Origin of the sequence: Streptomyces sp. NPDC093221, from assembly GCF_044753885.1 — a bacterium.
Lineage (GTDB): Bacteria > Actinomycetota > Actinomycetes > Streptomycetales > Streptomycetaceae > Actinacidiphila.
The window spans coordinates 115,070-227,169 of record NZ_JBIVOA010000001.1; the positions used below are offsets into that span (position 1 = coordinate 115,070).

The 112,100-nt window shown below is 70.4% G+C and carries 106 protein-coding genes, 2 tRNA genes, 2 pseudogenes, 1 CRISPR repeat array and 1 riboswitch (3 of these 112 only partly in view); of the genes and pseudogenes, 39 read left to right on the forward strand and 71 right to left on the reverse strand.

Translation table 11 applies throughout. The features are described from left to right. Nucleotides 1-44, forward strand: partial view of a serine hydrolase domain-containing protein gene (locus ACIQCJ_RS00490; protein ID WP_402710829.1) — the final stretch only. 1,363 nt of this gene lie to the left of the window's left edge; 44 of the gene's 1,407 nt are visible here — the last part of the coding sequence; its start codon lies beyond the left edge, outside the window; its stop codon occupies nt 42-44. Here ACIQCJ_RS00490 and ACIQCJ_RS00495 read toward each other — a convergent pair. The 3 genes from ACIQCJ_RS00495 to ACIQCJ_RS00505 form a co-directional block, all read right to left on the reverse strand. Then, nucleotides 1-1,650, reverse strand: the 5' portion of a protein-coding gene (locus ACIQCJ_RS00495; RefSeq protein ID WP_402710253.1) for an MFS transporter. Its footprint begins 72 nt before the window's first position; only the first 1,650 of its 1,722 coding nucleotides appear in the window; its start codon is at nt 1,648-1,650; its stop codon lies beyond the left edge, outside the window. The two genes, ACIQCJ_RS00490 and ACIQCJ_RS00495, sit on opposite strands and share 116 nt — an antisense overlap. Before the next feature lie 185 nt (nt 1,651-1,835). Beyond that, the gene (locus ACIQCJ_RS00500) at nt 1,836-2,297 is read right to left on the reverse strand and encodes a MarR family winged helix-turn-helix transcriptional regulator (protein WP_355336767.1); all 462 of its coding nucleotides are present in this window, start codon (nt 2,295-2,297) and stop codon (nt 1,836-1,838) included. A gap of 271 nt (nt 2,298-2,568) precedes the next feature. Then, on the reverse strand, nt 2,569-2,862 hold the full coding sequence (locus tag ACIQCJ_RS00505) for a hypothetical protein (protein ID WP_402710254.1): 294 nt from the start codon (nt 2,860-2,862) through the stop codon (nt 2,569-2,571). Between the two features lie 97 nt (nt 2,863-2,959). Here ACIQCJ_RS00505 and ACIQCJ_RS00510 point away from each other — a divergent pair, with 97 nt between their 5' ends. After that, nucleotides 2,960-4,138: a globin domain-containing protein gene (locus ACIQCJ_RS00510; RefSeq protein WP_402710255.1), complete on the forward strand. Its 1,179-nt coding sequence runs from the start codon at nt 2,960-2,962 to the stop codon at nt 4,136-4,138. 30 nt (nt 4,139-4,168) lie between these two features. Here ACIQCJ_RS00510 and ACIQCJ_RS00515 read toward each other — a convergent pair whose 3' ends face one another. The 3 genes from ACIQCJ_RS00515 to ACIQCJ_RS00525 all read right to left on the reverse strand — a co-directional run bounded on the left by ACIQCJ_RS00515 (nt 4,169) and on the right by ACIQCJ_RS00525 (nt 6,598). Continuing rightward, nucleotides 4,169-4,672: an NUDIX hydrolase gene (locus ACIQCJ_RS00515; protein ID WP_355336765.1), complete on the reverse strand. Its 504-nt coding sequence runs from the start codon at nt 4,670-4,672 to the stop codon at nt 4,169-4,171. A 250-nt stretch (nt 4,673-4,922) separates the two neighbouring features. Continuing rightward, nucleotides 4,923-6,029: a cystathionine gamma-lyase gene (locus ACIQCJ_RS00520; protein WP_401306006.1), complete on the reverse strand. Its 1,107-nt coding sequence runs from the start codon at nt 6,027-6,029 to the stop codon at nt 4,923-4,925. Nucleotides 6,030-6,220: 191 nt separating this feature from the next. Beyond that, entirely contained in the window at nt 6,221-6,598 is a 378-nt protein-coding gene (locus tag ACIQCJ_RS00525) for a phage holin family protein (RefSeq protein ID WP_402710256.1), read from the reverse strand. Nucleotides 6,599-6,678: 80 nt separating this feature from the next. On the opposite strand from ACIQCJ_RS00525, the gene ACIQCJ_RS00530 reads away from it, so the two are divergent. After that, nucleotides 6,679-6,996, forward strand: coding sequence for a cupin domain-containing protein (locus tag ACIQCJ_RS00530; RefSeq protein ID WP_355336635.1), 318 nt, complete (start codon nt 6,679-6,681; stop codon nt 6,994-6,996). A gap of 121 nt (nt 6,997-7,117) precedes the next feature. Then, nucleotides 7,118-7,339: a DUF5326 family protein gene (locus ACIQCJ_RS00535; RefSeq protein WP_355336634.1), complete on the forward strand. Its 222-nt coding sequence runs from the start codon at nt 7,118-7,120 to the stop codon at nt 7,337-7,339. Here ACIQCJ_RS00535 and ACIQCJ_RS00540 read toward each other — a convergent pair. Beyond that, nucleotides 7,296-8,693, reverse strand: coding sequence for a YibE/F family protein (locus ACIQCJ_RS00540; protein WP_402710257.1), 1,398 nt, complete (start codon nt 8,691-8,693; stop codon nt 7,296-7,298). The two genes, ACIQCJ_RS00535 and ACIQCJ_RS00540, sit on opposite strands and share 44 nt — an antisense overlap. Nucleotides 8,694-8,753: 60 nt before the next feature. Next, nucleotides 8,754-8,899, forward strand: a riboswitch (TPP riboswitch). Between ACIQCJ_RS00540 and thiC the strand changes: the two genes are divergently transcribed. Then, the gene (thiC, locus tag ACIQCJ_RS00545; RefSeq protein ID WP_402710258.1) at nt 8,892-10,775 is read left to right on the forward strand and encodes a phosphomethylpyrimidine synthase ThiC; all 1,884 of its coding nucleotides are present in this window, start codon (nt 8,892-8,894) and stop codon (nt 10,773-10,775) included. It overlaps the preceding riboswitch by 8 nt. Nucleotides 10,776-10,810: 35 nt before the next feature. Here the strand turns inward: thiC and ACIQCJ_RS00550 are convergent, their stop codons facing one another. Together ACIQCJ_RS00550 and ACIQCJ_RS00555 are read right to left on the reverse strand one after the other, a co-directional pair. After that, nucleotides 10,811-11,281, reverse strand: a complete 471-nt coding sequence (locus tag ACIQCJ_RS00550) for an NUDIX domain-containing protein (RefSeq protein ID WP_402710259.1) — start codon at nt 11,279-11,281, stop codon at nt 10,811-10,813. A 4-nt stretch (nt 11,282-11,285) separates the two neighbouring features. Beyond that, on the reverse strand, nt 11,286-12,032 hold the full coding sequence (locus tag ACIQCJ_RS00555; protein ID WP_402710260.1) for an XRE family transcriptional regulator: 747 nt from the start codon (nt 12,030-12,032) through the stop codon (nt 11,286-11,288). 229 nt (nt 12,033-12,261) lie between these two features. Here ACIQCJ_RS00555 and ACIQCJ_RS00560 point away from each other — a divergent pair, with 229 nt between their 5' ends. The 4 genes from ACIQCJ_RS00560 to ACIQCJ_RS00575 all read left to right on the forward strand — a co-directional run bounded on the left by ACIQCJ_RS00560 (nt 12,262) and on the right by ACIQCJ_RS00575 (nt 15,816). Beyond that, nucleotides 12,262-12,633: an ATP-binding protein gene (locus tag ACIQCJ_RS00560; RefSeq protein WP_402710261.1), complete on the forward strand. Its 372-nt coding sequence runs from the start codon at nt 12,262-12,264 to the stop codon at nt 12,631-12,633. Then, complete coding sequence (locus tag ACIQCJ_RS00565; protein WP_401717926.1) at nt 12,630-13,130, forward strand: hypothetical protein; 501 nt, start codon at nt 12,630-12,632, stop codon at nt 13,128-13,130. The genes ACIQCJ_RS00560 and ACIQCJ_RS00565 overlap by 4 nt, the downstream gene beginning before the upstream one ends. A gap of 298 nt (nt 13,131-13,428) precedes the next feature. Beyond that, nucleotides 13,429-14,466, forward strand: a complete 1,038-nt coding sequence (locus ACIQCJ_RS00570; RefSeq protein WP_402710262.1) for a LuxR C-terminal-related transcriptional regulator — start codon at nt 13,429-13,431, stop codon at nt 14,464-14,466. 357 nt (nt 14,467-14,823) lie between these two features. Continuing rightward, nucleotides 14,824-15,816 (forward strand): helix-turn-helix domain-containing protein, encoded by a 993-nt coding sequence (locus ACIQCJ_RS00575; RefSeq protein ID WP_391158881.1) that lies wholly within the window; start codon nt 14,824-14,826, stop codon nt 15,814-15,816. Here ACIQCJ_RS00575 and ACIQCJ_RS00580 read toward each other — a convergent pair. The 3 genes from ACIQCJ_RS00580 to ACIQCJ_RS00590 form a co-directional block, all read right to left on the reverse strand. Continuing rightward, complete coding sequence (locus ACIQCJ_RS00580) at nt 15,756-16,736, reverse strand: hypothetical protein (RefSeq protein ID WP_401717929.1); 981 nt, start codon at nt 16,734-16,736, stop codon at nt 15,756-15,758. The genes ACIQCJ_RS00575 and ACIQCJ_RS00580 overlap by 61 nt on opposite strands. Before the next feature lie 238 nt (nt 16,737-16,974). Beyond that, nucleotides 16,975-18,315, reverse strand: coding sequence for a metallophosphoesterase (locus ACIQCJ_RS00585; RefSeq protein WP_402710263.1), 1,341 nt, complete (start codon nt 18,313-18,315; stop codon nt 16,975-16,977). A 228-nt stretch (nt 18,316-18,543) separates the two neighbouring features. Further along, nucleotides 18,544-19,644, reverse strand: a complete 1,101-nt coding sequence (locus tag ACIQCJ_RS00590) for a LacI family DNA-binding transcriptional regulator (protein WP_355336624.1) — start codon at nt 19,642-19,644, stop codon at nt 18,544-18,546. A 351-nt stretch (nt 19,645-19,995) separates the two neighbouring features. Here ACIQCJ_RS00590 and hisC point away from each other — a divergent pair, with 351 nt between their 5' ends. The 5 genes from hisC (at nt 19,996) to ACIQCJ_RS00615 (ending at nt 29,446) form a co-directional block, all read left to right on the forward strand. After that, a complete protein-coding gene (gene hisC, locus ACIQCJ_RS00595; RefSeq protein WP_402710264.1) occupies nt 19,996-21,081 on the forward strand; it encodes a histidinol-phosphate transaminase in 1,086 nt (361 codons plus the stop codon). 180 nt (nt 21,082-21,261) lie between these two features. Further along, nucleotides 21,262-22,764: a cytochrome ubiquinol oxidase subunit I gene (locus tag ACIQCJ_RS00600; protein ID WP_402710830.1), complete on the forward strand. Its 1,503-nt coding sequence runs from the start codon at nt 21,262-21,264 to the stop codon at nt 22,762-22,764. Between the two features lie 71 nt (nt 22,765-22,835). Further along, a complete protein-coding gene (gene cydB, locus ACIQCJ_RS00605; protein ID WP_402710265.1) occupies nt 22,836-23,846 on the forward strand; it encodes a cytochrome d ubiquinol oxidase subunit II in 1,011 nt (336 codons plus the stop codon). Between the two features lie 77 nt (nt 23,847-23,923). Continuing rightward, nucleotides 23,924-27,550 carry a thiol reductant ABC exporter subunit CydD gene (cydD, locus tag ACIQCJ_RS00610; RefSeq protein WP_402710266.1) on the forward strand — a complete coding sequence of 1,209 codons (3,627 nt, stop codon included), beginning with the start codon at nt 23,924-23,926 and terminating at the stop codon, nt 27,548-27,550. A gap of 36 nt (nt 27,551-27,586) precedes the next feature. After that, nucleotides 27,587-29,446, forward strand: coding sequence for a GAF domain-containing protein (locus ACIQCJ_RS00615; protein ID WP_402710267.1), 1,860 nt, complete (start codon nt 27,587-27,589; stop codon nt 29,444-29,446). Between the two features lie 37 nt (nt 29,447-29,483). Here the strand turns inward: ACIQCJ_RS00615 and ACIQCJ_RS00620 are convergent, their stop codons facing one another. Together ACIQCJ_RS00620 and ACIQCJ_RS00625 are read right to left on the reverse strand one after the other, a co-directional pair. After that, nucleotides 29,484-30,395, reverse strand: a complete 912-nt coding sequence (locus ACIQCJ_RS00620; RefSeq protein WP_391042094.1) for a Cof-type HAD-IIB family hydrolase — start codon at nt 30,393-30,395, stop codon at nt 29,484-29,486. Nucleotides 30,396-30,795: 400 nt separating this feature from the next. Next, nucleotides 30,796-31,224: a DUF6344 domain-containing protein gene (locus ACIQCJ_RS00625; RefSeq protein ID WP_402710268.1), complete on the reverse strand. Its 429-nt coding sequence runs from the start codon at nt 31,222-31,224 to the stop codon at nt 30,796-30,798. A gap of 190 nt (nt 31,225-31,414) precedes the next feature. Here ACIQCJ_RS00625 and ACIQCJ_RS00630 point away from each other — a divergent pair, with 190 nt between their 5' ends. Beyond that, entirely contained in the window at nt 31,415-32,326 is a 912-nt protein-coding gene (locus tag ACIQCJ_RS00630; RefSeq protein WP_402710269.1) for an amidohydrolase family protein, read from the forward strand. Here ACIQCJ_RS00630 and ACIQCJ_RS00635 read toward each other — a convergent pair. The 6 genes from ACIQCJ_RS00635 to ACIQCJ_RS00660 form a co-directional block, all read right to left on the reverse strand. Beyond that, nucleotides 32,323-32,985, reverse strand: a complete 663-nt coding sequence (locus tag ACIQCJ_RS00635) for a TetR/AcrR family transcriptional regulator (protein WP_402710270.1) — start codon at nt 32,983-32,985, stop codon at nt 32,323-32,325. The two genes, ACIQCJ_RS00630 and ACIQCJ_RS00635, sit on opposite strands and share 4 nt — an antisense overlap. Then, nucleotides 32,982-34,478, reverse strand: a complete 1,497-nt coding sequence (locus ACIQCJ_RS00640; protein WP_402710271.1) for an MFS transporter — start codon at nt 34,476-34,478, stop codon at nt 32,982-32,984. Before ACIQCJ_RS00640 ends, ACIQCJ_RS00635 begins: the two co-directional genes overlap by 4 nt. A 225-nt stretch (nt 34,479-34,703) precedes the next feature. After that, nucleotides 34,704-35,588: a TauD/TfdA dioxygenase family protein gene (locus ACIQCJ_RS00645; RefSeq protein WP_402710831.1), complete on the reverse strand. Its 885-nt coding sequence runs from the start codon at nt 35,586-35,588 to the stop codon at nt 34,704-34,706. A gap of 257 nt (nt 35,589-35,845) precedes the next feature. Beyond that, the gene (locus tag ACIQCJ_RS00650) at nt 35,846-36,601 is read right to left on the reverse strand and encodes an ATP-binding cassette domain-containing protein (protein WP_391043497.1); all 756 of its coding nucleotides are present in this window, start codon (nt 36,599-36,601) and stop codon (nt 35,846-35,848) included. 181 nt (nt 36,602-36,782) lie between these two features. Continuing rightward, nucleotides 36,783-37,862, reverse strand: coding sequence for an ABC transporter substrate-binding protein (locus ACIQCJ_RS00655; RefSeq protein ID WP_402710272.1), 1,080 nt, complete (start codon nt 37,860-37,862; stop codon nt 36,783-36,785). 157 nt (nt 37,863-38,019) lie between these two features. Then, nucleotides 38,020-38,913 carry an ABC transporter permease gene (locus ACIQCJ_RS00660; RefSeq protein WP_402710273.1) on the reverse strand — a complete coding sequence of 298 codons (894 nt, stop codon included), beginning with the start codon at nt 38,911-38,913 and terminating at the stop codon, nt 38,020-38,022. A gap of 350 nt (nt 38,914-39,263) precedes the next feature. Here ACIQCJ_RS00660 and ACIQCJ_RS00665 point away from each other — a divergent pair. Then, nucleotides 39,264-39,437: pseudogene (locus tag ACIQCJ_RS00665) on the forward strand (LLM class flavin-dependent oxidoreductase); the annotation flags it as partial. 22 nt (nt 39,438-39,459) lie between these two features. Here ACIQCJ_RS00665 and ACIQCJ_RS00670 read toward each other — a convergent pair. The 3 genes from ACIQCJ_RS00670 to ACIQCJ_RS00680 form a co-directional block, all read right to left on the reverse strand. After that, nucleotides 39,460-39,861: a PIN domain-containing protein gene (locus ACIQCJ_RS00670; protein WP_355336611.1), complete on the reverse strand. Its 402-nt coding sequence runs from the start codon at nt 39,859-39,861 to the stop codon at nt 39,460-39,462. Beyond that, nucleotides 39,858-40,106, reverse strand: coding sequence for a hypothetical protein (locus ACIQCJ_RS00675; RefSeq protein ID WP_355336610.1), 249 nt, complete (start codon nt 40,104-40,106; stop codon nt 39,858-39,860). Before ACIQCJ_RS00675 ends, ACIQCJ_RS00670 begins: the two co-directional genes overlap by 4 nt. A gap of 64 nt (nt 40,107-40,170) precedes the next feature. Further along, nucleotides 40,171-41,235 (reverse strand): hypothetical protein, encoded by a 1,065-nt coding sequence (locus tag ACIQCJ_RS00680; protein ID WP_402710274.1) that lies wholly within the window; start codon nt 41,233-41,235, stop codon nt 40,171-40,173. A gap of 488 nt (nt 41,236-41,723) precedes the next feature. On the opposite strand from ACIQCJ_RS00680, the gene ACIQCJ_RS00685 reads away from it, so the two are divergent. Then, a complete protein-coding gene (locus ACIQCJ_RS00685) occupies nt 41,724-42,620 on the forward strand; it encodes an LLM class flavin-dependent oxidoreductase (protein ID WP_355336608.1) in 897 nt (298 codons plus the stop codon). A 32-nt stretch (nt 42,621-42,652) separates the two neighbouring features. Here the strand turns inward: ACIQCJ_RS00685 and ACIQCJ_RS00690 are convergent, their stop codons facing one another. The 4 genes from ACIQCJ_RS00690 to ACIQCJ_RS00705 form a co-directional block, all read right to left on the reverse strand. Further along, complete coding sequence (locus tag ACIQCJ_RS00690) at nt 42,653-43,603, reverse strand: MerR family transcriptional regulator (RefSeq protein WP_391158902.1); 951 nt, start codon at nt 43,601-43,603, stop codon at nt 42,653-42,655. Nucleotides 43,604-43,631: 28 nt separating this feature from the next. Beyond that, entirely contained in the window at nt 43,632-44,525 is an 894-nt protein-coding gene (locus tag ACIQCJ_RS00695) for a metal-dependent hydrolase (RefSeq protein ID WP_391042111.1), read from the reverse strand. 132 nt (nt 44,526-44,657) lie between these two features. Further along, nucleotides 44,658-46,577: an SDR family oxidoreductase gene (locus ACIQCJ_RS00700; RefSeq protein WP_402710275.1), complete on the reverse strand. Its 1,920-nt coding sequence runs from the start codon at nt 46,575-46,577 to the stop codon at nt 44,658-44,660. After that, on the reverse strand, nt 46,574-47,554 hold the full coding sequence (locus ACIQCJ_RS00705) for a M24 family metallopeptidase (protein WP_402710276.1): 981 nt from the start codon (nt 47,552-47,554) through the stop codon (nt 46,574-46,576). The genes ACIQCJ_RS00700 and ACIQCJ_RS00705 overlap by 4 nt, the downstream gene beginning before the upstream one ends. Before the next feature lie 226 nt (nt 47,555-47,780). On the opposite strand from ACIQCJ_RS00705, the gene ACIQCJ_RS00710 reads away from it, so the two are divergent. The 5 genes from ACIQCJ_RS00710 to ACIQCJ_RS00730 all read left to right on the forward strand — a co-directional run bounded on the left by ACIQCJ_RS00710 (nt 47,781) and on the right by ACIQCJ_RS00730 (nt 52,424). After that, complete coding sequence (locus tag ACIQCJ_RS00710; protein WP_402710832.1) at nt 47,781-48,872, forward strand: ABC transporter ATP-binding protein; 1,092 nt, start codon at nt 47,781-47,783, stop codon at nt 48,870-48,872. Between the two features lie 4 nt (nt 48,873-48,876). Beyond that, nucleotides 48,877-49,800, forward strand: a complete 924-nt coding sequence (locus tag ACIQCJ_RS00715; RefSeq protein WP_355336761.1) for an ABC-2 transporter permease — start codon at nt 48,877-48,879, stop codon at nt 49,798-49,800. Beyond that, nucleotides 49,797-50,714 (forward strand): ATP-binding cassette domain-containing protein, encoded by a 918-nt coding sequence (locus ACIQCJ_RS00720; protein WP_391042114.1) that lies wholly within the window; start codon nt 49,797-49,799, stop codon nt 50,712-50,714. Before ACIQCJ_RS00715 ends, ACIQCJ_RS00720 begins: the two co-directional genes overlap by 4 nt. Nucleotides 50,715-50,796: 82 nt before the next feature. Further along, nucleotides 50,797-51,516 carry an ABC transporter permease subunit gene (locus ACIQCJ_RS00725; RefSeq protein ID WP_355336760.1) on the forward strand — a complete coding sequence of 240 codons (720 nt, stop codon included), beginning with the start codon at nt 50,797-50,799 and terminating at the stop codon, nt 51,514-51,516. Between the two features lie 227 nt (nt 51,517-51,743). Then, entirely contained in the window at nt 51,744-52,424 is a 681-nt protein-coding gene (locus ACIQCJ_RS00730) for a rhomboid-like protein (RefSeq protein WP_355336601.1), read from the forward strand. Between the two features lie 71 nt (nt 52,425-52,495). Here the strand turns inward: ACIQCJ_RS00730 and ACIQCJ_RS00735 are convergent, their stop codons facing one another. The 9 genes from ACIQCJ_RS00735 to ACIQCJ_RS00775 all read right to left on the reverse strand — a co-directional run bounded on the left by ACIQCJ_RS00735 (nt 52,496) and on the right by ACIQCJ_RS00775 (nt 63,389). Beyond that, on the reverse strand, nt 52,496-53,347 hold the full coding sequence (locus ACIQCJ_RS00735) for an HAD family hydrolase (protein ID WP_401305382.1): 852 nt from the start codon (nt 53,345-53,347) through the stop codon (nt 52,496-52,498). Nucleotides 53,348-53,457: 110 nt separating this feature from the next. Further along, the gene (gene serS / locus ACIQCJ_RS00740; RefSeq protein WP_355336600.1) at nt 53,458-54,744 is read right to left on the reverse strand and encodes a serine--tRNA ligase; all 1,287 of its coding nucleotides are present in this window, start codon (nt 54,742-54,744) and stop codon (nt 53,458-53,460) included. A gap of 658 nt (nt 54,745-55,402) precedes the next feature. Then, nucleotides 55,403-56,332, reverse strand: a complete 930-nt coding sequence (gene pheA, locus ACIQCJ_RS00745) for a prephenate dehydratase (RefSeq protein WP_355336599.1) — start codon at nt 56,330-56,332, stop codon at nt 55,403-55,405. A 79-nt stretch (nt 56,333-56,411) separates the two neighbouring features. Then, nucleotides 56,412-57,758 (reverse strand): iron uptake transporter deferrochelatase/peroxidase subunit, encoded by a 1,347-nt coding sequence (efeB, locus tag ACIQCJ_RS00750; RefSeq protein WP_402710833.1) that lies wholly within the window; start codon nt 57,756-57,758, stop codon nt 56,412-56,414. A gap of 23 nt (nt 57,759-57,781) precedes the next feature. Next, nucleotides 57,782-59,848, reverse strand: a complete 2,067-nt coding sequence (locus tag ACIQCJ_RS00755) for a copper resistance CopC/CopD family protein (RefSeq protein WP_402710278.1) — start codon at nt 59,846-59,848, stop codon at nt 57,782-57,784. A 68-nt stretch (nt 59,849-59,916) separates the two neighbouring features. Continuing rightward, nucleotides 59,917-60,453, reverse strand: a complete 537-nt coding sequence (locus ACIQCJ_RS00760) for a copper chaperone PCu(A)C (protein WP_401305377.1) — start codon at nt 60,451-60,453, stop codon at nt 59,917-59,919. After that, the gene (locus tag ACIQCJ_RS00765; protein WP_402710279.1) at nt 60,450-61,196 is read right to left on the reverse strand and encodes an SCO family protein; all 747 of its coding nucleotides are present in this window, start codon (nt 61,194-61,196) and stop codon (nt 60,450-60,452) included. Before ACIQCJ_RS00765 ends, ACIQCJ_RS00760 begins: the two co-directional genes overlap by 4 nt. A 279-nt stretch (nt 61,197-61,475) precedes the next feature. Then, nucleotides 61,476-62,225, reverse strand: a complete 750-nt coding sequence (locus ACIQCJ_RS00770) for a DUF1775 domain-containing protein (protein ID WP_391042121.1) — start codon at nt 62,223-62,225, stop codon at nt 61,476-61,478. Nucleotides 62,226-62,522: 297 nt separating this feature from the next. Then, a complete protein-coding gene (locus tag ACIQCJ_RS00775; RefSeq protein ID WP_355336594.1) occupies nt 62,523-63,389 on the reverse strand; it encodes a hypothetical protein in 867 nt (288 codons plus the stop codon). Between the two features lie 205 nt (nt 63,390-63,594). Here ACIQCJ_RS00775 and ACIQCJ_RS00780 point away from each other — a divergent pair, with 205 nt between their 5' ends. Beyond that, the gene (locus ACIQCJ_RS00780) at nt 63,595-64,038 is read left to right on the forward strand and encodes an ATP-binding protein (protein WP_391042124.1); all 444 of its coding nucleotides are present in this window, start codon (nt 63,595-63,597) and stop codon (nt 64,036-64,038) included. 58 nt (nt 64,039-64,096) lie between these two features. On the opposite strand, the gene ACIQCJ_RS00785 is transcribed toward ACIQCJ_RS00780, so the two are convergent. Together ACIQCJ_RS00785 and ACIQCJ_RS00790 are read right to left on the reverse strand one after the other, a co-directional pair. Beyond that, nucleotides 64,097-65,509, reverse strand: coding sequence for an aminopeptidase P family protein (locus ACIQCJ_RS00785; RefSeq protein ID WP_402710834.1), 1,413 nt, complete (start codon nt 65,507-65,509; stop codon nt 64,097-64,099). 456 nt (nt 65,510-65,965) lie between these two features. Then, nucleotides 65,966-67,885, reverse strand: a complete 1,920-nt coding sequence (locus ACIQCJ_RS00790) for a PP2C family protein-serine/threonine phosphatase (protein ID WP_402710280.1) — start codon at nt 67,883-67,885, stop codon at nt 65,966-65,968. Between the two features lie 450 nt (nt 67,886-68,335). On the opposite strand from ACIQCJ_RS00790, the gene ACIQCJ_RS00795 reads away from it, so the two are divergent. Continuing rightward, the gene (locus ACIQCJ_RS00795) at nt 68,336-69,049 is read left to right on the forward strand and encodes a bifunctional DNA primase/polymerase (protein ID WP_401305366.1); all 714 of its coding nucleotides are present in this window, start codon (nt 68,336-68,338) and stop codon (nt 69,047-69,049) included. 209 nt (nt 69,050-69,258) lie between these two features. Further along, nucleotides 69,259-69,522, forward strand: a complete 264-nt coding sequence (locus ACIQCJ_RS00800; RefSeq protein WP_391158925.1) for a hypothetical protein — start codon at nt 69,259-69,261, stop codon at nt 69,520-69,522. A 749-nt stretch (nt 69,523-70,271) separates the two neighbouring features. Here the strand turns inward: ACIQCJ_RS00800 and ACIQCJ_RS00805 are convergent. The 3 genes from ACIQCJ_RS00805 to ACIQCJ_RS00815 form a co-directional block, all read right to left on the reverse strand. Continuing rightward, nucleotides 70,272-71,234, reverse strand: coding sequence for a DUF5926 family protein (locus ACIQCJ_RS00805; RefSeq protein WP_188281531.1), 963 nt, complete (start codon nt 71,232-71,234; stop codon nt 70,272-70,274). A gap of 180 nt (nt 71,235-71,414) precedes the next feature. Next, nucleotides 71,415-72,269: an ATP-binding protein gene (locus ACIQCJ_RS00810; RefSeq protein ID WP_402710281.1), complete on the reverse strand. Its 855-nt coding sequence runs from the start codon at nt 72,267-72,269 to the stop codon at nt 71,415-71,417. Nucleotides 72,270-72,497: 228 nt separating this feature from the next. Then, nucleotides 72,498-73,415 (reverse strand): glycerophosphodiester phosphodiesterase family protein, encoded by a 918-nt coding sequence (locus ACIQCJ_RS00815; RefSeq protein WP_391158927.1) that lies wholly within the window; start codon nt 73,413-73,415, stop codon nt 72,498-72,500. A 189-nt stretch (nt 73,416-73,604) separates the two neighbouring features. Between ACIQCJ_RS00815 and ACIQCJ_RS00820 the strand changes: the two genes are divergently transcribed. Together ACIQCJ_RS00820 and ACIQCJ_RS00825 are read left to right on the forward strand one after the other, a co-directional pair. After that, nucleotides 73,605-75,422: a S1C family serine protease gene (locus tag ACIQCJ_RS00820; RefSeq protein WP_402710282.1), complete on the forward strand. Its 1,818-nt coding sequence runs from the start codon at nt 73,605-73,607 to the stop codon at nt 75,420-75,422. 36 nt (nt 75,423-75,458) lie between these two features. Further along, a tRNA-Ser gene (locus ACIQCJ_RS00825) sits at nt 75,459-75,545 on the forward strand. Between the two features lie 141 nt (nt 75,546-75,686). On the opposite strand, the gene ACIQCJ_RS00830 is transcribed toward ACIQCJ_RS00825, so the two are convergent. The 13 genes from ACIQCJ_RS00830 to ACIQCJ_RS00890 form a co-directional block, all read right to left on the reverse strand. Beyond that, a complete protein-coding gene (locus ACIQCJ_RS00830; protein ID WP_402710283.1) occupies nt 75,687-77,066 on the reverse strand; it encodes a tyrosine-type recombinase/integrase in 1,380 nt (459 codons plus the stop codon). A 69-nt stretch (nt 77,067-77,135) separates the two neighbouring features. Next, a complete protein-coding gene (locus tag ACIQCJ_RS00835) occupies nt 77,136-77,318 on the reverse strand; it encodes a helix-turn-helix transcriptional regulator (protein WP_402710284.1) in 183 nt (60 codons plus the stop codon). A gap of 226 nt (nt 77,319-77,544) precedes the next feature. Next, the gene (locus ACIQCJ_RS00840) at nt 77,545-78,693 is read right to left on the reverse strand and encodes a DUF3631 domain-containing protein (protein ID WP_402710285.1); all 1,149 of its coding nucleotides are present in this window, start codon (nt 78,691-78,693) and stop codon (nt 77,545-77,547) included. Between the two features lie 340 nt (nt 78,694-79,033). Further along, nucleotides 79,034-79,939 carry a bifunctional DNA primase/polymerase gene (locus ACIQCJ_RS00845; RefSeq protein WP_402710286.1) on the reverse strand — a complete coding sequence of 302 codons (906 nt, stop codon included), beginning with the start codon at nt 79,937-79,939 and terminating at the stop codon, nt 79,034-79,036. After that, nucleotides 79,936-80,664 carry a DNA methylase gene (locus ACIQCJ_RS00850; RefSeq protein WP_402710287.1) on the reverse strand — a complete coding sequence of 243 codons (729 nt, stop codon included), beginning with the start codon at nt 80,662-80,664 and terminating at the stop codon, nt 79,936-79,938. The genes ACIQCJ_RS00845 and ACIQCJ_RS00850 overlap by 4 nt, the downstream gene beginning before the upstream one ends. Nucleotides 80,665-80,750: 86 nt before the next feature. Further along, nucleotides 80,751-81,068: an RRQRL motif-containing zinc-binding protein gene (locus tag ACIQCJ_RS00855; RefSeq protein WP_402710288.1), complete on the reverse strand. Its 318-nt coding sequence runs from the start codon at nt 81,066-81,068 to the stop codon at nt 80,751-80,753. A gap of 213 nt (nt 81,069-81,281) precedes the next feature. After that, nucleotides 81,282-83,507: an FtsK/SpoIIIE domain-containing protein gene (locus ACIQCJ_RS00860; RefSeq protein WP_402710289.1), complete on the reverse strand. Its 2,226-nt coding sequence runs from the start codon at nt 83,505-83,507 to the stop codon at nt 81,282-81,284. 88 nt (nt 83,508-83,595) lie between these two features. Next, on the reverse strand, nt 83,596-83,805 hold the full coding sequence (locus ACIQCJ_RS00865; RefSeq protein ID WP_402710290.1) for a DUF6257 family protein: 210 nt from the start codon (nt 83,803-83,805) through the stop codon (nt 83,596-83,598). Between the two features lie 354 nt (nt 83,806-84,159). Next, on the reverse strand, nt 84,160-84,471 hold the full coding sequence (locus ACIQCJ_RS00870) for a hypothetical protein (RefSeq protein WP_402710291.1): 312 nt from the start codon (nt 84,469-84,471) through the stop codon (nt 84,160-84,162). A 45-nt stretch (nt 84,472-84,516) separates the two neighbouring features. Then, entirely contained in the window at nt 84,517-85,419 is a 903-nt protein-coding gene (locus ACIQCJ_RS00875; protein ID WP_402710292.1) for a protein spdB, read from the reverse strand. Further along, a complete protein-coding gene (locus ACIQCJ_RS00880) occupies nt 85,416-85,703 on the reverse strand; it encodes a hypothetical protein (RefSeq protein ID WP_391042837.1) in 288 nt (95 codons plus the stop codon). Before ACIQCJ_RS00880 ends, ACIQCJ_RS00875 begins: the two co-directional genes overlap by 4 nt. Before the next feature lie 152 nt (nt 85,704-85,855). Further along, a complete protein-coding gene (locus ACIQCJ_RS00885) occupies nt 85,856-86,305 on the reverse strand; it encodes a protein kilB (RefSeq protein WP_401309170.1) in 450 nt (149 codons plus the stop codon). Nucleotides 86,306-86,340: 35 nt separating this feature from the next. Next, the gene (locus tag ACIQCJ_RS00890; protein ID WP_391042842.1) at nt 86,341-86,796 is read right to left on the reverse strand and encodes a transcriptional regulator; all 456 of its coding nucleotides are present in this window, start codon (nt 86,794-86,796) and stop codon (nt 86,341-86,343) included. 672 nt (nt 86,797-87,468) lie between these two features. Here ACIQCJ_RS00890 and ACIQCJ_RS00895 point away from each other — a divergent pair. Beyond that, nucleotides 87,469-88,221 (forward strand): GntR family transcriptional regulator, encoded by a 753-nt coding sequence (locus tag ACIQCJ_RS00895; RefSeq protein WP_401309175.1) that lies wholly within the window; start codon nt 87,469-87,471, stop codon nt 88,219-88,221. Continuing rightward, nucleotides 88,218-88,727 carry a GNAT family N-acetyltransferase gene (locus tag ACIQCJ_RS00900; RefSeq protein ID WP_401309178.1) on the forward strand — a complete coding sequence of 170 codons (510 nt, stop codon included), beginning with the start codon at nt 88,218-88,220 and terminating at the stop codon, nt 88,725-88,727. Before ACIQCJ_RS00895 ends, ACIQCJ_RS00900 begins: the two co-directional genes overlap by 4 nt. Here ACIQCJ_RS00900 and ACIQCJ_RS00905 read toward each other — a convergent pair. Continuing rightward, nucleotides 88,724-88,936: a hypothetical protein gene (locus ACIQCJ_RS00905; protein ID WP_402710293.1), complete on the reverse strand. Its 213-nt coding sequence runs from the start codon at nt 88,934-88,936 to the stop codon at nt 88,724-88,726. The genes ACIQCJ_RS00900 and ACIQCJ_RS00905 overlap by 4 nt on opposite strands. Before the next feature lie 151 nt (nt 88,937-89,087). Here ACIQCJ_RS00905 and ACIQCJ_RS00910 point away from each other — a divergent pair, with 151 nt between their 5' ends. Next, complete coding sequence (locus ACIQCJ_RS00910; protein WP_402710294.1) at nt 89,088-89,321, forward strand: GntR family transcriptional regulator; 234 nt, start codon at nt 89,088-89,090, stop codon at nt 89,319-89,321. Nucleotides 89,322-89,664: 343 nt separating this feature from the next. On the opposite strand, the gene ACIQCJ_RS00915 is transcribed toward ACIQCJ_RS00910, so the two are convergent. The 10 genes and pseudogenes from ACIQCJ_RS00915 to ACIQCJ_RS00960 form a co-directional block, all read right to left on the reverse strand. After that, entirely contained in the window at nt 89,665-91,116 is a 1,452-nt protein-coding gene (locus ACIQCJ_RS00915; protein WP_402710295.1) for a site-specific integrase, read from the reverse strand. A 60-nt stretch (nt 91,117-91,176) separates the two neighbouring features. Continuing rightward, nucleotides 91,177-91,347, reverse strand: a pseudogene (locus ACIQCJ_RS00920) (helix-turn-helix transcriptional regulator); the annotation flags it as partial. A gap of 165 nt (nt 91,348-91,512) precedes the next feature. Further along, complete coding sequence (locus tag ACIQCJ_RS00925) at nt 91,513-91,821, reverse strand: DUF6303 family protein (RefSeq protein ID WP_355336585.1); 309 nt, start codon at nt 91,819-91,821, stop codon at nt 91,513-91,515. Between the two features lie 2 nt (nt 91,822-91,823). After that, nucleotides 91,824-92,441, reverse strand: coding sequence for a hypothetical protein (locus tag ACIQCJ_RS00930; protein WP_402710296.1), 618 nt, complete (start codon nt 92,439-92,441; stop codon nt 91,824-91,826). A gap of 106 nt (nt 92,442-92,547) precedes the next feature. After that, nucleotides 92,548-92,790, reverse strand: a complete 243-nt coding sequence (locus ACIQCJ_RS00935; protein WP_391042138.1) for a hypothetical protein — start codon at nt 92,788-92,790, stop codon at nt 92,548-92,550. Between the two features lie 31 nt (nt 92,791-92,821). Then, nucleotides 92,822-93,016, reverse strand: coding sequence for a hypothetical protein (locus tag ACIQCJ_RS00940; protein ID WP_391158933.1), 195 nt, complete (start codon nt 93,014-93,016; stop codon nt 92,822-92,824). Next, on the reverse strand, nt 93,016-93,267 hold the full coding sequence (locus ACIQCJ_RS00945; RefSeq protein WP_402710297.1) for a hypothetical protein: 252 nt from the start codon (nt 93,265-93,267) through the stop codon (nt 93,016-93,018). The genes ACIQCJ_RS00940 and ACIQCJ_RS00945 overlap by 1 nt, the downstream gene beginning before the upstream one ends. 131 nt (nt 93,268-93,398) lie before the next feature. Next, nucleotides 93,399-95,471 (reverse strand): cell division protein FtsK, encoded by a 2,073-nt coding sequence (locus ACIQCJ_RS00950; RefSeq protein WP_402710298.1) that lies wholly within the window; start codon nt 95,469-95,471, stop codon nt 93,399-93,401. 96 nt (nt 95,472-95,567) lie between these two features. Next, entirely contained in the window at nt 95,568-96,725 is a 1,158-nt protein-coding gene (locus tag ACIQCJ_RS00955) for a hypothetical protein (protein ID WP_402710299.1), read from the reverse strand. After that, the gene (locus tag ACIQCJ_RS00960; RefSeq protein WP_402710300.1) at nt 96,722-97,009 is read right to left on the reverse strand and encodes a hypothetical protein; all 288 of its coding nucleotides are present in this window, start codon (nt 97,007-97,009) and stop codon (nt 96,722-96,724) included. Before ACIQCJ_RS00960 ends, ACIQCJ_RS00955 begins: the two co-directional genes overlap by 4 nt. Before the next feature lie 360 nt (nt 97,010-97,369). Here ACIQCJ_RS00960 and ACIQCJ_RS00965 point away from each other — a divergent pair, with 360 nt between their 5' ends. Both ACIQCJ_RS00965 and ACIQCJ_RS00970 read left to right on the forward strand, forming a co-directional pair. Further along, the gene (locus ACIQCJ_RS00965; RefSeq protein WP_402710835.1) at nt 97,370-98,158 is read left to right on the forward strand and encodes a GntR family transcriptional regulator; all 789 of its coding nucleotides are present in this window, start codon (nt 97,370-97,372) and stop codon (nt 98,156-98,158) included. Beyond that, a complete protein-coding gene (locus ACIQCJ_RS00970; protein ID WP_402710301.1) occupies nt 98,155-98,916 on the forward strand; it encodes a glycosyltransferase family 2 protein in 762 nt (253 codons plus the stop codon). The genes ACIQCJ_RS00965 and ACIQCJ_RS00970 overlap by 4 nt, the downstream gene beginning before the upstream one ends. 35 nt (nt 98,917-98,951) lie before the next feature. Here the strand turns inward: ACIQCJ_RS00970 and ACIQCJ_RS00975 are convergent, their stop codons facing one another. Next, nucleotides 98,952-100,712, reverse strand: a complete 1,761-nt coding sequence (locus tag ACIQCJ_RS00975) for an ATP-dependent nuclease (protein ID WP_402710302.1) — start codon at nt 100,710-100,712, stop codon at nt 98,952-98,954. A gap of 219 nt (nt 100,713-100,931) precedes the next feature. Then, nucleotides 100,932-101,687, reverse strand: coding sequence for a GntR family transcriptional regulator (locus ACIQCJ_RS00980; protein WP_402710303.1), 756 nt, complete (start codon nt 101,685-101,687; stop codon nt 100,932-100,934). A 78-nt stretch (nt 101,688-101,765) separates the two neighbouring features. On the opposite strand from ACIQCJ_RS00980, the gene ACIQCJ_RS00985 reads away from it, so the two are divergent. The 4 genes from ACIQCJ_RS00985 (at nt 101,766) to ACIQCJ_RS01000 (ending at nt 104,001) form a co-directional block, all read left to right on the forward strand. Beyond that, the gene (locus ACIQCJ_RS00985; protein ID WP_402710304.1) at nt 101,766-102,041 is read left to right on the forward strand and encodes a hypothetical protein; all 276 of its coding nucleotides are present in this window, start codon (nt 101,766-101,768) and stop codon (nt 102,039-102,041) included. Nucleotides 102,042-102,336: 295 nt separating this feature from the next. Then, nucleotides 102,337-103,056 carry a GntR family transcriptional regulator gene (locus ACIQCJ_RS00990; protein WP_402710305.1) on the forward strand — a complete coding sequence of 240 codons (720 nt, stop codon included), beginning with the start codon at nt 102,337-102,339 and terminating at the stop codon, nt 103,054-103,056. Then, entirely contained in the window at nt 103,053-103,502 is a 450-nt protein-coding gene (locus ACIQCJ_RS00995; protein WP_402710306.1) for an ATP-binding protein, read from the forward strand. The genes ACIQCJ_RS00990 and ACIQCJ_RS00995 overlap by 4 nt, the downstream gene beginning before the upstream one ends. A 13-nt stretch (nt 103,503-103,515) precedes the next feature. After that, nucleotides 103,516-104,001: a DUF6907 domain-containing protein gene (locus tag ACIQCJ_RS01000; protein WP_402710307.1), complete on the forward strand. Its 486-nt coding sequence runs from the start codon at nt 103,516-103,518 to the stop codon at nt 103,999-104,001. A gap of 59 nt (nt 104,002-104,060) precedes the next feature. Here the strand turns inward: ACIQCJ_RS01000 and ACIQCJ_RS01005 are convergent, their stop codons facing one another. After that, the gene (locus tag ACIQCJ_RS01005) at nt 104,061-104,984 is read right to left on the reverse strand and encodes an FkbM family methyltransferase (protein ID WP_402710309.1); all 924 of its coding nucleotides are present in this window, start codon (nt 104,982-104,984) and stop codon (nt 104,061-104,063) included. A gap of 153 nt (nt 104,985-105,137) precedes the next feature. Between ACIQCJ_RS01005 and ACIQCJ_RS01010 the strand changes: the two genes are divergently transcribed. Beyond that, nucleotides 105,138-105,704 (forward strand): hypothetical protein, encoded by a 567-nt coding sequence (locus ACIQCJ_RS01010; RefSeq protein WP_402710310.1) that lies wholly within the window; start codon nt 105,138-105,140, stop codon nt 105,702-105,704. Nucleotides 105,705-105,791: 87 nt separating this feature from the next. Here ACIQCJ_RS01010 and ACIQCJ_RS01015 read toward each other — a convergent pair whose 3' ends face one another. Together ACIQCJ_RS01015 and ACIQCJ_RS01020 are read right to left on the reverse strand one after the other, a co-directional pair. After that, nucleotides 105,792-108,257 (reverse strand): hypothetical protein, encoded by a 2,466-nt coding sequence (locus ACIQCJ_RS01015; protein WP_402710311.1) that lies wholly within the window; start codon nt 108,255-108,257, stop codon nt 105,792-105,794. Nucleotides 108,258-108,270: 13 nt separating this feature from the next. Next, nucleotides 108,271-109,494 (reverse strand): esterase/lipase family protein, encoded by a 1,224-nt coding sequence (locus ACIQCJ_RS01020; RefSeq protein ID WP_402710312.1) that lies wholly within the window; start codon nt 109,492-109,494, stop codon nt 108,271-108,273. A 236-nt stretch (nt 109,495-109,730) separates the two neighbouring features. On the opposite strand from ACIQCJ_RS01020, the gene ACIQCJ_RS01025 reads away from it, so the two are divergent. Further along, nucleotides 109,731-109,817 (forward strand) — tRNA-OTHER (locus ACIQCJ_RS01025). Nucleotides 109,818-109,980: 163 nt separating this feature from the next. On the opposite strand, the gene ACIQCJ_RS01030 is transcribed toward ACIQCJ_RS01025, so the two are convergent. Then, nucleotides 109,981-110,127 (reverse strand): hypothetical protein, encoded by a 147-nt coding sequence (locus tag ACIQCJ_RS01030; protein ID WP_402710313.1) that lies wholly within the window; start codon nt 110,125-110,127, stop codon nt 109,981-109,983. A 371-nt stretch (nt 110,128-110,498) separates the two neighbouring features. Between ACIQCJ_RS01030 and ACIQCJ_RS01035 the strand changes: the two genes are divergently transcribed. Next, nucleotides 110,499-110,822 (forward strand): hypothetical protein, encoded by a 324-nt coding sequence (locus tag ACIQCJ_RS01035; RefSeq protein WP_402710314.1) that lies wholly within the window; start codon nt 110,499-110,501, stop codon nt 110,820-110,822. A gap of 250 nt (nt 110,823-111,072) precedes the next feature. Beyond that, nucleotides 111,073-112,100: a CRISPR direct-repeat array (repeat unit 28 nt; unit sequence CTGCTCCCCGCCCGCGCGGGGCTGTTCC); it runs 710 nt beyond the window's last position.

A 112,100-nucleotide genomic window follows, 5' to 3' on the forward strand; every position in this document is an offset into this window, starting at 1 on the left:
GTTCCGGTTCCGGTTCCGGGCAGGGGAACTGGCCGGTGCGCTGAGGCCGTTGGCCTCGGGAGTGCGGTCGGCGCCGTCCTGAGCGCTGTCCTGAGCGCTGTCCTGCGTGCCGTTCCGCGTGCTGTCCTGCGTGCTGTCCTTCGAGCCGTGCGAGGACGGGGGCCTGAGCAGGACGGCGGCGACCGCGGCGCCGAGGGCCAGCAGTCCGGCGGCGACCACGAAGGCCAGGTGGTAGCCGCTGGTCAGGGCGGCCGGTACGGAGTGGCCCGCGGCGAGCTTCCGGTCGGTGCGGGCGGCGGCCAGGGCGGCGAGTACGGAGAGGCCGAGCGCGCCGCCGATCTGCTGGGCGGTGTTGAAGACGCCGGACAGCAGCCCGGAGTCTGCGGGGGTCGCCTCCGACATGCCCAGCGTCATCAGGGAGGGCATGGCCAGGCCGAAGCCGACGCCGAAGACCAGGATCGCCGGGAGGATGTCGGCGGGGTACGAGGCGTGCGCGGAGGGGGCCCTCGCCAGGATGAGGAAGCCGCCCGCGAAGAGCAGCAGGCTGGGCAGCAGGACGGCGCGCTGGCCGAAGCGGGCGCCGAGCCGGGCGGACAGCAGCAGGGACATCACGCCGATCATCGCGCCGGTCGGCGCCAGCGCGAGCCCGATCCGCACCGGGCCGTAGCCGAGCACCTGCTGGAGGTAGAGGCTGGTCATGAACTGGAAGCCGAAGCCGCCCGCGACCATCAGCGCCAGCACCACGTTCGCGCCCGAGACGATCCGGGAGCGGAAGATCCGCAACGGCATCAACGGCTCGGCCGCCTTGGTCTGACGGATCAGGAACCCGGCCAGCAACAGGGCGGACAGCGCCGCGAGTCCTGCGGTGGCGGGGGACGTCCAGCCCCGGCCGGTGGTCCCGACAATGGTGTAGACGCCCAGCATCAGCGCGGCGGTCACCAGGACGGCACCCGGCGCGTCGACCCCGGGACGCGTGCTCCCGGCGCGCGGCTCACGGGGCTCACCACGGGACTCGCGGGCCTCACCATTGGGCTCTCGGGACTCGCGGGGCTCGCGTACGGCGGCCGGGCGGTCGTCGGGCAGCAGGCGCAGGCTGAGCAGGGCGGCGGCCGAGCCGATGGGGAGGTTGACGAAGAAGATCCAGTGCCAGTTGATGGCCTGGGTGAGGATGCCGCCCACGAGCAGGCCGAGGACGCCGCCCGCGGACTGCACGAAGCTGTAGACGCCCATGGCGCGGGCCCGGCCGCGGGCGTCGGGGTAGAGCGCGATGACCATGCCGAGGCTGACGGCCGAGACCATCGCACCGGCCGCGCCCTGGACGAAGCGGGCCGCGATCAGCAGCCCCGCGGAGTCCGCGAACCCGCACAGCAGCGAGGCGACGGTGAACGCCGCCAGGCCGGTGACCAGGATTCTGCGGCGGCCGAACAGGTCGCCGAGGCGGCCGGCGAGCAGCAGCAGCCCGGCGAAGGCGATGAGGTAGGCGTTGACCACCCAGGCGAGGCTCGACTGCGAAAAGCCCAGGTCACGGCGGATGGACGGCAGCGCCACATTCACGATCGTGCCGTCGAGGATGATCATCAGGGTGCCCGCGCTGAGCACCGCGAGAGCCGCGCCGCGCGACGATCCGGCGGCATGGGGACGGAGTGGCATGAGGTCGCCTCCTGGCGAAAGGGATACCAGGAGTGACCGTAGCAGATAGTTTTGTTGAAGACTATCTCTTACGGGCTTACCTTGCGGGGTGCGTGCCCGGCGGTGGAGCGGTGCGGTGCGGCGCGCTGCGGTGCGCTGCGCTGCGGTGCGGGGTCGGGGTCGGGGGCGGACCGCTGCGGTGCGGGCTACTTGCGGGACTGGCGCGGGCGGCGCACTCCCTGGCCGCCGTCCGGTGCGCCCGCGGGGGTCGCGAGATGGCCGTTGACCAGCCGGTTCAGCGCGGAGACAAAGGCGGTGCGCTCGCTCTCCGGCAGCGCGCCGAGCACGTCCTCGTGCACGTGGTCGACGATCTCCTGGCCCTCGGCCACGACCTTCTCGCCCGCCGGGGTCACCTTGATGATCCGCGCGCGCCGGTCGGTCGCCGACGGCACTCGCTCGGCCAGCCCCGCCCGCTCCAACTGGTCGACGGTGACGACCATCGTGGTCTTGTCCAGGTCGGACAGCTCGGCGAGTTGCGCCTGGGTCCGCTCGGCCTCCAGCGCGTGCGCCAGCACGCAGTGGGCGCGCGGCGACATGCCGATCTCCGCGAGCGCCGCCGACATCTGGGTGGCCAGTACGTGGGCGGTGTGCTGGAGCAGGTACGACATGTCGGCGGTCCGCGCCGACAGGGGGACGTGTCCTGCGGTGGTCACGGCCTCTGCGGTCGCTGCTGTCTCTGCGGTCATGCGTCGAGACTAGCAAAATAGGTCCGCTACGGGACGATCTCTTAGCAGACCTATCGGGGACGGCGGGACGGGACCCCGTGGAGACCTGGAGACACGGACTCCGGGGACGGCGCGGCGGATAGTACGCGAAACCGTTTCTCCAGTGGTGACGCTTCGCGCTATTCGTCCGGTGCCCTCACTCAGCGTGGCACGCTCACACGGCACCGCAGGCGAGCTGGGCGAAGGATCGACCACCGGGAGTTCGGGGCCACGTGATCATGGATGCCAAGACCACCGACCCGGCCTCACCGGCGTCTCCGCAGCCCAGGGGGCGGCGCCGCAAGATCGCCCAGCCCCGGCAGGAGCCCGCCGCACCCATGACGCGGCCCGCCGCCGCGCAGCGGCAGGAGCCGGGACCAGCGCCGGAACCCGAGCCGGAGCCGCGCGCTTCGGCGCCGACCGAGCCGTCCGCGTACACACCGGCGTCGATACCGGCGTCGGCGTTCACGGCCGCACCCGCACCCGCACCCGCATCGGCACCAGCACCCGCACCGGTACCAACACCCGCACCGGCACCGGTGTTCGTACCGTCTCCCGTACCGCGGATGCCCGGACCCGAGACGCCCGCCTCCCCGGCGGCCTCCCCGGCCGGGTCCCCGTCGCCCGACGCGCTCCTCATCCGCCGCACCATGGAGGAGATCGGGCCGGTCGCGGACCGGACGGTCTCGTACTTCTACGCGCTGCTCTTCATCCACCACCCCGAGCTGCGCGACCTGTTCCCCGCCGCGATGGACGCGCAGCGCGACCGGCTGGTCAAGGCGCTGCTGACGGCGGCCGAGCACATCGACGACCCGGCGGCGCTCGGCGACTACCTGTCGCACCTGGGCCGTGGGCACCGCAAGTACGGCACCCGCGCCGAGCACTACCCGGCGGTCGGCGAGGCGCTGCTCGGCGCGCTCGCCCGGTACGCGTCGGCGGTGTGGGGCCCGGAGACCGAGGCGGCGTGGGTCCGCGCGTACGCCGCGATCTCGCAGACGATGATCGACGCGGCGGCCGAGGACGAACGGCACGCGCCGCCCTGGTGGCAGGCCGAGATCGTCAGCCACGAGCTGCGGACCCCCGACGTCGCGGTGGTCACCGTACGGCCCGACCAGCCGTACGCCTTCCTCGCCGGGCAGTACACGATGGTGGAGACCCCGTGGTGGCCGCGGATCTGGCGGAATTACTCCTTCGCCGCCGCGCCCCGCGACGACGGCCTGCTGACCTTCCACATCCGCGCGGTCCCGGCGGGCTGGGTCAGCAACGCGCTGGTCGGCAGGGCCCGCCCCGGTGACGTCGTACGGCTCGGGCCGCCCTCCGGTTCGATGGTGGCCGACCACGCCTCGGACGACGGCATGCTCTGCCTCGGCGGCGGCACCGGCATAGCGCCGATCAAGGCGCTGGTGGAGGACGTCGCCCGGCACGGGCGGCGGCGCCCGGTCGAGGTCTTCTACGGCGCCCGCCGCACCAGCGACCTCTACGACCTCGACACGATGCTGCGCATGCAGCGCGAGCACTCCTGGCTGTCGGTCCGCACCGTCGTCGCCGACACCCCCAGCGACGCGCTGTCCGGGCCGCTGCCGGACGCCGTACGCGCGCACGGGCCGTGGGAGGCGTACGACGCGTATCTGTCGGGGCCGCCCGGGATGATCCGCAGCAGTGTGGACACGCTGGTGCGGATCGGGATGCCGTCGCACCGGATACGGCACGACCTCGTGCAGGAACTGGTCGCGGCGGGGGACTGACGCGACCGGCCGCCGGTCCCCTCGCGGGTGTCAGCCGAGGTCGGGGCCGAGCAGGCCCAGCACCCCTTCGATGTTCGCGTCCAGGTAGTGCCGCAGGGTCAGCGGCACGATGTCGACCGAGGCCAGGCCCATGCGGCTGAAGGGCACGCGCACGATCTCGTACTCCCCGCAGGGCTCGTCGATCTCCGGGCCGTGCCGCTGGTCGAGGTCCATGGACTCCAGGCGGCAGGCGAAGAAGTACTGCACCTTCACGCCGTGCGAGCCGTCGTCCGCGATGTGCTCGACGGTGTCGACGAAGGCGGGCACCACATCGGTGACCTTGGCGCCCAGCTCCTCGTCGACCTCGCGGTGCATGGCCGCGACCACGCTCGCGTCGTCGTCCTCGACCCCGCCGCCCGGCGTGAGCCAGTACGGGGCGAGGCCGGGCTTGGTGCGCTTGATCAGTACGAGCCGGTCGCCGTCGAGAACGATGGCGCGGGCCGTACGCTTCACCACCGGCCGGGTGGTGGGGCCGTCATGCGTGTCCGGGGGCATGGTGGACATCTGCCGCAGTGCGCGCGGCGGCAAACTTGCCGCACCGCACAATTCCCGGCGCCGCCCCGGCGAATCGGAGCGCACCCCTCCGCCGCCGTGCCGCCGTGCGCCCGCGCGCCCTCACCCGTACGAAGACGCGCCTGAGCGCGCGGACGACCACGCGCTCACCCGTACGAAGACACGCTTCGGCCCCCGGCGCCCGCGCCTTCACCCGTACGAAGACGCGCCTCGCCCCCCGGCGCCCGCGCGCTCACCCTGACGAAGACGCCGCTTCGTCCAGCGCGCGCAGCACATCGGCCACGATGTCCTCGGGGTCCTCGACGCCCACCGAGAAGCGGACGAAGCCGGGCGGTACGGCGTCGCCGCCCCACCGTCCGCGGCGCTCCGCGGTGCTCTGGACGCTGCCGAAGCTGGTGGCCTCTGAGGTGAGGCGCAGCGCGGCCAGGAAGCGTTCGGCGTGGGCGCGGTCGGGGAGGGTGAAGGAGACGACGCCGCCGAAGCGCCGCATCTGGGTGGCGGCCACCGCGTGCGCGGGGTCGGACGGCAGGCCCGGGTGACGTACGTCCGTCACCTCGGCGCGGTTCAGCAGCTCACTCGCGAGGGTGAGCGCGTTCGCGGACTGCCGGTCCACGCGCAGGGCGAGCGTCGCCAGCGAACGGTGGGCGAGCCACGCCTCCATCGGCCCCGGAATGGCGCCGACCGTCTTGCGCCACTGCCTCACGCTCGCGTTCAGCCCGGCGTCGCGCGTGGTGACGTAGCCCATCAGCAGGTCACCGTGCCCGTTGAGCGCCTTCGTGCCGCTGGCCACGGAGAAGTCCGCGCCCAGGGCGAGCGGGCGCTGCCCGAGCGGCCCCGCGAGGGTGTTGTCGACGGCGACCAGCGCGCCCGCCGCGTGCGCGGCGTCCGACAGCCGGCGGATGTCGCACACGTCCAGGCCCGGATTCGACGGCGTCTCCAGCCACAGCAGCCGCGCGCCCTCCAGCGCCGCGAGCTGCCCGTCGCCGACGGTCGGCGCGAGCCGTACCGTCACGCCGTACGACTCCAGGCGCTCCCGCAGCGAGCGCGTCGCCTGGTAGCTGTCGGACGGCAGCACCACGGTGTCGCCCGCCCGCACCTGGGAGAACAGCACGGCGGCGACCGCGCCCATGCCGGAGGCGAAGGCGAGCGTCGCGGCGGCCGGGTCGCCGGGGCACTCCAGCTCCGAGACGGCCGCCTCCAGCCGCTCCCAGGTCGGATTCTCGTCCCGGCCGTACGTGTACGGGCCGCTGGCCTCGCCCGGCAGGTGGTAGTGCGAGACGAAGACCGGGCCGGGGAGCGAGGGTTCGTACGCGGTCGCCGGGGGCCGTCCCGCGTGCACGCTGCGGGTGCTGTCGCCAGCGGCCTCCGGCCGGGCGGCCTGATGCCGTTCGGCCGCCCGCTGTGCCGCTTCGTGTCCCGCGGCCCCCTGGTCGGTCCCCCGCCCGGTCTCCTGGTCGGTCCCCAGCTCGGTCTCCCGCCCGGCCCCTTGTGCCGCCCCCTGCTCGGTCCCCTTCTCAGGGTGGTGACTGGTCACTCGTCGTCCGGAAGGACGACGGCCAGCGCCCAGGAGACGATGCTGATGATCAGACCGCCGAGCACCGCGGTCCAGAAGCCGTGGACGTGGAAGTCGAGGCTGAGTTTGTCGGCCAGCCAGGAGGTCAGGAGCAGCATCAGGGCGTTCACCACCAGGGTGATCAGCCCGAGGGTGAGGATGAACAGCGGGAAGGACAGAACCTTCAGGACCGGCTTCACGAGCCAGTTGACGACGCCGAAGACCAGGGCGACGAGGATGAGGGTGAGGACCTTGTGCCAGGTGCTGTCCCCGGTGAGCGTGATGTCCTTGAGCAGCCAGACGGCGACCGCGAGGGCACCGGCGTTCGCCAAGGTCTTGACGATGAAATTCTTCATGGTGTGATCGTCGCAGACCTGATCACGCAAGCAAGAGACCGGACAAGTACCGGACGGAGTCCGGACAAGGGGAGTACGCGATGAAGGTGTTCCGGCTGGACGACCTGGACGCGGAGCGGGCCGCCAACGAGGGGGCGTATCTCCGTTTCCTGCGCGAACGCACCATGTCGGCCGGGCTCTACGCGCTCAAGGCCGGGGAGAACGACCCCCAGCAGCCGCACGCCCAGGACGAGATCTACCTGGTGGTCAGCGGCCGGGCGGCGATCACCGTGGGGGAGGAGACGACCACCGTCGGTCGCGGCAGCGTCGTCTACGTACCGGCCGGGACCCCGCACCGCTTCCACCACATCACCGAGGACCTCAGGGTCATGGTGGTCTTCTCACCCCCGGAGCCCTAAGGGTGCGTTCAGGGTCGTATCCGGCCTCCTGGCCCTCCGCCGCAGGCATCGGTGGCCCTACAGTCGAAGTATCGGCGGAACACCGCCAGGACCCGAGAAGGAGAAGGAGACCGAGGACATCATGGAGAAGCTGCTGAAGGGCCTGCCGTGGTGGGTGAAGTGGGTGGCCATCCCGGTCATCGCGCTGATCGTCTTCGGCTCGCTGATCGCCAGCCTGGTGAGCATCGTCTTCGGACTGCTCTTCAAGGTGATCGTGTTCGTGGTCCTGGTCGGGGCGCTGGTGCTGGTCGTCAAGCGGGTCACCGGCGGCGGTGGCTCCTCCGGGTCGGGGCGGGACTGGTAGGTCCGGCGGGGCCGGTCGCGCCCTTGCCGCCGTTGTTGTCACCGTTCTTGCCGCCGCTCCTCTCGTGCCGGTCGGCGCTGACCACCAGCGCCGCCAGGGCCGTGGTCAGCGGCACCGAGGCGACCAGGCCGATGCTGCCCACCAGGGTGCGGACGATCTCCTCCGCCACCAGTTCGCTGCTGGCCACCCGCAGGACGCCGCTGCGCGCGATCGAGAAGAGCAGCAGCAGCGGCAGCGCGGCGCCCGCGTACGCCATCACCAAGGTGTTGACCACCGAGGCGATGTGGTCGCGGCCGATCCGCATACCGGCGCCGTAGAGTTTGCGCCAATTCGCGCCGGGATCGGCGTCCTTCAGCTCCCACACCGCCGAGGTCTGGGTGACGGTGACGTCGTCGAGCACGCCGAGCGAGCCGATGATGACGCCCGCGAGCAGGACGCCCTTGATCTCGATGCCGGGATAGAGGCTGTGGATCACGCCCGTCTCGTCCGAGGTGTTGCCGGTCAGCCGCGCCCAGTCGATGAAGACCGAGCCCAGGACGCCGATCAGCAGCAGTGAGCAGAGCGTGCCGAGGACGGCCACCGAGGTGCGGGCGTTGACGCCGTGGCACATGTACAGCGCGATGAGCATGATGGCGCTGCCGCCGACCACCGCCACCAGCAGCGGATTGTCGCCGCGGAGGATGGCCGGAAGGATGAAGAGGGTCAAGATCCCGAACGAGACGATCAGTGCGATCAGGGCCATCAGACCGCGCAGCCGTCCGACGACGATCACCGCGACCGCGAAGATCCCGGCGAGCAGCGCGAGCGGGAAGCCGCGGTCCACGTCGGTGACCGAATAGCGCAGTCCGGCGGGGGCGTTGGGCGCGTACGCGAGGACCACGCCCTCGCCCTTGGTGTAGCGGCGGGACTGGTCGGGGTGCACGATCTCGGTGAAGGTCGTCCCCTTGTCGGGCCCCGACTCGACCTCGATGGTGGCCTTCTGGCAGGTGTCGCTCGCGGCCGAAGACGACTGGCCCGGGTTCTCCGCCTTGCAGGACACGTCGACCAGTTGCACCACCTTGCCCTGCCGGGTCTGCTGGTCGAAGCCGACGCCGCTGCGGGCGTGTTGGGGCGCGCCGCCGGGCCACAGCACGATCAGGCCGACGACGACGGCGGCGGCGAAGGGGACCAGGATCGCGGCGATGACCTTGCGCAGGTGCTGGGAGACCGGTGGCACGGGGCCGTGACCGTGGCCATGACTGTGGCTGTGTCCGTGACTGTGCCCGTGGCTCGCGCCGGGGCCGGGGCCAGGGCCGTGGCCGGGGCTGTGGCCGGGTCCGGGGCCGGGACTTGGGCTCTGCGGGGGCTCTTCCACGGGCTGATCATCGCAAGATCCCTGGTGCCTGTCCTCGCCGAACCGCTACCGTGGGGGCACCTTTGCAAACGCGGGAGCTCGGAGCACCGGGCTGAGAGGGCGCTGAACCTGTTGCCGGCACGGCATGACCGCCGGGACGAACGCTGCGCCGACCGCTGAACCTGTTACCGGGTAATGCCGGCGTAGGGAGTGGGTCTCATGACCATGCAGGACGCGCACACGCCTGGATCCGACGGGGACGAATCCGCCCGTACGGAGTCGGTCGGCTCGAACCGTACGGAGTCGGCCGCCTCGAACGGTACGGAAGCGGACGGCTCGAACCGTACCGAAGTGGACGGTCCCGTACGGGACATCGGCTGGCACAAGTCGTACGTCGTCGGATCGCGGCCGGACCTGCGGGTGCCGGTCCGGCAGGTGCACCTCACCAATGGGGACGCCGTGACGCTGTACGACACGTCGGGCCCGTACACCGATCCGTCCGTGGAGACGGACGTCCGGCGCGGGCTCGCCCCGCTCCGGGAGCACTGGATCATCGCGCGCGGCGACACCGAGGAGTACCCGGGACGGCCGGTCCGCCCCGAGGACGACGGCCTCAAGCACACCTCGCCGCGCGGCGGGCTCCGCAATCTCGACGCGGTCTTCCCCGGCCGCCCCCGGCTCCCCCGCCGGGGCCGTACCGGGACGCCGGTCACCCAACTCGCTTACGCCAGGCGGGGCGAGATCACGCCGGAGATGGAGTACGTCGCGCTGCGCGAGAACGTCCCGTCCGAGATCGTCCGGGACGAGATCGCCGCGGGGAGGGCCGTACTGCCCGCCAACATCAACCACCCGGAGATCGAGCCGATGATCATCGGCAAGCGGTTCCTGGTGAAGGTCAACGCCAACATCGGCAATTCTGCGGTCACTTCCTCCATCGAGGAGGAGGTCGACAAGATGACCTGGGCCACCCGCTGGGGCGCCGACACGGTCATGGACCTGTCCACCGGCCGCAACATCCACACCACCCGCGAGTGGGTGCTGCGCAACTCCCCCGTCCCCATCGGCACCGTCCCGCTCTACCAGGCGCTGGAGAAGGTCGACGGCCGCGCGGAGGAGCTGAGTTGGGACGTCTACCGCGACACCGTCATCGAACAGGCCGAGCAGGGCGTCGACTACATGACGGTGCACGCGGGCGTGCTGCTCCGCTACGTCCCGCTGACCGCCCGCCGCAAGACCGGCATCGTCTCGCGCGGCGGCTCGATCATGGCCGCGTGGTGCCTGGCGCACCACCAGGAGAGCTTCCTCTACACGCACTTCGAGGAGCTGTGCGAGATCCTGGCCGCGTACGACGTCACGTACTCGCTCGGCGACGGCCTGCGCCCCGGCTCCATCGCGGACGCCAACGACGAGGCGCAGTTCGCCGAACTGCGCACCCTCGGCGAGCTGAACACCATCGCCAAGCGGCACCAGGTGCAGACGATGATCGAGGGCCCCGGGCACGTGCCCATGCACAAGATCAAGGAGAACATCGACCTCCAGCAGGAGATCTGCGAAGAGGCCCCGTTCTACACGCTCGGCCCGCTCACCACCGACATCGCCCCCGCCTACGACCACATCACCTCCGGCATCGGCGCCGCGATGATCGCCTGGTGGGGCACCGCGATGCTCTGCTACGTCACCCCCAAGGAACACCTCGGGCTGCCCGACCGCGACGACGTCAAGACCGGTGTGATCACCTACAAGATCGCCGCCCACGCCGCCGACCTCGCCAAGGGGCACGAGGGCGCCCAGGCGTGGGACGACGCCCTCTCCGACGCGCGCTTCGAATTCCGCTGGGAAGACCAGTTCAACCTCGCCCTCGACCCCGCCACCGCCCGCGCCTTCCACGACGAGACGCTCCCCGCCGAGCCCGCCAAGACCGCCCACTTCTGCTCCATGTGCGGCCCGAAATTCTGCTCGATGAAGATCTCCCACGACATCCGCCGCGACCACGGCGGCCCCGTGGCCCCCGCCCTCGCCTCCGAGGCCGAGCTGGGCATGGCCCAGAAATCCCGCGAGTTCGCCGCCGCCGGCAACCGCGTGTACCTGCCGCTGGCGGACTGACACCCGAGGGCCCCGGCACCCCGGTGCCGGGGCCCTCACCCCAGATACGGCCGCTCCCGGCCCTCCAAGTAGTGGGCGATCCGGAGGCGTTGGGTGTGATGCATCGGCAGCTCGTCCACCTCCCGGGCCGCGACGAAGCGCACTTCCGTGGACTCGTCCGAGACGGCCAGCTCCCCGCCGATGGCCCGGGCGGTGAAGCAGACGTTGAACTGTCGGCGTACCTCCCCGTCCGTGTACGCGATCACGTGGCGCGGATCGGTGTACGTGCCGACGAGCCCGGTGATCTCCACGTCCAGGCCGGTCTCCTCCTTGACCTCGCGCACCGCCGTGCCGGGCAGGGAATCGGTCATCTCCATGCCGCCCCCGGGCAGCGCCCACAAGCCGTTGTCGCGGCGCCGCTGGAGCAGGATGCGACCCTGCTCGTCGGTGACGACGGCGGACGCGGCAACGACGAGACTGTTCGGTGCGGGGGCGTCCGGATCGTCGTAGAACTCGGTGCGTGCCATGGCGTCAGTGTTCCCGAGGCGCGGGCTGCGCCGTGGCCCATACGGCGTCGAAGCTGTCGGCGTAGGTGTCGAACAGGCTGCCGTCGGCGTGCTGCCGCAGGTGCCAGACGGGAGCGCTGTACGCGTTCACCCCGAAGACGTGGGCATTGACGACGACCTGGTCGTCCGCGCGGTAGAGGGAGTTGTAGAGCGTGGTCCCGTGGGTGCGGATGTCGATGCCCGGAGTCCCGATGAGGGGCCGGTAGTGCATGAGGGCGAGTCGGCAACGGGACTCGATGCCGTGGCCGAATCGCTCTTCCCGGCCGCGTTGTCGGACGTTGGGGCTGTCGGCGTCGCCGACCGCGATCCGGACGGTGCAGCCATCGGCGGCTCGCTCCCGCAGGAGGTCGTTGAGGCGCGGGTACGCCTCGTGGAGGAAGACGGCCGCGTAGACCAGTACGTCGATCTGCTCGCGTGCCTGCGACAGCACGTCCACGATCGTTGATACGGGGACGTCGGCGCGTTGATCGTAGAGCGCCACCAGTTCCGGGCTGACCGCCCGTGCGGCCCGTGGCTGGCGGAGCGTTGGCCATAGCGCGTGCACGTCTTCTCCTAGCGTCTCCGCCGCCAGCATGGCTGTCGCCCGGCGCGGGGTGCGGCCGAGGTTGACCCAGCGCTCAACGGATTTGGGGTCGACGTCGGTCTTCGCTGCCAGTGCGGCGTACGTCCAACCGCCGCTTGCCATGGTGGCGCGCAATCTCTCGTTCGGCATCGCAGTCTCTCCCTCTGACGTGGGACGGCGCTAGGGACGTTCTATCCGACATGGGACGTCCCAAAGTGGGGAATGGTGGAGGTTCCTCCGTCCTGATGAACTCGGCGACGCTCGCCGCATGGGTGACACGGAATTGACCGGTGGAGACGACGAATCGACGCCGGGTCGCGAGTGGGAGCGCGCCTCGGACTCGGTGTTCGTGAAGAGATGGGCACGTAGCCCTCGATGCGTGGGCCGGGCGCGTCACGAACTCCGGCTGGCGGTGAACGCGTGGGGCATGACCGGACTGGCGGACACCGCCGTACTTGTCCTGTCGGAGTTGTTCACCAATGCCGTGCGGCACGCGCGGGGGCCGCAGGACCGGCTGGTCGAGACCCGGTATGAGCGGCTGACGGACGGCGCGCTGCGGATCGAGGTGCACGACGCCAACAGCGTCCGGCCCGAAGCCCGGGAGCCGTCCGTGGACGCCGAATCCGGGCGCGGCCTGGCCCTGGTCGACGTACTGACCGCCGGACGCTGGGGAGTGAGTGAACGCTTAGGCGTCGGGAAACTCGTCTGGGCCGTGTGCGCCGACGACACCGCTGACGAGGTGCCCCGGTGAGCCTGCGGGAAGCACTGCGGCTACGGGCACGGGAACCGTCGTACGAGGCGGGCGACCCGTGCGAGGACTGCGGCAACGCCCTCGTGCTGTGCGTTCAGTGCGGTGAGGACGTGCGCTGTCCGAACTGCGTTCCGTACGAACGGCCCTCGGCACGGGACGAGGCCCTGCGCGCCACGGTTCGGCTGGTGCGGGACCGTCCCGAGGCGGGACTGCTGGCCGGGGCACTGGCCTGTTCGCCGCCCGCCATGCTCGGCTGGGTCGGTATGACGTTCGTCGCACCCGGCCTGCTGCGCACCGGGGGCGCTCTGGCAGGGGCCGTCGCGTGCGGTGCCTTTCTCGCCATGGGCGCGACGGCGGGCGGGTTGCCGCTTGCCGGGGAGGTTCCCACCTGCCGGATCAACCGCACGACAGCGCCGTACGACCGCTGGTCGTGGACCGGAGCCGGGGCGGTGGCGGTCCAGATCGTCCTGGTGTCCCTTGGCGTCGCGGCCGCCTGAGCCCGCCCCGATCCCTGACGGCCGCTTCGGGCACCGGCCACGCACTAGCCTGAAGCCGAAGGCCCCGGCGCGATATGTCGGGGCCCTCGGCTTGTGTACGGCCGCTTCCGCGTGCGTACGGGAGGCCGGCGGAGGCGGCTCCGGCCTTGCGGCGCAGCTTGCGGCGGGCTGGCTGGCGCTGCTCGGCGAACAGCACGAGGGGCACCTCGGTGAAGACCTGGTGGACGGGCTGTTGGGGGAAAAGGGGGGTGGGGGAGAATCGGGCGGGTCGGGTGGTGGGTGGGGAAGAGGGCAGGGGATGGGGCAGGCGAGGGGTGAGGGGCGGGATATCGAGTCCGCCGTCGTGATCTATACGGCGGTGGCGAACGGCGGTGGGGCTCCGTACGCGGGGCTGGCGGGGCTGGTGGGGCTGGACGAGGGGCGGCTGGAGTCGGGGCTGCGGACCTTGAAGGGCATGGGGCTGGTCCGGCTGGTGGAGGGGCGGGTCGAGACCGTCGACCCGGACGCCGCGCTGGCGGTGGCGATGGACACGTATCTGGGCACGGCCGCGGCGCAGTTGCGGAACGCGGCGGAGCTCAGCGAGACGACGCAGGCGCTGCTGACGGTGTTCCGGCCCGCGGCGGCGCGGCTCCAGGAGCAGGTGGTCGTCCAGAACTTCGAGGACCTGGAGACCCGGCTGAGCGCGCTGGCCGACATCGACGCCACCGCGCGGGAGTCCGTGGACTCGCTGCACCCGGGCCCGATGCCGCAGGACATGGCGGTGCTGGAGCACTCCCTGGCCGGGGACGCGGCGATGGTACGGCGCGGGGTGCGGGTCCGCGCCCTGTACCCGCGCTCGCTGCTCCAGATCCCGAAGTACAGCAAGTATCTGAACGACCTGACCGACGTGGGCGTCGGCGTCCGGCTGATCGACCACGGCCCGCACGACCTGCTGGTGGTGGACCGGCACACCGTCGTCCTGCCGGGCGTCCCGCACGTACGGTCGTCGATGACGCTGGTGCGCGGCGCGGTGCTGGCCCGCTCGTACGTCTCGGTCTACGAGGACTACTGGCTACGGGCGAAGCCGATGCCGCACATGGCGCGCGGCGGCCAAACCACCCCCGCCCCCGACAGCGACGACGACCCCGGCGCCGCCACGGACTTCACCGACCAGGAGCGGACCATCATCCGGCTGATGGCCAACGGCTACAGTGACGACCGCATCGCCAGGACGCTGGGCGTCGCCCGGCGCACCGTGCAGCGCGTGATGACCAAGCTGATGGAACGGCTCCAGGTCTCCAGCCGCTTCGAGGTCGGCCTGAAGCTGGCCCGGCTGCTCGACCCGGACGACCTCTGACCGGCCGCACCGTCCCCCCGCGGGCCGCAAAGTACGGCCGTGCGCCGCCACCGTCCATCCACCGCATCCGGGACGCCCACCGCACCCTCGACACCCACCGCACCCGCGTGACCACCGCATCCGCGCGACCACTCTGCGCGACCACCCCACCGTACTGGTGAACCAGCACACCACCCCACCACCCCACCACCGAAGTGTGTCGCACTTGCGACAGTGCCCGATGTGGACAAGGCGATTCCGGCGGCTCGCGAGCATCCCCGCTTAGCATGAGCGGGGGCGCGAAATCGCAGGCCGCGGACGCCGGGTGACCCCTCACCCCCAAGGACGCGGCAGCCGAGAAGATCCGGGGGACAAGCCATGGACCGTCGTTCCGACGAGGACCCACCGCTGATCCAGGAGTTCCTGCGTGAGGCCCGCAGAAATTTCGTGGGCGAACCCGAGCCCATCACGGGCCACAACGGTTACCGCCCGCCGGGCCTGAGCCAGCACGCGGTCGCCCAGCGCCTGGGCATATCACCGCGCCTCTACCAGGACTGGGAGGGCTGCGGACGCCCCATCCCCGCCCACCGCCTCGACAGCCTCGCCAACGCGCTGCGGCTGGACTCGCGCAAGCGCGACGAGCTGTGGTTCATCGTCACCGGCGGCTACCCGCCGCGCGGCCCGGCGGAACCCGACCCCGAGGCCGTCACCGGCTGGACGTCGTACCTCCACGCGCTCCAGGTCCCCGCCCTCACCGTGGACGGCGCCTGGCGGATTCTGGAGACCAACCAGGCGTGGCGCCAGCTCTTCGAGCCCGCGGGCCAGCCGCCGCCCGCGAATCTGCTGCGCTTCGTGCTCTTCGCGCCGTACGCGCGGCAGTTGTGCGCCGAGTGGCGGACCGGCTGGGCGACGGCGTTCCTGCGCCAGCTCCGGCTCCAAGCGCAGACCGCGCACCACCAGCCGCAGACCGGGCCCGACCAGGAACTGCTCCGCGTCATCGCCGAACTGCGCGAGGACCCCGAACTGGCCCGGCTGTGGCAGGCGGAGAGCGAGTCCACCCGGGTCGCGCTGCACCACGACGGCCAGGTACGGCTGCTGCGGCCACCGGCCGGCGGTTACGTCCAGCGGGTGCGCATGCTCGTGTCGTCCCCGGCGCACGATCCCCGGCGCCGAGTGCTGATGTTCATGCCCGCCGTGACGGCGCCCGGCCTGGCGGGGCCCGCCGGGACAGCACCCGGTACGACGGCGTCCGCGACGACGGCGCCCGGCACGGCGGGCCCCGCCGTCCCGACGCTGCGCAGGACCGGCCCCTACTCGGGCGTGTTGTCGGGACCGCCGAAGTCCGGGCTGGTGAAGTCGGGACTGCTGTAGCGCGGACCGGAGAAGCGCGGCGCGGCGGGCGGCAGCGGCGCGGCCGGGTCGGGCGCCGGACTGCTGAAGTCCGGGCGGGAGTAGCCCAGTCGCGGCATGCGGCTGAGGTCCTGCCCGGTGGCGGGGCCGGGCACCGGGCTCACCGCCGGGCCGTGCGGCGGCTCGTGGGCGCTGGTCGGGGCGAGCGCCGCGCCGGCCGCCGCGTCCTCCAGGAAGGGCAGCATCCCGCGCTCCAGCAGCGCCCGGTACCAGGCGTCGCGCGCGTCGGCGACCTCGGGCGGCAGCGCGTCGGGCGAGTCGTGTATGGCGGAGGAGCCGTCGCGCAGCGCCGTGAGCAGCAGTCCGACCGCGCCGAGCAGTATCGACGCGGCGGTGACGGCGGCGAACAGCCAGCCCGCGGTGCGCAGCGGCGACGCGATGGCGGGCTCGGGGGCCATCGCGCGCAGCGCGTAACCGATCAGCAGGAAGATCACGGCGGCGGCGCCCGCGAGCAGCGGCGTCAGGACGGCGAGGACGGCGATCAGGCCCGCGCCGGAGCCCGCGCCCTCCGCGACGCCCATCGCCGCGTAGCCGAAGGACCGGTTGTCGCGGGCGCGCGCCGACTCGCGGGCGGCCTCCCGCGACGCCTCCCGGACGCCGCGGTACGTCTCGTACTCGGCGGCCGCCGCGTCGGCGATGAGTTCGGCCGCGCCGAGCGCCAGGGTGCGCAACTGCTCGCTGTTCAGGGCGGAGTGACCGTTGGAGTGGTTCGTCCGCCGCGAGGCGGGGCGGCTCTCCTCCACGTCCCCGCCGTCCGGCCCGAGGGCCCGCTCACGGTCGGGTCCGTGATCCCGCAGGACCGTGCGCAGCGCCTCGTCCAGCGCGCGTTCAAAGTCCGGGCGGTCTTCGGTGAGCAGGTGTGGAGCGCTGGTCATGTGCATCCCCCGATGCTCCGACTCCCCGAGCGCGGCCGGTGTTCCCCGAGGGGAACCGGCCCGGTCGGCCGAGTACGCGGAGAGCGGCGTGCCTACGGATACAGCGATGGTAGAGCGGGGAGGCGAGACCGTGACAGGGTGCAACCAGGAAATCTGACGGCGCGAAATGTGCCGGACACCGACACGCCACCCCAAAGACGCCGCGCGAGACGCCCGGCCCGCCGCGCGGAGCGCGACGGACCCGCTAACCCACCAGCGGCAGTTGGGCGACCAGCAGCCGTCCGTCCATCGTGACGCCGCCGTCCATCGCCACCGCCAGATTCTCCGCGTAGACCATCGGTCCGTTGACGGTGTGCACCCGCTCCTCGCCGTCGGCCGGATATTCGCCGCCGACCTCGCCGAGCAGGTACGGGATCGGGCTGTGCCCGTGCACGACGCGGTTGCCCCCGTAGGTGCCGAGCAGTTCGCGGGCGGCCCGCGGCCCGCCGTCGCCGCGGAAGGCGAACCGCTTGGTGAGCTTGCGGAACAGGTCCCAGCACTCGTCGGCGTCGCCGCGCTGGAGCACGCCGGTGACCGTGTCGTTCATCTCCTCGACGCTGCTGCCGTAGTCCAGATACGCGGTGGTGTCGGAGTGCACCAGCAGGTGGCCGTCGGTGACGTGGGCCGCGTCCAGCCGGGACATCCAGGTCAGATGGCGGTCCTCGAGACGGTCCATGTCGGTCGGCTGGCCGCCGTTGAGCCGCCAGGCGGCGAGGAAGGAGGCGGTGCCGCCCGTGGAGTTGACGGGGGTGTCGCCGAACCGGTGCGCGCCGAGCAGCAGCAGTTCGTGATTGCCCATCAGGGCACGGCAGTAGCCGCCCGCCGCCGCGGCCTCCGCCGAGAGCTGCATGACCAGTTCGATGACGCCGATGCCGTCGGGGCCGCGGTCGGTGAAGTCGCCGAGGAACCACAGCCGGGCGCTGCCCGCCGCCCAGTGGCCCTCCTCGTCGACCAGGCCGCACTCGCCGAGCGCCGCCAGCAACTCGTCCAGATAGCCGTGCACATCGCCGACCACGTACAGCGGTCCCGGCCGGTCGCCCGCCGCGCCGTCCGCGGTGATCACCGGCAGGTCGTGGGCGGTCGGCGTGTACTCGGCGGGGACCAGGGGCGCGTCGGGTCGCGTCGGCTCGTACGCGGCGGGCCGCTGTGCGGGCGGCGCGCTGTCGTACGCGGGCGGCACCGGTGGTACGGCGGCGCGGGCCGGTTCGTACGCCGGTGCCACACCCGCCCCGCCGGTGGTCGCCGACGGCACGGGCGGTACGGGCGCGGCGGCCGGGACCGCCGGTGCCGTGCCGGCCGGCGCCGGAGCCGAATCGACCAGCATGGGAGCCGGTTCCGTCGGAGCCGGAGCCGGAGCCGCGGCCCCGCCGTACCCGCCGGACGTCTCCCCGTAGCCGCCGCGCGGCTCGAATCCGACCGTCGGCTCAAACGCCGGAGCCGTGCCGAAACCGGCCGTCGGCTCGTGCCCGGACACGTACGCGGACGCCTCGGGACGCCAGCCTTCCGAAGTCCCGGGCTCGGGTCCCTGACCTGCCCCCTGAGTCATCGACCCCTCCACGATCGCGCCGCCATCCGCCCATCATAGGAATGACGCTGTCGCGTTGTGACATACCCAGGCACCTGGTTTTCGCAGGGCGCAGACAAACCATCCCTTAGCTCCCTCGTACGCCCGCACGATTCGTCTTCCGGCCGTCGGCGGGGGCTCGGTCACCCGTTCGGCCGATCACTCGCGGGGGTGCCCGGCGGAGCCCTCCGGCCGGACGGCCGCTCTTCCTCAGCCGCCCGCGGGCCCCCGCGGATGACTGACCGTCGTGCGGTGCGCGCGCCGCTGCGAAGAGGTGCGGACGATCAACTCGGTCGGCATCACCTGCTGTACGGGATGCGCGCCGCCGACGCCCTCGATGGCGTCGATGAGCAACTGCACGACCGCCGTACCGATCCGCCGCGGCTTCAGCGACAGCGTGGTGATCGGCGGTTCGGTGCTGGCGTAGACGGTGCTCTCGCTACAGCAGACCAGCAGCAGGTCGTCGGGCACGCGCAGGCCGTAACGGCGGGCGGCGGCCAGCAGATCGGTGCCGTTGGGGTCGAAGAGCCCGTAGACGGCGTCGGGGCGGTCGGGCCGCGCCAGTAAGCGGTCGGCGGCGACCGCGCCCGCCCGCGGGTCGTGCGCGGGATACGACTCGTAGACCGGCTCCTGGCCGACCCGCTCGCACCACTCCAGATACGCGGTGGTGGACAGCCGGGTGTACGTGTCGGTGGTGGTGCCGGTGAGCAGGCCGATCCGGCGGGCGCCCGCGGCGGCGAGGTGGTCGAGGATGCCGAGGACGGCGGCCTCGTGGTCGTTGTCGACCCAGGCGTGCACGGGCACGCTGCCCGCCGGGCGGCCGTCGCTGACCACCGGGACGCCCTGCCGGACCAGTTCGGCGACCAGCGGGTCGTGGTCGGAGGGGTCGATGACGACGGTGCCGTCCAGCGCCACGTTCCCCCACACGTCGTGCCGGGAGGAGGCGGGCAGGATGACCAGGGCGTAGCCGCGGGCCAGGGCGGCGGAGGTGGCGGCCCTGGCCATCTCCGCGAAGTACGCGAATTCGGTGAAGGTGAACGGTTCTTCGCCGTAGGTCGTCACGGTCAGGCCGATCAGGCCCGATCTGCCGGTGCGCAGTGTGCGGGCGGCGGCGGACGGGCGGTAGCCCAGCCGGTCGGCGACCTCGCGCACATGGCGGCGGGTGGCGTCGGGCAGTCGGCCCTTGCCGTTGAGTGCGTCGGAGACAGTCGTGATCGAGACTCCGGCGGCGGCGGCGACGTCCCTGATGCCCGCCCGCTCAAGCCGGCGTCCGATGGGCCGGCTCGCCTGGTGGTTCCCTGCTGCTGTCATGGCCTGCCGATATTAGGACGGCGCTGGTCCGGTCGGCGCCTGCCGTTTCTACCCCCCAGAAGATAGGTTTCTGCAAGATCGAACCCCGTATGCAAGGTGGAATATGCAGGCGGCAGGGCGTGCCTTGTGGGTGATACCGGCGCGGGTGCGGCCGATGCCCGTCCATTGGTCCACCGACAGGAGTGACGTCAACTCACTCCTACGAGGGACGCGGGGTGCCTTTTTTTGGCCGCCTTCTCGCCTCCGGACTCCGTCCGGGGGTGCCCCCATGGGCGGCTCAGACCCGGTATCGACAGTCGATCGTGGCTACCGCACCTCCACAGGGGGCGCGGGCGCTCGTAGGGTGTGGCCATGACCCCCAAGCTGCGCGCGGAACTGGACGGCATCCCCACGTACAAGCCCGGGCGACCCCCGGCCGTGGACGAGAGCGGTGCCCAGGCCGGGCCCGCCTTCAAGCTGTCCTCCAACGAGAACCCGTACCCTCCGCTGCCCGGTGTGCTGGAGGCGGCCACCGCCGCCGCGGCCACGTTCAACCGCTATCCCGACCTGGCCTGCTCGGCGCTGACCGCCGAGCTGGCGGGACGTTTCGGCGTGCCCGAGGCACACGTGGCGACCGGCACCGGCTCGGTCGGCGTGGCCCAGCAGTTGCTCCAGTCGACCTCGGGCCCCGGCGACGAGGTGATCTACGCCTGGCGGTCCTTCGAGGCGTATCCGATCATCACCCGGATCAGCGGCGCGCTGCCGGTGCAGGTGCCGCTGGACGCGGACGAGGTGCACGACCTGGACGCGATGGCGGCGGCGGTCACCGACCGCACGCGGCTGATCTTCGTCTGCAATCCCAACAATCCGACCGGCACGGTGGTGCGCCGGGCCGAGCTGGAACGATTCCTCGACGCGGTGCCGTCCGACATCCTGGTGGTGCTGGACGAGGCGTACCGCGAATTCATCACCGACCCCGATGTTCCCGATGGAATCGATCTGTACCGGGACCGTCCGAATGTGGCGGTGCTGCGGACCTTCTCCAAGGCGTACGGCCTGGCGGGCCTGCGGATCGGCTTCGCGGTGGCGCACGAGCCGGTGGCGGCGGCGCTGCGCAAGACGGCGGTGCCCTTCGGCGTGAGCCAGCTCGCGCAGGACGCGGCGGTCGCCAGCCTGCGCGCGGAGCCGGCGCTGCTGGAGCGGGTCGCGGGCCTGGTCACCGAGCGGACCCGGGTGGTCGAGGCGCTGACCGCGCAGGGCTGGACGGTGCCCGAGACGCAGGCCAACTTCGTCTGGCTGCGGCTGGGGGAGCGCACCACGGACTTCGCGGCGGCGGCCGAGCGGGCCGGCACCACCGTCCGCCCCTTCGCCGGCGAGGGCGTACGGATCACCATCGGCGAGACCGAGGCCAACGATCTGCTGCTGGGGACCGCCGAAAGCTTCCGCAAGGAGCTGTGACGCGGCGGCGCGCCCGTCGGCACGATCCCCCGAAACCCACTCCCACCTGCGCTTTCGCCCCTTGCGACCCCCCGGTTGCAGGGGGCGAACTGCTGTGCGTAATACTGAGCTTGTGAATGTATTCACGTTCACAAGCTGATCGGGTTGTAGGAGAAAAGGAGACGGATCGTGCAACTCGCAATGGGTCCACTGGACGTCGCCCGATGGCAGTTCGGCATCACGACCGTCTACCACTTCCTCTTCGTGCCGCTGACGATCTCGCTGTCCGCGCTCACGGCCGGACTCCAGACCGCGTGGGTGCGCAGCGGCGACGAGAAGTACCTGAGGGCCACCAAGTTCTGGGGCAAGCTCTTCCTGATCAACATCGCCATGGGCGTGGTGACGGGCATCGTCCAGGAGTTCCAGTTCGGCATGAACTGGTCGGACTACTCGCGCTTCGTCGGCGACATCTTCGGCGCCCCGCTCGCCTTCGAGGCACTGATCGCCTTCTTCTTCGAGTCCACCTTCATCGGCCTGTGGATCTTCGGCTGGGACAAGCTGCCGAAGAAGATCCACCTCGCCTGCATCTGGATGGTCTCGATCGGGACGATCCTGTCCGCGTACTTCATCCTGGCCGCCAACTCCTGGATGCAGCACCCGGTCGGCTACCGCTACAACCCGACGACCAAGCGCGCGGAACTCACCGACTTCTGGGCGGTGCTCACCCAGGACACCGCGCTGGCGCAGTTCTTCCACACCATGTCCGCCGCCTTCCTCACCGGCGCCGCGTTCATGATCGGGATCGCCGCCTACCACCTGGCCCGTAAGCAGCACATCTCCGTGATGCGCTCCTCGCTGCGCCTCGCCCTGGTCGTCGCCGTCGTCGCGGGCGCGCTCACCGCGATCAGCGGCGACACCCTCGGCAAGGTCATGTTCAAGCAGCAGCCGATGAAGATGGCCGCCGCCGAGGCGCTGTGGGACGGCCAGAAGGGCGCGCCCTTCTCGATCTTCGCGGTCGGCGACGTCAACAAGGGCCACAACAAGGTGGCCATAGACATTCCGAACCTGCTGTCCTTCCTGGCCACCGACAACTTCAACGCCTACGTGGGCGGCATCAACGACGTCAACAAGGAAGAGCAGGCGAAGTACGGCCCCGGCGACTACCGGCCGAACATCCCCGTCGCCTACTGGGGCTTCCGCTGGATGATCGGCTTCGGCGTCGTCTCGATCGGCGTCGGCGCGACCGGCCTGTGGCTCACCCGCCGCAAGTTCTGGCTCGCGCCCGCGCACCGCACGGGCGACGACGAGGTCCCGCACCTGATGCTCACCAGGAACGGGCAGATCGGCCCCCGGCTCACGCGCTGGTACTGGTGGATCGCCCTGTGGACCATGGCCTTCCCGCTGATCGCCAACTCCTGGGGCTGGATCTTCACCGAGACCGGCCGCCAGCCCTGGGTGGTCTACGGCGTGCTGCGCACCCGCGACGCGGTCTCCCCCACGGTCTCCACCGGCGAGGTCTTCACCTCCCTGATCGTCTTCACCCTCCTCTACGCGGCTCTCGCCGTCGTCGAGGTGCGGCTGCTCCTGAAGTACGCCAAGGCGGGGCCGCCGGAGCTCACCGACGACGACCGCCGCTCCCCCACCCGGATCGGCGGCGACGACGACGGCGCGGACGCCGACCGCCCGATGGCCTTCTCGTACTGAGCGTCCGTACCGACTGTTCCGTACCGACTGATCCGTACCGACTGTTCCGTACTGACTGAGAGGAGTGCGACATGCATCTGCACGACGTCTGGTTCGTCCTCATCGCGGTCCTGTGGACCGGCTACTTCTTCCTTGAGGGCTTCGACTTCGGGATCGGCGTCCTGACCAAGCTGCTGGCCCGCGACCGTACCGAGAAGCGGGTCCTGATCAACACCATCGGCCCGGTCTGGGACGGCAACGAGGTGTGGCTGCTCACGGCGGGCGGCGCGACCTTCGCGGCCTTCCCCGACTGGTACGCCACCCTCTTCTCCGGCTTCTACCTGCCGCTGCTGATCATCCTGGTCTGCCTGATCGTGCGCGGCGTCGCCTTCGAGTACCGCGCCAAGCGCGACGACGAGCGCTGGCAGCGCAACTGGGAGAACGCGATCTTCTGGACCTCCCTGGTCCCGGCGCTGCTCTGGGGCGTCGCCTTCGCGAACATCGTGCGGGGCGTGAAGATCGACGCGAACAAGGAGTACGTCGGCAACTTCTGGGACCTGCTCAACGGGTACTCGATCCTCGGCGGACTCGTCACCCTGAGCCTCTTCACCTTCCACGGCGCCGTCTTCGCCTCGCTCAAGACCCTCGGCGACATCCGCGACCGGGCCCGCGCGCTGGCCACCCGCGTCGGCGTGCTCACCGCGCTCCTCGCGCTGGCCTTCCTGACCTGGACCCAGGCCGCGCACGGCGACGGCCGCAGCCTGCCCGCGCTGATCGTCGCCGTCGTCGCCCTGGCCGGGGCCCTCGGCGCCAATCTCGCGGGACGCGAGGGCTGGTCGTTCGCGCTGTCCGGCGTCACGGTCGCGGCGACCATCGCCATGTTCTTCCTGACGCTCTTCCCCGACGTCATGCCGTCCTCGCTGAACGACGCCTGGAGCCTGACCGTCACCAACGCCTCCTCCACGCCGTACACGCTGCGGATCATGACGTGGTGCGCGGGCATCGCCACGCCCCTCGTCCTGCTCTACCAGGGCTGGACGTACTGGGTCTTCCGCAAGCGCATCGGCACCCAGCACATCGCGGGCGCGGCGACCGGTCACTGACGCGACCGATCACTGAGGGCCGATCACTGAGGGCCGATCACTGACAGCCGGTCACTGACCGAAGGGAGATGTTCCACGTGAAACCTGTCGATCCGCGACTGCTGCGGTACGCGCGTACGACCCGGGTCTTCCTCGCCGGGGCGGTGCTGCTCGGGCTGGCCGGGGCGGGGCTGATCATCGCCCAGGCGGTGCTGATCGCCGATGTGGTGGTCGGCGGGTTCCGGGACGGGGAGGGTGTCGGGGAGCTGCGCGGGACGCTCGCGTGGCTGGTGGCGGTCGCCGTCGGGCGGGCGGTGGTCGGCTGGCTCACCGAGCTGTGCGCGCACCGGGCGGGGGCGGCGGTGAAGTCGCAGCTGCGCGGGCAGCTGCTGGAGCGGGCCACCGCGCTGGGCCCCGGCTGGCTGACCGGGCGGCGCAGCGGTGAGCTGACCACGCTCGCCACCCGCGGGATCGACGCGCTGGACGACTACTTCTCGCGGTATCTGCCGCAGCTCGGCCTCGCGGTGGTCGTGCCCGCGGTCGTACTGGCCCGGATCGTCACCGCCGACTGGATCTCGGCCGCCACCATCGCGGTGACGCTGCCGCTGATCCCGCTGTTCATGGTGCTGGTCGGCTGGGCGACCCGCGAGCGGATGGACCGGCAGTGGAAGCTGCTGGCCCGGCTGTCCGGGCACTTCCTCGACGTCGTCGCGGGGCTGCCCACGCTCAAGGTCTTCGGCCGGGCCAAGGCGCAGGCCGACAACATCCGCGCCATCACCGGCGAGTACCGGCGGGCCACGCTCAAGACGCTGCGGATCGCGTTCCTGTCCTCCTTCGTCCTCGAACTGCTCGCCACCATTTCCGTCGCGCTGGTCGCGGTCGGGATCGGCATGCGGCTCGTCCACGGCGAGCTGTCCCTGCGGACGGGCCTGCTGGTGCTGATCCTCGCGCCCGAGGCGTATCTGCCGCTGCGGCAGGTGGGCGCGCAGTACCACGCGGCGGCCGAGGGGCTGGCGGCGGCGGAGCAGGTCTTCGAGGTGCTGGAGACCTCGCCGCGGACCGGGGCGGGTGCGGTACGGGGGCGGGCCGCCGCGCCGGATCCGCGGGGTGCCGCGATCACGGTCGAGGGGCTGGTCGTACGGGAGGGCGGGTCGCTGGCCGCGACGACGTTCACCCTCGCGCCGGGTGAGACGGTGGCCGTCACCGGGCCCAGCGGGGCCGGGAAGACGACCCTGCTCAACGCGCTGCTCGGCTTCGTTCCCGCCGCCGAGGGGCGGATTCTGGTCGGCGACACCGACCTCGCCGCGATCGACCCGGCCGACTGGCACCGCTGGATCGCCTGGGTCCCCCAGCACCCGCACCTGTTCGCCGGGACCGTCGCCGACAACGTACGGCTCGCCCGGCCCGACGCCGACGACGCCGCCGTACGTACCGCGCTCGCCGACGCCGACGCGCTCTCCTTCGTCTCCCCCGCCACCGTCCTCACCGAGGACGGCGCGAACCTCTCCGCGGGTCAGCGCCAGCGCATCGCCCTGGCCCGCGCCTTCCTCGCCGACCGCCCCCTGCTTCTCCTCGACGAGCCCACCGCCAACCTCGACGGCGCCACCGAGGCCGAGATCGTCACGACCCTCCACCGCCTCACCGCCACCCGCACCGTCCTCCTCATCGCCCACCGCCCCGCCCTCCTCCCCCTCGCCACGAAAGTCCTCTCCCTCCGGCCGCCCCGCATCTCCGCCGTCGACGGCGATCCGACCGCGGCGGGGGACGGGGCGTCGGCGGTGACGGGCCGGGTGCCTGGGGGCACGGTGGTCTCCGCGGGGGACGTCACCCCCTCCGAGCCCACGCCGGTCGTGGCGTCGCCTCGTGCGGCCGCGACGGCGGATGGCGGCGTTCTCTGGCGGGTGGGGCTGCGGGTGCGGCGGGCGGCTGTGGGGGTGGTGGGGCGGTCCGGGCCGGAGGCGCTTCGCGTTCGTGGTGGCGGGGCGCGGGGGCGGTTCGTGGGGGCCGTCGGGCTGGGGGCGGCGGCGTTGCTGTCGGCTGTGGGGCTCATGGCGACGTCGGGGTGGCTGATCAGCCGGGCGTCGCAGCAGCCGCCGGTGCTGTATCTGATGGTGGCCGTGACGGCGACGCGGGCGTTCGGGATCGGGCGGGCCGTGTTCCGTTACGGCGAGCGCCTGGTGGCGCACGACGCGGTGTTCCGGGCGCTGGCCGGGGTGCGGGTGGCGGTGTTCCGGCGGCTGGAGCGGCTGGCGCCCGCGGGACTCGGCGGGACGCGCCGCGGTGACCTGCTCTCGCGCCTGGTCGCGGACGTGGACGCCGTCCAGGACCACTACCTGCGGTGGCTGCTGCCCGCGCTGACCGGCGGCCTCGTGTCCGTGGCGACCGCGGCCTTCACCGGCTGGCTGCTGCCCGCCGCCGGGCTGATCCTGGCCTGCGGGCTGCTCGCCGCGGGCGTGGCCGTCCCCGCGCTGTCGGCCGCCGTCGCCCGCCGCACCGAGGCGCGCCTCGCGCCCGCCAGGGGCGAACTGTCCGCCCGCGTCCTCGGCCTGTTCACCGGCACCGCCGAACTGACCGTGGCGGGCGCCCTCCCGCGCCGCCGCGCCGACGCCGCGCGCGCCGACCGTACGCTCACCCGGATCGCGGCCCGTTCGGCCGCCGCGACCGCGCTCGGCGCCGGACTGACCGCGCTGGTCAGCGGGGTGACGGTGACGGCGTGCGCGTACGTCGGCGTCCGGGCCGTCAGCGGCCACCACCTCCAGGGCGTCGCGCTGGCCGTGCTCGTGCTGACGCCGCTGGCCGCCTTCGAGGCCGTCGCCGGGATGCCGCTCGCGGCCCAGCAGCGGCAGCGGAGCCGGCGCTCGGCGGCGCGGGTGAGCGAGGTGCTGGACGCGCCGCTGCCCGTACGCGAGCCGGAGCGGCCCGCGACCCCGCCCGCGTCACCGTTCCCGCTGGTCGTACGGGAGGTGACGGCCCGCCACCCGGGCCAGGACGCACCGGCGCTGGACGGCGTCGGCCTCACCCTCACCGAGGGCCGCAGGATCGCGGTCGTCGGCGCCTCGGGCGCGGGCAAGACGACCCTCGCCCACGTACTGCTGCGGTTCCTGGACACCGAGTCGGGCACGTACACGCTGGCGGGGCAGGACGCGGCGGGCCTGGACGGCGACGACGTACGCCGCCTCGTCGGCCTGTGCGCCCAGGACGCGCACGTCTTCGACAGCACCGTCCGGGAGAATCTGCGGCTCGCCCGCCCCGGCGCGGACGACGGCGAACTCCGGGAGGCGCTGGCCGCCGCCCGGCTGGACATCGACCTGGACACCCTCGTCGGCGAACACGGCGCCCGGCTGTCCGGCGGCATGCGCCAGCGCCTGGCCCTGGCCCGCGCGCTGCTCGCCCGTTTCCCCGTCCTCGTCCTGGACGAGCCCGCGGAACACCTCGACCTGGCCACCGCCGACGCCCTGACCGCCGATCTGCTGGCTGCCACGCGCGGCCGTACGACGCTGCTGATCACCCACCGGCTGGCCGGTCTCGCGGGCGGCGCGGTCGACGAGATCGTGGTGCTGGAGCGGGGACGGGTCGTGCAGCGCGGCGGCTACGAGGAACTGGCGGCGGCCGAGGGGCCGTTCCGCCGCACCCTGGAGCGGGAACGGCTCGCGGACACGGCTCTGGCGGGGGCCACGGCCGCCGCCTCGGGACCGCGTTCGCTCGTGGGCACGGGCACCGCCTGACTTTCCCGGACATACGCCACCAAATAACCTCGGCTCATGGCCTCAGACAGCGAGACGCCCGGCGGGACGCCCGAGGAAGCGCGCCAGGAGACGGCCGGGGCGGCCCCGAACGACGAGGACGCCCCGGCATACGCCCCGGCCTACGACGCGGCACCCCCCGCGGGACCGACCTCCTCCGGAGACGCTCCGGGCGACGGGGAGACCCCCGAGCCGACCACCCTCAGCTTCCAGGGCATCGCCTCCCAGATCACCGTCCGGCTGCCGGAACTGCTGGAAGCGGTCGTCTCGGTCGGCACCGGCATCGAGCTGCACACCACGCTGCGCCGCATCGTGGAGACGGCGGCCGAGCTGGCCGGGGCGCGTTACGCCGCGCTCGGCGTCCTCGACGCGGACGGCTCGGGACTCGCGGACTTCATCACGTACGGGATCAATGAGGCCGACGCCGAGCGGATGGGCGCGCTGCCCGACGGCCACACCGGGCTGCTCGGCGAGCTGATCCGGCACCCGGTGCCGCTGCGGCTGGCCCACCTGTCGGACGACGCCCGCGCGGTGGGCCTGCCGCCGGGCCACCCGCCGATGAGCAGCTTCCTGGGCGTCCCGATCCGCGTCCACACCGAGATCTTCGGCAATCTCTACCTCACCGAGAAGCGCGGCGGTCGGCAGTTCACCGACGAGGACACCGCCATGCTGCGCATCCTCGCCATGGAGGCCGGGATCGCGATCGGCAACGCCCGGCAGTACGAGGCCACCCGGCAGCGCGAGCACTGGATCAGCGGCGCCGCCGCCGTCACCACGGCCCTGCTCACCGGGGACGGCACCAGCGACGCGCTCGACGTCGTCGCGGTGTGGGCCCGCAAGCTCGCCGAGTCCGCCGCCGCGCTGGTCATGCTGCCGAGCCTCGATGAGAACGGGGCCGGGGACGGCGGCCTCGAGGTCGTCGCGGCCTCCGCCGCCGAGCCGGCCGGCATGGTCGGCACCGTCATCCCGCCGCAGAATCCGATCGCGGCCCAACTCCTCAACGGCGAGGCCGTCTTCGTGGCGGACGCCGCCTCCGACCCGCGCACCACCACGCGGCTGGCGGAACGCTTCGGGCCGACCATGATGCTCCCGTTGCGGAGCAACGACCGTGTCATCGGCATCCTCGCGCTGCCGCGCGAGCCCGGCGGCCGTCCGTTCACCGAGGCCGAACGCGTACTGGCCACCCAGTTCGCCGCCCAGGCCGCGCTCGCCCTCGTCCTGGCCGACGTGCAGCGCGACCGCGAACGCCTCGCCGTCTACAAGGACCGCGACCGTATCGCCCGCGACCTGCACGACCTCGTCATCCAGCGGCTCTTCGCCACCGGCATGATGCTGGAGGGCGCGGGGCGCAGGGCCCGTACGCCCGAGGTGCGCGAGGGCATCGGCCACGCCGTCGACGAACTCGACGCCACCATCCAGGAGGTGCGCACCGCCGTCTACGCCCTCCAGCAGGCGCCCGACGACGCCCCCTCAGGACTGCGCGCCCGCGTCCTGCGCGAGGTCGGCACCGCCGCCGTCCCGCTCGGCTTCCAGCCGTCCGTACGTTTCATCGGACCGGTCGACGCGCTGGTGGGCGAGCCCACCGCCAAGAACCTCGTCGCGGCGCTGCGCGAAGTCCTCTCCAACGCCTTCCGGCACGCCCGTGCCTCGCGCATCGACATCACCCTCGACGCCACCGCCACCCTTCCCGGCGGCGGCGACGCGGTCCGCCTGACCGCCACCGACGACGGCGTCGGCATCCCCCCGGCCGGCCGCCGCAGCGGCCTGCGCAATCTCTCCCGCCGCGCCCAATCGCTGGGCGGATCGAGCCAGTTCGGGCCGGGCCCCGAGGGCGCGGGCACGACGGTGCGGTGGGAGGCGCCGCTGCGTACGGACTGACCGGGCGGTGCGGTGCGACTGGCCGTCCCCGTACGGGCTAGGGCCTGTCCGCGTGCCGGGCGGCGATGATCCGCTCGATGACGCGGGCGACCCCGTCGTCGTTGTTGGACTCGGTACGGTGCGTGGTCGTGGCCAGGACGCGGGGATGGGCGTTCGCGACGGCGTACGACGTACCGGCCCACCCGAGCATCGCGAGGTCGTTGGGCATGTCGCCGAAGGCGACGACCTCGGCGGCGGACACCCCGCGCTCGGCGCAACATCGCGCCAGCGTCGTGGCCTTGCTGACGCCCTCGCCGCTGATCTCCAGCAGCGCGCTGTCGCTGGACCGGGTGATCTCGCCGTGCTGTCCCGCCACGCTCAGCCCGATGGCGAGGAATTCGTCCGGGTCGATGGACGGGTGCTTGGCGAGCAGCTTCAGCAGCGGCTGGCGCGGGTCGCGCACGGCGAGCAGTTCCTCGATCGGGGCCGTGGGGCCGAAGTCCGGCTCGATGACGCGGGGGTAGTCCGGCTCGCGGTAGAAGGTGTCGGCGCGTTCGACAGCGAAGGTCGTGCCGGGCACGGCGGCGCGCAGCGCGTGCGCGACGGCGAGGGCGTCGTCCTCCGGCAGCGGGAACGCCTCGATCAACTCGCCTTTGTGCAGGTCCCAGACGGAGGCGCCGTTGGCCAGGATGGCCATGCCGTGCCCCGCGAGGTGGGCCGCGACGGTGTCCATCCAGCGTGCGGGGCGCCCGGTGACGAAGAAGACCTCGATGCCCGCGGCCTCGGCGTCGGCGAGCGCCGCGACCGTACGCGGGGACACCGTCTTGTCGTCGCGCAGCAGCGTGCCGTCCAGGTCGGTGGCGATCAGCCGCGGCGGAGGGGCGGTGTAGGAGGCGGCGGACGACACGTCCGCTGATCGATGCTGCCCGCTGGGCTCATTGGCTGAGGTCACGGGCCCATCCTTGCGCATCCTTGCCCCGCCCGCACAAAGGTGCGGATACCCGCTCAGCCGAGCCCGTTTCGGCCGCGATTCCGGCTTGATCCCATCGCTCCCGGGGGCGTCACAGGGGCGCGGGTCACGCGATCACGGCAGGGGTACGGGCTGACGGACTGGCAGCGGATACGGCTGACGGTACGACTGGCTGGTGCGGCCGCCGGTGCGGCTGCTGGTGCGGCTGCTGGTGCGACGAGGGTGAGCGCTGCGCTTGTGGGGCGCAGAAATCTGTGGGGTTGGTGCGGTGCTGGTCGTACAAGAAGCTTGTACGGAAGGGGAGTTCGTGCGGGGACTGCGTCCCGGGAAGTTCCTGCGGGATCTCCGTGCGGGATCTCCGTGCGGGGACCACGTACGGGATCGTCGTACGCGGTCCGGCTCAGCGGACGAGCACCGCTTCGTCCGCGGTGCTGGTCAGGGCGTGGTCCGCGAGGGCCGGACTGGCGGGGTACGGCAGGGCCTCGCCGGTGTCCGGGGCGATGCTGCGGGCGGAGGGGGAGGAGCCGTGCGCCTCGGCCCTGATGCGCTGCTTCATCGTGGGCGGCAGCGAGCGGCTGCTGGGGCGCGGGGCCGGCAGCAGTGCGGCGCAGGACGGTGTCCTGGTGGGGGTCGGCTTGGCGCGCGTACCGTTCGCCGCGGCGACGGCCGCGGCCGGGACGGTGGCGGCCGGGACGGCGGCGGCCTGGTCGGCGGCGGTGTGGACGCGGGCGGTGCGGGCCGGAGTAGCGAAGCCGAGCCCGGCGACGAGCTTGAGGAGCACGCCGACGAAGGCGCTCCAGAAGGCGGTGACGTTCTTGAAGACGTTCATGACCTCTCGATTCCTTGGTGCGGAAATCTGACTTCTCCGATCATGAGGAAGACGGCACGGAATCGTGGGAGCCGCACCCCGGATTCGCGGATATACACATAAACGCCACTCATTCGGACCAATGGGGTCCTGTGCCGCCCCGCACCGACGGGGCCCCGGCCGGTCCTGAGGCGCTGGATAAGGTGGCGGCGTGTCCCCTCCCGAGGAGCCGCCCCGGCGCGGCGAACAGGCCGAGGTCGCCGCGTTCCGCCAGGCCCTGGGCCTCGACGCCCTCATCGACGTGCACACCCACTTCATGCCCGAGCGCGTCATGGCCAAGGTGTGGGCGTACTTCGACGCGGCCGGTCCGCTCGTCGGCCGCGCCTGGCCGATCGCGTACCGCGAGGAGGAGCGGCGGCGTGTCGAGACCCTGCGCGGCTTCGGCGTACGGGCCTTCACCTCGATGCTCTATCCGCACAAGCCCGGCATGGCGCGCTGGCTGAACGACTGGGCCGCCGAATTCGCCGCCCGCACCCCGGACTGCCTGCACACCGCGACGTTCTTCGCCGAGCCCGGCGCCCCCGACGACGTACGCCGCGCCCTCGCCCAGGGCGCGCGCGTCTTCAAGTGCCACCTCCAGGTCGGCGGCTACGACCCCAACGACCCGCTGCTCGACGACGTCTGGGGCCTGCTCGCCGACACCGGCGTTCCCGTCGTCACCCACTGCGGCTCCGGCCCGGTCCCCGGCCCCTTCACCGGCCCCGCCCCCGTCGCCGCCCTGCTCGCCAGGCACCCGCGGCTGCGGCTCGTCGTCGCCCACCTGGGAATGCCGGAGTACGAGGACTTCCTCGGCCTCGCCGAGCGGCACGAGCGGGTCCTGCTCGACACCACCATGGCCTTCACCGACTTCAGCGAGTCCGCCGCCCCCTTCCCGCCCGCGGCCCTGCCCCGCCTGTCCGCCCTCGCCGACCGCGTCCTGCTCGGCACGGACTTCCCCAACATCCCCTATCCCTACGCCCACGCCCTCCACGCCCTGGAATCCACCGGCCTCGGCCCCGCCTGGCTCCGCGCCGTCTGCCACGACAACGCCGCCCGCCTCTTCGCCCTACCGGCCCTCCCCTAGCGGGCGGAGTCGGGGTCCGGGTCGGCGTTGGGGTCCGGGCCGGGTTCCGGGTCGGAGTCGGGGTCCGGGCTCGGGTCTTGGGGGGTCAGCATCTGGAGGAGGAGGGTGCGGAGCTCGGCGTCGGGGAGGGCGGGGAGGCGGGTGAAGGCGCCGGAGCCGCGGGCCAGGACGACGCCGATGAAGGCGGCGGCGATGAGTTCGGCGCGCAGGGCGGGGTCGGGGGTGCCCTCGGCGAGCAGGCGCCGGTGGAGGGGGTCCACGACACGGCGGTGCAGCTCCGCGCGGGTGGCCTGCTGACCGGCCGGGTCCTCGTGGGGGCGGACGGCGACCTGGTAGACGGGGTTGGGGCCGTGGCGCCGGGTGCGGTCGAGGATGGTCGCCAGACGGTCGGGGTCGAGGAGGTCGACGATGTCGTCCGGGCCGTCGTTGGTGCGCAGCGTGGCGATGTAGAGCTGGGCCTTGCCGCCGAAGTAGCGGGCGATCATCGCCGGATCGACCCCGGCGCGGCTGCCGATGGCCCGCGCGGTGGTGCGGTCGTACCCGTGCTCGGCGAACAGCTCGCCCGCGGCCTTCAGCAGACGTTCGCGGCTGCCCGCCGCGTCGCGCCGGTGCTGGGCCGCCCCGGCGGGCCGTTCGTCGGCCGGTGTCGTTCCACTCATTCCGCGGCCGTTCCGTCCAGTTCGTGGAGGTCGTCGTGTTCGCCGGGCCGCGCCCGCACCCGGGGGCGCGCCTGGGCCGCCGCCGCGGGCCGTGCCGACGCCGCAGGCCGTGCCGACGAACCGCGTCGGCGCCACGGCACGGCCACCGCCACCACGGCGGCGGCGAGCCAGACGCCGCAGCTCAGCAGCCCCACCGCACTGTACCCACCGGACGTGGGGAACGCCGCGCCTTCCGCGGTGTGCGCTTCGAGCACGGCCGCGCTCAGCGCGCTGCCGACCGCGTAACCGATGTAGCGCAGCACCTGGTTGAAGCTCATGGCGCTGCCCGTCTCGTGCGCGGGCACCGCGCGGACGAGGAAGCCCGGCACGACCGCGAAGATGACCCCGACGCCGAGGCCCGCGACGAACATGACCGCCATGATCTGCGCCATGTTCCCGCGCCATGCGGTGAACAGGGCCATCGCGGCGAGCAGCACCAGGCAGCTCATCGGCAGGACCCGCTGGGGCGAGATCCGGCGGACCAGCACCGGGGTGAGCCGGTTGGCCAGGAAGCTGCCCAGGGAGAACGGCGTCAGGGCGAGACCGGCCACGACCACCGTCCGGCCCAGCCCGTACCCCGTGGTGGCGGGCGTCTGCACCAGCCTGGTGACGGTGGACAGCAGCAGGTACATGCCGACGCCCGCGAGCACCGCCGCGACGCTCGCGGTCAGCACCGCCCGGTCACGTACCAGCCGCAGTGTGACCAGCGGATGATCCGTACGCAGCTCCCACCACACCCAGCCCGCGAAGAGCAGGACGGACGCGGCGATCATGCCGTCCACGCGCGCCGAGGCCCAGCCCCAGCTCTCGCCCTCGCTGATCGCGACCAGCAGCGACGCGGTGGCCACGGCCAGCAGCACCGCGCCGACCCCGTCCAGCCGGACACGGGCGCGATGCCGCGCGGCCGGGACGACCCACGCGGCGGCGGCCAGGCCGAGCACGCTGACGGCCACGCCGAACCAGTACGCCGCGCGGACGCCGCCGCCCTGCGCGATCAGACCGGTGAGCGGATAGCCCAGGCCCACCCCCGTCACGGCGGTGATCGACAGCAGGGCGATCACCGGAACGGCGCGGGCGGCGGGCAGTACGTCCCTGGCCACGGCGATGGTCAGCGGCGTGAGCCCGAGACCGATGCCCTGGAGGGCGCGGCCGACGAGCAGCGCGGCGAAGCCCAGGGGTAGCGCCGCCAGCACGCAGCCGACGACGACCAGCGCGAGGGTGCCGACGACGACGGTCCTGCGGTGCGGCCCGTCACCGAGCCGCCCCATCACGGGCGTGGCCACCGCCGCCACCAGTTGGGTGATCGTCAGCGACCACTGCGCGTCGGTCACGGACACGTGGTCCATCGAGGCGATGGACGGGATGAGCGGTGCCCCGAGGCTGCCGATCACGGCGGTGACCAGGCATATGAACGCCAGACAGGGCACCAGTGCCCGCGACCGTGCCGACTCCATCGTGCTCCTCGCGCCCGGGTCCTGAGGCACCGTGTGATGCGTGCGCCCGACAGGGGCGGACCGATGCCTACAGCCGATGTCTACATGTGATGTCTACACCTGATGATAAGCAAAGGTGATCGGCGCGATCAGCCCCGCCCCCGGGGTCCGAGGCCCGGGGGCGGGGGAGCGGGGCGGGTGAGGCGCGGGCGGCGCGGGCCGGAGCGGACTTCCCGGTGCCGCCCGTCAGCCCACGGCTCCTGCTCCGGTTCCTGCTCCGGCTCCGGTTCCTGCTCCTGCTACGGGGCCGACCGGCGTGTCCCCGCTCAACGTGATGCGGTGCATGACGCGGTGCTGGTCGCCGTAGTCGCGGTTGGCGTAGTGCGCGGTGCTGCGGTTGTCCCACAGGGCCACGTCACCGGCGCTCCACCGGTGGCGTACGAGGTGCTCGGGCTTGGTGAGGTGGGCGTAGAGGATGTCGAGCAGCCCCCGGCTCTCGTGGTCCGACACCCCGAGAACGTGCGAGGTGAAGCCCGGGTTGACGAAGAGCCCCTTGCGCCCGCTCTCGGGGTGCACCCGCACCACGGGGTGCTCCACCGGCTTCAGCTCGGTGTACTCCTCTCCCTCCCACACGTTCCCGCGGCCCTTCCTGCGCTGGGCCAGGTAGTACCCGAACTCGCGGGTGCCGTCGTGCACCGCCGTCAGCGAGTCGGCCCACGCCCGCAGCCCCGGCGACAGCGACTCGTAGGCGAGCTGGCTGTCGGCCCATGTCGTGTCGCCGCCGTTGGGCGGCAGCAGCACCGCGCGCAGCACGGAGATCGCCGGCGGGCGCCGTACGAACGTCACGTCCGTGTGCCAGACGTCCGCGAAGCCGTTGTCCTGGCTGTCGACGGCGTACACCTCGGGGGCCACGTCGCCGGAGTCGTGGATCGGGTGCCCGGTGGTGACCTCGCCCAGGCGGCGGCCGAACTCGATCTGCGCCGCGTCGTCGATGTCCTGGCCCCGGACGAAGAGCACCTTGTGCTCCACGAGGGCCGCCCTGATCGCGGTGACCTGGTCGTCGTCCAGCCGGCCGAGGTCGATGCCGTGGATCTCCGCGCCGAAGCGCGGGCCGAGCGGGGTGATCGGCAGACGGGACGCCGTTGAGGACGGGGTCGCCCTCGGCGACGGGGACGGCCTTGACGACGGGGACGGCCTTGACGACGTCGTCGGACGGTCGGCGTCGGTTACGGCGGGCTGCTCGCTGGTGATGCTCACCTGTGGTTCCTCCTCTGTCGCGGATGGTGTGGGTGTCGCGGGTGTCGCGGGTATCGCGGATGTCGCGGATGTCGTCGATACGGAGCGCGGGTGTCGTGGATGGAGAGGTCGTGAGGACCGGGGACCAGGGATCAGGCCGCCGCGGCCTTCACTGTGTGCGCGACCCGGGCGCGCAGCTCGGCGAATTCCTCGCTGTCGCGCAGCGCGTCGGCGTCGATGTCGCCGCGCGGCAGCGGGATCGGCAGGTCGAGGGCCACGGTGCCCGGCCCCTTGGTCAGCACCACGATGCGGGTGCCGAGGAAGACCGCCTCGTCCGCCGAGTGCGTGACGAAGACGGTGGTCCGCCCGGTCTGCGCGGTCACCAGGCGTACGTCCTCCTGGAGCCGTTCGCGGGTCAGCGCGTCGAGCGCCGCGAACGGCTCGTCCAGCAGGAACAGCGGGTGGTCGGCGGCCAGGGCGCGGGCGATGGCGACGCGCTGCTGCTGGCCGCCGGAGATCTCCCAGATCCGCCGCTTCTCGGTGCCCTCCAGGCCGACGCGCGCGAGCAGTTCCGCACGGCGCCGGGGCCACTGGTCCCGGTCGACCCCGGCGTAGCGCAGAGCCAGGTCGATGTTGCCCTTCACCGTGCGCCACGGGAAGAGCCGGGGCTGCTGGAACACCACGCCGGCCGCCTTGCCGGGCAGCGGCTCGACGCCCGACACCCGTACCGAGCCGTGGGCGGGCCGCTCGAATCCGGCGATCAGCCGCAGCAGCGTGCTCTTGCCGCAGCCGGACGCGCCGACGAGCACCAGGAACTCGCCCGCGGGCACGGTCAGATCGACCGGTCCCACGGCCGTCACCGCCTCCTCGCCCTTGCCGTACCGGTGGGTGACGCGGTCGAGCGCGATGACCCCGGCGGCGGGTGTGGCGTCGGCACGGTCGGTGTCGGAACGGGGGGCGTCGGAGCGGGTGGTGTCGGCACGGTTGGCGTCGGAGCGGGTGGTGTCGGCACGAGTGGCGTCGGCAGCCGCGGCAGCCTCGGGCCCGGTGGTCTTGTCGGCCGTCCGGCCAACGGTCCCGCTCGCGGTCTCACTTGAGGACATCGGGCAGCCCCTTCAGATACAGCGCCTTGCCGACGACGTCCTCGGACGGCGCGGCGTCGATCTGCTTCTGGCCGGCCAGGAACCGGGCGGTGCCGGTGAGATACGTCGCGAGCTTGCCCGGCTGCCCCTCCGTACCCAGCCACGCGGCGGAGGCGACCTCGTCGGGGGTGAGGAACACGCCCTGCGCGAGCTGCTTCCTGGCGTCGTCCGCGCTGATGTTCAGCTCGGCGGAGACGGCCTTGACCGTGCCCTCGGGGTCGGACTTGAGCAGCCCGAGCGCCTGCGCCTGCGCCTTGCGCCACACGTCGATCGCGTGCGGGTCCTTGGCGATCAGCGCGTCCGAGACCACGGCCAGGTCCAGCGTCGGCTTGCCGCCCGCGCTGATCTCCTTGCTGCTGATCAACTGCGTTCCGGTCTTGCGCAGTTCGTCCAGGGTCGGCAGCCACACATACGCGGCGTCGATGTCCCCCCGCTGCCACGCGGCGAGGATCGCCTGCGGCTGGAGGTCGACGAGCTTGACGTCCGACGCCTTGAGGCCCGCCGCGTCCAGCGCCGCCAGCAGGCTGTAGTGCGAGGTGGAGGCGAACGGCGTCGCGACCGTCTTCCCCTTGAGACCGGCCACATCGGATATGCCGGTGCTCTTGCGGGCCACCAACGCCTCGTTCTCGCCCGCGACATCGAGGATGAACGCGGCCTTGTACGGGATCGGCGAGGAGCCGGAGATCCCGCGCGCGAAGGGGCTGGAGCCGAGGGCGCCGATGTCGAGGGACTTGCCCAGGAACGCCTGGTTGACGCTGGCGCCCGAGTCGAACTTGATCCAGGTGATCTTGTAGTCCGGCAGCGCCTTCTCCAGCAGCTTGTGGTTCTTCACGAGCAAGTCGCCGCTGGGGAAGGCGAAGTAGCCGATGCGCAGCCGCTTGGAACCGCCGGACGAGCTGCCGCCGTCCGAGCCGCAGGCGGTGAGGGCGACGGAGGCCGCGGCGGCCAGCGCACCGCCGAGCAGCAGGCGGCGCGAGGGTCCTTGGGCGGCGGTGCCGACGGGAACTCGGTGCTTCCAGGCAGACATGGGGAGCCGTTTCTGTGCGAGGAGGGGACGGGCGGGGCGAAGGGCGTACGGGGTACCGGTTGCGGGTTACGGGTTACGGGGGCCCGGAGCCGCGGGCTGCTCGCTGCGGGCCGCGAGGGACCGGGCCACGGACGGGGGGCGGGGGGTCGGCCGGGAACTAGGAACGGCCGCGCCACGGCACGACGCTGCGCTCCAGCCACAGCAGCAGACCGTCGATGACGAGCCCCGAGACGCCGATGGTGAAGATGCCGACGAGCACCACCGGCGTGTTGTTGTAGTTGGCGGCGTCCTTGACCATGCCGCCGATGCCGGGCAGCCCGTTGACCAGCTCGGCGGCGACGAGGGAGGAGTACGTGACCCCGACCGCCAGCCGGACGCCGGTGAGGATCTCCGGCAGCGCCGACGGGGCGATGACGTCCCGCATGACGTCCCACCGCGACCCGCCGAGCGCGTGGGCCGCTTCGACAAGGCCGCGCGGCGCGGCGGCGACGGCCGCGGTGGTCGACACCGCCACGGGCGGGAAGGCGGCGATGGCCAGCAGGGTGATCTTCGGTTCCTCGTTGATGCCCAGCCAGATGATCAGCAGGGAGAAGTACGCCAGCGGCGGCAGCGTCCGCAGGAAGGTGATCCAGGGTTCGAACAGCGAGCGCACCCAGCCGACCGTGCCCATGAGCAGGCCGAACAGCACTCCGAGGGCGATGCCGATACCGCCGCCGATCGCGATGCGGCGCAGGCTGATGGCCAAGTGGTCGATGAGAGTGGTGCCGTTGTAGCCCCGCACCCCGTCGTGCGTCGTGGACACGTCGATGAACGCGTCCCACACCTTGGCCGGGGGCGGCACCAGCGTCTCGCTCCACTTCCCGCTCGCCGCCAGCAGTTGCCACAGCACGAGGAAGAGCAGGAGCGAGCCGAGCGGCAGCGCGAGACGGCGTACGCGCGCCCAGACGCCCTTCGCGCGAGGACGGCCGCGCCCCGGCGGCTCGGCCGGATCGGCCGGATCGTCGGATATCGCGGCGGGACCGGCTTCTGGCAGGCGTGAGGTGGCGGACAACGGACTGCCTCCATGGGGGTGCCAGGGCAGGCGCGGTCGACGTCAAGCGACAGCGGCGACTGTCCCCGAGCGAGAGCAGAAGGGGAAAAGGGCAGAGCCGAACGCCCCACGACGGGGTGGGCTCAACGAAGTTCGGGAAAGGGGCCGCGCCGGGTCGAGGACCGAACGGCGGGCGGCGTCAGAGACGCGTGATCAGCGACAACACGAAACCGGGCGTCGGCACAGGTCGATGACCAGGCGTCGCACCAAAAGATCGTGATTCATGGGTCATATTTGTACAGCAGACCCGTCCCCGCACCAAGAGTCCGTCCACCCTCTGGTACAAACCCCTCCGCCCCCGCCCCCCTGACGCGCCCGGCCTCGGGTTCGGGACCGCCTATACGTATGACCATCTGTCCTGGCGGAGCTTCCGGGACAAGCCGTGGTACGGCGCGGTGCCGACCCTGACCGCCGCCGCCGCGGTCACCAGCCGGATGCGCCCGGGCACCCTGGTGACGTCGGCCAAGCCGCGTTCATACATCACGAGCTGACCTGCGGAAACGACGGTCAGAGGCTGATGAGCCTGACGTGCTCACCGCAGAGCCGGGTCATGTCGTCGACGTCGGAGGTGAGAATGGCGACCGGGCCGGTCTGCCGTAGGGCCGTTTCCGCGACGGTCGCGTCGATCGCGTATTTGTGCCCGTGAAGCCCGGCGGCCTTGAGCAGCTTCGCCGCCGCCTTGGCTGTCTGCTCGGTGACCGGCTCCACCTTGACCCTGGACAGGGCCCACTGCAGGCGGGGCATGTTCACGCGCGAGTGACTGACCTCCACGATGGTGTTCGCACTGATGACCAGATCCGCGCCCATCTCGTGGAACACCTTGAACAGGGTCAGGATCTTCCGGTCCTGGGCGATCCATGCGGACAGCCCTTCACTGTCCAGAACGACAGTCTCGATGTGCTGGTTCACGCGGCGCTCGCGCCACCCGCGGACTCCGCCGCGCCGAAAATCCGTTCGCGGGCCTCCATCACTTCTTCTTCACTGAAGGCCCCGTGCTCTTCTTCGTGGTTGCGCAGATCCGCGCCGAGCAGCTGATGCCGGATCTGTCGGGCCACTGCCTCGGCGACGTAACCGGAGACGTTGTCAGTGAGCTTCTTCAGCTCTGTCACCTGTTCAGTGGGCAGAGTCACGGTGATGCGCGTCGTATCAGCCATGGTCCGAGCATACTATGGTATGCGCATGGTGGGGCTCTGCGACAGCGTCCGTCCGCCGACGCGGTCAGGCCGTCTGCTCGTCAATGGATTCGCGCTCCACCGCCAGATAGGTGTCCGGCGTGGCGGCCTCGAGGTAGCCATTTGCGTCCGGGAGTACGAGTCGGGGTGACACGTCCGTCAGTTGCAGCCACGACGTTTCCTCCCCATCGGCGAAGCCACGGCGCGCCGCTTGACCGAGCCTGCTCCGCTCCCGGTTGCGTGCCATGGTCAGGTATTCGGAGCGATCGCGTACTCGTCGCTCGTAGAGACTGTCGCTCAGAGCGATCTCACTGCGCCCCGGCCGGAGGCCCTCGATCGTGCGGAGTTCGGGAAATTTCTCCTGGGTGCGGCGGACCAAGGCCCGTTCTTCCTCAGCGATTGCGCGGCAGGCACCGTACAGTCGTCGCGACAGACCGAGCATGAGATCCGAGCCGGGAAGCCTCGCGATCAACATGTCCACGCCTTCGTGCCTGCGAATGCCCGCTTCGGTCATGGCGTCGGGTCCGAGTTGCCGCCGAAGCTCCGCGGTCCCGCTGTCGCGCTCCAGCAGTCGTACGAGCCCAGCTGCCGCCGTACTTCGTCGACCGCTTCCCGCTCCGACCGGAGCCAGCCGCAGCGCGGCGCGGGGTAGAGAGCTGAGTGCGAGGTAAGTGAGCAGTCTGGACCTGGCCAGGTCGAGCAACACGTCGTCATCCCTCCGCAAGGCCTCCTCATCGGCCTCGTCCACGCTGCTCGATGGCACGGCGGCTGCGGCTGCGGCATCGGCCCGGAGATCTTTTTCAATGTCGATCATCATGAAGAGCCGGCGCTCAAGGCTGGTTCCGCACAGGATCTTGCGGTACGGACTCGGCAGTACCGCCTCAACGGCCAACTGCCGCGCGCCCTTCTTTCGTGCGCTCACCGGGAGGCGACGGCCGCCCTTCGCCTCCACCAGCCAGAGTTCCGACGTCACCGGATGCGCTCCAAAGAGATCCGGGAGACTCTTCCGTTTCTTCCACTCCTCGGTGGCCCCCGGTGGCACAGCACTCTCCGCGTGAGTCGTCGGCCCCAGACCCATGAGACCGCGGCAGGCCCATTCGGCCATCGTCATGCCGATGTGGTAACCGAACGCCGAACGCGTTGAGTCTTCGGTTCCGTGCGTATAGACAACGCTGGGTACGATCTCCTGCCCGGAGCCCTGACCCGGAGAACCGATGGTCCGCTGGCGGATCAAGTAGGCCGCTAGAGGATGCCTTCGAGAGGTGATCTCGTGACGCGCCAGGTGTGGCACGGCGGTCAGCCACGGGGCGATGTCCCTGCCCACTGTCGTGGCGGCGTCCAGGAGATCCCTCCAGGTCGTACGGACGAGATAGGCGCCGTCGGGTGCAATCCCTCCAGGGGTGGGCCAGGCACTGTGTACATGGCTGACTTGAACGGGATTGGGGCGAGGAGCCGGGGCCAGCGGTGAACTGTGCCGTACGAACAACGGAACGTCGAAACTGTCCGCGATCTGGATTTTCGAGTCGGCGGCTCCAGCGGGGGGTTCCATGCCGTCAACCCTGCCAGCTCGCGGACACAGTTCGACATAGGGTCGCTCATATGCGTCTGAGTGTTGTGATTCTGCCGATCTACCGTTGGGCCGCCGAGGGGCGGGAGGTGTGGCGGCGGGCCGAGGACCTGGGGTTCGGGACCGCCTATACGTATGACCATCTGTCCTGGCGGAGCTTCCGGGACAAGCCGTGGTACGGCGCGGTGCCGACCCTGACCGCCGCCGCCGCGGTCACCGGCCGGATGCGCCTGGGCACCCTGGTGACGTCGCCGAATTTCCGGCACCCGGTCACGCTCGCCAAGGACTTGATGACGCTCGACGACGTGAGCGAGGGGCGGGTGACGCTGGGGATCGGCGCCGGGGGGAGCGGGTTCGACGCGACGGCGCTGGGGCAGGAGCCGTGGTCGCCGCGGGAGCGGGCGGACCGGTTCGGGGAGTTCGTACGGCTGCTGGACCGGCTGTTGACGAACGGCCAGGTGTCGTACGAGGGGGAGTTCTACTCGGCGCACGAGGCGCGGACGATTCCGGGGTGCGTGCAGCGGCCGAGGATTCCGTTCGCGGTGGCGGCGACGGGACCGCGGGGGATGCGGCTGGCCGCGCGGTACGGGCAGGCGTGGGTGACGACGGGGGACCCGGCGCTGTACGAGACGGGGACGCCGGAGGAGTCGCTGGCGGCGGTACGCGGGCAGGTGGAACGGCTGGGCGCGGCGTGCGCGCAGGCCGGGCGGGACGTGCTGAAGGTGCCGAAGGTGATGCTGACCGGCTTCACCCCTGACCAGGGGCGCCCGCTGGAGTCGGTGGACGCCTTCGTGGACTTCGCCGGCCGCCACGCGGAGGCTGGAATCGACGAGATGGTCATCCACTGGCCCATCCCCGACAGCGACTTCGACACCGACCCCGCCGCCTTCGAGCGGATCGCCCTGGAGGCCCCCGCCCAACTGGCCTGATCCGCGCGCCGGGTGGTCAGTGTGCAAGGTCGTCAGCGCGCCGGGTCGTCGGGGCGCCGGTCGGTCAGGGCGTCCATGCGGCGGGCCGCGATCTCCCGGTCGGCGGCGGCCGTCACGAACTCCGGTACGTGATCGGGCCCGACCAGCTCCCGGACCGCGGCGACCGTGGCCGCCGGGAGGGGCACCGGGACGTGCGAGGGCGGCTCGGCGGCCGGGCGCGGCGGCGGCGCGGGGAGCACGGCGTCGCCGAGGTGACGGCGTACGTGCTCGGTGGCGAGCATCCGCATGGCGCGTGCCAGCTCCGCGTCCACGGTCTGCTGGGCCAGCGGGCGCAGCCGCCGGACCAGGGCCGCCGCCTCCTCGGCCTCCTCGTCGGTCGGCGGGTGGCGCAGGAACCGCTCGAAGACGTACTCCGTGGTGAACTCCAGGAACCGCTCCGAGATGTGCTCGACCTGGACCCGCAGCTCCCGCAGATGGCCGGTGATCGCGGGCAGCGGCACACCGGCGGCGTGCAGCTCCGCGGCGACCGCCAGCTCCTGGGGGCTCGGTACGAGGAATTCCTCGTCGCTGCCCGGCACCGGCTCCAGGATGCCCAGTTGCAGGCCCTCCTCGACGGCCGTCAGATCCGCCGTCCCGCCGAACGCCTCGATCAGCTCGGCCAGGCTGATGCGCGCGGGCGTCTCGTCCGACCACGGCCGGTCCACCTCCCCGACCAGGCCGAGCACTCCGCCGAGGCCGGTGCCCGCGTCCCACGCCGCCAGCAGCTCCTTGATGCTGGCCAGCGTGTAGCCGCGCTCCAGGAGATCGGCGATCTGCCGTAGCCGGGCCAGATGCGTGTCGTCGTACACATTGGCCCGGCCGCGGCGCTCCGGCTTCGGGAGCAGCCCGCGGTCGGTGTAGGCGCGGATCGTACGGACCGTCGTCCCGCTCAGATGGGACAGGTCCTCGATCCGGTACGCGCGCTGCTCGGCGGCGGTGGTCACGCCCACACTCCTCCGTACTCCTCGGTGGTCAGGAGGCCGCGGTGCGGCCCGCCGGTCTTTCGCTGGCCCTGGCCGCGGGGGACATGGCCAGATACTCGACGGCCTTGCTCAGCGACCCCTCCTGTGACGGATGGTACGACCGGCGCAGGTACCTGGGCATCGCCCCGTTGAGCGCGGCCCAGGACGGCAGCAGGCCGCGGCGGGCGGCGGCGCGGTGGTTCCTGAACAGGTACTTGCCCTTGACCAGCCCCGGGTCGTGCCGCATCAGGTAGCGGGCCCCGACCACCCACAGATAGAACAGCGTCGGCCACGCGAACGCCATGCCCTCCGCGCGCCGCAGATACCGCCCCGCGCCGCCCCCGCCGACGTGCTGGTACATGTCGAACGCGACCGCCCGGTGCTCGACCTCCTCCGCGCCGTGCCAGCGCAGCAGGTCCAGCATCACCTCGTCGGTGTCCACCTCGTCCAGCGCGTCGGCGTCCAGGATCCAGTCGCCGAGGACGGCGGTGAAGTGCTCGATCGCCGCGATCAGCGACAGCCGGAACCGCAGCCACTCGCGCCGGGTGACCGGCGCGCCCCACGGCGGCTTCTCGCCGAGCAGCACGTCGAACATCCACTCCACGTGCTTGGTGTAGCCGCTGGTGTCGAGATTCTGCTCGGCCAGGTGCTCCAGTACATACGCGTGCTGCACGCTGTGGGTGGCCTCCTGGCCCATGAACCCCTTGACGTCCTTGAGCAGTTGCTCGTCGCTGACGTAGGGGAGCGCCTCCTTGAACACCTTCACGAACCACCGCTCCCCCGCGGGCAGCAGCAGATGCAGCACATTGATGACGTGCGTCGCGGTCGGCTCGCCCGGAATCCAGTGCAGAGGGGTCTGCTTCCAGTCGAACGTGACCCGGCGCGGCTTGATCGCGTAACTCATGGCGGTGCGTCCTCCTTCGGAGAAGATCGGCGGTGTCGGCGTGGGGATCGGTGTCGGTGTCGAGGCCGGTGTGGGGATCGGTGTGGGGATCAGTGCTGCCGGCCCGGTGCCGGTGGTGAGCCGGCGGCGGGGCTACAGCGGCGGGTCCACGCGGGCCAGCGCCCGCAGCGTCTTGGGGGAGAGCCGGGACAGCAGCCGCGCCCCGCGGGCCTCCGGCGTGACCGGGACGACCGCGGAGTCGCGCTCCACCGCCCGGACGATCGCGCGGGCGACCTTCTCCGGCGGGTAGTTGCGCAGCCCGTAGAGCCGGGCGGACCGCGCCCTGCGCCGCTCCTGCTCCTCCTCGCCGACCCCCGCGAACCGCGCGCTGCGGGTGATGGGCGTGTTGACCAGCCCCGGGCAGATCGCGCTCACCCCGATGCCGTGCGGCGCCAACTCCGCCCGCAGGCACTCGCTGAGCATCAGCACCGCCGCCTTCGACGTGCTGTACGCGGGCAGGGAGCGGGACGGCTGGAAGGCGGCGGCCGACGCGGTGTTGACGATGTGACCGCCCTGGCCGCGCTCCACCATCTGCCGGCCGAACAGGCGGCAGCCGTGGATGACGCCCCACAGATTGACGTCGAGCACCTGCTTCCAGTCCTCGGGGGTGGTGTCGAGGAAGGCCCCCGCCAGACCGATCCCCGCGTTGTTCACCACCACGTCGGGGACGCCGTGGAGGCCGGCCGTGCGCTCGGCCAGTTCCTCCATCGCCTCGGCGTCCGACACGTCGACGGTCTCGGGCCACGCGTCGGGCGCACCGATCAGCCGGGCCAACTCGGCGGTCCTCGCGGCGCCTTCCGCGTCCCGGTCCACCGCGACGATCCGGGCACCCGCCTCCGCGAAGGCGAAGGCGGTGGCCCGGCCGATGCCGCTGGCCGCGCCGGTGACCAGCACCAGTTGGCCGCCGAACCGCTCCTTGGCGCCGGTCTCCGCCTTCCCGAGCACCGTCCCGCCCGCCCCGGCGACGGTCGAGGTCGCGGCCGGGACGGCGGGGCCGCCGTACTCGTGCGCTGTGACGAACTCGCCGATCCAGCGCGACAGTTGCTCGGGCCGGGAGCGCGGTACCCAGTGCTTGGCGGCCACGGTGCGCCGGGTCAGCCGGGGCACCCACTGCTCCAGGTCGTCGTAGAGCCGCTGCGACAGGAAGGCGTCGCCGGTCGGCGTGATGAGCTGCACGGGGACATGGGCGTACGCGTCGGTGCGCGGACTGCCCAGCCTGCGGCGGACGTTGTCCCGGTACAGCCAGGCGCCGTGCGCCGCGTCCTCGGGGAGCGAGGCGGTCGGGTAGCCGTCGGACGGCAGCTTCTCGGCGCGGGAGAGCAGCTTGGGCCACTGCTTGCCGAGCGCTCCGCGCCAGGCCAGCTCCGGCAGCACCGGGGTGTGCAGCGCGTACACGTACCAGGACTTGGCCCCCTGGCCGACCACTTGGGCGACCCGGCGCGGGGTGGGGCGGCGCACCCGGCGCTTGATCCAGTGGCCGAAGTGGTCGAGCGACGGGCCCGAGATCGAGGTGAAGGAGGAGATCCGGCCCTCGGTCCCGCCGACCGTGACGAATTCCCAGCCCTGCACCGAACCCCAGTCGTGCCCGACCAGGTGCACCGGGCGGTCCGGGCTGACCGCGTCCGCCACCGCCAGGAAGTCCTCGGTGAGCCTCTCCAGCGTGAAGCCGCCCTTGAGCCGCGCCGGGGCGCTCGACCTGCCGTGCCCGCGCACGTCGTAGAGCACCACGTGGAAGCGGTCGGCGAGCAGCCCGGCCACCTGCGACCACACCTCTTTGCTGTCCGGGTAGCCGTGCACCAGCACCACCGTCGGCAGCGCCGCGTCCCCGTACTCGGCGACGCACAGCCGTACGCCGCCGCCCCCGGTCACGAACCGCTCCCGCGCCGCCGCGTCGGCCGCCCCGTTCCGCACCTCCCCGTCCCGTACCGCTTCGCCCGGGCTCTCGCCGCCGCCCTCGCCCGGACCCGCGCCCTCGTCCCGGTCGTCCCGCTCTTCCCACTGGTCCCGCGTCATGCCGCCACCCCCGTCCCAGTCCCCGTCCCCGAACCCGATTCCGTGCCCGTCCCCATCCGTGACCTCGACATCGATTCCGTCCTCGTGTCCGCGTCCGTCTCCCGCCAGCGCCTGACGTGCGGCAGGTCGTCGTCCAGCCAGTAGGCGCCGGTCTCCGTGACCACGAGGATCTCCTCGAACTTCGCGCCGGTGCCGCGGAATCCGACATGTGGCTCCACCGCCCACAGACCGGGGTATGGGGGGTGGTCGGACATGCGGTGCGGACTCCACAGCGGTGACCAGCCCTCGCGGTGTCCGTGCAGCGCGTCGGAGGCCAGCCCTTTCAGGCTCCGCGTGCCGAATCCGGCGATCCGCGGCGACCAGCGGCGCTCGCGCACCCGGTCGACCTTGTGGGCGATCACGCCGAAGGGATACGCGCGATGCCGGTTGGCGTACCCCTGCCTGACCATCAGCCGGTCGACGTCCTGGTAGACGGTGCGCAGCGGGCGCCGCTCGCGCACCCCGCGCAGGATCAGCTCGCGGTGCTCGCGCAGATCCGCCATCAGCCGTTCCTGCACCGGATTGGGGCCGAGCGAACCGGAGTAGCCGACGTCGGCGGTGCAGCCCGCGTATACAGGGGCCAGGTCGAGGATGAACGGCATGCCGGGTTCGAGCCGCCGCCCGGTCGGGAAGAACTGGAGCGGCACCTTGAAGCCGGTGAAGGCCGTACGGTCGCCGAACCATGCGAAGGGCAGATGGAACCAGTCGCGGACCCCGCGCTCCCGCGCCCACACCCGCATCGCGTGCGCCGCGTCCCGCTCGGTCATCCCCGGCCGCAGCTCCGCCGCGACCGCCTCCGCGCACGCGTACGCCAGCCGCTGCACCTCACGGAACCCGTCGAGCCCGTCGACCTCACGGAACCCGTCGTGTCCACCGACCCCGTCGCGTCGACCGCGCGCGTCACACCCGTCGCGCCCGCCGTCCCACCCCTCGCCCATGGCCGCTCACCCCAGACCCCGCGCCGACATTCGAAAGCTGACAGCAATCAATGTGACATCGGCTCGTGGCAAGGTCAAGAGCCCCGCGACCCCCTGTGGATAACTCCCCGAAACCCCCCGACCCCTACGGGTGGTCAGCCCGCAGGAGTACCCCGATCGCGGCGGATCCGATCCTCGGGACGGACGCGGGACTGTCTCGCCCGCCACTACGGTCGGACACGTGACTGTGATCGCTACCGAAAGCCTGAGCAAGCGGTACCCGAGGGTGACCGCTCTTGACCGGCTGACCGTCGACATCACCCCCGGTGTGACCGGGCTGGTGGGTGCCAACGGCGCCGGGAAATCGACCCTGATCAAGATCCTGCTGGGACTGTCCCCGGCGACCGAGGGTCGTGCCGCCGTGCTCGGACTCGACGTGGCCACCAACGGCGCCGAGATCCGCGGCCTCGTCGGCTACATGCCCGAGCACGACTGCCTGCCGCCCGACGTCTCGGCGACCGAATTCGTCGTCCACATGGCCCGGATGTCGGGGCTGCCGCCGACCGCCGCGCGTGAGCGGACCGCCGACACGCTGCGCCACGTCGGCCTCTACGAGGAGCGGTACCGCCCGATGGGCGGCTACTCGACGGGTATGAAGCAGCGCGTCAAGCTCGCGCAGGCGCTGGTCCACGACCCGCAGCTCGTCCTGCTCGACGAGCCGACCAACGGCCTCGACCCGGCGGGCCGCGACGAGATGCTGGGCCTGATCCGCCGCGTGCACACCGACTTCGGCATCTCGGTGCTGGTCACCTCGCACCTGCTCGGCGAGCTGGAGCGCACCAGCGACCACATCGTCGTCATCGACGGCGGCACACTGCTGCGCGCCTCCTCCACCAGCGACTTCACGCAGGCCACGGCGTCGCTCGCGGTCGAGGTCACCGACCGTGAGAAGGAGCTGCTGGCCGCGCTGACCGGCGCCGGGCTCACCGCCCAGACCAAGGGTCACCTGCTGCACGTCGACATAGCGGACGACGCGACGTACGACACCGTCCGCGACGCCGTCGCCGCTCTCGGGGTCGGCCTGGTGCGCATGGAGCAGCGCCGCCACCGCATCGCCGAGCTGTTCACGGACGACGAGGACCTGACGTACGACGACCCGGACGACCCCGACCGCCCGGACCCCGACCCCCCGCACGACCCCGGCACCCGGCCCGACAAGAGCACTTCGCACGACACGAGCACTTCGCACGACACGAGCACCCCGCCCGGCAAGAGCACCCCGAACACCCCGGACACCGCGACCCTGACCAAGGAAGGAGAAGGCCGTGACGCAGCCTGACACGGTGACGCCCGGCACGCCGAACCCCGGCCCCCCGGGCACCGGCACCGCCCCCGACGTCATCCACAACATCGGTTACCGCAAGTACACCGGCCCGCGCCTCGGCCGCGCCTACGCCCGGCGCTCCCTCTTCAGCCAGAGCCTGCGCGGCGCGTACGGCCTCGGCCGCAGCGCGAAGTCCAAGGTGCTGCCGATGATCCTGCTCGCCGCGATGTGCGCGCCCGCGCTGATCATGGTGGCGGTCGCGATCTTCACCAACATGACGAAGCTGCCGGTCGACTACACCCGTTACGCGGTGATCCTCCAGGCGGTCATCACCCTCTTCGTCGCCTCGCAGGCCCCGCAGTCGGTCTCCCGCGACCTGCGGTTCAAGACCACGCCGCTGTACTTCTCGCGGCCTATCGAGCGCGTCGACTACGTGGCCGCCAAATACGCGGCGCTCGCCACGGCGCTGTTCCTGCTGACCGCGCTGCCCCTGCTCATCCTCTACATCGGCGCGCTGCTGGCGAAGCTCAGCTTCGGCACCCAGACCGCCGGGTTCGCGAAGGGTCTGGTGTCCGTACTCCTGCTGTCGCTGCTCTTCGCGGGCATCGCGCTCGTCATCGCCGCGATCACCCCGCGCCGCGGCTTCGGCGTCGCCGCGATCATCGCGGTGTTCGTCATCACCTACGGCGCGGTCTCCAGCGTCCAGGGCGTCGCCTCCGTGCAGGAGAACTACGAGGTGATCGGCTGGCTCGGCCTCTTCTCGCCGATCACGCTGATCGACGGCTTCCAGACCTGGTTCCTCGGCGCGAGCTCGGCCTTCCCGCACGCCTCGGGACCGCCGGACGCGCTGGCCGGCATCGTCTACCTGCTGGCCGTCCTCACCATCATCACCGGCAGCTTCGGCCTCCTGATGCGCCGCTACCAGAAGGTCGGTCTCTCGTGACGACGATCAGCATCGACAACGTCTCGCGCTGGTTCGGCAACGTGGTGGCGGTCAACGACATCACCATGACGATCGGCCCCGGCGTCACCGGCCTGCTCGGCCCCAACGGCGCCGGAAAATCCACCCTCATCAACATGATGGCGGGCTTCCTGGCCCCCTCCACCGGCACCGTCACCCTCGACGGGACGCCCATCTGGCGCAATGAGCAGTCGTACCGCGAGATCGGCATCGTGCCCGAGCGCGAGGCGATGTACGACTTCCTCACCGCCCGCGAGTTCGTGGTCGCCAACGCGGAGCTGCACGGCCTGCCCGACCCGGACGCCGCCGCCCGGCGGGCGCTGGCCACGGTCGAGATGGAGTACGCCCAGGACCGGCAGATCGACACGTACAGCAAGGGCATGCGGCAGCGCGCCAAGATGGCGTCCGCGCTGGTCCACGACCCGTCGGTGCTGCTGCTCGACGAGCCGTTCAACGGCATGGACCCCCGGCAGCGGCTGCACCTGATGGAGCTGCTGCGGCGGATGGGCGCCGAGGGCAGGACCGTCCTGTTCTCCTCGCACATCCTGGAGGAGGTCGAGCAGCTCGCCCACCACATCGAGGTCGTGGTGGCGGGGCGCCACGCGGCCTCCGGCGACTTCCGCAAGATCCGCCGCCTGATGACCGACCGCCCGCACCGCTATCTCGTACGGTCGAGCGACGACCGGCTGCTCGCGTCCGTGCTGATCGCGCACGCGTCCACCGCCGCGATCGAGCTGGACTGGTCGGAGAAGGCGCTGCGCGTCCAGGCCATCGACTTCGCCGGATTCACCGAATTCCTGCCCCGGATCGCCCGCGACCACGGCATCCGGCTCTTCACCGTCTCGCCGTCCGACGAGTCCCTGGAGAGCGTCTTCTCCTACCTGGTCACGGCATAAGGAGCCGACACAGATGTCCGCCACTCAGACCCCCGCGCCGCCGAGCGGCAGGGCCGCGGCCCCCGCCCGCTCAGGGCCCGCCGTGTTCCACCCCACCGTGGCCCGGCTCACCTACCGCGCGCTGCTCGGCCGCCGCCGCGCCCTGCTGCTCTTCGCGCTGCCGATGCTGCTGCTGATCATCTCCGTCGCGGTCCGCGCGCTGACCGGCGCGGACGACTCCACCGCCAACGACATCCTCCAGGGCTTCGCGCTCAGCGCGATGGTCCCGCTGGTCGGCGTCATCGCCGGCACCGGTGCGATCGGCCCGGAGATCGACGACGGCGCGATCGTCTACCTGCTGGCCAAGCCGATCAGACGGTCCACGATCGTGTCCACCAAGCTCATCGTGGCGATAGGCGTGGTCGCCGCCTTCTCCGCCATCCCCACTCTGCTCGCCGGATTCATCCTCAACGGCAACGGGCAGAACGTCGCGGTCGCCTTCGGGGTCGCCGCCGCCGTCGCGTCCGTCGCCTACGCGGCGATCTTCCTGATGCTGGGCGTCCTCACCCGGCACGCGGTGATCGTCGGCCTGGTCTACGCCCTGGTCTGGGAGTCCGTCATCGGCAATGTGGTGCCGGGCGCCAGGACCCTCAGCGTCCAGCAGTGGTCGCTCGCGGTCGCGCAGAAGCTGGGCCACGGCGGCATCGTCAGCTCCGACGTCGGTCTGCCGACCGCGATCGTGCTGCTCGCGGTGGTCACCGTCGGCACCACCTGGTTCGCCGGACACAAGCTGCGCACCCTCAAGCTCGCGGGTGAGGAGTAGGGACCGGGGTACGTCACCCGCAGGGAAGGGACCGGGGCCGAGGCACCCGCAGGGAAGGGACCGGGGCCGAGGCACCGGCAGGGAAGGGACCGGGGCCGAGGCACCGGCAGGGAAAAGACCACCCGCGGGAACGGGAACACGGTGTGACGGCGGCGCAAGCTGTGAATGCGGTGTCAATGGAAGGGAGCGAGTCGCAGCCCGGCTGTGATCGGTGAAGACTGGTCGCGATGGCCCCGGCTCACGAGTCCTCCACCGCCGCCCGCGAGCGCCGCCGCGTCACCCCGCGTGACGCGCGGCGCTTCGCCGCGCAATGGATACGTGCCTCGCCCGGCACCCACATCTGGCTGCTGATCCTGATCATCACCAGCGGCATCGTCGCCGTCGTGTCGCCGCACGTCCGCTCGTATCTGCTGCACCACGTCAGCACCAACCTGGTCCAGCTGCGGCAGCACCCGCTGCGGGTGCTGTTCGCCAGTGCCCTGTGGATAGAGACGCCCTCGGGCCTCGTCCTCTACTTCTTCCTCTTCGAGCTGATCCACGCCCCGGCCGAACGCTGGCTCGGCACCTGGCGCTGGCTGGTCGTCGTCGCGACCGCGCACATCGGCGCGACGCTCGTCAGCGAGAAGGCCGTCATGTTCGGCATCAGGGACCAGCGGCTGCCGCGCTCCCTCGCGCACACCGTGGACATCGGGGTCAGCTACGGCCTCGCGGGCATCGTCGGCGTCCTCACGTATCTGGTGCCGCGCCCCTGGCGCTGGGGATATCTCCTCGGCGTGCTGGGCTTCTTCGGCTATCCGCTGCTCGGCGACGCGACCTACACCGACCTCGGCCACTTCACGGCCGCGCTGATCGGCCTGAGCTGTTACGCGATCACGCCGCCGGGGCGCGCCCGCGAGAAGACCGCCTGAGCGCCGTGCCCCCGCCGCGACCCCGCCCCGACACGCCCCGACCCGGCCTCCGGCACACCCGGCCGGGCCGTTCAGAACGGCCCGAAGAGCCGTTCCAGCACCACCGCGATGCCGTCCTCGTCGTTCGACAGCGTCACCTCGTCGGCGACCCGCCGCAGCTCCGGATGGGCGTTGGCCATCGCCACGCCGTACCCCGCCCAGGCGAACATCGGCAGGTCGTTGGGCATGTCACCGAAGGCGATCGTCTCGGCGGCCGTCACGCCGAGCCGCCGCGCGGCCAGCGAGAGCCCGGTCGCCTTGGTGAGGCCGAGCGGCAGCAGCTCCACGATCCCTTCGCCCGCCATCGTCACGCCCACCAGGTCACCGGCCACCTCGCGGGCGGCCCGCGCCAGACCGTCGTCCCCCAGCTCCGGGTGCTGTATGTACAGCTTGTTGATGGGCGCGGACCACAGCTCGGCCGGGTCCGACATGAGGATGACCGGCAGCTCGGGGTTGTACCGGTACCCCTCGCCGATCAGGACGTCGCCGGCCAGGCCGTCGCGGCTGGCCGCGAGGAACAGCGGGCCCACCTCGGCCTCGATCTTGGCCAGCGCGAGCCCGGCGAGTTGCCGGTCGAGGGTGACCGAGGTCAGCAGCCGGTGCGCGCCCGCGTCGTAGAGCTGCGCGCCCTGGCCGCAGACCGCCAGGCCCTCGTACCCGAGGTCGTCCAGTACGTGCCGGGTCCACGGCACCGAGCGGCCGGTGACGATGATGTGCACCGCGCCCGCCGCCACCGTCGCGGCGAGCGCGTCCCTCGTCACCCGCGAGACGGTGTTGTCGCCGCGCAGCAGCGTCCCGTCCAGGTCGGTGGCGACCATCCGGTACGGAAGCCGCGCCGCGTCGGTCGCGTCGGCGGCCGGAGCCCTGTGCGCGGCCCTGTCCATGGCTCTGTCCGCGGCTCCGGTGACCGTTCCGGCGCCGGTCACGGCTTCGGCTCTGTCCGCGGCCCCCGCACCCGGTCCCGTACCGGCGAGGGCCCCGGCCTCCGACTCGCTCACTTGGCGCTGGACGTGACGGGCTCCAGCAGCTCCCGGCCGCCCAGGTACGGCCGCAGCACTTCCGGCACCCGTACGGAACCGTCCGCGAGCTGGTGGTTCTCCAGGATCGCCACGATCGTCCGCGGCACCGCGCACAGCGTGCCGTTCAGCGTGGCCAGCGGCCGGGTGCCCTTCTCGTCACGCAGCCGGATCGACAGGCGGCGGGACTGGTACTCGGTCGTGTTCGACGTCGAGGTCAGCTCGCGGTACTTGCCCTGCGTCGGGATCCACGCCTCGCAGTCGAACTTCCGCGACGCCGAGGAGCCCAGGTCGCCCGAGGCCAGCTCGATCACCTGGAACGGCAGCTCGAGCGCGGACAGCCACTGCTTCTCCCAGGCCAGCAGCCGCTGGTGCTCGGCCTCCGCGTCCTCCGGCGTGGTGTAGACGAACATCTCCACCTTGTCGAACTGGTGGACGCGGATGATGCCGCGGGTGTCCTTGCCGTACGAGCCCGCCTCGCGCCGGTAGCAGGGCGAGAAACCGGCGTAGCGCAGCGGCAGCTTGCCCGCGTCGATGATCTCGTCCATGTGGTACGCGGCGAGCGGGACCTCGGAGGTGCCGACCAGGTACAGGTCGTCCTTCTCCAGGTAGTAGACGTCGTCCTCGACCTGGCCGAGGTAGCCGGTGCCCGCCATCGCGGACGGCTTGACCAGGGTCGGGGTCAGGACGGGCGTGAAGCCGGCGGCGGTGGCCTGCGCGACGGCCGCGTTGACCAGGGCCAGTTCGAGCAGGGCGCCGACACCGGTCAGGTAGTAGAAGCGCGAGCCGGACACCTTGGCGCCGCGGTCGACGTCGATGGCGCCGAGCAGTTCGCCCAGCTCCAGGTGGTCCTTGGGGGTGAAGCCCTCGGCGGCGAAGTCGCGCGGCGCGCCGTGCTGTTCGAGGACGACGAAGTCCTCCTCGCCGCCGATCGGCGCGTCCGGGTGGACGAGGTTGCCGAGCTGGAGCAGGAGCCGCTGGGCCTCTTCCGCCGCCTCGTGCTGTTCGGCGTCGGCGGCCTTGACGGCGGCCGACAGCTCGCCGGTCCGCTTGAGCAGCTCGGCCTTCTCCTCGCCCTGCGCCTTCGGGATCAGCTTGCCGAGCTGCTTCTGCTCGGCGCGCAGCTCGTCGAAGCGGGTACTGGACGACCTGCGCCGCTCGTCGGCGGAGAGGAGGGAGTCGACGAGCGCGACGTCCTCTCCACGGGCGCGCTGCGAGGCGCGCACACGGTCGGGGTCCTCACGAAGCAGACGAAGGTCAATCACGCGACCAGGTTACCGGGGAGCGGGCATCGGCCGCGACAACTTACGGACTTTATGGTGTGCTTTGTCCGCTTCGGGGGTAAAGCGAGGAAATTCCGTAAAGGGGAGAAAGGGGGGACGGTCAACCAAATTCGCCGCGTCCCTCCCCCGGGTCATCGCGCCTGTGGAGAACCGGAGTTGATCATCGCCGCCGGGGCTCCGGCGGGGCCTTCCAGGGCCTCCCGGGGGTCGTCCGGCCGAAAGTTATCCACAGGCTGCTGGGGATTTCCATTCTTTGTCCACAGGGTGTGGGGAAGATCTGTGGAGAAGGAGGGAGATCTTTCGACCGGGCTCGATGCTCGGCTATGGATTCCCCCTTCAAACCCGTTCCACACTCACTTTCGAGTGAGAAGTGTTCCCTCGGGAGAGTTGGTCGGGGGAATTGGGGTGACGAGGGGTGACCTGCCCCGCTGTGGACAGCGATGGTGTCTGTGTACAGATTTGTCGACTAGGTCGGGTTGCTGTGTCGACATGTCCCCAGTTACCCACAGGCTGCGCTCGAAGCCTGTGGATAACTTTTCCCCACGGTGGAAGAACACGCCCTGCCCGGTTCAGACCTGCCCGGTTCAGACCTGCCCGGTTCAGGCCCGCCCGCCTCAGGGCCGCCCGTCCAGCACCCGCCTCAGGCCCGCCCGTCCAGCGCCCGGTTCAGCCAGTCCGCCGCGTCCGTGAACTCCGAGTCCGTCGTTCCCCGCGCCACCCGCACCTCGACCTCGTCGGCCCGGGGGTACGAACCGAGGAAGCGGACGTTCAGGCAGCGGCGGCGCAGCCCCATCAGCGTCTCGCCGACCCGGCGGTCCGTGAGGTGACCCTCGGCGTCCACCGAGAAGCAGTACTGACCGAGGCCGCGACCGGTCGGCCGGGACTCGATCCGCATCAGGTTCACCCCGCGGATCGCGAACTCCTGGAGGAGTTCGAGCAGCGCGCCGGGGTGGTCGTCGCGCAGCCAGAACACCGCCGACGTCTTGTCCGCGCCGGTCGGCGCCGCCAGCCGCGCCGGACGCCCGACGAGCACGAAGCGCGTCGTCGCGTTCTGCGCGTCGCGGATGTCGGTGGCCAGCGGTTCGAGACCGTACGTCGGCGCCGCGAACTCGCCCGCGAAGGCGCCGTCGAAGCGGCCCTCCTGCACCAGCCGCGCGCCGTCCGCGTTCGACGCGGCCGACTCCCACACCGCGTCGGGCAGATTGCCCGACAGCCAGTTGCGCACCTGAGACTGCGCGGCCGGGTGCCCGGTCACCGTCTTCACGTCGGACAGCGCGGTGCCCGGCCTGACCAGCAGCGCGAAGGCGATCGGCAGCAGCACCTCGCGGTAGATCATCAGCGGGTCGCCGAACGCCAGCTCGTCGAGCGTGGCGGTGATGCCGCCCTCGACGGAGTTCTCGATCGGGACCAGCGCACCGCCCGCCTCGCCGTTGCGCACCGCGTCGAGCGCCGCGGGCACCGACACCATCGGTACCAGCTCGCGCGTGGCGGCCTCGGGCAGCAGCCGCAGCGCGGCCTCGGTGAACGTGCCTTCGGGACCCAGATAGGTATAACGGCTCGCTGGCGACATGCGTTCAGCCTAATGGCCCGCACCGACCCGGAATGCCGGTCTGTTCATCAGCCCGGAACACCGCCACCAGATCGTGCGATCACCCTTCGAGCAGCCGCTGACCCACGTATTCTCCGGGCCCGCAGCCGCCCGGCACCGCGAAGAGTCCGCTCGCCTCGTGCCGCAGGAAGCGCGAGAGGCCGTCGCCGCCGTCCAGCTTGCGCTGCACCGGCACGAAACCCTTGAGCGGATCGGCCTGCCAGGCCACGAAGAGCAGCCCGGCGTCCGGAGTCCCGTCCGTCCCGATGCCGTCGTGGTACGAGAACGCCCGCCGAAGCATGGCGGCGCCGCCGTTGGAGGCCGGGGCCGCGACCCGGACGTGCGCGTCGCCCGCGATGGCCAGGGCGCCGTCCGCGCCGACCTTCGCCAGGTCGACCGGTGTGGTCTCGGTGCCGCCCGACAGCGGCGCCCCGTCCGACTTGCGGCGCCCGATCACCTTCTCCTGCCGGGCCACCGACAGATGGTCCCAGGAGTCCAGCAGCATCCGGATGCGGCGGACGACGGCGTACGAACCGCCCGCCATCCAGGCCGGGGAGCCGGAGTCGGCGGAGCCGCCCGCCGGTACGAAGATCCGCTGATCGAAATCGGCGTCGGTCGGCTTCGGATTGTTGGTCCCGTCGATCTGGCCCATCAGATTGCGCCCGGTCATCGGGTGCGCGGTCGCGCCCGGCGTCCGGTTGAACCCGTTCATCTGCCAGCGCACCCCGGCGGTGTCCCGCGCCGCCTTCTGGAGCACGCGCAGCGCGTGGAAGGCGACCAACGCGTCGTCCGCGCCGATCTGCACCCACAGATCGCCGTTGCTCCGCTTCGGGTCGAGGGCGTCGCCCGCGAAGTCCGGCAGCGGCGCCAGCGCCCCGGGCAACCGCCCGGTCAGCCCCGTACGGCCGAAGAAGCTCCGGCCGAAACCGAAGGTGACCGTCAGCGAGGACGGCCCGGCGTCGTACGCGATCTGATCGTCGTACGACGAGGGCAGCGCGTCCCGGCCCCCAGGCGAGGTGCCGCTCCGCGTCCCCGACTGTGTTCCGGGTCGCGTCATCGTCGTTCCCGGTCGCGTCATCGTCCGTACCGCGTCCGACCAGCGGCGCAGCAGCGCGGCGGCGGCCTTGCGGTCCGCGCCCGGTACCAGGTCGAAGGCGACGAGGTGGCCGACGGCCTGCGCGGGCCCGACTATTCCGGCCTGCCGCGCGCCCTCGAAGGGGACGTACGCGGAACCGACCGTGCTCAGCGCGACCGGCTCGTCCCGCGCGGCCCGCGCGACGCCCGCACCGGCACCGCCGCCGACGACCAGTCCGGCCGCGCCCGCGGCCCCGGCCGTACCGAGCAGCCGCCGCCTGCTGAGCCCGGCGGGGGCCGCGTCCTCGGTCCGCACGGACTCCGCGGGCTTCACGTCTTCCGCCGAATCGGATGACTTCACGGGTTGACCTGCATGTTCCTCGTCTCCGTCACTTCGTCGATGTCCGAGGTGCGGACGGTGACGGCCACCTGCCAGGCGCCCGGCAGCGGCAGTTGGACGCCCGCCGCGGTCCAGTGGCCCACCGTCAGGTGCTGCAAGGGGACGTCGATGGGGCCGATCTTCTTGGCCGGCAGCGTGAACTGGAGGCGCACCTCCGGCACGTCCACCGAGCTTCCGGCGGGCGTGCTGAGGAAGAGGTGGACCTCGTTGGCGCCCGACCGGGCGGGGGAGACCGTCAGGCCCGCCGTGCCCTTGCCGTGGGGACCGCCGGTGTCGTACGGGATGGACAGGACGACCTCGGTCGGGGCCGTCGCGTTCCCGCCGCCGGTCGCCGCGGGCGGCGCCTTGAGGTCCTTCTGCTCCTCCGCGGCCCGGCCCGGCTGCGAGCCGGTCAGCATCGTGGTGACGGTCAGCAGGACGACGGCGATGCCGACCTCTATCAGGACCGAACGCCGGAGCCGGTTGCGCGCGGGATCCGCGTCGCGCACCTTCTTCGCCTTCGCCGAGTCCCGCGCGTCCTGCTGCCGCCGCAACTGCGCGGCCCGCGCCGGGTCCTCGGAGCCGGACCCCGTACCCGCCACGGCGGAATCCGAACCCGAACCCGAACCCGAACCCGAACCCGAACCCGAACCCGTACCGGAGCCCTTGCCCCTGGCGGAACCCGTACCGGACCCGGTACCGGACCCCGTACCCGACGCCGTACCGGCGGACGCGGCGGCCGGAGCCCCCACCGCGGACGCCACCGCCTCCGTCCGCGCCACCGGCGTCACCCCCAGCTCCCGCGTCCAGCGCCGCGAGAACCAGGCCACGCCGACCAGCGCGCACACCAGCCAGATCTTGATGAAGAGCAGCTGCCCGTAGTGGGTGTCGAAGAAGGCCGCCCAACTGCCCATCTGCCGCCACGCCTGGTACGTGCCGGTGCCGATCAGGGTCGTCACGGCGGTGAGCGCGATGAGGGAGAAGCGGCGCACGGCGTACGGCTCGACCGTACCGGCGGTGGAGCGGGCGAACAGCGCGGTCAGCAGGGTGATGAGCCCGCCCAGCCAGACCGCCATGGACAGCAGGTGGACGATGTCGACCGGCATCGCGACCTGCCGCTGGATGCCGACGGAGGCGTGCTCGGCCATCGCCCAGGTGGCGGCGATGCCGATCGCGACGACCGTGCCGCCGATGCCCAGACCCCAGGCCAGGTCGGCGCGTTCCTCCGGGTCCTCGCGCTTGGCGTAGCTGCCGAAGAGCACGGCGAGGAAGACGGCCGCCGCCGCGAGCAGCAGCAGCCGGGAGACGAGCGCCGCGCCCGGCCGGGTCTCCAGCACCGCGCGCATCACATCGGGGTCGACCGCGTCGCCGAGCCCGGTGCCGTTGGCGTACGGGCCGCGCAGCATCAGCAGCGCGATGGTGGCCGCGACCAGCGTCGCCCAGCCGCCCGCCGCGATCCGCCGCATGGGACGCAGCAGGGCGCCGCGCGGCCAGCACACGGACAGGAACACCGCGCTCCCGACCAGCAGCGCGAAACCGGCGTAGGCGAAGTAGCGGGCGATCCCGTAGAGCGTGGACGCCGCGCCGCCGCCCGCCGCCGCCGCGCCCGACAGGTCGACGCTGGTCTTGGAGGCCGCGCCGACCGAGAAGGTGAACGCCCCGGCCACCGGGTGGCTGTCCTGCGACACCGCCTTCCACGCCACGGTGTACGTGCCGTTGCCGATGCCCGGCCGCAGCCCGACGGTGGCCGTGGACCCGGAGTCCTTGCCGCTGTCGTGCTGCGGCCTGCCGACCGCCACGTCCTTGCCCTGCGGGTCGAGCACGCGCAGCGAGTCCGCCGACAGCAGCACGCCCTCCGAGAAGGTGAGCACCACGCGCTGCGGCGCGCTCTGCACGACCGAGCCGTCGGCCGGGTCGGTACGGAGCAGCGCCGCGTGCGCGGACGCGGGCGCAGCGACGCCGAGCAGCAGCGCGAGCAGCCCGCCGAGGCAGGCCGCGAGCGCCGCCAGCCGCCGCCCGCCGGTCTGGCGACGTGGTGGCCTCAAACGTGGCAACCGGGCGTTCTTCTTCGCTGCGGGCGCTGTGCGCGCTGGCGTCGCTGGGTTCACTGCGGTCAGCCCTTCGGGTCCGGGCGGTACGTCGTCGCCTCGACGGGCACGGTGACCGTGACCGTGGCGGGCGTGGCGTGGGCGAAGTGGAGTCGCAGGGTGACTGTTTCACCGACCCGCGGCTTGTGGGTGAGGTTCTCCAGCATCATGTGGTCGCCCCCGGTGCCGAGGGTGAGGGTGCCGCCCGCCGGTACGGTCAGGGCCGTCACCTGGCGCATGGTGGTGCCGGTCGTGCTGTGCAGGGTGACGTGCGCGGCCAGCGGTGTGCTGACCGAGGTGAGTTCGGCGTCCCCGCCCCCGGCGTTGGCGACGGTGACGTACGCGGCGGCCTCGTCGGTCAGCAGCGGCTGCGGTATGTACCCGCCGCTCACCGACACTTTGCCGGACCCGCTGCCCGACCCTTTGCCGGACGCGCTGCCGGACGCCTTGTCGGACCCGGCGCCGGACCCGGACGATCCGTCGCTCAGCGCGACGCCCGCGCCGGTCGCCAGCGCCACCGCCGCGACACCGGCGACGGCGCCCAGCAGCGCGCGCCGCCTCACGGCGCCTCGCTCCTGACGATCTTCGGCAGGTCGGCCGCGAACTGCCCGGCCGTCGTCCCCGACATGTAGAGGACGTGCGCCTTGTCGTCCTTGGGCCAGAAGGCCAGCACCTCGGCGCCGTGCGTGACGGTGACGCTGCCGTCCTTCTCCTTGACCGGCGGGTCGATGCCGACGCCGACCGAGCGGGCCGCGGCCTGGATGGCGTCGAACTTACCGGTCAGTCCGATGAAGGACTTGTCCATCGCGCCGAGCCACGCCGTCAGCCGCGCAGGGGTGTCGCGCTCCGGGTCGGTGCTGACGAAGACGACCCGCAGCGCGTCCTGGTCGGCCTTCGGCAGCTTCGCCTTGGCCAGCGCGAGGTCGCTCATGGTCGTCGGGCAGACGTCGGGGCAGTGTGTGTAGCCGAAGAAGAGCAGCATCGGGTGGCCCGCGGTCTCCTTCACCAGGTCGTACGGCTTGCCCTGGTTGTCGGTCAGCACGAGCGCGGGCTTCGTGAACGGCGTGTCGAGCAGCGTGCCCGCCTTCTGCGGCGCTTCGGCGGACACCGCCGCCACATTGGCGTTCGCCGACGAGTCGCCGGAGCCGCCGCAGCCGGACAGCAGCAGCGCCCCCGCGACGGCGAGCGCGGCGGCCCCGGTCACGGCGCTGGTACGGGCACGGGTGCGGGTGCGCGTACGGGTCGTGCCGGACGTGCCGGTCGTGCGCGGGGAAGCGGTCGTGCGGGTGGAGCGGGTGGTGCGCATGAAGGTGATGCCCCTTCAGTGGACGGGTGGTGCCGGGCGGCCACGGCTCGCGTGGCCGCCCAGCGGGCTGTTCGGGTCGAACGGGACCGCGAGCGGTCCGGTGGATCCGGTGGAGCAGGTGCTTCAGGTGCTACAGGTGAATCCGGCGATCCGGCCGACACCGGTCGAGCGAGGACCGGCGCCGGCCGTCAGCCGGACCAGCCGTCGGTCGGACCAGCCGTCGGTCGGACCAGCCGTCGGCCGGAGCCGTCGGCCGGACCGGCCGTCAGGCGTCCGGCGTCAGGCCGACGGGTTGCGGCGGCGACCGGCGAAGACGCCGTAGCCGATCCCGATCGCGCCGACCACGATTCCGGCGACGCCCAGCGCACGGGCGGTCCCGTCGCTCGTGTCGGACGAGGCCGCCTGCGTACCGGCGGACGAGCCGCCGGACTTGGCGTCGGCGGCCGGGGTCGCCGTCACGCTCGGCGTGGCCGATGAGCCGTCGGAGGCCGCCGCCGCCGTCAGCTTCAGGGTCGGCGCCGGGTGCTGCGGCTCGGCCTGGCCCTCCTTCGGCACGTCGATCCAGCGCACGATGTCACCGTTGTCGTACGTCTGGAGCGTCTTGAAGACCAGCGCGTCGGTGGTGGCGGGCAGCGGCCCGAACGACACGGGGAACTGCTGGAACTGGCCCGGCGCGATCTTCCCGCCGCTCCAGGTGATCTTCGTGACCGCCTCGTCGATGGTGCCGTCGTCCGACTTCAGCGGGGTCGCCAGCTTCGACTTCGTCACCTGCGCCGTCCAGCCGGGCACCGGCTGGATCGAGACCGAGGCGACCGGGTGGTCGGTGGGCAGATTGACCTCGACCTTCGTCGTGGACGCGCTGTCCTCCTCGTTCGGCACCTTGAAGGCGACCGTGCTGTAACTGCCCTGGGCCGCGCTGTTCGGCGTCACCGTGACATGCGCGAAGGCGGGCACGGCGGCCAGCAGAACGGTGGCACCGGCGAGGGCGGCGATGGTCGCGGCACGGCCGCGCATACGTGAGCTGCTCATTACGAGGGTGCTCCAGTTCTCCACAGGTCTGTGGGAAGTGGGCTGACGGTGGCATGGAACCGCGGACCACGGCGCGTCAGGCGCCCGCGGTCGGCGGAGGCGTGGGCGGACCCGCGCGCCACCGTCGCCGTGCTCCCTGGAAGGCGGCGTAAGTCCTATGGACCTATGCCGTATAAGTCCTATGGACCTACGTAGGACCGATGGGCTCATCAGCCCAGTGAGGGCCTCTCAGGTCCGCAAGGACCTGCGAGTCCCCGGGGGCCTACGCCAAGGGGGAGTCAGCGGGGGTGCGTCGCGTCAGACCGCCGCGAGGCCGAACGGCGGCCCGCGCCTGGCCAGCGAGTGCCGCAGCAGCCACACCGTGCGGTGCCTGGCCGCCGTCGCGTCCGCCGTGCAGCGCCGCCGCGGCCGTACGCCCGCGGTCCCGGCCGCCTGCGCCGCGAGCGCGGACAGCAGCGCGTGGGCGCGGCGCAGTACGGCGGGCGAGAGCGCGGCCAACTCGGCGGCGCCGCGCACCGACAGCCGTATCAGCCGCCAGAGCGCCGCCTCGCCGCGCCGCAGCACCCAGCCCGCCACCACGGCGGCGAGCAGGTGGCCGAGGAACATCGGCAGGGAGCAGAAGGGCAGCGACATCACGGCGTGCGCGACGCTTCCCGTACCGCCCGCGGCCGTACCGCCGCTCATGTCCATGCCCGGGGTGTGCACGGGCGCGCCCATCGCGGACGGGTCGAGCCCCGCCTGCTGGACGACCCACTGCGCCTTCCGCGGGGTGAGCGGCGCCGCGGCCGTGCTCCCGCAGACCAGCCGGGCCGCGACGGCCAGCAGGCCGCCGGAGCCGGACCCCGCGCCGCCGCCGTGCCCGGCGGCCGTCGTACTCGCGCACATCTGCCCGGCGTTGAAGACGCTGTGCAGCGCGAGCTGTCCGACGGCGAGGGCGGCGGCGATGCCGGGCAGGGTGCGTTCGCGCCCCGCGAGCGGCGCCACGACCGCGAAGACCGAGAGCCAGCCGACGACCAGCGCCCACACCGGCACGGTGCGGCCGGACGCCATCGCGTGCCCGACCGCGGCCAGCACGACGCAGACCGCGGTGAACACCGCGGCCCGCAGCAGTCGCATTCCGGCGCCGGCGCGCACGGAGGGGACGGAGCCCCGCGTGGCAGTCATGACGGCGGTCATCTTCTCACCGCGCGCTCCGGGCGGATACGGCGGGTGTCCGGCTCGCGGGGGTGTGCGCGTGAAGTCCCCTTACACCCGTACGCCGGGCATGGGCATCCGCCGAATGAGCGATATCACGTCAACATCGCGCTTACGGGACGCTCTTCGCGGCAATACGTAACCTTATGTCGAGCCGCAGCCAGGAGGCTGGAGCATGAGCATCTGGTGGTCACTCCATTTGCGGCGCGAGGCTGCGAGCGTTCCGCTGGCCAGAAGGCTGCTGATCGGGACCATGGAGACGGCCGGAGTCGATCCGGACATCTCCTTCGACCTGGCGGTGGCCCTCTCGGAAGCGTGTGCCAACGCCGTCGAACACGCCGGATCGGGCACGGAGTACAGCGTCACCGCGCGGATCGACGGCGACCAGTGCCGTATCGAGGTCGCCGACTCCGGTCCCGGATTCCCCCGCGACCGCTTCCGCCACCCGGCCCGGCCGCTGAGCCCCAGGGGCCAGCAGGCCGAGCACGGACGCGGACTCTTCCTCATCGAGGCGCTGGTGGACCACGTCCACTTCCAGAACCGGCCGGGTCACGGCACGGTCGTCTCCTTCGACAAGGTGCTCAAGTGGCGTGACGACGCCCTGCTGAAGGCGTCGTAGCGCCACTCGACTCCGGTTCCGGTGGGACCGGCTGGTGGGGACCGGCTGGGCCCGGTGTTCAGCCGCGCAGCCCCGCCATCCACGCCTCGACCTCGTCCGAGCGCCGCGGCAGCGCCTCCGACAGATTGCGGTTGCCGTCGTCCGTCACCAGGATGTCGTCCTCGATCCGGACGCCGATGCCCCGGTACTCCTCGGGCACCGACAGGTCGTCCGCCTGGAAGTACAGGCCGGGCTCGACCGTCAGCACCATGCCGGGCTCCAGGGTGGAGTCCACGTACGCCTCGGTCCGCGCGTGCGCGCAGTCGTGGACGTCCATGCCGAGCATGTGGCCGGTGCCGTGCAGCGTCCAGCGGCGCTGGAGGGCCAGTTCGAGCACCCGGTCGACCGGGCCTTCGAGCAGCCCCCACTCGACCAGCTTCTCGGCCAGCACGCGCTGCGACGCCTCGTGGAAGTCACGGAAGGCCGCGCCCGGCTTCACCGCGTCGATACCGGCCTGCTGGGACTCGTAGACCGCGTCGTAGACCTTGCGCTGGACCGGCGAGAAGCTGCCGCTGATCGGGAGGGTGCGGGTGACGTCCGCGGTGTACAGGTGGTGGGTCTCCACGCCCGCGTCGAGCAGCAGCAGGTCGCCGGAGCGGACCGGGCCGTCGTTGCGCACCCAGTGCAGGGTGGTGGCGTGCGGGCCCGCGGCGCAGATCGAGCCGTAGCCGACGTCGTTGCCCTCGACTCGGGCGCGCAGGAAGAACGTTCCCTCGATGTACCGCTCCGAGGTGGCCTCCGCCTTGTCCAGGACCTTGACGACGTCCTCGAAGCCGCGCGCCGTCGAGTCGCACGCCCGCTGCAACTCGGCGATCTCGAACTCGTCCTTCACCGCACGCAGCGCGGACAGGAATTCGGTCAGCTCGGCGTCGCGCTCGGCCGTCACCTTGTCGGTGAGCGCCGCCTCGATGCCCGCGTCGTGCCCGCGCACCACGCGGACCGGACCGGCCGCCTCGCGCAGCGTCTCCGCGGCCTTGCGGACGTCCCGGCACGGCATCCCGAGCAACTGCTCGGCCTCGGTGAGGCTGTGCCGCCGCCCGACCCACAGCTCGCCCTGGCCGTCCAGCCAGAATTCGCCGTTCTCCCGGTTGGAGCGCGGCAGCAGATACGCGGTCGCCGCGTGCCCGCCGCCCTTGCGCGGCTCCAGCACGAGGACGGCGTCCTGCGTCTGGTCACCGGTCAGATAGGCGTACTCGGTGGCCGCCCGGAAGGGGTACTCGGTGTCGTTGGAGCGGGTACGGAGATTGCCCGCCGGTACGACGATCCGCTCGCCGGGGAAGCGCTCGGACAGCGCGGCGCGGCGCGCGGCGGCGTACGCGGCCTGCGGCAGCGGGGCCAGGCCGTGCAGCTCCGTGTCGGCCCAGTCGGCCTTCATCACGGCCGCCAGCTCGTCGGAGACAGCCGGGTAGAGGCGGTTCTTGCGCTGCTTGATCGGCTTGTCGTCGCCGTCCGCCGCGTCCGTGGCCGCCGCATCGCCGTCCGCCGTGGCCGCCGCGTCGGTGGCCGCTTCGACTGCCGCGTCCGTGGCCGCCTCGGCCGCCGTCACGGCCGTCCCCGTCGTCTCAGGAGTCTCGGGCGTCTCCTGTCCGACCCGCTCGACCTGCTCGTCCGGCTGTGCCTGGGCCTCGGCCACGTCCTGTCCTCCTCGCTGTCGTCGCCATAGCTGCCTGGAGGTCCCGCCGGGACCCGCTATGGACCTCTACGCATCGTATGTGCGCGCGGAAGAGGGCGTGCGGGGGGGGGGCATAGGTCCTGAATCGCTCACGAATCAGGACCGGGCGGACCGAAGCGGACGCGGGTGACCGCGGCCCGTCTCTCTCAGGGGCCCGTCTCTCAGCCGCCCGTCTCCCGCAGCCGCCCGTCTCTCAGTGGCCCGTCTCTGTCCGCCTCAGTCGAAACGGACGGCGAGCAGGACCACGTCCTCCACGCCCTCTGACCGGTCGAGGCCGTCGGGCAGGACGGCGTGCAGGATGTGGTCGACGAGACGGTCGGGGTCGTCGCGGGCCGGGCGCGGGGCGCTCTGCGCGGCGGCGTGCAGCCGGGCGAGCGCCCGGTCGGCGGACTCCCCCGTACGGTGCAGCAGCCCGTCCGTGAACAGCACCAGGGTCTCGCCGGGCCGCGCGTACAGCTCGACGCTGGGCGCCTCCCAGCAGCTGAGCATGTTGAGCGGCGCGGACAGCGACGTCTCGACGTACTCGCAGCGGCGGTCGCCGATCACCAGCGGCGGGCAGTGTCCCGCGCCCGCCAGGATCAGCTTGCGGCCGCCGGGGCCGCCCGCCGGGCGCGGGCCGCCGTTCGCCGCCTCCGCCTCCACGTACGCGAACAGCGCCGTCGCGGACCTGGCGGGCTCGGTGAGCCGCATCAGCAGTTCCAGGTCGGACAGGACCGCGACCGGGTCCTCGCCCTCCATCACCGCGTACGCGCGCAGACTCGCGCGCAGCCGTCCCATCGCGGCCACCGCGCCGGGGCCGCGCCCCGTCACCCCGCCGACGGCCAGGCCGAGCGCGCCCTCGGGCAGCGGCAGCGCGTCGTACCAGTCGCCGCCGCCGCGCGGATTCGTCCGGTGCCTGACCGCCAGCCGTACGCCGGGGACGCGCGGCAGCCGTTCCGGCAGCAGTTCCGCGGCCAGCGCCGCCGTGGTGTCCCGTGCGCGCCGCAGGTCGAGCACGCGTGCGGTGTGCTCGGCGGCGAAACGCAGATACAGGCCCATCAGGCGGCGCTGCCGGTCGTCGGGTTCCGCGGGTTCGTCGTAGAACCACACGGCCGTGCCCAGCCTGCCGGCCGACTGCGCCGTCAGCCGCAGCGCGTAGCTCGCGCCGAGGCCGAGCTGGACGGCGACCTCGCGGTGCCGCCGGTCGAGGCCGGGTTCGTGCAGCAGGTCGGCATGGACGCGTTCGCCGTCCGCGTCCCGCGCCGCCGATCCGTCCTTCGCCGCTGATCCGTCCTCTGCCCCCGATCCGTCCCGCGCTCCTGACCCGTCCCGCGCTCCTGATCCGCTCGCGTCACTCGGCACGCCGGTGTCGGAGGCGGACGTACGGGGTACGGGCACGGTCTCGATCGTGCCGAGGTCGGCGTGGCCGAGGCCGAGGCCGACGGTGCGTTCGGGGCCGAGGCCGTCGGCCGGCTCCAGCGCGACCATGCCGCGGCGGGCGCCGACCAGGGTGGCCCCGGCGCGCAGCACCTCGTGCAGCGTGTCGTCCAGCGCGGTCGTCCGGGCCAGCCGCTCGGTCAGCTCGTGCACCAGGGACAGGTCGCACACCCAGGAGGCCAGCCGGTCCTGCACGGCGGGGGAGCCGTACCGGTCACCGACCGCTTGCTCCGGCGCCCGGGGACGGCCCGCACCGGGTACGGTCACGGGCTTGGCCGCGGGTTCGGCGGCCTGGTCGGTCACGGGCGCGGTCGCGGAACCGGTCGTGGAATCGGGTGCGGAACCGATCGTGTAATCGGCCGCCGGTCCCGTCACCGGTCCCGTCACCGGTTCCGTCCTCGGTCCCGCCGGTTCCGTCGCGGGTGCGGGCGGAGCGGCGGGGGAGACGGCGGGGGCCGCGGAGGCGGCCGTGACCTGCGCGGGGCCTCCCGCGGGGGACGCATTGTGCGCCGCCGCGGAAGGAGGTGGCTCTGTTCCGGCCACTTTTTTCATGTGAGCGGCGCTCATGGCCGGGGGCTTCCGGCCAGTCGCCAATGGATGGGGCATTCCGCGCTTTTCGTCCGCAAAGCGCGGCGCATCTGCATCAATAGCATCGCAAACCCCCATGTCGTGGCGCGTCGCTACCAAGGAACCCACTTGTACACGCACAATCGCGGGCATGTCCAGGATTGTCCTGGTAGACGGAGTGGTGTCGGGACGTGACCGGCGTCACGTGCCGTGGTGCGCCGGTGGCCTGGAGTAGCCGTCAGACCGCCGCAGGTTGGCCAGAAAGAGCTACCCCCGTCTCATGCGCGCTGTCGACTGATCCCGGCCAACAGCGCGTCATATTTGCGGGTGATGGGTAGGAACCCGGAGTCCGGCTCAAGCGTCGTAGTACGTAAGCAATTGACAGCCGACCCCACCCCGAGTGGCGAGCGGGAGCTGCGCCCAACGGGATCCACGACTAGTGGCTCGCGATCGGGGCAAGTGAGCAAGCGCCATGCGCACGCCACCCACCGCCACGTTCCACGCTCGGCCGGCGGCGTGATGCGCTGCCTCGTGAACGGCGTGCTCGACAGATACGTGTGCAAGGGCAGATCCCTGGGCGTTAACGGAAAGGAACGAGCGCTGATGCGCGAGATCCTCGGAAGGCGACGCAAGCTCTCACTGCCGCGAAAGGGGCGGACCGCGTTGCGTGACGCGGCGCTCACCTATGCCGAGCAGTGGCAATGGCGTGTGGTGCCCGGTGTCGGATACGACAAACGCGGCACATGGCGGGCGACCGGTGCGCAGCCGTGCGCCTGCGCCCGCCCCAACTGCCCGGTGCCCGGCGCCCATCCGCACGAGCCGGGACTCCTGGCCGCCACCCGTGACCCGCGCATGGTGCGCTGGTGGTGGACGCGCAGGCCGGACGCGCCGGTGGTCCTCGCGACCGGCGACCGGGTGTCCGCGGCGAGCCTGCCCGCGGTGGCCGGCACGCGGGCGCTCGACGCGATCGAACGCCTCGGCGTACGGCTCGGCCCGGTGGTCGCCACCCCCACCCGGTACGTGATCCTCGTCGCGCCCTACTCGCTCGCCGAGCTGGGCGAACTCCTCGACAGCCAGGACTGGGTGCCGACGTCGCTGCGCTACCACGGCGACGGCGGATACGTGGCGCTGCCGCCGTCGAGCAGCAGCGCGGGGCAGCTCCGCTGGGTGCGGCCCCCGGTGGCCGAGGCGACGGGGCCCGACGCGCCGGTCGGGCTCGGCGGCGCCGCGCCGTGGCTGCCGCGGATCGGCGACCTCGTGGACGCCCTCGTCCGCGCGGGCCGGACCGCGCCGGACGGCGACCGGCTCACCTATTGATCCGCGTATTGATGCGCCGCGTTGACACCGCGCCTGTTCTGAACGCTGTTCAGGGCGGGCGCGGTGTCGTTCGCCGCGCGCTCTGTCACTCGTTCGGGTAGCCGAGGGCCCCGGCCCTGCGCTGAACGGCGCCTGATCGTTCCGAAGTCCCCGGTCCGCCCGCTACGTTCGGCGGACCGCAACCGTCGAGCGCAGGTGGGGTCGTGCCCGTGGAGCCGAAGTCACAGCCGCAGCCGCATTCGCAGGCCGTTCAGCAGGTCGCGCAGGACCATGTGTCGGGGCTGCGCATGGTGGCCCTCGCGAGCGTCGCCGCCCTGGCCGTCGTCCTGCCGCTGGCCGCCGCCACGGACGGCCCCTCGGAACACCCGGGCCACGGCGGCCACTCCGGCCACGCGGGCCTCGGCGCCCCGCACGCCAGGACCACGTCCGTGGACGGTTACGGAATGCTTCCGCCGCCCGCCGAAGGCACCTGAACCGCTACCGACCGGTACGACGAAAAGCGTCGCCGTCGTCTCCCTCGCATGGCGAAAAGCGCCGTCCGGCGCCCCGCGGGCATGGAAACGCCCGGTCGCTGGCGACGGGGGATGCACCAGCGACCGGGCTGACCAAACGGTAACAAGACTTCGTCCGTTAGCAAATTCCCCGACGCCGACGGGGCGCCGATTAGCCGCGATTCAACGGGAGTTGTGACCGGAATCACGGCCTCCCCCTCCGTGCCGCCCCCACCCCCACCGGCCGGTGGTCCGCAGACCTCCCGATCTGCCCCGCCGGGGCGGGTGGTGACGTGCGGGAGCGTGGTGGTTGGTGGCGCAGTTCCGCGCGCCCCTTAGAGGATCGGTTCGCCGCCTGGGCGAAGGGGGGTGCGCCCTGTCAGGGGCGCGGGGAACTGCGCGGGTAACCCTCCACCGGCGGGTGGTCCGGGGGCGACCGGAATGCCCCGCCGGGGCGGGTGGTGACGTGCGGGAGCGCCGTGGCTGGTGGCGCAGTCCCCCGCGCCCCTGAAAAGACCGGCCCCCCGCCCGGACGAAAGACGGTGCGCCCCGTGAGGGGCGCGGGGAACTGCGCGGGTAACCCTCCACCGGCGGGTGGTCCGGGGGCGACCGGACTGCCCCGCCGGGGCGGGTGGTGACGTGCGGGAGCGCTTCGGCCGGGGTGACGGCTGCCCCCCCCGTACGGCTGGAGGCCGTGGAATGGCTCGCCGCGAGGCGTAAGGTGGCCGGCGTCAGCTCAGGGTGATCTGGCGGTTGGTGAAGCCGCTGCGGGCGCGCCGCTCGTCGGCGGTGAGAGGGCCGGACTTGGCAAGCGTCTCGGCCAGACGCTCGTTGAAGGCGGCGGCGGGCTTCTCCACCTCGTCGGCGCCCATGCCGACCGGCAGGTCCCACACCGGCACCACGAGCCCGTGCGCGCGGAAGGAGCCGACCAGCCGCGTACCGTCACCCAGCGACGACACCCCGGCGGCGTGCAGCCGGGCCAACGCGTCGAGCAACTCCTCCTCGGGGTGCGGCATGACCCACCGCAGGTGGTTCTTCTCCGGCGTCTCGCACCAGTACGCGGCGTCCACGCCGGTCAGCCGTACGGTCGGGATCGCCGCCTGGTTGGCCCGCTCCAGCGACGCGGCCACCTCGCCGGTCGCCGCGTCGGCGTCCTCCAGCCAGAACTCGAAGCCGCTGTGCACCTCGGGCGTGAAGGGCGCGTCGAGGTCCAGCACGTCCTGGAGGCGCGGCCCGTCCTGCGGCGGGCGGCGGCCGTCCACCGGATTGCCGGGCGCCGCGGTGAGCGCGCGCAGCAGCGTGTCGGCGAGGTCGCGGCTGACGTCACCGGACGCCGCCTCGTTCTGGAGGCCGAGCAGGACGGCCCCGGTGTCGCGGCGCAGTCCGGGCCACGCCATCGGCAGCACGGTGCCGAGCGTCACCGAAGGAACGCCGTCGGGCAGCGCGTCCTTGAGGGTGAGCGGGGCGGTCGCCGCCGGAACCAGCTCGCGCAGGGCGACCCAGTCGCACTCGCCGGGCAGCCCCTCGAACGGGCGGCGCACCAGCTCGGTCACCGCGTGCGACGCCTCGCGGCCGTGACACGCCTTGTACCGGCGGCCCGAGCCGCAGGGGCAGGGCTCGCGCGCGCCGACCACCGGGACCTCTCCGCTCGTCGGGACCTTCGTCTTCGTCGCGGTCGCGCGCTTCTTGGCCATGGCTCGGTCTCTCCCGTAACGGCGGTGTTCCGGCCGTGAGCCTAGCGCCCGGCGCGGTCGCCGCCGGACCACGGCGAGGCGTGCGGAGGGGGCGGGGGAGGCCACCGGGGTGTCCTGCGTGCTGTGCCCGGCGCGGCTCTGTGCGGCCCGGCGCGCGGCCCTACGCCTGGACCCGCGACCTCAGCCGCGTTCGTCGACCGCGCCGAAAGCCGTGTTCAGCGACCCGAGCGCGTCGAACGCTTCGATCGATTCGGCCAGGTCCATCGACATGCCCATCGGCAGGCCGCCACCCGCACCGACGATCGGACTGATGCCCGTACCGCCGATTCCGCCGAGGCCGGCCCGCTGGCCGCGCGTGCCGCCCGTACCGCCCGTACCGCCCGCGATCACCGGGTCGTCGCGGCGCGCGTGCCGGGCGCGTACCGGAAGGACCGCCCAGACCGTCACCTCGCCGGGCGCGTCGTCGCGCACGCCCCAGCGCAGCGACAGGCTCCCGACGATGCCGAGGCCCCGGCCGCCGTGCGCGCTCAGGGAGGGGGTGGAGGGGCGTGGCCTGGTGGGGCCGCCGCCGTCGGTCACCTCGACCGCGAGGAGTCCGTCCGTGCCTATCGCCCACGCGGCGCGTATCCCGCACTCGCCGCAGTCGGCGCGGTCGCTGTCGGTACGGCCGCTGTCGGTACGGCCGCCGTCCGTACGGCCGCTGCCCGTACGGCCGCCGTCCGTCCGTGGGCTGTCGTGACGGCCGCCGGCCGTCCAGTCGTCGTTCACCGTACGGGGAGTGTCCAGGGCGGACCGTGCGCCACCGGCGTCACCGCCGCCCCCGGCCTCGTGCGTCTCCAAAGGACGCGCGTGCCGGAAGGAGTTGCTCAGCAGCTCCGACAGGATGAGGACGGCGTCGTCGATCACCGGCTCCGGCACGTCCTGCGCGCACAATTCGTTCCGCAGTTTCCGGCGCGCCACCGCGACGCCGGTCGGACCATGGGGCAGGGCCATGGTCGAGGACGTAGGCACCTCCTGCGCCACCATCAACGACACCCCCGAGACCTCCTTCACGCCCTTGCGCCACGGGATGGATGCCCTCTGCGACTCGGCCGGAAACAAGCCAACCGCGATCCATTGACGTACTCCGTACACATTCCCGACGCACAATTGCAGCCCGAACACGATACGAACGCGCCGGGGTACGCCCTGTGACGGCTGTCGCCTGGTGATGTCGGCTGCTCTGTGTTGACTCCTGCTGTGGCCTGCGGACATCTGTGAACTTCAGCGACCCAGTTGGGACAGAACCGCACTCGGGCGGTTGGTGATGATGGAATCCACCCCGAGCCGTACGCACAACTCGACATCGGCGGGTTCGTCCACCGTCCAGACGTGGACGCGGTGCCCCGCCTGGCGCAAACGCGCCACGTATCCTGGGTCGGCCCGCACGATCCGCATGCTCGGCCCCGCGATGCCGACGCCCGCCGGCAGCCACCCGCTCCAGCGCCGGGGGAGCGCGTGGCGCACCAGGAAGACGGTGGGGACCGCCGGCGCGGCCAGCCGTACCCGGCGCAGCGCCCCCGGCGAGAAGCTCATCACCCGCACCTGGGCGGGCTCCCCGCGCGCCGGGCGGTCCATACCGAAGTGCCGCAACAGGTCGAGCAGCCGCCGCTCGACCTGGCCCGACCACCGCGTCGGGTGCTTCGTCTCGATCGCCACCTCCAGGCGGCGGTCGGTGTCCGCGACCAGTTCCAGCAGGCGGCGCAGCGTGAGGACGCCGCTGCGTTCGCGCACGGCGTTTTCGTCCTCTTCTTTTACGCGTCCCGCGCGGGCACCTCTTATATGCGCGTCTTTCGCACGGGCGTCTCCTGGGTGACGGTCCCGGCTTCCGGCGCCGCCGGGTCCGCCGCGGCCGTCCTTCCACGAGCCGAAGTCCAGCGCGGCGAGGTCGGCCAGGGCGAGGGAGGAGACGGCGCCCCGGCCGTTCGACGTACGGTCCACCCGCCGGTCGTGGACGCACACCAGCTCGCCGTCCGAGGTCAGCCGGACGTCGCAGTCCAGGGCGTCGGCCCCGTCCTCGATGGCTTTCCGGTACGCGGCGAGCGTATGTTCTGGTACGTCCGCGGAGGCGCCTCTATGGGCGACGACCTGGACAGGTCGCCCGTCCGGAAACGCCTCCGGGACCGCGCGCGCGTAAGTCACCGTGTCATGGTGCCACCGTCTCCCCGGCGGCCCGGTAACACGGCCGTACGACGGGTACGCGAAGATGCACAGCTACCGCTTACGGCGGTCCGACACGCCGTGGGAAATGCTGTGTTCGGCCCACCACCTTGTTCCGCACCCGGTTCGGAATCCTGTTCAGAACCTGTCCCGACCCTGAGGAGAATCGCTGTGAGCACCGAGAACGAAGCCGGCTCCGGCTCGGCTGCGGAGTCGGCAGCGCCCGCGCCCGACGGTGCCTCGGCGGCCCAGGCCCCCGTACCTCCTGCCGCTCCGCCGCTCGCCCCGCTGCCCGCTCCTCCGACGGCCCCTCCGGCCGCCCCGCCCGCGCCCGCCGCTCCCCCGGCGTTCGCGGACGGCGAGTCGCGTACGGAGATCCTGCCGGAGGTACGGGACGCGGCTCCGGTGCCGCCCGCGGATCCGTACCGGGCCCCGGCCGACCCGTACTCGTCGCCGTCCTCCTCCTCTTCTTCTTCCTCTTCGCCCGCGCCCACGCCTTCGCCTTCGCCCGCGCCTTCGCCCTCGCCCTACGGTCCGCCGAGTGGGCCGCCTTCGCCGTACGGGACGCCGCCTGCTGCGGTGTTCGCGGCGGAGCAGCCGCCCGCGGGGCCGGGCGCGTTCGGTGCGTCGGGTGCGTCGGGTACGTCGGGTACGGAGCAGGGCGCGGGGTCGGGCCACGGCGGGTCGGGTCATGGCGGGTCGGGTCATGGCGGGTCCGGCCACGGTGGCGGGCCGCACGACCCGTTCGCCGCGCCGTCGTCCCCCTACGGCGCGGCGAACGCGCCCGGTACCGGCCAGCCCGGCGGCCCCGGCGGTCTGCCGCCGGCCTGGGGCACGCACGTTCCCCCGCCGCCGAACGACGGCCGCAAGCGCCGCGGCGGCATCGGCGGCATGGTCGCCGCCGTCCTGGTGGCCGCGCTGGTCGCGGGCGGCGTCGGCGGAGGCGTCGGCTACGCGATCGCCGACCACAACGACAAGTCGAGCTCCACCTCCTCGACCACCGTCTCCGACTCCGGCAGCCAGAAGGCGTTCAACCGCGCCCCCACCTCGGTGGCGGGCATCGCCAACAAGGCGCTGCCGAGCGTCGTCACCATCAAGGCCAGCGGCAGCCAGGAGAGCGGCACCGGCACCGGTTTCGTCTACGACACCGAGGGCCACATCCTCACCAACAACCACGTGGTCGCCCCGGCGGCCAGCGGCGGCAAGCTCACCGTCACCTTCTCCAACGGCAAGACGTACGACGCGGCCGTCATCGGCCGCGCCCAGGGGTACGACGTGGCCGTCATCAAGCTGAAGAACGCCAGCGGCGTCAAGCTCACCCCGCTGCCGCTCGGCAACTCCGACCAGGCGCAGGTCGGCGACGCCACCATCGCCATCGGCGCCCCGTTCGGCCTCTCCGGCACGGTCACCACCGGCATCGTCAGCGCCGTCCACCGCCCCGTCGCCTCCAGCGACGGCCAGGGCAGCAGCGCCTCCTACATGAGCGCGATCCAGACCGACGCCTCGATCAACCCCGGCAACTCCGGCGGCCCCCTCCTCAACGCCAACGGCGCCGTCATCGGCATCAACTCCGCCATCCAGCCCGCGGGCAACAGCGACCCCGGCACCCAGGGCGGCAGCGTCGGCCTCGGCTTCGCCATCCCCATCAACCAGGCCAAGCGCGTCGCCGACCAGCTCATCAAGACCGGCCAGCCCGTCTACCCGGTGATCGGCGTCAGCCTCGACACCCAGTACCAGGGCGACGGCGCCAAGATCTCCACCGACTCCAACACCGCCATCACCTCCGGCGGCCCCGGCGCCAACGCCGGCCTCAAGCCCGGTGACGTCATCACCCGCTTCGATGACACCCTCATCGACAGCGGCCAGACCCTCATCGGCGAGATCTGGCAGCACTCCCCCGGCGACAAGGCCACCATCACCTACACCCGCAACGGCACCTCCCACACCACCACCGTCACCCTCGGCCAGCGCACCGGCGACAGCAACTAGCCCCCACCCACTAAGCTGTCCCCGCGCCCCGCGCCAGGAGGCTTGCCCGAGCGGCCTAAGGGAACGGTCTTGAAAACCGTCGTGGCAGCGATGTCACCGTGGGTTCAAATCCCACAGCCTCCGCGCAGGTCAGAGAAGTAGCAGGTCAGAGAGGGTGTCCCAAGATGTGGGGCACCCTCTCTGTACTGCGGCTGTCTCACCGTGTCTCACGATTGACCACCGCTGACCAGCGTGCGCGGCCAACCTGCGGCCAGGATTCTGGTCTCAGTCGGTGCCTTCGCTGTCCTCATCGTGCTCGGCAAATCCCTGGTCGATCAGGTCGTTCATGCGCTCTTCCTCGCCGTCCAGCACCTTGGCGTAGAAGCGCTGGAGTACCGCGATGCTCTGCCCGGCCCGCCGTGCGGTCTCGGCGAGACTGACCCCCGACCGCAGCCAGAACGACACGCAGGCGTGCCGCAGGTCGTACGGGATCGACGCCAGGGGCGAGGCGACCTGTGCCGGGGTGAGGGCGCGGCGGCGCGCCTCTTTCCACACCGCGCCGTACTCCTGTGACCGCACCGGGCCACCCCGAGCGGCGCGGAACATCCGGCCGTCCGCGCTGACTCCTTCCCGTGCGGTGTGCTGACGGAGCAGGGCCACAAGAGGCGGAGGGATCGGCACCGACCGCACAGTTCGCCGGGCCCGGTGCTTCAACCCCCGTTCCTCGTACGGCTTGCCGTCGTCGGTCCAGGCCGATCCGACTTGCGGGCGGGCCCCGGTGAGGTCGAGGCGACCCCAACCCGACTCGGGCAGAGTGCAGGCGTCCTCACTCAGCATGGAAACTTCCTCTGGCCGCATGGCCGCGTAGTACATGCAGCCAAAGAACGCTTCGAGGTGTTCACCCCGCGGGCCCTGTTCCCGAACGCCGGCCAACAAGGCGCGGGCTTGAGCGGGAGTGGCGACGCTACGTTCGTCCAATTCCTCAACGGCCTTGGGAACTGTCCAATGGACTTTCAGCAGCGGGTTTCCGGGAAGTCGTTCCTTTTCGACGGCGTAGCGGAGGCAGTTACTCAGCACCGCGCGGCGGCGCCGGATCGTGTTTGGTGCGGCCTGGCCACCTTCCTTTTTGCGGGCCAACGCGTCCAGAAGGGTGCGCATGCGCTGAGCGCTGTCGAGGTCCGCAATCGTCGGCGAGTGCTTCCCGATCCACGCCAGTGCGGCGGCGTCCTCGGTAGGCGGCTCCGTGTCGTGGCGCCCAGCGTTGAAAGCGTACTGGTACAGCGCATGACGCAGGACTTCGGAGTCCGGTCGCCCCTTGCCCTCAGGGCAGAGAGCAAGGGTGGCCACTGTGAGGCTTTCGGCAATGCTGGCCCGATGCTTGGCAGCGGCGTCGGACCACTTCATCGCGCTGTACTCCCGTGCGTGCGTGTACCACGTCGTGCGGTTGCGCCGCCTCAACTCCGAGACCGGAAGGCCCGTTTCGGTGTCGAACGCTTCCCCGGACCTTGCGGCCGAGACCAATTGAGACCGGCGTGCGTCGGCAAGGGTCTTCGTAGAGAACGGTTCCTGGAACTCCTCTCCGCTCACGAACCAGCGGAGTTGGTAAGGCGCGCTTTTACTGTTCCGGCGCCGGACGTTCCAAATGCGCACGTCGTAACTGTGCACGGAGTCTCCTTCAACGAGACAGGGCCCGCCACGGCAAGCGGCGGGCCCTGTAGGGGTGTTCAGCGGTGATCAGGCGGCTTCAAAGCCGTTCAGCCAGTCGTCAAGGTCGGCACGGCGAACGCGAAGTTCGCCGTTCGGCAGCTTGATCAGGCGGGGCGCTTGCCCGCGTGCCCGCATCCGGTAGAAGGCGGCGCGGGACATGTTGATCTCGGTGAGGACTTCGGGGAGCTTGAGCATGCGGACGGCAGCCATTGCGGCGGCTCCTTATGGCATGGGGGCCATGGCCCCTTCTCCTGTCAGGTCCGCTACTTCCGCTACCTCCGCTACCTCGCAGGTCAGAGGGGTAGCGGAGGTAGCGGATGGTGTGGCGGGTAGCGGATGTGCCGCTACCGGCGGGCGGGCCGGTAGCGGCAACGGGTGTGCGGTAGCGGATGGGTAGCGGATACGGGCGGGTTTGCCGCTACCTTGTTTCCGCAGTTCAGGCGGGGTTTTCGAGGCCCGGTAGCGGAGGTAGCGGACTTTCGGGGGGTGGGGGGCAGTACCGGTTCCAGGCGTCGGTGAGATCGACGGCGTAGTAGCCCTTGGCGACTCCGTCACCGGTCTTGATGTTCCGTGCCTTGACCGGCTCGTTGTCCGCGGTGACGTACTCCCCGAGCCGTTTGGCCAGGGCGCGGGGGTCCAGCGGCTTGCCGCCGATGTCGGCCCACGGGGCGTCGTCCATGCCGTTGAGCGTGGCGAGGATGTGCGCGGTGGGCATGCGGTGCGCGCCGTTGAACACCGTGTCGCGCAGGTCGGTGAGCAGCCGGATGCCGATACTGGCCTTGTCGTTCTGCTTGGCGGCGTTGACCAGTTCCAGGCACGCGGCCCTAGCGCGCTCGGGCCAGTTGCCGCCAGCGGCGTCGGCGACGGCGAGCAGTGCTTCCCACACGTCCGCGGGCCGGTCGGTGACCCCGTCCGGCATCTCGGGGAACGCCCCGTCGATCTGCTGGCGCACCGATGCCGCCCACTTCGCCAGCCGGTCGCGCAGCGCGTGACCTTCCGGCTCGTTGAGCCGCTTGCGCCACGGCTCGATGACCTCGTTCGGCGCCCGGCGGCGCATGCGGACGATCACGCTTCGGGTGAGGATCGTGTCGGGGAGCGAGCCGAGTCCGGCCATGGCCACCGCGCAGTACGACGGGAACTCGGTCGGGGTCTGGTTCGATCCGTCGCCGACGCACCGCCAGGTGCTCGCGCCGCGGCGGTGTCCGGCGTTGATGAACGCCCGGAGCTGTTCGTCTCCTCCGGCGGCGGGGCCGAAGATGGCGTCAACCTCGTCAAAGAGGATGGTGGGCCGGGTCTCGGTCGCGGACACGGCACGGAACATGGCGTTGGCGGTCGCGTTGGCTGCCATCATCCGGTTCGGCACCAGGGTCTCGATCACTTCCAGGGCGCGGGACTTGCCCGACCCCGGTTCCGGGGACAGGAACGCGATGCGGGGTGTCGAGTCGAACGCCTCGATCAGGTGGGCGTGCGCGTCCCACAAGGTGACGGCGGTGTAGGCGGCTTCGAGGGGGAAGACGTTGAACCGGCGGTGGAACGCTTCGACCTCGTTGAGCAGGTCGGCGCCGTCGTGTCGAGTTGCGGTCATGCGGCCTGCCTCCCTTCCGGTGCGGTATGCAGCGGGCATGCGGTGCGGTGGTCGGCGTGGTCGTCGGCCCGGCCGTGGGCGGTGACGTACCGGCCGCAGTCGCAGCGCGACACCGCCCACGGCGGCATCTCCCATGCGGACGGGGCGATGATGTGCAGCCATGCGACGGGTCGGCGTCCGTCCGCCGGGCGCGGGCCAGGGCGAACAGCAGACAGGACGCCTTCGGCGGCGACCTTCGGCGCACCACTCGCCGCGCGGGCGCAGGCCGATTGGGCGGGGTGCTGCTGGTCGGTGGTTCGGGTGAGGCTTTTCAGGGCGGGGGATCGTCCCGCGGCGGGCGTCATGAGGCTGCCTGCCGGGGCCGGGCGGTGCGGACGGCGTAGTCGAGGGCGCTGCGGATCGTGGTCCGGCACTCGGACGCCGGCAGACCGGCCGACTCGCCCCCCGCCTGAAAAGCCGCTTCCACGGCCGTGCGGTCGAGGTCCCCCCACGCCACGAACCGGCCCACCGCCCGCACCGCGCGCAGCAGTTCGGCGTTCCGCCCGCCCTCACCAGTCCCGGCGACGGCGGCAACCTCACGTTCGAGGACGACGGCGGCGAGCCGGGGCGCGTCACGGGCGACCGTGAGCCGGATCAGGCCCGTAGCGGGGCGCTGTGGGGCCGTCAGGGCGCTTTGGAGCCATTCGGGTAGGTTTGCAACCGGGGAGGCGTCCAAGACGCCGTAGGGGCCGTCAGGGGTCACGGACCCAGGGGCGACGACCTGCCCGCCCCATGCACGGGTGTCCACCTTCGGTGCCAACGTGCGTGCGCTGCAAGGGAGCTGGACCCCGGCGGGGGTGCGGAAGTACAGGTGTTCACCACCGCTGGGGGTCCGGACACGACGGGTGGCCGGGACGGTGTGGCCGGCGCGCTCGCAGAGCGCCAGGAAGTTCGTCGCGCCGTCAGGCGTGCCCTTCTTGTCCTTCGACTTGACGGTGTCGAGGTCCACCACGAGCAGGCCGGCGGGCCCGGTGGCGATGCCGACATTGAACGTGCCGGTCGTCCAGCAGCGTTCGATGCGGTCCGGGTCGGTGGTGGCGCGCTGCTCGAACGTCTTGTGCCCGTTGGTGCAGTCGCCGGTTCCGGGGCAGCGCCGGTCCCCGTGGAGTGCGGGGATCTTGGTTCCGGGGTGCAGGGGGATGACGGGCCAGCCGTGTTCGGCGGCGTCCAGCGCGGCCCGCAGCAGCGTGGTTCGGTTGGTGGTCATGCGGCCACCGCCAGACCGGCACTGGACGCGAGGAAGGCGCGGCCGATGCGTTCGGTGTAGGCGGGCGGAATGGCCTCGGTCAGTTCCTCGCGGACGTTCGTCCACGTGATGCCCATGGCGGCCTGCAACTCGCCGATGGTGGGCTTGCCCCCGCCGTTGCCGTACGCGGCGACGTAGGGGCCGTCGTAGAACACGCCGTGCCGGTAGCCGCGGACCCGGCCCCGGTGCGGGACGTGCGCCGGCCGTACGGTGGTCCACCCGCCCAACTCGAAGTTGCGGTGCCGGATCACGTCCAGGCCGAACATCTCGCCGCACAAGGTGAGGTCTTTGCGGACCTTCGCGCGGCCGTTGGGCTGCTCGATCACGTACGGCAGGCCGGCCGCGTCCAGTAGCGTGCGCACGTCGGCGACCAGATCCACATGGGTGCGGCCCCAGCCGCGGGACCGGTTGGTGCCTACGGTCAGCGCGCATCCGGCCTGGCATGGCGGGGACGCGTGCACCATCGCGTAGCGGTGGATCCCGCCGGAGGTGATCAGGTCGGCGAGGTGGGTGAGCGCGTCGGCACGGGTGAAGGTGAAGGGGTAGTTGGTGCGGTCGGCGGTGTCGACGCCGTGCACGTCGAACCCCGCCTCGGCGTAGCCCTTGGCGGCGCCGCCGGCGCAGCAGAACAGGTCCAGCAGTAACGGCCGGTTCGGCTGTCGCCGCACGAGGGTGTGATGGGTCATGCTGGTGGTCTCCAGTTCCTTGACGGGTGCTGGTGGCCGGGACGACCTGCGGACTTTGGTGAGGCGGCAGGTCGTCCCGGATGCATTCAGGCGTTGGGGCGGTCGGCGCACGGCAGGCAGCAGCCGAGCGAGGTGGGGATGACGTATCCGCGATCGGTCCGGCAGGCGGGGCAGGTGCGGCGGGCGCGCATCATCGCATGGTGGGAGCGCCAGCGGCCCGGTGTCATGGGCTGGACGGGGCGGGCGGTGGTGGGGTCGTAGAGGTAGGCGACGCGTCGTCCGCGCCGCCAGCGGATCTCACCGACCACTTCCGCACGCATGTGACTGAGCCCTTGCGCTCGGAGCTGACGGCGGGTCATGAGTCCGTGCGGTGCGAGGCGGTAGCGGTAGACGGGCAGGGTCATGGCGTCTCCGATCCAGACGCTCAGAAGTGGTGACTGTGTGTGGTGGGGAGGGAGGCCGGGGATGCTGTTGAACCTCGGTTTTCGGGGGTTTCCGCAGGTCTACGTGGTGCGCTTCCCTGCCTCCCCGGCGGGTTGTTGCCGCAGATCAGTGCGGGGGAGGCAGGGCGGGGGAGGCGGTCGGGGAGAACTCCCCGCCTCCCCGGCCCCTCCCCGTCACTCTGCGTCGAACTCGGCGGCATCCGGCTCGCCGTCCTCGGTGCGGTCGGTGAGGGCTTCGCGGACGCGGTCGCGGTCCACGACCATCTGCCCGTGCGACTTGCGGACCGCGCCGTACGGGTCCAGGAGCCGCTTGAGGTCGGTGAAGGTCCAGCCGCGGTACTCGCGCGGGTTGTGCGTGATGAGCAGGCGGAGGACTTCCTGCGTCCGTACCCGTGCCTCGGTGCCCAGCACGGTGTGCACATCCGCGAGGTGATCGGGCTTGTCCCCGTCGGCCGGCAGGACGGTGGGAGCGGCGGGGGTGATGCCTTCGCGCAGCGCCACCGCCCTGGCCACCACCGGCGACACCTGGTCGGCTTCGGCGTCCTTGCGGACGTAGTACGCCCTCACCAGCTCGAACGCGTTCTTGGTGAACCCCACGGTCAGGGCGGTGCCGATGTTCTCCGCGGGGTTGAGCGTCGTGGCGGTGATCCCTGCCCGGTGCTTGCCCGTGCCGAGCAAACCGTCGTTGGCGACGTGGTCGCCGACCGCGAACGCCACCCGGTGACTGGTGTTGCGGGTCACGTCCTTCGGGATGCTGGACGCGGTCGGGGAGACGGTGACGAACACCAGGGTGATGCCGACCTTCCGTGCTTTCTTCAGCACCTTGATGGCCAGCTCAGCCGCCTCCGGGCCGTACTCCTTGTGCTCGAACAGCTCATGGCACTCATCGAAGACCACGACGCGGGGGCGCATGCGGGGGTCGCGTTCGGCCAGGTCACGGGTCAGCTTGACGCTGTCCCCGCCGAGTTCGGCCAGCAGCTTGCCGCGTTCGGTGACCTCATCCCGCAGGTCCCGAAGCGCTTCGAGGGCGTCCCTGACCTGCTCATCGTCGTCGCCCTTGACCAGGGTGCGGAGCCGTTCGCGCATCGGGTCGTAATCGACGTTGTAGGCCATGACGTACACGTCGATTTCCACCAGCGGGTCGAGCATCGCCCCGAGCAGCAGGCTCACGACCAGCGACGACTTACCCGAGCCCATGATGCCGCCGACCATGTAGTTGCTGGCCATGAGCTTGCCGGTGACCGGCTCCCCGCGCTGCGAGACACCGACCGGCACGCCCTTGAAGTAGTCCGCGGTGCCGTCGCTGAGCAGGGGCCAGGGCGGAACCGTCCCGGACAGCGACCCTTGGTCGGCCACCCACAGGTCCAGGGTGCCGGGGGCGGTGGCCGGTTCGGTCGGCCAGACCTCCACGGGCAGGCGCAGCAGGTTGTGGGCGAGCACGTCCTTGTGCTTGTTGATCATTTCGACGGTGACGCCCATCGGGAGCTGCACCTGCGAGTGCCAGCCCTTGCCGAGCCGGGTGGTGGGCTGCACCCATCGCGGCTGCCAACCGGCTTTGAACGCCTGGTTCATCGGGCCGATGCCCAGGTGCCGCAGCGCGTCCAGGATCGCACCCTCATCCGGGACCACGTCCCGCTGCTCCTGCTCCGAGACCGGCAGCGCCCACTGCGGCGCCGCCTGCCCCCGGCGCCCCGTCTCCCACAACCCGAGGAACGCCAGCCACGGGGCAAGGAACAGCGCCGGACCCCACACGACGGACACAATGAGCACGGCCCAGCGGATCATCTGCACGGTGAACATCACCGGGCCGATGACCATCAGCGGATCGTGCTCCGCGATAGCCAGGACGGTACCGAGCGCGAGCAGACCGCCCACACCTCCGGCAGCGCCGAACGCGGCGGACTTCACCAGCCGGGGCCCGGAGGTGAGCAGGTCCATACGGCGCTGGTGACGCTGCTGCCGGAACAGCGCCGCGCGCTGCTCCCACTCCATCGCCACCTCATGCTGCCCCGCGGCCTCCGCGCTGCGCATCATGCGTTCGTGCCGCGCCACGGTGCGCCCGTCCCACGTGCGCTTGACGATGATGCGGGTGCCGCCCGCGACGTAGGCGGTGTGCCGCACGGCGAGGCGCGCGGTCGTCCTGGTGCGTTCATGGGTGATGACGTGCTGCGTCACACCCGCGGCACGCCGCAGGCGCACCGCGTGACGCGCCCCGGCACGGCCCGCGGCGGTCTTGCCCCTGCCGGGGATGTCGGAGGGGATGACGGCCCCTTCGAGCGCTTCGCGCGGGTCGGGCACGGCGTCCTCGGGCGCGGCGGTCGCCGTGTCGTGCTTGGTGAGGTCGGGTATCGGGGTGCGGGCGCGGGCCCGCCGCTCGTCAAGGTCGATGATCTCGGTCATGCTGGTGGTTCCTCCGTTTCTGCACGGGAGCGGTAGGGGCCCGGACCGGCCGGTGTCTTGGCGGATGTGCGGCCGGTCCGGGGCGGAGCTACTTGGGCCTGCGCGCGGTGGTCTTCCACTCTTCGCGTTCCTCGCGCCTGCGCGCGCCCTTGAGGATGCTGTCGATTCCCGCCTGCAAGTCGGACTGGTCTACTTCCTCACCGGCAAGGCCGCGCTTGGCCATGCGGGCGACCAGCCATGCGATTCTGGCGGCTTCCGCGCCGGTCAGCGGGGGGTCGTCGGGGTGGGTGCGGATCATGGTTGCCCCTATTCGGAGTGACGGATTCTCCTGATGGAACGTCAGTTTGGTGCGCCTGTATGCACGCCTGTACTCTCCGCGATCAAGAGAGTCGATCATGGATGCAAGGGCGTGGCTGAGTGATAGGCATGAAGACGGCGGCGGTCAGTCTGGCCGCGGCGGCGGTGGTTCTCGGACCGGTTGGCGCAGCGAGCGCGATATGCATCCCCTCTGGGGTGAAACCGGCTGCTCCGGTGGCCATCATGGCCGTGGCGCCCGCACTGTCGGCGCCTGCGCCGGTCACGGGCCCTGCGGTCGCGGTGAAGGCGGTGTGCATGCCCATGGAGGCCACCGACCCCGCCGCGCCGCGGCGGGCTACCGCCGCCTGATGTCGCGGTAGATGCCGTAGACGACCAGGGCCACGAGCGCGATGCACGCGGAGGCAATCGCGAGAGCGACCGCGGCGAACGCGACGGTAATCATGAGCATGGAGCCGCCCGCGGCGATGGCGAGCCACTTGCCCGCGGTGCCGGTCTGCTGCACCGCGACGGGGACCGGGGGCGGAACGGGCTGCTGCTGGGACCGGACGGTCTGAGCGGTCTGGATCGCGGCGAGGATCATCGCGAACTGCTCGCCCTGGCGGGCGGCCTCGACCGCGTCGGCGGTGGCTTTCGGCAGGTCGGACATGGGAGAGATACCTCCGGGCTGATGGCGTGCGGACAGGGGCCGGGGTCAGCCGGTGACGGACTCGGTGGTGCAGCGTTTCCATGCCGCGCGCAGCCGCATCTCCGCGGCGGTGTGTCCGGCGGCGCGGAAACGGCCGGCGGCCTCGCGGTAGGACGGCGGCGGGGTCTGGCCAGCCAGCAGGTCGGCCACGATCCGGTCGAGGTCGGCGTCACTCAGGGAGGGTGCGTCCAGGGCCGGGACCGGCTCGACCGGGCCCCATACCGGCAGGTCCCAGCGGGCCGTGTCGGCTGCCGTGACACGGCCGGTCACGCTGGCCAGCGCGGCGGCGGCGCTCTCGTCGGCGCGCGCCTTCTCCAGCACCGCCCACGCCTCAGACAGTGCGGCGGCGGTGGTGGCCTGGACACGGGCGACGCGGGACCCGGCGTGCGTCACGGCCAGCAGCCGGGTCTCCTCGGTGGTGGCGTCCGCGTGCAGCCGGGCCCGCGCGACCGCGGCGGCGTCGCGGGCTTCCTGCTGGATACCGCGGATCGCGGTGAGCGCGACGGGAGTGAGCGCGGTGCGCTCCCACAGCCCGTGCACCAGCCACAGGGCCTTGGCCGCAAGGGGCAGCCACGCGACGGCCAGCCACGCGCCCGCGGAGGTCTCCGCGAACACCGCGTGAGCGACCAGGACGGCGGTCGCGACGGCGCCGAAGCACCAGCCGACCGCGGTCACGCCGCGGGAGTGGTCGCCCTGCGCGGCCAATCGCCGCTCGTATGCCAAGGTGGCCAGCCAGCCGCCGTCCAGGCCGAGGCCGACGACCAGCGCGACCGGCGAGGGCATCGCCGTGCCCAGCCACATCACGACCACGGCCAACGTCAGCACCATCGACACGACCGTCATCACGACAGCGGGCAGCACGGTCAGCAACCGGCGCCAGCGGGCGACGGCCGCGGTGCGGGCGCTCATGCCGCCACCGCCCCACGGGCCGCGCTCCGGCGCGCCGGGCGGGCCGGGGTCAGGCGCAGGAGCTCCGGCATGGTGCGGCCGATCACCTCGGACGCGAGCGCGGTCGTGCGGTCGAACAGGGCGGGGTCGTCGGCGAGGATGTCCCGCGCCGCGGCCTCTCGCGCGGCCCGCTCGTCGGGCGTCTCGCCGTCCTCGCCGAGCCACAGGTCAAGCGGCGTACCGAGGGCGAGTTCGAGGAAATCGTCAGTGGTCAGGGCCCGGTGGGGGCCGATGTAGTCATGCACGGGAAGTCTCCAAGGGGAGTCGAGGGCCGGGACCGGCCGGTGTCTTGGCGGATGTGCGGCCGGTCCCAGAAACCGAGTGGGGTGGTGGTGCGAGTGCCCCCGGCCCGATTCGATCGGGCAGCATCACGCCGGGTCGGGGGCGAAGGCCACGGTCAGACCAGCGCAGTGGCCTCGGCGACCAGCCGGTCAGCGGCGCTGATAGCGGCAGTCCGGCGGGCTTCGAGGGTGGCCGGGTCAGGCGACTTGCGCAGCGCATAAGCGGCGCTCACGGCCTGGTCAGCAGCCTGAGCCAAAGACGGCGCGAGGATGACGACCTGAGTCAGCGGCGCGGTGATCGCAGACCGCGTGACATGGCTCTCGGCACGTGCCGCCGCGTAGGCGGCGGGGGTGTCACCGGCCATCCGCAGGTCCTCGCGAACCCACATCGCACGGCGGTGGTCAGCCAGCGCCGACACCAACGCGGTAACGGCGGCAAGCCGTTCGCTGCGCCGGGCTTCGGTCCGGTGTTCGGCCCGCTCGACCCGGCCAGACCGCTGTTGCAAGGCATACGCGCTCACCGACCCCAGCAGGGTTCCGAGCACGGCAATCACGCTGCTCCACATGGGATGTCTCCAAAGTCCGGGAAGGGGCAGGTCGGTCAGACGAGGGCGATCAGCAGAGCGCCGACCAGCAGGAACAGGTGATGGAACGACTGGTCGAGCGCGTAGGCGCCGGTGCCGAGCGACGGGTTGTCGTCATGGCCGGGCCGCGGCGCGCCCATGCGGTAGAAGCCGCCGGACCCGACGAGGTCCGCCAGCCACGCCAGCGTCGAACGCCGGTCGGCCCACCAGTGCGTGACCGCGTCCACGCCCAGACCGGCCACCAGACCCCACACCGACAGGTGCAGACCCAGCAGCAGACCCACAGGAACCAGGACGACCAATTTCGTCAGCGTCAGCGTCGCCACGTGCCGGGTGTCGGCTAACCGGCCGACCCATCCGGGACGGCCCTTGGCCGCCGACTGCGCGGAGGTCTGCACCCAGTGATCACCCACACTGTGGGCGACGTACAGGGAGGCGAAGACCGCGGCGAACGTACCGGCCGCGGCACTCACTTCCCGCCCCCGTTCTCGCTGCGCCGGTTGGCCTCGCCGACCTTGCGCGACAAGTCCTCGTGTTCCTTGTCGTTCAGGAAGATGATGGTGACCACAGGTTCCTCCTTGGGGTTCCTGTACAGCGGCGTCCGGGTGGCACCCCGGACGCCGCACTCGTTTTGGCTGGTCGGTTCGAGCAGCCACGGACCAGCGCCGCCGCAAGACGGCGACGCCGGACCGTGCGCGCTCGACACGCACCCGTGACGCCAGCCGCTATCCGGCCGTCTCGGCATCACGCGATGACGCGGAGGGCCCGCCCGTCCGGCTGGTCAAAGCCGGACGGGGCCCTTGGTACTTCGCTGGAACATGTGCACCTCGCAGTACGACGAACAGTGCTTGACGTGCTTGTTGTCTCCTTCAGGACTGCGGCTCCCGTACGAGGTAGAGCCGCCATGGCCTGTTTCAGGCAGAGACGTGACCTTTCGGTCTCGTGCCCTCCGGCTGACAAGGCGCCGGGAACCTCCCCCCGACCAACGCGGGGCCCCTGTAGCCATTGTCCGTACAATGGCTACAGTCAGGATGTTGGCAGTCGAGTGCGGGGGTGTCAAGCCCATTGGCCACATTGACTGGACAATGGCGACAACCTGCGGCTTTGATGGAGGCGTGACCGTGAATCGACTTGGGCGAAGCCCCATGTACCACCAGATTGCGGATGCTCTCCGCGCGCAGATCGACGCGGGCGAGCTGGAACCGGGAGCCAAACTTCCGACCGAGGCAGAGCTTCGGGCGGACTATGGCGTATCGCGAGAGACCGTTCGCAAGGCGGTCGCGATCCTGGTCAATGAGGGATTGGTGGTGTCGGCACGACCGCAAGGGCACTTCGTACGGCGGCGCCAGCCGATGGTGTTCCGGCCGCAAGCGGAGTTCCGGGAGCGTCCGTACACACCGGAGATGGACGCGTTCGTGACGGAGTACTCCGCTGAGGGGCGGGAGCCGCGACAGGAAATCGAGGTAGCCATCGTTGAGCCGCCCGCCGACGTGGCCAAGCGGCTCCAACTCGCCCCTGGGGAGCTGGTCGCGGTACGCAAGCGGGTTCGCTACCTCGACGGGGAACCGTTCAACACGAACGACAGCTACTTTCCGCTGAGCATCGTCAGGGACTCGGAGATCATGCGACCGGAAGGCATCAGCCGGGGCGCCAACGAGGTACTCGCCGAGTTGGGGTACCGGCAGGTACGCGCCCTTGACGAGCTGTACGTGCGGATGCCAATTCCCGATGAGGTCCACCGCCTGGACCTCGGGCCCGGTACGCCGGTCGGCGTCCACATCACGACCGGACACACCGTAGACGGGCAGCCGGTACGCGTGGCGGTCACGATCCTGCCGGGAGACCGTCACGTGATCTCGTACGAGCGCCGGCGCGAGGCAATGGACGGGAAGGCGTGACGGACTTGCACATTCGTGCCGCCCGGCTGGACGAGCTCGGGCAGGTGGAAGACCTCTTGCGGGAGGCTTCCGCCTGGCTTGCAGCGCGCGGGATCGACCAATGGCAGTTCCCGCCGCACCGTGACCGCATCACCCGCGCCTTGGAGAACGGGGACGTGTTTCTCGCGGTTGTGGGCGAAAGACCCATCGCCACGTTGCAGCTAGACGCCCACGCCGATCCGGAGTTCTGGACCGCAGAGGACAGGCCGGACGATGCGCTGTATGTCCACCGCATGGCGGTCACCCGAGGTTCAGCGGGCGCGGGAGTCGGAGGCGCGCTGCTGAACTGGGCCGCTGTGCGGGCCGCGACGGCGGGCAAGAGCTGGCTACGGCTCGACGCATGGAAGGACAACCACGGTTTGCACCGCTACTACGAAGCGGAAGGCTTCACGCTGGTCCGCGTTGTCGACCTACCGCATCGCGGCTCGGGGGCCCTGTTCCAACGACCGGTTGATCGGTGTCCCTAGTCGCGGACTTTGCGGTAGGCGCGCCAGAGTGCGGCTGCAACGCCGCACTGGAACGCGGACTGTGGACAGTCGGCACACTCACGTGCATGGTCGACGTAGGCCCTGTACGCGACAAGCTCCCTGCCTTCCAGCGCGATACCGGACGCCACCGCAAGGGGCTTGGGCCCATCGCCTGTGTCCAGCCAGTCCCCGCCGGTACGCTCGGCCATGTCGACTCCTCGCAGTCGGCCATTCCCCCGGACCGGTTGCACGGTTGCGGGGGTTTTCCCTGCTCAGACAATACCGCTACATGCCGCCCCATGGTGCACCATACGGCTACCTGCGGATGCCGGGTGCGAGATGCCGCCATAGGTTCCGACCATGAGCGGAGATCTCCCGCAGTACGTGTACGTGCAGGTGGCCGACCAGGTGGAAGCTGAGATCAGGTCCGGCGATCTACCGGTCGGTGCTCGCCTGCCGAACGAGCGGGACATGGGGGCGCAGTACGGCGTAGCGCCCGGAACCGCACGCCGTGCCGTCGCGGAACTGCGCGAACGGGGCCTGGTCATGACGTTGCCCAACAAGGGCACGTTCGTGGTGGCTCCGCGCGGCTGAGCCGAGGGGTTCCAAATCCTTGGGGGCGCGGCGCAGGGCCCAGCTTGTGAGGGCGCGGCCAACCTCCGGCCAACGAAGACGCTTTCGGCGATGCTGAGCCGCGTGTGTGCAGCTCAGCAAGGGTATTGCCGCGCGAACAGGGGTCCACTTGAAAACCGTCGTGGCAGCGATGTCACCGTGGGTTCAAATCCCACAGCCTCCGCGGTAACAGCAGTACAAGCAGGTCAGAGCGGGTGCCCCAGCGTTCGGGGCACCCGCTCTGTCGTTGGCTGTCTCACTCTCGGTCGCTCATATCCCGGCGTCGGTCGGTGCGTGCGGGCCATGCGCGGGCCAGATCCGGCGGTTACGTTCCGTTGTCCTGCTTGGCGTTCGCGCCGGTCAGAGCACGTGCGATGAGAGCGTTGTTCTCGTCCTGGCGATTCTTGATGACCTTGGCGTAGAAGCGGAACAGCACGGCCACACTGTGGCCCGCCCTCCTGGCCGCCTCCACCGGATCGACACCGGATCGGATCACGAGCGACAGCCCTGCTTGCCGAAGCGAGTACGGCACCTCGGCGAGCGGCGTCTCGACTTCCTCGGCCGGCAGTACCGTCTCACGTGCCGCTTGCCACAGTTCGGCATACTCAGTGGAGCGCACGCGCCCGCCGTTGACCGCTCGGAACAGCCGACCGTCGGGCGCGGTGCCGTACTTCTTGAGGTGCTCGCGCAGCATGCGGACGAACACCGGCGGGATGGGAACAGAGCGGGTGGTCTTCCGCGCTCGCCTCTTGAGCCCCCGCTTCTCGTACGACAATCCATCGTTGGTCCACCCCGCACCGACCTCGGGACGGCTCTCGGACAGCAACAGCTCACCCCACGCGTCCGGTTCGTCCTCCTCCGGCAGAACGAGGGCATCCTCGGCCAGAGCCGCCGCTTCGGACGGGCGCGTATAGGCGTAGTACATGCAGCCGAAAAAGGCTTCGAGGTGCTCGCCGCGTGGCCCTTGTGCGGCCACGCCACCGATGAGGGCGGCTGCGAGCTGAGGGTCCGGCACGTACCGGAAGTCGATTTCGTCGTCCGTCTGCGGCGGGCTCCAGTCGACCCGCGTCAACGGATTCACATCGAGTACGTCACGCTCCACGGCGTACCGAAGCGCGTTGTTGAACACCGTGTACTTGCGGCGGGTGGTGTTTTCCGCCGCGGTGGCCCCGTCCAACCTGTGCGACAGGGCGAACAACGCTGTGCGCAAGGCGTCCGAGTTCTTGAGATCCGCGACCTTCATGGAACGCTTGGCCATCCACGCGAGAGCTTCCGCGATGTCGGGCGGCAGTTCGGCGATGTCCTTCCGGGCCACCGGCCGGCCGTTGTCGTCGCGAACCGCCTTGCCGGTCGCGTCCTTTCCTGCTTGGAAGGCGTACGACTGGAGCGCTCGCCGGAGCACTGCAGCCTCCGGCCGCTTGTCCCTCCCTTCGGTAATCAGCACCGGTGTTACGGTGGCCAGGGCTTCGGCAATGCTCGCGCGGTGTTTGGCGGCAGCGGTCGGCCACTTCATCAGGGCGTACGCGCACGCGTGCTCGTACCAGGTCGGCGACTTGAGTTCTTCCAACTCGGACGTGGGCAGACCGGTGTCGACGTCGAACTGCTCGCGCCGCCGAAGGGCTTCGAGTAACTGGGACTGTCGGCCCTCGGCCTGCGTCTTGAGCCGGAAGCTTTGCGAGTGCGGGCGATCCCCAACGCGCCAGCGCAGTTCGAACGGCTTCCGCCGATTCTTGCGCTGGCGGATCGCCCAGAATTCCACCTCGTAGGTGAGGCTCATCGGGTTCTCCAAGCCGGAGCCGCCCCAGCCATCAACGCCGGGGCGGCTCCGTGGGGGTGGTCAGTCGGCGGACTGCTCGCAGGCACTCAGCCAGGAGTCGAGGTCGTGACGGCGCACGCGGAGCTGGCCGTTCGGCAACTTGATGCACTTCGGCGCCTTGCCATGCGCCCGCATGCGGTAGAAGGCGGACCGGGACATGCCGATCTCGTCCAGGACTTCGGGGAGTTTGAGGCTCGGGTGCCGCGTCGGCGGACGCGGGCGGCCCGGCGCGCGGCTGCCGCGCTGCGAGGGCGACGAGTTGTGGGGCATGCTGGGGGCTCCTCCTGTGTCGTGTTCGGGATGGGAGGGCCGGGGCAGCGGGTGTTCTTGGCGGATTGGCCGCTGCCCCGGGCGGAGTCAGGTGTCGGTGGGGTCGTCGGTCGGCGTGGCCGGGGCGACCTTGACGCTGGCGATCAGGGAGACGGTGCCTTCGGGGTCGCCCTCGAAGAAGGTCTCCATCCACTCCCAGGCGGTGTCGGCGGTGAGCGGTGCGTAGCCGAGGGCACGCAGAGCGGCGGTACGGGCGCTGACGGTGGGGACACCGTCGCCGACCGGGAACGGGACGTGCGCCCAGCGGGATTCGTCGGGCTCGGCGACGAAGACCTCCCAGGCGGCGCCGTCCCAGGAGTGGATCATGTGGGCGTTCAGGGGGCGGGTGTAGGCCACGGTCAACCCGCCTGGAGGAAGCCGTGGGCGTCCGCGAAGCGGATGAGGTGCTGGAGGGTGCGCCCGGCGCGCTCGCCGTAGGCGTACGCCAGGTCGGCGACGGTGGTGGAGAACTCTGCTTCCCCGTGGGCTTCGGCGGCGTTCTGCGCCTGCTCGCTCTCGATGAGCAGGGCGCGGAGGTCGGCGAGTTCGTGGCCTCCGGCGTCGCTGGTGACGGACTGGCTGACGTCGGGGATGCCGTCCGCGGTCACGGTGTAGTTGCCGTGGCGGTCGCGGGGGAGTTCGACGTGTCGGGGGCGCTCGCTGCGCAGGACGGCGGCGACGGCCACGGCGGTGCCGTACGCGTAGCCGAGCGCGGCGTTCTCGTACAACTCCTTCGTCTGGTGCTCAAGAACCATGTAGAGGTCGCTGAGCTGCCAGAGCGCTTCGTCGTGCGGGCGGACGGGTTCGGCGTCGGGGACGGTGAGGACACCGACGACGGGGACGATACGGGCGGGGTCGGCGGTCCACGCGGCGTGGCGGGCGTGGCTGTGGGCGGTGCGCAGTTCACGGGCGGCTGCGCCGAGGGCGTACACGCTGTCGGTCAGGCTGAGGTGCCAGTCCGGGGCGATGTCGGGCATGGGGTTCCTCCGTTGGGCGGGCCGGGCGGGCTGTCCGGTCCTCCGCGCGTGCCCAACCCCCTTCTATGGACGAGGGGTTGGGCACGCACAGGGGATCGTCAGGCCTTCAGGCGAGGTGCGGGAGGACGGGGGCGCCGACGGAGGCGGCCTGGAGGACCGTGCGCAGGTCGCCGCCGACGGCCGCGAGCCGCTGCTCGATGGCCTGCCAGGACTCGGGGTCGATGGCCATCAAACCGGCGACGGCGGTGGGGCCCTGGCCGAGTTCGAGGGCGGTGAGGACGTCGCGGAGTTCGCTGATGGCCATCAGGGAGATGCGCGGCTGGGATGCCGCGAGTGCGGGCGTGCACATGAAGTTGCCTCCTTACGAGGACACTTGACGGCTACTTGCCGGAGCTGGGGATCGCGTCCCTGAGCGCGGACATGATCTGGTCGATCGAGGGCGCGGCGTTGCTGCGTGCGAGGTAGAAGCCGAAGAGCAGGGCGACGGCGGCGGCCCCGGCGCCGACCGCGCGGTAGCGCATGAGCAGGGCCAGCAGGACGCCGAACAGCGCGAGGGCGGAAATGCTGAAGGCCATCAGCGGACCCCCTCGCGGTGCAGCCGGGTGGCTACGTTGTAGAGGTGACGTCCCACGCGGATCCGTTGGCCGTATCCACGGCAGCGTCGGCACTCCCGGCCGCGCACGATCCGGCCGCGCCGGTTCTGCTTGACCTTGAAGCCGAAGCCGTGGCACTTGCGGCAACTGCCGAGCGGACTCGCGGCGCACAATGCGGCGTAACAGAGACCCGCGATGACGATGAGCGCTATAGCGCTGACGAGCGAAGGCATGCGAAACCCTTCCAGGGCGGAATCAGGGCATGCGTGAAGTGGGTCGCTAGCGGCTAGACGCCAGGTCAGAGGACCATTGGGGCGCTAGCGAGGGTGCTAGACCTAGCGGGGTGTGGTGCTAGCCGGAGTCGCTAAGCGGCGGCGCTGTCGCCGTCACGCTGCGCTATGGCGGCGAGCACGTCGGCGCGCCGAACCCCACGCCGATTCGCGCCCTTGCCGTCCTCCGTCGTGCCCCACACCTGCACGGTGCGGATGCCGTACGGCTTTACGGCGGAGGCCAGTTGCTCAGGGCTCCACTCGCCGTAGACGTCGGGCCGGAGTTCGGCGAGGCGGGCGATGATGTCCTCGCTCCAGGTCTTTGACGTCCCGGCCGGGATGGCGGTGAGCAGATCGGCGAGAAGGTCGTACGAGGGGGAAGCTCCGCCCTCGGGTTCCTCGCCGAGGGCGTGCCCGGTGAGGCGACCCGCTGCCTTGCGCAGCTCGTACAGGCGCAGCGCGAGCGCGTCAGCCGTGGGCGCGTCGAGATAGACGGAGCGCACGATCCGTGCGTCCGAGCCCTCGCCGACGAACCACGCGATGCCCTTGTCGGCCCAGGCCAGCAGATTCGCGCGGATGCCGCGCTTGTACGAGCCAGTGCCGAGGACCATGTCGTTCTCGATCTGACCCATGACCTTCAGGCACCAACGCAGCGTGGCATTCGCTGAGATGCCGGTCGGCAGTGACTTGGAGTCGGGCCGCTGTGTGGCGAGCAGCAACGTCATCCCGAGTGCGGGGCCGCGCTTGACGAGGTCGGTGCAGTGCTCCTCGAACTCAGCGCCATACGTGGGGTGTTCGAACCACTTCTGGCACTCGTCCACGCCGATGAGGATGGGGTGCAGGCCGAGCTTCCTCATGTCCGCCAGCGTGGACGTGACCTTGGACTCGGGACAGAGATCCTTGGGCAGTTCGCGAAGGACCTTCGCCCGTCGCCTCAACTCGGCGCGCAGCTCGCGGAGATCGGCGAGGGCGTAGGCGATGTCCTCGTCCTCCTCGCCCGCCCGGTAGCGGTGGGCGACGCGGCCGACCGTCGACAGGTCGCCCGTCCCCTTGAGGTCGTACGCGTGGATCTCCGCGCGCAGGTCCATGCACGCGATCAGGAGCAAGAGCCGTAGTAGGAAGGTCTTGCCCATCCTGGGCACGGCGCCGACGATCCCGGAGACGTACATCAACGACGTCAGCACCCACCGCCCGCGCTGATCGGTAGCGAACGGCTGCGCTTTGAAGAGGTCGAGCGGTTTGACGTCCAGGAGCGGCCACTTCGGTTGCCTCGTCTGCGACATGTCCTGATCGCCGACCCACAGCCGCAACCGCCCGGTGTGCTCGTCCGGCACCGCCTCCGGCCATACGCAGCCGAGCGGACGCCGCAGTCCGGACGCCAGCCGTTCGCGGCGGTCGATCACGTCCGTGACGGTGACGCCGTACGGGAGGTCGCCCTCGGCGAGCCAGCCGGGGCCGTCGCGGGTGATGGGCGCGGTGAAGGCGAAACCGGGACCGCCCTTGGCCTGAGCCTGGTTGATCGCGGGGATGCCGAGCGCTCCGAGGGCCCGCAGCACGATGTCACTCGTCAGCTTCGTGGCCTTGGGAATCTCCACAGCCCTGTGGATAACCGGATCATCTGCCGGTTGGCCGAGCCGTCCCAGAGCCGCGGTGGCCACCACACCTGATATCGCGACCAGCCAGCCCGGCGCCAGGACGTACGACCCGAGGGCGACGACCGGCCCGACGACCGAGACGACGATGCCGACAACCGCACGCCACCGCACTCGCCGGTCACGCTGCCGCGAGAGCTTCAGGTACTCCTCGATGTCACCGCGGGTGGCGGCTGCTTGCCGCAACGGCTCGCCCTCGGCGTCGACCAGCCACCGCAGCGAGCCACCGACGAAGCGGGAAACTCCGCGCGGTGCCCGGAGCGTAAGTCGCCATGCATACCAGGGCGTTCGTACCGCGTGATACGCGCTTACGTGCCCGGCGTACGCGGCAACGCCCTTGCCCGCAGCCTCGAACTCCCGGCGCGACCGCGCCCACGCCGGCACAACCGGCCGTCGCTTGGCGCCCCGTACGCGATCGACCAGCCCCGGTCCGCTCGGACCGCGCGGCGCGTCGACCGTGACCACCGGGGCGGACGCTAACGGCGCCCCTCCCGGGTCCTGCTTGTCGTGATTCACTGGCGATTCCTTTCCTGCTGGGAAGGGATGCCGGGGCCCGGCCCTACCCGCCAAAGCAGCGGCTAGGCCCCGGTGTTGAGGGAGGCCGGCGAGCCGTCAAGACTTCGCCGTAGGTGATGCGGAACCGGCCGGAGCGTTCGGTGAACGCCGCCCGCGTTCTGCGTCGAGCCGTACGAACACGCCGTGTACGTAGCTCGGCGCGCGCGTCGCCCGCCGCGCCGTCTCGCGGACGCTGAGACCGTCGGCCCACCCGCGCTCGATCGCCGCCATGGCGTCGGCGGTGCCGAGCTTGGCGGGAGCGGCGCGTTCAGGTGATCGGCCGCCACCGTCCGCGCTGTCCACCGGCGGAAGATCGGTGAACAGCGTGCGCGGGTATCGGCGGATGCTCGCGGTGGCCCGAGCCATCTGGTCCCGGGTGTGCGCGGCGAGAGCGGACGCGGCGGGATCCGGTGAACGTTCATCCCACGGCGACACCAATTCAACGGTTGCCAACGCAGCCGCGTTCCGCCGCACGGCGAGCTGGTCGAGCAGTACGCGCCGCTGTTCGCGGTCGCTGCCAACCGAGGCGCGGGCTACCGCGACGGACAGCCGGCGAGCTATACGCCGCCCCCGCCGCTCGTCCCGCCGAGTCGGACTCATCTCAGCGAGGCGGGACGCGAGCGCGACCGCCCGTACGGTGGCCCGGTCGCGTGTAATCTGCGCGGCGTCCCGGTGCCGCTCGGCGATACCGAGCCGGGAGAGAAGCCGCTCGCGCAACTCCCGTGCCACCAAAGCCCCGAAGCCGTTGGAGGATGCCTCGGGCTTGCGATGCCGCAGCTCGATCCCCATGGCGAGGTGCCAGAGCATCGCAGCCATGACCGGTCCGACGAAGGCCCGTACGGTCCCGCCGACCGGCCCGGATTCGGCATACGCCGGGATGATCTGCACTCCGGTGATCGCCCACACCAGGACGCCTGGGACGCCGGGCGCCGCGTTCGGCCCGTTGAGGTTCTGCCGCGCCATCAACGCGGTGGCGAACAGCGCGAGTTCGGCGGCACTGAACATCGCCGCGCGCTCGACCGCGCCGGCCATGTCGAGATAGTCGGCTGCGAACCGCCACGAAGTATCAGCGCTGTACGCGGTGCAGCCGATAGCCGCGAGGGCGGCGACCCGGATGGCGGGCGTGCCGCGCCGCAGATGCCGAACAGCTCGCCATACGACGAGGCCGGCGACGACGAGCCCGCCGCTCACCAGCATGGCCGGCGACGCGATCACGCCGCCTCCCCGAACCACGTCGGCCGACCGGCCAGGCGACTGCTCCTCAGCAGCGCGACGCCACCGAGCCACAGCGCACAGACCGCGTCCTCCCTGGCGAGCGCGTCGGAGGCGCCCTCTTCCAGCAGCTCGGCGAGTACGTCGCGGGCCGCCGCGTGCCGAGCGGCACGTTCGTCATCGGATTCACCCGGGACACCGAGGAACAGCTCCCGAAGGAATTCCGGATCATCCGGTAACTCGCGGTCGTCGCAGAGGACTTCACACCGACCTCCGTACGTACACATGGCTCTCCTGAAGTTGGGGGTGGGAGAGCCGACGGCGGTGTCCGCGCTGGGGCGACGGCTTGTGCCGTCAGCTCACGGGACGAGTGGTCATGACCTCCGGCACCGCAGCTCACAGCAGCCGTGCCGGGATCAAAAGCACTCGTTCGCTCAGGCGCTCTATGGAGTTCTCAAAGGGCAGGCGCTGCCTTCGGACTCCTGACAGGGGTCCTCCGGGTGCTGTCCGCGCTCCTCCTCAAGAGAACTTGTCTTCAAGTCCTCTTGAGGAGTAGTGATGACTATGGGGCACCTATCCCTCACTCGTCAAGACCTCTTGAGGACTTGTATGCTGGAGCCGCCCTCACGATCAGGACGGTGACCCGCATGGCCAAGGCGTACGAACGCATCGCTGACGACCTGCGCGACCGCATCCGCGCAGGTGACCTCGCCCCCGGCGACCGTCTCCCGGCGGAGACGACCCTCGTGGAGCGGTACGGGAAGAGCCTCCCGACCCTGCGCCAAGCGCTCGGACTCCTCCAGGCCGAGGGCCTGATCGAGAAGCAGCACGGCCGCGGCAACTTCGTCCGCCGGCCCCGCACGCAGGTGAAGCGGTCCAACACCCGCCACCAGTGGGAGAAGTCCCGCGCCCGCGAGCCCGAGCAGCAGCGCAGGAAGACCGGCGCCACGGAGCACGACACCGGTCTCGAAGTGAACGACCTGGTATTCCGCGCGTCCTACGAAGTGGTCGACGCGGGCGAGGAGTTGGCGGAGATCTTCGGCGTGCCCACCGGCACGGCCATGCTCGAACGCACCTACCGCACCCGCTACGAGGCCGAGGCGTTCCCCTTCAGCCTGGTCGACTCCTACCTCGTACGCGACGTCGTCGCCGCGAACCCCGATCTCCTGGACGCCACCAACGAGCCCTGGCCCGGCGGCACGCAGAGCCAACTCCACTCGATCGGCATCGAGTTGGACCGCATCGAAGAACGCGTCCTCGCCCGGCCGCCGTCCGCCGAAGAGGCCGAGGAACTGGGCCTGCCCCCGGGCACCTCGCTGATCGTCGTCGGCAAGACTTCGTACGACACCGACGGCCGCGTGGTGGAGCACTCCGTCATCCGGCTGCCGGGCGACCGCACCGTCATGTCCTTCGTCACCCCTCTGGAAAGGTGGTGACCGCCGTGGCGGACCGCCGCATCGACGTCATCACGGCCGTCCACGCCCCCGCGGCCCCCTACCTCGCGGACGCGTACAAGTCCCTGGTCGCCCAGGAACTCCCCGACGGCTGGGACTGGCACTGGATCATCCAGGAGGACGGCCAGTCCGACGACGTATCCCCCCACATCCCTGACGACCCCCGCATCACCTTCCACCAGGGCCGCCCCGGCGGTCCGGGCGTCGCCCGCACCATGGCCCTCGCCCACTCCTCCGGCCCCTACGTCAAAGTCCTCGACGCCGACGACCAGTTGACCCCGGGCGCCCTCGCCCGCGACCTGGCCCTCCTCGAAGCCGACCCCACCCTCGGCTGGACCACCTCCCGCGTCCTGGACCTCCTCCCCGACGGCACCACCGCCGGCTTCGACCAGGACCCCGCCGACGGCCCCATCCCCCGCGGCGCCGTCGTCACCCACTGGAAAGCCCACAACTTCCGCGCCCAGGTCCACCCCGCAACGCTCTTCGTCCGCCGCGACCTGCTCCTCGCCCTGGGCGGCTGGATGGCCCTCCCCGCCTCCGAAGACACCGGCCTCCTCCTGGCCCTCAACACGGTCAGCCCCGGCCACTTCACCCGCGAATACGGCCTCTTGTACCGCAAGTGGCCCGGCCAAGCCACGGCCCAATCCACCCACACCGACGACACCGAACGTGCCGCCCGCATGGCGGTGATCGAAGAGCGGGCGCTAGCTCTAAATACCTTGTATGGGTATGGGTTTTGAAGATTTCATCGTTGAATGAATATTCTCGGACTCTTTCACTGATTAGCTGCCTCAGTAGTCTCAGTGGTTTCCAAGACGGCACCCGCGGCAGTCGCTAGAAGATATTCTCTTACGCGGATCGTGAAATCTCTGAGTTCACTACTTGGACTCCGATGAAGTCCCTCTTCGAAGACATTAGTAAGCCATTTCCTCTTGTTTCCAGATGGGATCTCGGGGATCCAGCACTCAAGTTCTCCGGTTGGAACCACGAAGATTCCTAGCGTCGATAGTGATCGAATCATCCGCTGAGTTGCGGAGTATGATTGCGTACCACTCAATGCACCGAGGCCAGACTTCTTCAGTTGTTTCCAGCCGTTCGCTGCCTTCAGTAGATCTGCGATTTCTTGACTCTGCTGACCAGTGAGCACTTGCCGACCTTGCGGCTGACCGACGATTTCCGCTATGCGGTCTCTAACCTGCCGAGCGGTTAGGACTGTGACTGCTGTCGCTGTCTCTTGATGGAGTAGGTCCAGATCCTTTTCGAACTCACCGTACTTCCCGCCTAGTGATGAGACTGCACCTTGGACGATGTGTTTGTCGTTGAGCACGTCGATATCGTAAATGACAGCAACGGGTATGCCGCACTGGCGCAATTTCTTGGCAGCATCGGCTAGGCGGGCTTTCCCGTTGACGTGAAGAAAAGTGAAGTTATCGTGCGGTGAATCACCTTTAACGATATCAAAGGTTGCGGCATAGAATTGGCAGTCCCCCTCCGCCTCGCAAAGTACGACCCCGTCGTGAAAAAGGCCAGAAATGATATTCGAGTAGCGCAACAGTGGCGTCTTGATGATCTCTGACACTTCTTCAGAGTTCAGTACTCGTGAAAGTGGATCACCTCCCGGACGGGAGATACGCACGAGGGAGAGTTCTTTGCCCGCAGATGCTTCAGTCACACCGGCTAGGAAGTCAGAACTGTGGGTCGCCACGATCACCTGGCAGGATGACGGCGTGCGCTCAGCCAGAAACCTTCCGAGCAGGCGTGCTTGCGGTGGATGAAGAAATGCCTCTGGCTCGTCGATCACCACAAGAGGCGTCGGCTGTGCCAACGTGTGAAGCAGGATATTAACGAAGCTTCTGAATCCATCACCTTGCTCGGCGACTGTTGGAAGGGACGAGTACGCAGCTCGCAGTTCAGCTGATGGCGGTGGTATTTCATCTTCCATGCCTGTTTCGCCGACGCGTAGGTAGATTCCTTGGCTGTATCTATCGATAGATATCGGTGTCCCAAACGCTGTCACTACTAGCTGTGAAAACTTCTCTTGCTCGCTGCGGGAGTCCCACAGAAATTGACTTGGATGGGAAGGTGGATAATCCAGGTTCCACGTCTGCGAGGACGTTCTATCGTATAGGCGATCTTCTGTTTTCTGGTACGAAACGAGGAGGTGTTGAATGCTTTGCACGTATCGCGATGACCATGCCTGGCCGACGGCTTGCTTGGTTATCCTATTATTGTCGCTCGATGAGGGTCCAGGGTACATATCCTCGTGAGTATGTGGGTCGGGGCGGGGGGTGATTCCCGTGTTGTGCAGCCACTCGAAGAAATCTTCGACGCTTCCATCTGCTGTAGTATCGAGGGATTGAATCCAACGTTTTGGATCGACCGAACCTGGAACACTAACTTGCGTTACAAGCTCACTAAGGAGGACGGACTTACCGCTATTGTTTGGCCCAATGAAAACTGTCATACCGTTCATGGGCGGGTTGAATGTGGTGCCATCCGTCAAGAGAAGACGTGATACACCGAATGCGATTCCCATAGTGCTGCTCTCGCCTGTGACGTTGTTGGTTCCCTGCGAAGAGGGTGACTCTACGCGTCTATGGCAACTCGTGCCAGTGGATTGGGTAGAGATACGTCTTGAGCGACTGTGTTGAGCTCTTCAGTCGATGAAGTCACTCGCTTGACAGGCGTTGTGTTCCTGTTGATGGGATGACAGACGCGTCGCGATGATGGATGGTATAGAAGTTGCGCGAGAGCTTTATGGGCCTACGGGAACCTCGTAGACGATCTCGCAGAGCGATGCGGGTACGACAATGTCGGCAGTCTCCACCGGTTGGCCCTCGTCGCTGTAGTACGTCCGCTGGATGTGCGTGACCAGGGAGCCGCGTTGGATGCCGAGGAGGGTGGCCTCCTCCGTCGTGGCGACCCGGGGCTCGGGCCTCTCTACCGCGTGGCTGACCGTGATCCCGATCTCGGCCATGCGGCTGACGACGCCCGCGCCCGCGTGCGGGCCGCCTTCTGGGAGGACGACCAGGGTGCCCGCCGTGAGGGCGTACGGCTCCCAACTGGTCGAGAGCTGGACCGGCTTGTTGTCGGCCAGGAATTCGTAGGCGGTGCGAACGCCCAAGTCCCCCTCGGCGATGCCGAGTCGGGCTGCGATGTCCGCGGGCACCGGCATCTTGGCCTCGGTGCGGCTCTCCCACGTCCCCCGCTTGCCCAGCGCGGCCATGTCGGAGCGGAAGGGCGAGCCACCGGCCTGCTCGCGGTACGTGGCGCGGACGATCCGCACCCGCTCGCGCGGCTCGGCGACGTACGTCCCTGAGCCGGCGCGGCCTTCGAGGATACCGCGGGAGATGAGCAGTTCCTGAGCGCGGCGAATGACGTTGTCGCCGACGCCGTATTGCGCGGACAGCTCGCCGCGGGAGGGGAGGCGGTCGCCGGGCGTCCATTCCTGGCTGTCGATGCGCTCGCGGAGCACGTCGGCGATGCGGAGATACGGCGGCTGCTCAGGCATGTGGACAATCTAGTCCACTAGCTCTAATCTAGTTAACTAACTTCACTGAGAGTGTTTCCGAGGTGACGGAGATGAGTCGTGCCCGAACCCGAAGCCCGCATCGAAGGCATCCGCGCGGGCCTCGCCGCCGTAGGACTCACCCCGGTCATCAAGCAGTACCGGGACCACACGCGCATCGAAGCGGCAATGCCGACCACCTTTCCCGCCGAAGCGTGGGGCGAGCTGCTCGCCCTGCTTGCCGAGGCGGACTGGTTCGGCTTCGCCGACAGCGGTGTACGCGGCCGGTCCTTATGGGCCGCCGTACGGAAGCACCCGCCCGCACCGCCCGGCGACGGCGAAGGTGACGACACCTGACGCCGCACGGGCACCACCATCAGCCATAGGAGCTGACCAGCGTGTTCAACCACTTTCGCCGCGCCGCCACGTGGATAGCGCGGCGCCCCACTCGCGCGACGGGACGCCAGGGTCCGCCCGTACTACTCCCGCAGCCGAGGCGTACGACGCCGACCTTACGAAGCCATCAGCCCGCACAGCCTGCGTACTTCTGGCTCGCCGACGACCTTCCGCTCATCCGCACGTACGTCCTGAATCCGGCCGAGCTGGCCCGGCTCGGGGGGAGCGAGCCGGCCGAGGAGGTGCTCGCCGCCACATGACCGCCCGCCATCAGCAAGTAGCCGACGATCTTCGTCGCCTCATCGCCTCGGGCGCCCTCGCGATCGGTGAGCGCCTCCCGCCGGAGACCCAACTCGCCGCCCGCTACCGCGTGAGCACGCCGACACTCCGCGAAGCCCTCGAACTGCTCCGTGCCGAGGGCCTGGTCGAGAAGTTCCAGGGCCGAGGCAACTTCGTACGCCGCCCGGTCGAGCGCCTCGTCTACCCGGGCGGCGTCGGCAACGGGCTGCACATGAACGTCAGTTCAGGCATCACCACGGCCGGCGTCGACCTCGCCTCCCGCCTCGGCGTACCGCTCGACACTCCGGTCACGGAGTACGTGTGCGTGAGCCACCGCGACGACACCCCGCAGAGCATCGCGCACCTCTACGTACCGAACGGCACCCCGTACACCAGCGACGCGACCAGCGAATCCCCTTGGGGCGACGACCTGGTCCTCGCGGCCGGCGACGCGGCGCCCGCGGCGTACAGCACCGACCTGGTCACCGCCCGGTTCCCCACCGCGGCGGAAGCACAGTCGTTGCGCATCTCCCTCCGCGTGCCCGTCCTCGCCGTGGAGCGGACCTTCACCACCGACGACGGTGAGGTCGTCGCGTACGCCCACGTCGTACTGCCCGGCGATCGCACGGAGGCCGCCTTCGTCACCCCGATCGGCACGGCGACCGAGACGACCGAGAAGAAAGCCGAAGCGCGATGAACGCACTGCCGAACCCCGAGAGCGCGACGCCGATCTCGGTACGCCGATGGCCCAACAACCGAAGGTGCGTCGGCCGCGCGCGCCGCGATCTGCGCGACGTACTGACCGCGTGGGGCCTTGCCGAGCTGACGGACCCGGCGGAACTCGTCCTCTCCGAACTCGTCACCAACGCCGTACGCCACGCCCGTCACCCCCTCGGGCGCGAGATCGAGACCCGGTACGAGCGCGCTGACGGCGGTGTGCGGATCGAGGTGCACGATGCCAACGACCAGTGGCCGGAATTGCAGAAGGCGGACGAGGAGGCGGAGGCCGGGCGCGGGCTGATGCTGGTCGACGCGATCACCGAGCAACGCTGGGGGGCGAGCAAGCGCGAGGGCGTCGGCAAGCTCGTCTGGGCGCTCGTCACCGTTGACACCTCCGGCCAGAGGCCGGACCTCGGTGAGTGAGGGGAGCCCTGCCATGAGCAGCAGTACGACGGAGCCGCGTACGTCCGAAGCCGACGAGCCCGTACGGCGGGACCGTACGTGGACCATCACGACCACCTGCGGTTGCACCGTCTCGGGCTACCTGCCTGCGTGGGCCGAGGCCGACCCGAGTGAGACGGGCGTCCTCCTGGACGAACTGACCACGCTCATCGCCGACATGAACCACTGGACGGGCTTCTCCGGCCAGCGCATGGCCGTTGCTCAGCACGGCGTGGAGACCGAGGATTCCGAGGTCTTCCGGACGAGCATCGACGCCACCCCGTACGTCGGCGGCCCGCTGCCGCGACTGCCAGTCGCCAACATCCGGATCGTCGGCGACTACTGGCTGCACGGCCTTACCCCGACTGCCCTCGCCGAGGTCGCCGCCCAGTTACGAGCACAGGCAACCTTGTTGGACGACGAGATACGGCCGCAGCTCGTTGCGGCTCGGGAAGACTGGCTCACCCAGCAACGGACATGACCCGCGTACGTAGACGAGGCCCGGCGCTCCAACTTTCGGAGTGTCGGGCCTCGTTGCGACTACGGCAGCGTCTCGGCGTCCATGCGCGAAAAGATGAGGTCACTCTCGTCGGTCACCGGGCCCCGCAGCCGCACGGGCACGGCCGCCGGGCCGCGCAGCGCGGAGGGGTACGTCGCCGCCGCGTACTCATTGGCCAGCCGGTAGACGTGGAAGCCGGCGCTCTGCATCGTGTCGAGCAACTCCTCGACCGAGTCGCCGAGTTGCTCCATACGATCCGGAGTTACCTCGACCGTCACCTCGGCGTCTGGCCGCAGCTGTTCGAGCAGTGGCGCCATACCCCGTACGACGCTGCCCTCCGCACCCTCGACATCGACCTTGATGACGCGCGCTGTCGCGATCTCGTCCTCCTCCAGGACGTCGGGCAGCGGGAACGCCTCGATGTCGAACGTCGACTCGGTCGGGCCGTCCCACGGAACGATGCTGTTCGCGCCCATGTTGGCGGAGCTGGCCAGAATGAAGGTGAGGGTCTGCTGCTTGTCGGAGACGGCGGTGTGGACGGCGCGGATGTTGGTGAGGCCGTTGAGTCGGGCGTTCTGCTCAAGCCGTTGGTTGAACGCCTGCGACGCCTCGATCGCCACGACCCGCCCCTCAGGGCCGACGAGCTGCGCGGCGAGGACGCTGAAGTAGCCGACGTTCGCGCCGACGTCCACGTACGTGTCGCCAGGCCGTAGCCGCCGCTGGAGCCACTGCGTCATCCGCGGCTCCCACACCCCGAAGAGGTACAGGTACCGCTGAATGAGGTCCTGCGTATCCACGGCGAAGCGAGCCCCGGTCGCGGTGTCGGTGACGCGTCGGCGCGGCTCGTCGCGTAGCCGCGGATTCAGGTAGCGACCGGCCAGCGGCGCCTTCCCGACAGTGCCCGGGGCATTGCGGACGTACCAGCGGCCGAGCGTGACCAGGGCCTCTGAAGTGGGGTTGCTCATCCGATCGCCTCTCCGCAGGTCGCCACGCGCACGGTAGCACCGCGGCCCGTCGCCGCCTTCGAGCCAGAAACCCGAAGCACGCCCCCAAGCCTCCGGCACGCCCCTAAAATCCTCAAGACGTCTTCATGACTCATGGGGGAGGGCGAGGACGGCGTGAGCACTTCCGAGCAACTTTTGACCATCGCGGCCGTCCTGCTCGGCGCCTTCACCACGTACGTCACCAACTACTGGACCGAGCGCCAGCGCATCCGCCGCGAACTCCTCACCCGCTGGGACGACAAGAAGCTCGACGCCTACGAGGGCTACGTCGACCGCGTCCGCGCCGGCGTCTTCCTCGCCGTCGAGCTGTACGAGCACACCGAGGACATCCGCCGCAGCGACGAACCCGAGTCCGCGCTCCGCGCCCAGCTCACCGAGGCCGCCCACCTCCGCGGCCGTGCCTTCGAGCGCATCATGCTCCTCGCCGGCGACGCCGTCGTAGAAGCTGCCCACAACCTCAACGCCGCCGCCCTCGCCGTCGACTGGCAAGCCACCGGCAAAACCCCCGACACCCTCCCCACCTGGCGCGACCGCAACCGCGCCGTCTTTCGCGCCATCAACGCTTTCCACGAGGTGGCCCGCGAAGACCTCGGCGTCAGCGGCACCCTCACGGGCGACACCCACCCGGACCGCGACCTCCTGTTGCCGCCAACTCAGCGTGACGGCACGACTGGATATTGAAGTGTAGCCATCATCATTAAATGGTTCGGGTCGAAACGTGTACTGCAACTGCAAACGCCTCACTCCTGTCCCCTAGCCAAAATCTCCCTATTCTTCGGAAGGGAGATTCCAGGAGAAATCCTTAAGCATTCTCGCAGCTTCCCTTCGGACCGAGGGAAGAAAACTCTGCTTACTAGCTCGAAAGAGATAGGCCCGAAGCTCTTGCTGAGCGGAGATCGATCGGGGAAGTCCATGAATATTGAGACCGCGCAAAACACCATAAGGGATTGCAGTGCCATCCATTTCTAGTCCTTCCCCGAGTGCCTTGACAGCGTGTTTTCCAACGCTCGTGTTTTGATCAGCGAAGTACACGAGGGATTCTGCAACCGCTGAGCGGATCCGTACGTGTGCGGAGGATGGCACGCCAAGCAGGGAGCCAAGCACCAGCTCGTTCCCCACAACCATCGATACGGCGGGGGCTGACCGGACACCCTCGATACGCAGAGGGGTTTCTGAACTGCTAAACAATGACAAGAAATCTCTCATGGCGTCGCTTGCACTGATGCTCGTCGCGATACACAAGAAACGAAGACGGGCACCCGAGGGCTTTTCACTAGAAGTAGTACTCTCCATGAAAAAGCGCTGAGTAGACGAGAGTAGTTCAGGTTCGGACGTTAGGCGGTCTCTTACCTCAGCAGGAATCCGATCAATATTCCGCGCCAGGTAGTCAAGTACCGGGTCCTTTTGGTGTGACGCCGTGGCAGGGTTTCTTAGCAGCTCGCATACAGCTTCCCAGTTGTCGGCATGTGGCGCAAGAAGGGAAAGCGCAGAGCCGATGACTCCCGGGTTTACCCCTCCGAAGGAGTAGGCACCTTTACGCGCCTTATCGATAGTGTCGCGAATCGCGATACTACTCCGTGAGGAGATGCTCTGTTCCTTCCCCACCACTACGTCCGGGAAACCTTTCTCTGCGAGCTCAAGAATCAGTGCCGATCTATTCAATGAGCTGGAGTTCGTATCTGTTTCCCGGAAGAAGTGTAGGGAGGGCAGATGGCCTTGTAGCGCCAGTTCGAAGAGAATGGTGTCTCTCAGATCTTCGTGTTCGTCGGAGACATCGCCTAGGAGTTCGCTAGCCCAGGTAGCCTTCTCGGATTCGCTGACTAGACGCCAGCTCATATTGCCCACCGCAGGGAGCATATTCTGAAGAACTACCGCATTGGCATCTTTATACAGACTACGAATTCGACCAGACAAGTAATCTGTGTCCGATGCGGAAGCTGCTAGGGCCGAAATTGCGTCCCACGTTGCCTCGCGCATCGAGTGCCATCCGCCAGGAACGAACTGCTGCCCCGAATTCGCCGATGATAGAAGTGTTCGGCAAATTACATCAGCATTATGGGGCGTTATTAGCGGAGCGGCGATTTTAAATACAATTAGGTCTTCTTTTGTGACGTGCCTAGGAGCACGACGGATTGACTCTTGTAGCTCGTCAGCAAGAATTTGCAGCGGACCCTCTTCGCGAAGGAGTCTGAGTGATTGTTCGTAGGAGTCTGAGTCGCCACTCCGGCGAAGCAAGTTAAGGCCGTCCCTCAGAACCCATCCCCTGTACTGGGGATCAACTTGCCTCATCACTCGTTCGCGACCCAGGATTCCATGAGAATTACGGGCCTCGAACCAATTTGCCAGCAGCTGGCTGCGCAGCCAGTTTGCGTGCAATACGCGGGCGATTGCATCATCAAAGAAGAGAGTCCGAGAAGATGAGATCTGTCCTCTATCTCTCACTTTCTCCTCGAATTGTTCTTTGAGCAAAGGAGCCACTGCGCCGGCCAAGGGAGCATCAAGCGAGTAAGTCGCTGTTCGTGGTGACCGATTCGAAGTTGAGCTTCTTGAGACCTGACCCATACTCGCCGCAGCCATCGCCGCTGCAATTTGAGGGAATGCGTTCAAAAACCTAGATCTAAGTGATTCGACGACACCCGTGAGAAATTCTTTGACTTCAAGTGATGAGTCTTCGATTTCGTATAGGGGAAGGGATGCGGAGGAGATCTCAACTGCCCGCTCGTAGGCGTGCGCGGAAGCGACGTAGTCGCCAAGCTCAGCGGTTCGCAAACCAATTTGGGCGTGCAGAGCAGCCTGGGTAAGTAGCGGCAATTCATCGTCGCGTTCGAGTGTTGCACGACACAGAGAGACCGCATCATCGAAACGGTCGCTATCCGCGAGGCTGACACTAGCTACAAGCGCAGCGACCGCACGCATCTCGGAGGAAATGAGATAATTTTCGATTAGTGAGGTAAGGCAGTCCAATCCATCTGCCTCATGCGGGTGGACCATAGACATAGACACAGATCGGACCAGTTCCCACTCACTTGATACAGTGGGTTTCTCATTTTCTTCCGCTGGGAACAATTCAGGCATATCGTTACGGCGTTGATTTTCGTATTCCCGAAACCTTCCGAGCACGGCTAGCGCGAGAGAGTAGTCGGGGCGAAGATCTGTTTCTTGGTTTTTGGCCAGTACCATCTCATCAGGGCTCAGCACCGCAAGTGTCCAGTAGTACATTTTCGCCTCCGCCATTGTTAGCACTTTCCTATTTAGTTTCACTAATTGATTTTGTCAAGATTCGCAAGAGTTCGTCATGAAGTTCGGTCTGGTTCAGTATAGTTGTCTCTACAAGCGAATTTTCAATATCAAGAACCGCAAGTTTACTACGTTCGGTCAGCTCTCCGTTAGAAATAACGAAAATCTTTCTTCTTGCCTTTTTTGCGGCCTCAAGGAGCTTCAGACAGTCAAGGGAGCCGTCTAGGTCGTCTGCGATGATAACGACAATTCGAGATTGCTCGACTGCCTGTGCGATTGAGGCTCCTGATTGCGTACTGAGAGAACCAGGCTCTTCGCTTACAGACAGACTCAGAATCCCTTCGATACTATGAATCATCCTCGCGGTTTGCACTGCGCGAAGGACGTCGTTGGCAACATTTTCGCTTTTCTTCTCGGATGCCCAGGTGAAAGCCCAGTGCTGCTTTTCGCTTTCACTTTCAGCGGTATTAGTGCTGGCGCTTTCCGCTAGATCGTCACCGGTGCCGCTCGCGTGCTCTGCGAGCCGCTCTTTGACTTTCAGTACCTTTCTTCTAAGCGTCAAGAGAACCAGGTCATCAGAACTCGATGGTTGAATAATTGTCGAATGGTCACCAGGCAGCGAACCCGTGTCTTGGAACAAACCTACAGCCGAAACTGGCCGCACGATATTATCTGTTGAGCCGAAATATGCGGAGATCGGAATGTGCCACTCGGTGTCGCTATGCGTAGTGGCTCTAACGACATTGTGCACAACCTTGTTTTGTGCTTCTGCGACTGCTTCGCTAAGAACTCCAAGTTCTTTTGCCTGAGAATGACGAAAGAAGAATAGAATCCACCTTCGAGCCAAAAGGAATAGTTCGGACCCGGAGTTTGGGCAAGCGAACATGATGATGTACTTAATATTCGCAAGCTTTTTTCCGCGCCCCGCGTTGAGTGTGCGCTGTAGGTATCTCTGTACTACGAGCCCACCCTGGCTGTGACTCACGATAATCACGGCATCGTAATCAGCGAACTTTTCCTCAAGGAAGGTCCTCAGCCCTTCTGCGATGTCATTGATATTTGGAATTCTGTGCAGGGGGTTGATTTTAAACTTCGGGGATGGATAATTATATGTATCCACTACGACGTCGGCAAAATCGGAGTTGGAGCCGATAAGCTTTCGGAGGGGGGACCATGTTTCCTCTCCTGAGAACAGCCCGTGCACAAAAATTATGGCTAGGCTCGGTTTATCCACCTTGCGCTCCTGGTTTACAGGCAGAACGGCGAGCGGGTGACGAGTGCCGCCACGTGGCAAAGTCCACGATGTCCGGGTTGTTCAGCATACCAACCAGATGCAGTAAGGTGTAGCTGTGCGGTGATCTACGCCTAGATTTCCAACCTTGGGGCATTGTTGCTCCAATCGGTGTCTAACGGGCCATGGACGGGCCATGGGTTCCGCGTGCATGCCAATAGCTGGTGTTTCCCCAGCTAGGAGGCGGCACGACCTCCTAGCTGTGAGCGGTCTTGAAAACCGTCGTGGCAGCGATGTCACCGTGGGTTCAAATCCCACAGCCTCCGCGGTAGGTAGTGAACATGCAGGTGGGGCGGGGTCTCGATCACATCGAGATCCCGCCCCACCTGTTGTGCGTCCCGCTCGTGTGCCACCGAATCCCACCGATGACCAGTGCGTGTGGTCAACCTGTGGTCAGGTTTCGCGACCCCTTCTGCGGACTACGCTCCGCTATCCCGTCTGGTCAGCGAGTGCTTGGCTGATCAGCTCGTTGGCCCGGTCCTGCACGCCGCGAAGGATCTTCGCGTAGAAGCGGAAGAGCACGGCGACGCTGTGCCCGGCCCGCCGTGCGGCCTCCACCGGGTCGACGCCCGCCACCTTTCCCCGAGCCGCCTGCCATCTCGGTGTACTCGGTGGGACGTACGCGCCCGCCGCCGACAGCGCGGAAGAGCTGGCCGTCCGGAGCGGTGCCGTACGTCCTGATGTGCTCGCGGAACATGCGGACGAGGACCGGCGGACGGCACCGATCTGGTCGCCTTGCGTGCACGGCGCTTGAGTCCGCGCTTCTCGTACGGCTGCCCGTCGTCGGTCCAGCCCGATCCGACTTCGGGCCGTGACTCGGAGAGGACGAGTTCGCCCCAGGCATCCTCGTCCTCCTCGTCGGGGAGGAGGCACCCTGTTTCGCCGAGTGCTGCGGCTTCGGAGGGTCGTGTCGAGGCGTAGTAGAGGCAGCCGAAGAACGCTTCGAGATGCTCGCCGACGTGGCCGCCGCTTCCCGTTCCCGGGGCCGCGCCTTCGAACGCATCATGCTCCTCGGCGGTGACGACGTCGTTGAGGCCGCCCACGACCTCAACGCCGCTGCCCTCGCCGTCGACTGGCAGGCCACCGGCAAGACCCCGGACACCCTGGAAGCCTGGCGCGACCGCAACCGCGCCACCTTCCGCGCCATCAACGCGTTCCACGAGGCCGCCCGCGTGGACCTCGGAGTCTCGGGCAATGTCACCGGCGAAGCCCACCCCGCCCGTGATCTCCTCCTCCCCCCGGCCCGCCGCGACAACAACGCCGGCACCTGAGGGCGATGCGGGGCTCTCCTTCCTTGCGTCCTCTCGGCCGTCCATGGTCCCTGGGTGGCCAATGGATGCTAAGGATGTCGTGGGGCTCGCTCCCCGCATGCACGTTGCTGTGCCGAAGAGCGGGCAAGTCTTGGCCTGGTGGCGAAGTGCCTGAGTGTTGGCGGATTATTGCAATAAGGAATATATGTCCGAATCTCGGCAGGTGAGTAAAATTGGCCGTCGAACCGAATAAAGCCCCAGGTCATTCACTCTGCTCCCCGCCCGCGCGGGGCTGTTCCCCCCCGTGGAGGCGGGGCGCGGCCATGTCTACGCTGCTCCCCGCCCGCGCGGGGCTGTTCCCATCTACCTGATGGCCCGCGACCCGCAGTTCATCTGCTCCCCGCCCGCGCGGGGCTGTTCCCTCCGCAGGCGAGTAGGCATCAGGCCCGTTGGGCTGCTCCCCGCCCGCGCGGGGCTGTTCCCGGGCACGGCATGAGTCACAAGGGGCTCGCCTTCTGCTCCCCGCCCGCGCGGGGCTGTTCCCGGGCACGGCATGAGTCACAAGGGGCTCGCCTTCTGCTCCCCGCCCGCGCGGGGCTGTTCCGACCACCTACCGCATCATCCAGCGCGTCGACGGCTTCTCCCCGCCCGCGCGGGGCTGTTCCCCGGGAGTTAGCCATGGCGGGCAGTGCGGTGGACTGCTCCCCGCCCGCGCGGGGCTGTTCCCCGGGCGATGTGGCAGTCGTCGCAGATCGGCACGCTGCTCCCCGCCCGCGCGGGGCTGTTCCCTCCTTGCTGCTGGAGGTGAGTCCGGTCTCGGGCTGCTCCCCGCCCGCGCGGGGCTGTTCCCGGGACGCGCATGTCCACGGTCAAGCCGCCGGGCTGCTCCCCGCCCGCGCGGGGCTGTTCCCCAACTTCATTCTGGACACGTCCGGCGACTCCGCTGCTCCCCGCCCGCGCGGGGCTGTTCCCTCGTGCCCGCGCCCTACATCGAGCCCGGCCGGCTGCTCCCCGCCCGCGCGGGGCTGTTCCCTCGACAGCGGCGGTGATCAGTTCGCTTGTAAGCTGCTCCCCGCCCGCGCGGGGCTGTTCCCTCCGACAGTGCGATGCTGAGCTGTCCGGCGGCCTGCTCCCCGCCCGCGCGGGGCTGTTCCCTCCTTGGGTACCTCCGCGTCCGAGCCCAGCACCTGCTCCCCGCCCGCGCGGGGCTGTTCCCTCCGACAGTGCGATGCTGAGCTGTCCGGCGGCCTGCTCCCCGCCCGCGCGGGGCTGTTCCCGGGAAGAAGAAGCGCGAGGTCG

Excerpts from the sequence above, each read along its gene's own strand:
- ACIQCJ_RS00960 (WP_402710300.1), bottom strand. The coding sequence starts at position 97,009 with ATGTGTACGTACGGAGGTCGGTGTGAAGTCCTCTGCGACGACCGCGAG.
- ACIQCJ_RS00500 (WP_355336767.1), bottom strand. The coding sequence starts at position 2,297 with ATGTCGTACCTGCTCCAGCACACCGCCCACGTACTGGCCACCCAGATG.
- ACIQCJ_RS00730 (WP_355336601.1), top strand. The coding sequence starts at position 51,744 with ATGGCCCCGGCTCACGAGTCCTCCACCGCCGCCCGCGAGCGCCGCCGC.
- ACIQCJ_RS00835 (WP_402710284.1), bottom strand. The coding sequence starts at position 77,318 with ATGGCTGCCGTCCGCATGCTCAAGCTCCCCGAAGTCCTCACCGAGATC.
- ACIQCJ_RS00780 (WP_391042124.1), top strand. The coding sequence starts at position 63,595 with ATGAGCATCTGGTGGTCACTCCATTTGCGGCGCGAGGCTGCGAGCGTT.
- ACIQCJ_RS00995 (WP_402710306.1), top strand. The coding sequence starts at position 103,053 with ATGAACGCACTGCCGAACCCCGAGAGCGCGACGCCGATCTCGGTACGC.
- ACIQCJ_RS00905 (WP_402710293.1), bottom strand. The coding sequence starts at position 88,936 with ATGGCCGAGCGTACCGGCGGGGACTGGCTGGACACAGGCGATGGGCCC.
- ACIQCJ_RS00770 (WP_391042121.1), bottom strand. The coding sequence starts at position 62,225 with ATGAGCAGCTCACGTATGCGCGGCCGTGCCGCGACCATCGCCGCCCTC.
- ACIQCJ_RS00700 (WP_402710275.1), bottom strand. The coding sequence starts at position 46,577 with ATGACGCGGGACCAGTGGGAAGAGCGGGACGACCGGGACGAGGGCGCG.
- ACIQCJ_RS00640 (WP_402710271.1), bottom strand. The coding sequence starts at position 34,478 with ATGGAGTCGGCACGGTCGCGGGCACTGGTGCCCTGTCTGGCGTTCATA.
- ACIQCJ_RS00875 (WP_402710292.1), bottom strand. The coding sequence starts at position 85,419 with ATGAGCGCCCGCACCGCGGCCGTCGCCCGCTGGCGCCGGTTGCTGACC.
- ACIQCJ_RS00635 (WP_402710270.1), bottom strand. The coding sequence starts at position 32,985 with ATGAGTGGAACGACACCGGCCGACGAACGGCCCGCCGGGGCGGCCCAG.
- ACIQCJ_RS00580 (WP_401717929.1), bottom strand. The coding sequence starts at position 16,736 with ATGCACATGACCAGCGCTCCACACCTGCTCACCGAAGACCGCCCGGAC.
- ACIQCJ_RS00775 (WP_355336594.1), bottom strand. The coding sequence starts at position 63,389 with ATGACTGCCACGCGGGGCTCCGTCCCCTCCGTGCGCGCCGGCGCCGGA.
- ACIQCJ_RS00530 (WP_355336635.1), top strand. The coding sequence starts at position 6,679 with ATGAAGGTGTTCCGGCTGGACGACCTGGACGCGGAGCGGGCCGCCAAC.
- ACIQCJ_RS00685 (WP_355336608.1), top strand. The coding sequence starts at position 41,724 with ATGCGTCTGAGTGTTGTGATTCTGCCGATCTACCGTTGGGCCGCCGAG.
- ACIQCJ_RS00895 (WP_401309175.1), top strand. The coding sequence starts at position 87,469 with ATGTACCACCAGATTGCGGATGCTCTCCGCGCGCAGATCGACGCGGGC.
- ACIQCJ_RS00680 (WP_402710274.1), bottom strand. The coding sequence starts at position 41,235 with ATGACGATGGCCGAATGGGCCTGCCGCGGTCTCATGGGTCTGGGGCCG.
- ACIQCJ_RS00865 (WP_402710290.1), bottom strand. The coding sequence starts at position 83,805 with ATGATCCGCACCCACCCCGACGACCCCCCGCTGACCGGCGCGGAAGCC.
- ACIQCJ_RS00790 (WP_402710280.1), bottom strand. The coding sequence starts at position 67,885 with ATGCCCGCGATTGTGCGTGTACAAGTGGGTTCCTTGGTAGCGACGCGC.
- ACIQCJ_RS00655 (WP_402710272.1), bottom strand. The coding sequence starts at position 37,862 with ATGTCTGCCTGGAAGCACCGAGTTCCCGTCGGCACCGCCGCCCAAGGA.
- pheA (WP_355336599.1), bottom strand. The coding sequence starts at position 56,332 with ATGTCGCCAGCGAGCCGTTATACCTATCTGGGTCCCGAAGGCACGTTC.
- ACIQCJ_RS00570 (WP_402710262.1), top strand. The coding sequence starts at position 13,429 with ATGGGGCAGGCGAGGGGTGAGGGGCGGGATATCGAGTCCGCCGTCGTG.
- ACIQCJ_RS00855 (WP_402710288.1), bottom strand. The coding sequence starts at position 81,068 with ATGACCCTGCCCGTCTACCGCTACCGCCTCGCACCGCACGGACTCATG.
- ACIQCJ_RS01035 (WP_402710314.1), top strand. The coding sequence starts at position 110,499 with ATGCTCGCCGACGTGGCCGCCGCTTCCCGTTCCCGGGGCCGCGCCTTC.
- ACIQCJ_RS00675 (WP_355336610.1), bottom strand. The coding sequence starts at position 40,106 with ATGGCTGATACGACGCGCATCACCGTGACTCTGCCCACTGAACAGGTG.
- ACIQCJ_RS00590 (WP_355336624.1), bottom strand. The coding sequence starts at position 19,644 with ATGACAGCAGCAGGGAACCACCAGGCGAGCCGGCCCATCGGACGCCGG.
- ACIQCJ_RS00910 (WP_402710294.1), top strand. The coding sequence starts at position 89,088 with ATGAGCGGAGATCTCCCGCAGTACGTGTACGTGCAGGTGGCCGACCAG.
- ACIQCJ_RS00765 (WP_402710279.1), bottom strand. The coding sequence starts at position 61,196 with ATGCGCACCACCCGCTCCACCCGCACGACCGCTTCCCCGCGCACGACC.
- ACIQCJ_RS00795 (WP_401305366.1), top strand. The coding sequence starts at position 68,336 with ATGCGCGAGATCCTCGGAAGGCGACGCAAGCTCTCACTGCCGCGAAAG.
- ACIQCJ_RS00805 (WP_188281531.1), bottom strand. The coding sequence starts at position 71,234 with ATGGCCAAGAAGCGCGCGACCGCGACGAAGACGAAGGTCCCGACGAGC.
- ACIQCJ_RS00870 (WP_402710291.1), bottom strand. The coding sequence starts at position 84,471 with ATGTCCGACCTGCCGAAAGCCACCGCCGACGCGGTCGAGGCCGCCCGC.
- ACIQCJ_RS00850 (WP_402710287.1), bottom strand. The coding sequence starts at position 80,664 with ATGACCCATCACACCCTCGTGCGGCGACAGCCGAACCGGCCGTTACTG.
- ACIQCJ_RS00515 (WP_355336765.1), bottom strand. The coding sequence starts at position 4,672 with ATGCCCCCGGACACGCATGACGGCCCCACCACCCGGCCGGTGGTGAAG.
- ACIQCJ_RS00915 (WP_402710295.1), bottom strand. The coding sequence starts at position 91,116 with ATGAGCCTCACCTACGAGGTGGAATTCTGGGCGATCCGCCAGCGCAAG.
- ACIQCJ_RS00600 (WP_402710830.1), top strand. The coding sequence starts at position 21,262 with ATGGGTCCACTGGACGTCGCCCGATGGCAGTTCGGCATCACGACCGTC.
- ACIQCJ_RS01015 (WP_402710311.1), bottom strand. The coding sequence starts at position 108,257 with ATGGCGGAGGCGAAAATGTACTACTGGACACTTGCGGTGCTGAGCCCT.
- ACIQCJ_RS00930 (WP_402710296.1), bottom strand. The coding sequence starts at position 92,441 with ATGCCCGACATCGCCCCGGACTGGCACCTCAGCCTGACCGACAGCGTG.
- ACIQCJ_RS00525 (WP_402710256.1), bottom strand. The coding sequence starts at position 6,598 with ATGAAGAATTTCATCGTCAAGACCTTGGCGAACGCCGGTGCCCTCGCG.
- ACIQCJ_RS00975 (WP_402710302.1), bottom strand. The coding sequence starts at position 100,712 with ATGGGAATCGCATTCGGTGTATCACGTCTTCTCTTGACGGATGGCACC.
- ACIQCJ_RS01005 (WP_402710309.1), bottom strand. The coding sequence starts at position 104,984 with ATGAGCAACCCCACTTCAGAGGCCCTGGTCACGCTCGGCCGCTGGTAC.
- ACIQCJ_RS00845 (WP_402710286.1), bottom strand. The coding sequence starts at position 79,939 with ATGACCACCAACCGAACCACGCTGCTGCGGGCCGCGCTGGACGCCGCC.
- ACIQCJ_RS00550 (WP_402710259.1), bottom strand. The coding sequence starts at position 11,281 with ATGGCACGCACCGAGTTCTACGACGATCCGGACGCCCCCGCACCGAAC.
- ACIQCJ_RS00965 (WP_402710835.1), top strand. The coding sequence starts at position 97,370 with ATGGCCAAGGCGTACGAACGCATCGCTGACGACCTGCGCGACCGCATC.
- ACIQCJ_RS00705 (WP_402710276.1), bottom strand. The coding sequence starts at position 47,554 with ATGGGCGAGGGGTGGGACGGCGGGCGCGACGGGTGTGACGCGCGCGGT.
- ACIQCJ_RS00860 (WP_402710289.1), bottom strand. The coding sequence starts at position 83,507 with ATGACCGAGATCATCGACCTTGACGAGCGGCGGGCCCGCGCCCGCACC.
- ACIQCJ_RS00980 (WP_402710303.1), bottom strand. The coding sequence starts at position 101,687 with ATGCCTGAGCAGCCGCCGTATCTCCGCATCGCCGACGTGCTCCGCGAG.
- ACIQCJ_RS00935 (WP_391042138.1), bottom strand. The coding sequence starts at position 92,790 with ATGTGCACGCCCGCACTCGCGGCATCCCAGCCGCGCATCTCCCTGATG.
- ACIQCJ_RS00510 (WP_402710255.1), top strand. The coding sequence starts at position 2,960 with ATGCCCGGACCCGAGACGCCCGCCTCCCCGGCGGCCTCCCCGGCCGGG.
- ACIQCJ_RS00840 (WP_402710285.1), bottom strand. The coding sequence starts at position 78,693 with ATGACCGCAACTCGACACGACGGCGCCGACCTGCTCAACGAGGTCGAA.
- ACIQCJ_RS00555 (WP_402710260.1), bottom strand. The coding sequence starts at position 12,032 with ATGCCGAACGAGAGATTGCGCGCCACCATGGCAAGCGGCGGTTGGACG.
- ACIQCJ_RS00735 (WP_401305382.1), bottom strand. The coding sequence starts at position 53,347 with ATGGACAGGGCCGCGCACAGGGCTCCGGCCGCCGACGCGACCGACGCG.
- ACIQCJ_RS00885 (WP_401309170.1), bottom strand. The coding sequence starts at position 86,305 with ATGTGGAGCAGCGTGATTGCCGTGCTCGGAACCCTGCTGGGGTCGGTG.
- ACIQCJ_RS00990 (WP_402710305.1), top strand. The coding sequence starts at position 102,337 with ATGACCGCCCGCCATCAGCAAGTAGCCGACGATCTTCGTCGCCTCATC.
- ACIQCJ_RS00575 (WP_391158881.1), top strand. The coding sequence starts at position 14,824 with ATGGACCGTCGTTCCGACGAGGACCCACCGCTGATCCAGGAGTTCCTG.
- ACIQCJ_RS00585 (WP_402710263.1), bottom strand. The coding sequence starts at position 18,315 with ATGACTCAGGGGGCAGGTCAGGGACCCGAGCCCGGGACTTCGGAAGGC.
- ACIQCJ_RS00535 (WP_355336634.1), top strand. The coding sequence starts at position 7,118 with ATGGAGAAGCTGCTGAAGGGCCTGCCGTGGTGGGTGAAGTGGGTGGCC.
- ACIQCJ_RS00620 (WP_391042094.1), bottom strand. The coding sequence starts at position 30,395 with ATGCGCAAGGATGGGCCCGTGACCTCAGCCAATGAGCCCAGCGGGCAG.
- ACIQCJ_RS01000 (WP_402710307.1), top strand. The coding sequence starts at position 103,516 with ATGAGCAGCAGTACGACGGAGCCGCGTACGTCCGAAGCCGACGAGCCC.
- ACIQCJ_RS00625 (WP_402710268.1), bottom strand. The coding sequence starts at position 31,224 with ATGAACGTCTTCAAGAACGTCACCGCCTTCTGGAGCGCCTTCGTCGGC.
- ACIQCJ_RS00945 (WP_402710297.1), bottom strand. The coding sequence starts at position 93,267 with ATGCCTTCGCTCGTCAGCGCTATAGCGCTCATCGTCATCGCGGGTCTC.
- ACIQCJ_RS00615 (WP_402710267.1), top strand. The coding sequence starts at position 27,587 with ATGGCCTCAGACAGCGAGACGCCCGGCGGGACGCCCGAGGAAGCGCGC.
- ACIQCJ_RS00940 (WP_391158933.1), bottom strand. The coding sequence starts at position 93,016 with ATGGCCTTCAGCATTTCCGCCCTCGCGCTGTTCGGCGTCCTGCTGGCC.
- ACIQCJ_RS00695 (WP_391042111.1), bottom strand. The coding sequence starts at position 44,525 with ATGAGTTACGCGATCAAGCCGCGCCGGGTCACGTTCGACTGGAAGCAG.
- thiC (WP_402710258.1), top strand. The coding sequence starts at position 8,892 with ATGACCATGCAGGACGCGCACACGCCTGGATCCGACGGGGACGAATCC.
- hisC (WP_402710264.1), top strand. The coding sequence starts at position 19,996 with ATGACCCCCAAGCTGCGCGCGGAACTGGACGGCATCCCCACGTACAAG.
- cydB (WP_402710265.1), top strand. The coding sequence starts at position 22,836 with ATGCATCTGCACGACGTCTGGTTCGTCCTCATCGCGGTCCTGTGGACC.